At 41.6% G+C, this 115,343-nt stretch carries 94 protein-coding genes and 1 tRNA gene (2 of these 95 cut by a window edge); 86 read left to right on the top strand and 9 right to left on the bottom strand.

What is annotated here, in order from left to right:
* From lgt to DWW43_RS03655, 5 genes are all read left to right on the top strand, one after another.
* Positions 1-945, top strand: partial view of a prolipoprotein diacylglyceryl transferase gene (gene lgt / locus DWW43_RS03675; RefSeq protein ID WP_117807323.1) — the 3' portion only. 36 nt of this gene lie to the left of the window's left edge; 945 of the gene's 981 nt are visible here — the last part of the coding sequence; the start codon falls outside the window, past its left edge; it ends in the stop codon at positions 943-945.
* Positions 946-1,072: 127 nt separating this feature from the next.
* Positions 1,073-1,144: transfer RNA gene (locus DWW43_RS03670), tRNA-Gly, on the top strand.
* A gap of 455 nt (positions 1,145-1,599) precedes the next feature.
* The gene (locus tag DWW43_RS03665; protein WP_119962750.1) at positions 1,600-3,645 is read left to right on the top strand and encodes an LTA synthase family protein; all 2,046 of its coding nucleotides are present in this window, start codon (positions 1,600-1,602) and stop codon (positions 3,643-3,645) included.
* 172 nt (positions 3,646-3,817) lie between these two features.
* Positions 3,818-5,269 (top strand): IMP dehydrogenase, encoded by a 1,452-nt coding sequence (guaB, locus tag DWW43_RS03660; protein WP_008401827.1) that lies wholly within the window; start codon positions 3,818-3,820, stop codon positions 5,267-5,269.
* A gap of 182 nt (positions 5,270-5,451) precedes the next feature.
* Positions 5,452-6,393, top strand: coding sequence for a tRNA-dihydrouridine synthase family protein (locus DWW43_RS03655; RefSeq protein ID WP_243100180.1), 942 nt, complete (start codon positions 5,452-5,454; stop codon positions 6,391-6,393).
* 179 nt (positions 6,394-6,572) lie between these two features.
* Here the strand turns inward: DWW43_RS03655 and DWW43_RS03650 are convergent, their stop codons facing one another.
* A complete protein-coding gene (locus DWW43_RS03650) occupies positions 6,573-7,961 on the bottom strand; it encodes a TrpB-like pyridoxal phosphate-dependent enzyme (protein WP_119962749.1) in 1,389 nt (462 codons plus the stop codon).
* Positions 7,962-8,923: 962 nt separating this feature from the next.
* Between DWW43_RS03650 and aspS the strand changes: the two genes are divergently transcribed.
* From aspS to DWW43_RS03635, 3 genes are all read left to right on the top strand, one after another.
* Entirely contained in the window at positions 8,924-10,675 is a 1,752-nt protein-coding gene (aspS, locus tag DWW43_RS03645) for an aspartate--tRNA ligase (RefSeq protein WP_021943673.1), read from the top strand.
* 91 nt (positions 10,676-10,766) lie between these two features.
* Positions 10,767-11,609, top strand: coding sequence for a pyridoxamine kinase (locus DWW43_RS03640; protein ID WP_119962748.1), 843 nt, complete (start codon positions 10,767-10,769; stop codon positions 11,607-11,609).
* Positions 11,610-11,624: 15 nt separating this feature from the next.
* A complete protein-coding gene (locus DWW43_RS03635; RefSeq protein ID WP_117785488.1) occupies positions 11,625-12,227 on the top strand; it encodes a TIGR04100 family radical SAM protein in 603 nt (200 codons plus the stop codon).
* Positions 12,228-12,357: 130 nt separating this feature from the next.
* Here the strand turns inward: DWW43_RS03635 and typA are convergent, their stop codons facing one another.
* Positions 12,358-14,196 (bottom strand): translational GTPase TypA, encoded by a 1,839-nt coding sequence (gene typA, locus DWW43_RS03630; RefSeq protein ID WP_008401819.1) that lies wholly within the window; start codon positions 14,194-14,196, stop codon positions 12,358-12,360.
* Positions 14,197-14,411: 215 nt separating this feature from the next.
* On the opposite strand from typA, the gene DWW43_RS03625 reads away from it, so the two are divergent.
* The 3 genes from DWW43_RS03625 to DWW43_RS03615 all read left to right on the top strand — a co-directional run bounded on the left by DWW43_RS03625 (position 14,412) and on the right by DWW43_RS03615 (position 16,297).
* Entirely contained in the window at positions 14,412-15,719 is a 1,308-nt protein-coding gene (locus DWW43_RS03625; RefSeq protein ID WP_119962747.1) for a Na+/H+ antiporter NhaC family protein, read from the top strand.
* 103 nt (positions 15,720-15,822) lie between these two features.
* Positions 15,823-16,062 (top strand): hypothetical protein, encoded by a 240-nt coding sequence (locus DWW43_RS03620; RefSeq protein WP_119962746.1) that lies wholly within the window; start codon positions 15,823-15,825, stop codon positions 16,060-16,062.
* A 4-nt stretch (positions 16,063-16,066) separates the two neighbouring features.
* Positions 16,067-16,297 carry a hypothetical protein gene (locus DWW43_RS03615; RefSeq protein WP_119962745.1) on the top strand — a complete coding sequence of 77 codons (231 nt, stop codon included), beginning with the start codon at positions 16,067-16,069 and terminating at the stop codon, positions 16,295-16,297.
* A 292-nt stretch (positions 16,298-16,589) separates the two neighbouring features.
* Here the strand turns inward: DWW43_RS03615 and hslO are convergent, their stop codons facing one another.
* Together hslO and DWW43_RS03605 are read right to left on the bottom strand one after the other, a co-directional pair.
* On the bottom strand, positions 16,590-17,465 hold the full coding sequence (hslO, locus tag DWW43_RS03610; protein ID WP_008401816.1) for an Hsp33 family molecular chaperone HslO: 876 nt from the start codon (positions 17,463-17,465) through the stop codon (positions 16,590-16,592).
* Positions 17,466-17,637: 172 nt separating this feature from the next.
* Positions 17,638-18,411 (bottom strand): class I SAM-dependent methyltransferase, encoded by a 774-nt coding sequence (locus DWW43_RS03605; RefSeq protein ID WP_119962744.1) that lies wholly within the window; start codon positions 18,409-18,411, stop codon positions 17,638-17,640.
* Between the two features lie 200 nt (positions 18,412-18,611).
* On the opposite strand from DWW43_RS03605, the gene DWW43_RS03600 reads away from it, so the two are divergent.
* The 3 genes from DWW43_RS03600 to DWW43_RS03590 all read left to right on the top strand — a co-directional run bounded on the left by DWW43_RS03600 (position 18,612) and on the right by DWW43_RS03590 (position 24,380).
* On the top strand, positions 18,612-19,559 hold the full coding sequence (locus DWW43_RS03600) for a magnesium transporter CorA family protein (RefSeq protein WP_008401814.1): 948 nt from the start codon (positions 18,612-18,614) through the stop codon (positions 19,557-19,559).
* A gap of 631 nt (positions 19,560-20,190) precedes the next feature.
* Positions 20,191-21,369 (top strand): exonuclease SbcCD subunit D, encoded by a 1,179-nt coding sequence (locus DWW43_RS03595; protein ID WP_119962743.1) that lies wholly within the window; start codon positions 20,191-20,193, stop codon positions 21,367-21,369.
* Positions 21,370-21,371: 2 nt separating this feature from the next.
* Entirely contained in the window at positions 21,372-24,380 is a 3,009-nt protein-coding gene (locus DWW43_RS03590; RefSeq protein ID WP_119962742.1) for an SMC family ATPase, read from the top strand.
* Between the two features lie 68 nt (positions 24,381-24,448).
* Here DWW43_RS03590 and DWW43_RS03585 read toward each other — a convergent pair whose 3' ends face one another.
* On the bottom strand, positions 24,449-25,633 hold the full coding sequence (locus tag DWW43_RS03585; protein ID WP_117807334.1) for a DUF4317 domain-containing protein: 1,185 nt from the start codon (positions 25,631-25,633) through the stop codon (positions 24,449-24,451).
* A gap of 672 nt (positions 25,634-26,305) precedes the next feature.
* Here DWW43_RS03585 and DWW43_RS03580 point away from each other — a divergent pair.
* The 32 genes from DWW43_RS03580 (at position 26,306) to DWW43_RS03430 (ending at position 61,242) form a co-directional block, all read left to right on the top strand.
* The gene (locus DWW43_RS03580) at positions 26,306-26,995 is read left to right on the top strand and encodes a response regulator transcription factor (RefSeq protein ID WP_117785483.1); all 690 of its coding nucleotides are present in this window, start codon (positions 26,306-26,308) and stop codon (positions 26,993-26,995) included.
* A 38-nt stretch (positions 26,996-27,033) separates the two neighbouring features.
* Positions 27,034-29,745 carry a HAMP domain-containing sensor histidine kinase gene (locus tag DWW43_RS03575; RefSeq protein ID WP_119962741.1) on the top strand — a complete coding sequence of 904 codons (2,712 nt, stop codon included), beginning with the start codon at positions 27,034-27,036 and terminating at the stop codon, positions 29,743-29,745.
* Positions 29,746-29,882: 137 nt separating this feature from the next.
* Positions 29,883-30,185, top strand: a complete 303-nt coding sequence (locus DWW43_RS03570; RefSeq protein ID WP_008402965.1) for a transcriptional repressor — start codon at positions 29,883-29,885, stop codon at positions 30,183-30,185.
* Between the two features lie 475 nt (positions 30,186-30,660).
* On the top strand, positions 30,661-31,107 hold the full coding sequence (gene mraZ, locus DWW43_RS03565) for a division/cell wall cluster transcriptional repressor MraZ (protein ID WP_021944496.1): 447 nt from the start codon (positions 30,661-30,663) through the stop codon (positions 31,105-31,107).
* 17 nt (positions 31,108-31,124) lie between these two features.
* Positions 31,125-32,069, top strand: a complete 945-nt coding sequence (gene rsmH, locus DWW43_RS03560) for a 16S rRNA (cytosine(1402)-N(4))-methyltransferase RsmH (protein ID WP_008402967.1) — start codon at positions 31,125-31,127, stop codon at positions 32,067-32,069.
* 15 nt (positions 32,070-32,084) lie between these two features.
* Positions 32,085-32,651: a hypothetical protein gene (locus tag DWW43_RS03555; protein ID WP_008402968.1), complete on the top strand. Its 567-nt coding sequence runs from the start codon at positions 32,085-32,087 to the stop codon at positions 32,649-32,651.
* Positions 32,652-32,727: 76 nt separating this feature from the next.
* Positions 32,728-34,860 (top strand): penicillin-binding protein 2, encoded by a 2,133-nt coding sequence (locus DWW43_RS03550; RefSeq protein ID WP_119962740.1) that lies wholly within the window; start codon positions 32,728-32,730, stop codon positions 34,858-34,860.
* Positions 34,861-34,949: 89 nt separating this feature from the next.
* Positions 34,950-36,680 (top strand): penicillin-binding transpeptidase domain-containing protein, encoded by a 1,731-nt coding sequence (locus DWW43_RS03545; protein ID WP_119962739.1) that lies wholly within the window; start codon positions 34,950-34,952, stop codon positions 36,678-36,680.
* Positions 36,681-36,750: 70 nt separating this feature from the next.
* A complete protein-coding gene (gene mraY, locus DWW43_RS03540; RefSeq protein WP_192919799.1) occupies positions 36,751-37,710 on the top strand; it encodes a phospho-N-acetylmuramoyl-pentapeptide-transferase in 960 nt (319 codons plus the stop codon).
* Positions 37,711-37,727: 17 nt separating this feature from the next.
* Positions 37,728-39,083: a UDP-N-acetylmuramoyl-L-alanine--D-glutamate ligase gene (murD, locus tag DWW43_RS03535; protein WP_008402973.1), complete on the top strand. Its 1,356-nt coding sequence runs from the start codon at positions 37,728-37,730 to the stop codon at positions 39,081-39,083.
* On the top strand, positions 39,080-40,234 hold the full coding sequence (gene ftsW / locus DWW43_RS03530) for a putative lipid II flippase FtsW (protein ID WP_207665990.1): 1,155 nt from the start codon (positions 39,080-39,082) through the stop codon (positions 40,232-40,234). Before murD ends, ftsW begins: the two co-directional genes overlap by 4 nt.
* Before the next feature lie 27 nt (positions 40,235-40,261).
* Entirely contained in the window at positions 40,262-41,026 is a 765-nt protein-coding gene (locus tag DWW43_RS03525) for a cell division protein FtsQ/DivIB (RefSeq protein ID WP_165853010.1), read from the top strand.
* Positions 41,027-41,229: 203 nt separating this feature from the next.
* Positions 41,230-42,501, top strand: coding sequence for a cell division protein FtsZ (gene ftsZ, locus DWW43_RS03520; RefSeq protein WP_008402976.1), 1,272 nt, complete (start codon positions 41,230-41,232; stop codon positions 42,499-42,501).
* Between the two features lie 88 nt (positions 42,502-42,589).
* On the top strand, positions 42,590-44,140 hold the full coding sequence (locus DWW43_RS03515) for an NAD(P)H-hydrate dehydratase (protein WP_119962737.1): 1,551 nt from the start codon (positions 42,590-42,592) through the stop codon (positions 44,138-44,140).
* A gap of 26 nt (positions 44,141-44,166) precedes the next feature.
* Positions 44,167-45,333, top strand: coding sequence for an alanine racemase (gene alr / locus DWW43_RS03510; protein WP_119962736.1), 1,167 nt, complete (start codon positions 44,167-44,169; stop codon positions 45,331-45,333).
* A 70-nt stretch (positions 45,334-45,403) separates the two neighbouring features.
* Positions 45,404-45,748 carry a type II toxin-antitoxin system PemK/MazF family toxin gene (locus DWW43_RS03505; protein WP_008402980.1) on the top strand — a complete coding sequence of 115 codons (345 nt, stop codon included), beginning with the start codon at positions 45,404-45,406 and terminating at the stop codon, positions 45,746-45,748.
* Positions 45,749-45,961: 213 nt separating this feature from the next.
* Positions 45,962-46,768, top strand: coding sequence for a hemolysin family protein (locus DWW43_RS03500; protein WP_119962735.1), 807 nt, complete (start codon positions 45,962-45,964; stop codon positions 46,766-46,768).
* A 170-nt stretch (positions 46,769-46,938) separates the two neighbouring features.
* A complete protein-coding gene (locus DWW43_RS03495) occupies positions 46,939-47,679 on the top strand; it encodes a YebC/PmpR family DNA-binding transcriptional regulator (RefSeq protein ID WP_008402983.1) in 741 nt (246 codons plus the stop codon).
* Positions 47,680-47,889: 210 nt separating this feature from the next.
* Positions 47,890-49,671 (top strand): ABC transporter ATP-binding protein, encoded by a 1,782-nt coding sequence (locus DWW43_RS03490; protein WP_119962734.1) that lies wholly within the window; start codon positions 47,890-47,892, stop codon positions 49,669-49,671.
* Positions 49,672-49,687: 16 nt separating this feature from the next.
* Positions 49,688-51,448, top strand: coding sequence for an ABC transporter ATP-binding protein (locus DWW43_RS03485; protein WP_119962733.1), 1,761 nt, complete (start codon positions 49,688-49,690; stop codon positions 51,446-51,448).
* 41 nt (positions 51,449-51,489) lie between these two features.
* Positions 51,490-52,716 (top strand): acetylornithine/succinylornithine family transaminase, encoded by a 1,227-nt coding sequence (locus DWW43_RS03480; RefSeq protein WP_008402988.1) that lies wholly within the window; start codon positions 51,490-51,492, stop codon positions 52,714-52,716.
* Between the two features lie 14 nt (positions 52,717-52,730).
* Positions 52,731-53,225 carry a preQ(1) synthase gene (gene queF, locus DWW43_RS03475; RefSeq protein ID WP_008402990.1) on the top strand — a complete coding sequence of 165 codons (495 nt, stop codon included), beginning with the start codon at positions 52,731-52,733 and terminating at the stop codon, positions 53,223-53,225.
* A 12-nt stretch (positions 53,226-53,237) separates the two neighbouring features.
* A complete protein-coding gene (locus DWW43_RS03470; RefSeq protein ID WP_119962732.1) occupies positions 53,238-54,587 on the top strand; it encodes a folylpolyglutamate synthase/dihydrofolate synthase family protein in 1,350 nt (449 codons plus the stop codon).
* Entirely contained in the window at positions 54,574-54,720 is a 147-nt protein-coding gene (locus tag DWW43_RS12070) for a hypothetical protein (protein ID WP_008402992.1), read from the top strand. Before DWW43_RS03470 ends, DWW43_RS12070 begins: the two co-directional genes overlap by 14 nt.
* 1 nt (position 54,721) lies before the next feature.
* Complete coding sequence (locus DWW43_RS03465; protein ID WP_119962731.1) at positions 54,722-56,131, top strand: tetratricopeptide repeat protein; 1,410 nt, start codon at positions 54,722-54,724, stop codon at positions 56,129-56,131.
* Positions 56,132-56,276: 145 nt separating this feature from the next.
* Positions 56,277-56,618 carry an STAS domain-containing protein gene (locus tag DWW43_RS03460; protein ID WP_008402996.1) on the top strand — a complete coding sequence of 114 codons (342 nt, stop codon included), beginning with the start codon at positions 56,277-56,279 and terminating at the stop codon, positions 56,616-56,618.
* 20 nt (positions 56,619-56,638) lie between these two features.
* A complete protein-coding gene (spoIIAB, locus tag DWW43_RS03455) occupies positions 56,639-57,070 on the top strand; it encodes an anti-sigma F factor (RefSeq protein WP_008402997.1) in 432 nt (143 codons plus the stop codon).
* Positions 57,071-57,748, top strand: coding sequence for a sigma-70 family RNA polymerase sigma factor (locus DWW43_RS03450; RefSeq protein ID WP_008402998.1), 678 nt, complete (start codon positions 57,071-57,073; stop codon positions 57,746-57,748).
* Positions 57,749-57,810: 62 nt separating this feature from the next.
* Complete coding sequence (locus tag DWW43_RS03445) at positions 57,811-58,440, top strand: stage V sporulation protein AA (RefSeq protein ID WP_008402999.1); 630 nt, start codon at positions 57,811-57,813, stop codon at positions 58,438-58,440.
* A complete protein-coding gene (locus tag DWW43_RS03440) occupies positions 58,430-58,852 on the top strand; it encodes a stage V sporulation protein AB (protein WP_008403000.1) in 423 nt (140 codons plus the stop codon). The genes DWW43_RS03445 and DWW43_RS03440 overlap by 11 nt, the downstream gene beginning before the upstream one ends.
* A 51-nt stretch (positions 58,853-58,903) precedes the next feature.
* Positions 58,904-59,362 carry a SpoVA/SpoVAEb family sporulation membrane protein gene (locus DWW43_RS03435; protein ID WP_049941114.1) on the top strand — a complete coding sequence of 153 codons (459 nt, stop codon included), beginning with the start codon at positions 58,904-58,906 and terminating at the stop codon, positions 59,360-59,362.
* 209 nt (positions 59,363-59,571) lie between these two features.
* A complete protein-coding gene (locus tag DWW43_RS03430) occupies positions 59,572-61,242 on the top strand; it encodes a VanW family protein (protein ID WP_165853009.1) in 1,671 nt (556 codons plus the stop codon).
* A 146-nt stretch (positions 61,243-61,388) separates the two neighbouring features.
* On the opposite strand, the gene DWW43_RS03425 is transcribed toward DWW43_RS03430, so the two are convergent.
* Entirely contained in the window at positions 61,389-62,690 is a 1,302-nt protein-coding gene (locus DWW43_RS03425) for a chloride channel protein (RefSeq protein WP_119962729.1), read from the bottom strand.
* A 197-nt stretch (positions 62,691-62,887) separates the two neighbouring features.
* Between DWW43_RS03425 and spoVAD the strand changes: the two genes are divergently transcribed.
* Together spoVAD and spoVAE are read left to right on the top strand one after the other, a co-directional pair.
* Positions 62,888-63,913, top strand: coding sequence for a stage V sporulation protein AD (spoVAD, locus tag DWW43_RS03420; RefSeq protein WP_119962772.1), 1,026 nt, complete (start codon positions 62,888-62,890; stop codon positions 63,911-63,913).
* Positions 63,914-63,922: 9 nt separating this feature from the next.
* On the top strand, positions 63,923-64,279 hold the full coding sequence (gene spoVAE / locus DWW43_RS03415) for a stage V sporulation protein AE (protein WP_008403006.1): 357 nt from the start codon (positions 63,923-63,925) through the stop codon (positions 64,277-64,279).
* Positions 64,280-64,469: 190 nt separating this feature from the next.
* Here spoVAE and DWW43_RS03410 read toward each other — a convergent pair whose 3' ends face one another.
* Positions 64,470-67,394 (bottom strand): PBP1A family penicillin-binding protein, encoded by a 2,925-nt coding sequence (locus tag DWW43_RS03410; protein WP_119962728.1) that lies wholly within the window; start codon positions 67,392-67,394, stop codon positions 64,470-64,472.
* Positions 67,395-67,594: 200 nt separating this feature from the next.
* On the opposite strand from DWW43_RS03410, the gene DWW43_RS03405 reads away from it, so the two are divergent.
* From DWW43_RS03405 to thiI, 15 genes are all read left to right on the top strand, one after another.
* Positions 67,595-67,906: a hypothetical protein gene (locus DWW43_RS03405; protein ID WP_044946236.1), complete on the top strand. Its 312-nt coding sequence runs from the start codon at positions 67,595-67,597 to the stop codon at positions 67,904-67,906.
* Between the two features lie 128 nt (positions 67,907-68,034).
* The gene (gene gpr, locus DWW43_RS03400) at positions 68,035-68,973 is read left to right on the top strand and encodes a GPR endopeptidase (RefSeq protein WP_008403012.1); all 939 of its coding nucleotides are present in this window, start codon (positions 68,035-68,037) and stop codon (positions 68,971-68,973) included.
* Between the two features lie 24 nt (positions 68,974-68,997).
* A complete protein-coding gene (gene spoIIP / locus DWW43_RS03395) occupies positions 68,998-70,143 on the top strand; it encodes a stage II sporulation protein P (RefSeq protein WP_165853008.1) in 1,146 nt (381 codons plus the stop codon).
* A gap of 97 nt (positions 70,144-70,240) precedes the next feature.
* On the top strand, positions 70,241-72,055 hold the full coding sequence (gene lepA / locus DWW43_RS03390) for a translation elongation factor 4 (RefSeq protein ID WP_008403015.1): 1,815 nt from the start codon (positions 70,241-70,243) through the stop codon (positions 72,053-72,055).
* 112 nt (positions 72,056-72,167) lie between these two features.
* Positions 72,168-73,382 carry a radical SAM family heme chaperone HemW gene (gene hemW, locus DWW43_RS03385; RefSeq protein WP_119962726.1) on the top strand — a complete coding sequence of 405 codons (1,215 nt, stop codon included), beginning with the start codon at positions 72,168-72,170 and terminating at the stop codon, positions 73,380-73,382.
* A gap of 26 nt (positions 73,383-73,408) precedes the next feature.
* Positions 73,409-74,047, top strand: coding sequence for an ABC transporter ATP-binding protein (locus DWW43_RS03380; RefSeq protein ID WP_008403017.1), 639 nt, complete (start codon positions 73,409-73,411; stop codon positions 74,045-74,047).
* An 81-nt stretch (positions 74,048-74,128) separates the two neighbouring features.
* Positions 74,129-74,935 carry a hypothetical protein gene (locus DWW43_RS03375; protein WP_119962725.1) on the top strand — a complete coding sequence of 269 codons (807 nt, stop codon included), beginning with the start codon at positions 74,129-74,131 and terminating at the stop codon, positions 74,933-74,935.
* Positions 74,936-75,051: 116 nt separating this feature from the next.
* Positions 75,052-76,083, top strand: coding sequence for a heat-inducible transcriptional repressor HrcA (hrcA, locus tag DWW43_RS03370; RefSeq protein WP_119962724.1), 1,032 nt, complete (start codon positions 75,052-75,054; stop codon positions 76,081-76,083).
* A gap of 11 nt (positions 76,084-76,094) precedes the next feature.
* Entirely contained in the window at positions 76,095-76,760 is a 666-nt protein-coding gene (gene grpE / locus DWW43_RS03365; protein WP_008403020.1) for a nucleotide exchange factor GrpE, read from the top strand.
* A gap of 72 nt (positions 76,761-76,832) precedes the next feature.
* A complete protein-coding gene (gene dnaK, locus DWW43_RS03360) occupies positions 76,833-78,680 on the top strand; it encodes a molecular chaperone DnaK (protein ID WP_008403021.1) in 1,848 nt (615 codons plus the stop codon).
* Between the two features lie 115 nt (positions 78,681-78,795).
* Positions 78,796-79,962, top strand: coding sequence for a molecular chaperone DnaJ (gene dnaJ / locus DWW43_RS03355; RefSeq protein WP_044946265.1), 1,167 nt, complete (start codon positions 78,796-78,798; stop codon positions 79,960-79,962).
* Between the two features lie 11 nt (positions 79,963-79,973).
* Entirely contained in the window at positions 79,974-80,936 is a 963-nt protein-coding gene (prmA, locus tag DWW43_RS03350; RefSeq protein WP_119962723.1) for a 50S ribosomal protein L11 methyltransferase, read from the top strand.
* 24 nt (positions 80,937-80,960) lie between these two features.
* Positions 80,961-81,707 (top strand): 16S rRNA (uracil(1498)-N(3))-methyltransferase, encoded by a 747-nt coding sequence (locus DWW43_RS03345; protein WP_119962722.1) that lies wholly within the window; start codon positions 80,961-80,963, stop codon positions 81,705-81,707.
* Positions 81,708-81,709: 2 nt separating this feature from the next.
* Positions 81,710-82,855: a cysteine desulfurase family protein gene (locus DWW43_RS03340; RefSeq protein WP_119962721.1), complete on the top strand. Its 1,146-nt coding sequence runs from the start codon at positions 81,710-81,712 to the stop codon at positions 82,853-82,855.
* A gap of 89 nt (positions 82,856-82,944) precedes the next feature.
* Positions 82,945-84,132 (top strand): tRNA uracil 4-sulfurtransferase ThiI, encoded by a 1,188-nt coding sequence (gene thiI / locus DWW43_RS03335; protein ID WP_119962720.1) that lies wholly within the window; start codon positions 82,945-82,947, stop codon positions 84,130-84,132.
* A 197-nt stretch (positions 84,133-84,329) separates the two neighbouring features.
* Here thiI and DWW43_RS03330 read toward each other — a convergent pair whose 3' ends face one another.
* Entirely contained in the window at positions 84,330-84,566 is a 237-nt protein-coding gene (locus DWW43_RS03330; protein WP_044946242.1) for an HPr family phosphocarrier protein, read from the bottom strand.
* Between the two features lie 113 nt (positions 84,567-84,679).
* Between DWW43_RS03330 and mtaB the strand changes: the two genes are divergently transcribed.
* The 9 genes from mtaB (at position 84,680) to DWW43_RS03285 (ending at position 91,814) form a co-directional block, all read left to right on the top strand.
* Positions 84,680-85,999: a tRNA (N(6)-L-threonylcarbamoyladenosine(37)-C(2))-methylthiotransferase MtaB gene (gene mtaB, locus DWW43_RS03325; RefSeq protein ID WP_008403028.1), complete on the top strand. Its 1,320-nt coding sequence runs from the start codon at positions 84,680-84,682 to the stop codon at positions 85,997-85,999.
* Between the two features lie 153 nt (positions 86,000-86,152).
* Positions 86,153-86,416, top strand: a complete 264-nt coding sequence (locus tag DWW43_RS03320; RefSeq protein WP_008403029.1) for an IreB family regulatory phosphoprotein — start codon at positions 86,153-86,155, stop codon at positions 86,414-86,416.
* Between the two features lie 91 nt (positions 86,417-86,507).
* Entirely contained in the window at positions 86,508-86,945 is a 438-nt protein-coding gene (gene ruvX / locus DWW43_RS03315; RefSeq protein WP_021943459.1) for a Holliday junction resolvase RuvX, read from the top strand.
* Between the two features lie 20 nt (positions 86,946-86,965).
* On the top strand, positions 86,966-87,238 hold the full coding sequence (locus DWW43_RS03310) for a DUF1292 domain-containing protein (protein ID WP_008403031.1): 273 nt from the start codon (positions 86,966-86,968) through the stop codon (positions 87,236-87,238).
* Positions 87,239-87,242: 4 nt separating this feature from the next.
* Positions 87,243-88,907, top strand: coding sequence for a ribonuclease J (locus DWW43_RS03305; protein WP_008403032.1), 1,665 nt, complete (start codon positions 87,243-87,245; stop codon positions 88,905-88,907).
* Positions 88,908-88,966: 59 nt separating this feature from the next.
* The gene (locus tag DWW43_RS03300) at positions 88,967-89,302 is read left to right on the top strand and encodes a YlbF family regulator (protein ID WP_008403034.1); all 336 of its coding nucleotides are present in this window, start codon (positions 88,967-88,969) and stop codon (positions 89,300-89,302) included.
* A 58-nt stretch (positions 89,303-89,360) separates the two neighbouring features.
* Positions 89,361-89,849, top strand: coding sequence for an endolytic transglycosylase MltG (locus DWW43_RS03295; RefSeq protein ID WP_008403035.1), 489 nt, complete (start codon positions 89,361-89,363; stop codon positions 89,847-89,849).
* Positions 89,846-90,502: an O-methyltransferase gene (locus DWW43_RS03290; RefSeq protein WP_008403037.1), complete on the top strand. Its 657-nt coding sequence runs from the start codon at positions 89,846-89,848 to the stop codon at positions 90,500-90,502. The genes DWW43_RS03295 and DWW43_RS03290 overlap by 4 nt, the downstream gene beginning before the upstream one ends.
* A gap of 82 nt (positions 90,503-90,584) precedes the next feature.
* Entirely contained in the window at positions 90,585-91,814 is a 1,230-nt protein-coding gene (locus DWW43_RS03285) for a U32 family peptidase (protein ID WP_008403038.1), read from the top strand.
* A gap of 5 nt (positions 91,815-91,819) precedes the next feature.
* Here the strand turns inward: DWW43_RS03285 and sigK are convergent, their stop codons facing one another.
* On the bottom strand, positions 91,820-92,500 hold the full coding sequence (gene sigK, locus DWW43_RS03280; RefSeq protein ID WP_008403039.1) for an RNA polymerase sporulation sigma factor SigK: 681 nt from the start codon (positions 92,498-92,500) through the stop codon (positions 91,820-91,822).
* A 147-nt stretch (positions 92,501-92,647) separates the two neighbouring features.
* Between sigK and DWW43_RS03275 the strand changes: the two genes are divergently transcribed.
* The 14 genes from DWW43_RS03275 to leuS all read left to right on the top strand — a co-directional run.
* A complete protein-coding gene (locus tag DWW43_RS03275; protein WP_119962719.1) occupies positions 92,648-94,366 on the top strand; it encodes an ATPase, T2SS/T4P/T4SS family in 1,719 nt (572 codons plus the stop codon).
* 186 nt (positions 94,367-94,552) lie between these two features.
* On the top strand, positions 94,553-95,614 hold the full coding sequence (locus DWW43_RS03270; RefSeq protein WP_084770790.1) for a type IV pilus twitching motility protein PilT: 1,062 nt from the start codon (positions 94,553-94,555) through the stop codon (positions 95,612-95,614).
* 183 nt (positions 95,615-95,797) lie between these two features.
* Complete coding sequence (locus tag DWW43_RS03265) at positions 95,798-97,006, top strand: type II secretion system F family protein (RefSeq protein ID WP_119962718.1); 1,209 nt, start codon at positions 95,798-95,800, stop codon at positions 97,004-97,006.
* 141 nt (positions 97,007-97,147) lie between these two features.
* Complete coding sequence (locus DWW43_RS03260) at positions 97,148-97,558, top strand: prepilin-type N-terminal cleavage/methylation domain-containing protein (RefSeq protein ID WP_008403045.1); 411 nt, start codon at positions 97,148-97,150, stop codon at positions 97,556-97,558.
* Between the two features lie 448 nt (positions 97,559-98,006).
* Positions 98,007-99,626, top strand: a complete 1,620-nt coding sequence (gene pilM, locus DWW43_RS03255; protein ID WP_119962717.1) for a type IV pilus assembly protein PilM — start codon at positions 98,007-98,009, stop codon at positions 99,624-99,626.
* A gap of 13 nt (positions 99,627-99,639) precedes the next feature.
* The gene (locus DWW43_RS03250) at positions 99,640-100,410 is read left to right on the top strand and encodes a hypothetical protein (RefSeq protein WP_119962716.1); all 771 of its coding nucleotides are present in this window, start codon (positions 99,640-99,642) and stop codon (positions 100,408-100,410) included.
* A 55-nt stretch (positions 100,411-100,465) separates the two neighbouring features.
* Positions 100,466-101,881, top strand: a complete 1,416-nt coding sequence (locus DWW43_RS03245) for a prepilin-type N-terminal cleavage/methylation domain-containing protein (RefSeq protein WP_119962715.1) — start codon at positions 100,466-100,468, stop codon at positions 101,879-101,881.
* 3 nt (positions 101,882-101,884) lie between these two features.
* Entirely contained in the window at positions 101,885-104,941 is a 3,057-nt protein-coding gene (locus DWW43_RS03240) for a hypothetical protein (RefSeq protein ID WP_119962714.1), read from the top strand.
* An 11-nt stretch (positions 104,942-104,952) separates the two neighbouring features.
* The gene (locus DWW43_RS03235; protein ID WP_008403050.1) at positions 104,953-105,522 is read left to right on the top strand and encodes a type II secretion system protein; all 570 of its coding nucleotides are present in this window, start codon (positions 104,953-104,955) and stop codon (positions 105,520-105,522) included.
* A 13-nt stretch (positions 105,523-105,535) separates the two neighbouring features.
* Positions 105,536-106,339 carry a prepilin-type N-terminal cleavage/methylation domain-containing protein gene (locus DWW43_RS03230; protein ID WP_008403052.1) on the top strand — a complete coding sequence of 268 codons (804 nt, stop codon included), beginning with the start codon at positions 105,536-105,538 and terminating at the stop codon, positions 106,337-106,339.
* Positions 106,340-106,354: 15 nt separating this feature from the next.
* Entirely contained in the window at positions 106,355-112,717 is a 6,363-nt protein-coding gene (locus DWW43_RS12065) for a DUF5057 domain-containing protein (RefSeq protein WP_165853007.1), read from the top strand.
* Between the two features lie 189 nt (positions 112,718-112,906).
* Positions 112,907-114,268, top strand: coding sequence for a shikimate dehydrogenase (aroE, locus tag DWW43_RS03220; protein ID WP_008403054.1), 1,362 nt, complete (start codon positions 112,907-112,909; stop codon positions 114,266-114,268).
* Between the two features lie 406 nt (positions 114,269-114,674).
* On the top strand, positions 114,675-115,232 hold the full coding sequence (gene efp / locus DWW43_RS03215) for an elongation factor P (RefSeq protein WP_044946272.1): 558 nt from the start codon (positions 114,675-114,677) through the stop codon (positions 115,230-115,232).
* A 91-nt stretch (positions 115,233-115,323) separates the two neighbouring features.
* A protein-coding gene (gene leuS, locus DWW43_RS03210; protein WP_008403056.1) for a leucine--tRNA ligase crosses the window boundary here: on the top strand, positions 115,324-115,343 show its start. Its footprint extends 2,398 nt past the window's final position; the window shows 20 of its 2,418 coding nt (coding positions 1-20); the start codon lies at positions 115,324-115,326; the stop codon falls past the right edge of the window.

Below are 115,343 nucleotides of genomic sequence, written 5' to 3'. Positions count from 1 at the left end.
TTTCCGCATTTGGGAATCTTCCTGAAGCATGTAGGTGATCATATATCCATTGGCAGCTTTGAGATCCGGTTTTATGGTATCATCATTATGTGTGGATTTATCCTTGCCTACTTCCTTGTGACAAATGAAGCGAAACGAACAGGACAGGATCCGGAAATGTATCTGGACTTTATCCTGATCCTGATCATTCCGGTAATCTTAGGCGCAAGAATTTATTATATATTGTTCCGACTGGATCAGTATATAGTGGCGGGAAATGTAAAAGAAACCATCCTTGGTATGTTAAATATCAGAGGTGGCGGACTTGCAATCTATGGTGGTGTAATTGCTGGTATTATTACCGGATGCATCTTTGCGAAGAAGCGGAAGGTAAATGTGCTTCGGCTTGCCGACACAGCAACGTTTGGTCTGCTGATCGGACAGATCCTTGGACGCTGGGGCAATTTCTTCAACAGGGAGGCGTTTGGTGCGTATACAGATTCTGTATTTGCGATGGGAATCCCTCTTGATTATTACAGACATGAAGGAACACTAAACAGTCTGATCAACAGTGGAGTGATCTCAGATACTATGCTTGCAAATACACAGACACTTCATGGTATGGAATGTATAACAGTACATCCTACGTTCCTGTATGAGTCACTCTGGAATCTGATGTTGCTGATCTTTCTTCTTATATATAGAAAGCATCAGAAGTTTACAGGTGAATTCGCATTTATCTATGTAGCAGGCTATGGCCTTGGAAGATGTATCATTGAAGGACTTCGTACAGATTCCTTAATGATTGGCAATTCCGGTATCCGTGTATCACAGCTTCTTGGATTTGCATGCTTTTTAGTTGGTGCAGTTGTGCTCATCGTTGGCTATGTTCGCAGAGCAAAAGGGCAGTTGCAGACCATTGAAAATGAGTCTGTTCAAGCACCTTCAGAGGATGAAAACAACTAGGCTCAATGCGGTAATTCATTGCGTGAAAAAAATATTTAAAAAAGTTGAAAAAAGTTGTTGACAGAAACAACGTCTTATGATAACATATCCATTGTTGTGAGGCAAATAAATCACAACAATGGAAAATGCGCGAGTGGCTCAGCGGTGGAGCACCTCCTTGCCAAGGAGGGGGTCGCGGGTTCGATCCCCGTCTCGCGCTCTTATTATTTTATAGGAAGTCTTATTTAAGACTTCCTATTTTTATGTAGCAAAGGTTTTGAAACCAACCATATGAGCCACTGCCATTTATCAGAAAAACAGTAGCATAGACGACTGACTTTCGATGACCCGATGCTGGAACGCCGGGCTTCTTCTTAATAATCCTAAAGAAGATTTAATAATTGTTTTATTGTAGTTTCCTTCGAAATATGATATTTTCCCATCATATAAAGCATTCCCAAAGATATAGATAGAAGAAAAGTAAGTAAAAATTACGCAAAAAATGAAAAAATGAGGTAATTATTTGTAAAATTTGCGGATTGAATAAAAAGAAAGGAATGCTATAATGAAACCGATTTAATCTTATTCTGAAATTACCGGTTTATGAATAAGATAACAGGATTGCATTAAGTATTTGGTTAGTGGTTGCCGAATCACGGCAGAATGGAGTTTTAGATGAAAGACAAATTGAAGAAATTGTGTAGTACAGCTATATTCCAGTGTGTTGCGATTGCAATTGTGCTGGATATTATTTTGGAGATATTGGGAAGACACTCATTTATCAATACGATGAAATATATTGTGAATGAACCATTGGTGTTTCTGTATAACTGTTCCATTATCTTTTTTACTTTGACATTGGCACTGCTGATGCGTAAGAGAGTGTTTGGTTATGGTATTATTTCATTTGCATGGCTGCTTTGTGGTGTAACGAACTGTATTGTTTTAGGTTTTCGTATCACTCCGTTTTCAGCGATCGATATGCTGATGGCGAGAAATACGATCACTATCATTGATAAGTATTTCTCAGTATGGCAGATTGTATTCATCGGTGTAGCGTTATTTGTTGCACTGGCAGCGGTTATCATATTGTTCTTAAAGTCCCCGACAATCCAGGGAAATATTTACAGGATCCGTACAACGGTTCTGATCGTTGCATCTTTCTGTATGGTTATGCTGTTTACAAAGATTGCATTAAATGCACAGGCAATCTCGGATAACTTTGCAAATCTGGCAACAGCATACGATAAATATGGTTTTGTATATTGCTTTTCAAACAGTGTAGTGGATGTCGGAATCAGTGAGCCGTCAGATTACAGTGAAGAAAAGATGCTTGAGATCAAGGATGATCTGGATACGGTGAAAGCTTCGGGAGCAAAATTTGCAAAGAGAAAGCCAAACGTAATTGTAGTTCAGTTGGAATCCTTCATGGATCCATCATATGTAAAAGAATTATCTTTTAATATGAATCCGATTCCGAATTTCACAAAATTAAAAGAAGAATGTTCGTCAGGTTTCCTTACGATGCCTGCAATCGGAGCGGGAACGGCAAATTCGGAATTTGAGGTGCTTTCCGGATTTGATGTGGCATACTTCGGTGCCGGTGAATATCCATATAAGACGGTACTTGGAAGTACAACCTGTGAGACGATGGCGACACAGTTTAAAAAGCTTGGTTATTCTACTCATGCGATGCATAACCATGACGGTACATTCTATGACCGTTATGTCGTATACAAGAATCTTGGCTTTGATACATTTACCCCTATGGAATACATGTATGACGTAGAGCATACCCAGAAAAACTGGGAAAAGGATAATGTACTGACCGGAGAGATCATGAAGACCCTGAAATCTACAGAGGACAAGGATTTTATCTTCACGGTCAGCGTTCAGGGACATGGAAGATATCCGAGTGAATTAGATTATGAGAATTATTCCTATCCGGTAAAAGTAACAGGTACGGGAAGTGAAGAACTGGACAATGAATGGACATATTATTGCAATCAGCTTCATGAGATGGATGAATTTATCAAGGATTTAATTGAAGAACTGAAGAATTATGATGAAGATGTAGTACTGGTAATGTATGGTGATCATTTACCGGGATTTGAACTGACAAATGATGACGTAGAGAATGGAAATTTGTACCAGACGGAATATTTCATATGGAGCAATATGAAGCATTTCATTGATAAAGATGAAGACATTCCGGCTTATGATCTGAGTACGAAGCTGTTTGATGTGATCGGACTTGAAAAGAGTGCCATGCAGAAGGTGCATACACTTTACAGCGAAGATGATCCTGAATACAGCGATGTAATGTGGAATGTAGAATATGATATGTTATACGGTAAGCGATATATGTATCCGGATGGCTGGCCATATGAGCCTACCGATATGCAGTATGGTGTAGAACCAATCTATATTACGGATATAAAAGAAGGCGATTATCAGAAATTGTCCGATGACCCGGAGAAAGCGCCGGAGCAGCTCCATGGATATTATATCAAGGGTGAGAATTTCAATGAATGCAGTTTTGTTTGGATCAACAACGGATTCAAGAAGGAAACAATCTATATAGACCGGAATACTCTGTTTATTCCTGATATCACGTTTGACGATGGTGAGGAAGTCTATGTTGCTCAGGTTGGTGATGACAGCATTGATATCGGAAAGTCGGAAGCGTTTATTTATCAGGCTCCGGTAGCAGAAAATTAAAGATAACTGATAATTCCTCATAAAAAAGAAATTTTTTGGTAATAAATAATCTTGACATTAAATAGGTTATTTGATAGCATAGCATCATATATTTTGGATATAACAGGAGCGTTCGTTTGAATGCTCCTGTTATATCAACTTACAAATAAAAAAAAGAAAGTGAGAGAAAAAAATGGGTAAGATCATAGGCGAAGGAATTACATTTGATGACGTATTATTAGTACCTGCATATTCTGAGGTGCTTCCAAATGACGTGGATTTAACAACTAACTTAACAAAGAAAATACAGCTTCAGATTCCTCTTATGAGTGCCGGTATGGATACCGTAACAGAGCACAGAATGGCTATCGCTATGGCTCGTCAGGGTGGTATCGGTGTTATTCACAAAAATATGTCAATCGAGGAGCAGGCAGAGGAAGTAGATAAGGTTAAGCGTTCTGAGAATGGTGTAATTTCTGACCCATTTTATTTATCTCCTGAGCATACACTTGCCGATGCAAATGCACTTATGGCAAAGTTCAGAATTTCAGGTGTGCCTATCACAGAGGATGGCAAATTAGTCGGTATCATTACAAACCGTGACCTGATGTTTGAAGAAGATTATTCCAAGAAGATCAGCGAGTCAATGACTTCAGAAGGTCTGATCACAGCAAAGGAAGGCATTACATTACCGGAAGCAAAGAAGATTCTTGCAAAGGCTCGCAAAGAAAAGCTTCCGATCGTTGACGATGATTTCAGATTAAAAGGACTTATCACAATTAAGGATATTGAAAAGACGATCAAATATCCACATTCTGCTAAGGATCCACAGGGAAGACTTCTCTGTGCAGCAGCCGTTGGATGTACAGCAAATATTCTGGATCGTGTTGCTGAACTTGTATCAGCAAAGGTTGATGCGATCGTTATTGATACAGCACATGGACATTCAGCAAACGTACTTCGTACTTTCAAGATGGTAAAGGAGAAGTATCCGGATCTTCAGGTTATCGCCGGTAACGTAGCTACTAAGGCCGGTACACAGGCAATGATCGATATGGGCGTAGATGCAGTTAAGATCGGTATCGGACCTGGTTCTATCTGTACAACCCGTGTTGTTGCAGGTATCGGTGTACCACAGATCACAGCTATTATGGAAGCATATGATGCAGCTATGAATGCAGGTATTCCTGTTATCGCTGATGGTGGTATCAAGTACTCAGGAGATATCACAAAGGCAATTGCAGCAGGTGCAAATGTATGTATGATGGGTAGCTTATTTGCAGGTACAGATGAAGCTCCTGGTGACTTCGAATTATATCAGGGACGTAAGTACAAGGTATACAGAGGTATGGGTTCTATCGCAGCTATGGAGAATGGAAGCAAGGACAGATACTTCCAGGAGAATGCAAAGAAGCTTGTTCCGGAAGGTGTAGAAGGACGTGTTGCATACAAGGGTTCTGTTGAAGATACTGTATTCCAGTTGATCGGCGGACTTCGTTCCGGTATGGGATACTGTGGTGCTCATAATATTCCTGAATTACATGAGAAAGCAGAGTTTGTTAAGATCTCAGCAGCATCATTAAAAGAGAGTCATCCACATGATATTCATATCACAAAGGAAGCTCCAAACTACAGCGTAGAGTAATAAAAGTATTTAATAGAAATATAAGTTAGAATATAGCCGGTGAGAATATGCAGATAACATATATCACTGGCTATATTTGAGTACTGAGTTTGGCGACTGCTGTGATGACATAAAAGTATAAGAAGTCTGTGTCTGCGATTATCATGATGACATATGTTTTAATAATTGGAAGGAGAATTAAGATGCTCTATCTGGCACCTTTAGAGGGGATAACCGGATATATATACAGAAATGCATACCAGAAATATTTTGGAGGAATCGATCGGTATTTTACGCCTTTTATAGCTCCTGCAAAGGGGAAACCATTCAGACATCGTGAGCTGGCGGATGTTCGCCCTGAACATAATACGGGCATAATGGTGATCCCACAGATTCTGACGAATCATTCAGAAGGCTTTATAAAAGCGGCAAAAGCTTTAACTGATATGGGATATGATGAGATCAATATAAACATGGGTTGTCCTTCCGGTACGGTTGTTTCAAAAGGAAAAGGTTCAGGGATGTTGGCAGATCCCACAAAGCTGGACCATTTCCTTGAGGAGATATTTGCAGCCGATATCTGCAAAATATCGGTAAAGACCAGACTGGGAATGGAATTTGCAGATGAATTCCCGGATATACTGGATGTATTAATGAAATATCCATTTACCGAAGTGATCATTCATCCAAGAACCAGAGAAGATTATTATGGTGGCAGCGTAGATCTTGCTATGTTCGATCTGGCAGTAGAACGATACGGAGAGCAGACAGAAAGTGTCCTTTGCTATAATGGTGATATTACCGATGCAGCCGGCTATAAAAATATTCAGAAACGATATCCACAGGTTGATAAGATCATGATCGGACGTGGAATCATAGGAAATCCGTTTCTTCCACAGGAGATTGCAGAACAGAGGTGCTGCTATAACGCAGGAATCCTTCTGGCATTCCACGATGAACTGTTTGCCGGTTATATGGAAGCAGGGCTTGGGGCGAGAAATGTCATGTTTAAGATGAAAGAGTTGTGGTCGTTTATGGAATGTCTTTTTGAAGCTCCCGACCAGCAGAAGATATTAAAAAAGATCCGCAAAGCCAACGATCCGGATACCTACAACACCGAAGTCCGGAAGCTGTTGCAAACATAGCCTATAAGTTGAATACTAGAAAAAGGAAGCTGACAATACTATTATGGAGCAAGCCTTTTCGAATGTCGATACTTAGTGAGCCACGAAGTGGAGAACTTTAGTACCGCTACATGAGAAATAGAGCGAAAGCGTCTTGCGTAATAATATGTATTGCCAGCTTCCTTTTTTATAGGGGAAGTTTAGAATTCATTTCCAGGAAAATGAGGGATTCCGTCAAAACCTGCCTTCAGATCTTCGTCGGTAGGAATATAATCGCTCATCTCACCATCGTTATATTTGCCATAAGCCACCATATCAAAGTAGCCGGTTCCGGTCAGACCAAAGACGATCGTCTTTTCTTCGCCGGTTTCTTTACATTTCAGTGCCTCGTCGATAGCGACACGGATCGCGTGGCTGCTTTCAGGAGCAGGAAGAATACCTTCCACTCTTGCAAATTGGGTTGCTGCTTCAAATACTGCCGTCTGTTCAACGCTTCTGGCTTCGATGATGCCATCATGATAGAGTTGGGATACAACAGGGCTCATACCGTGATAACGAAGTCCGCCTGCATGGTTTGGTGAAGGAATGAATCCGCTTCCGAGGGTGTACATCTTTGCCAGTGGACATACCTTGCCGGTATCACAGAAATCATAGGCATAGACACCTCTTGTCAGACTTGGGCAGGATGCCGGTTCTACAGCAATGATCCGGTAGTTCTTTTCACCACGGAGAACCTCGCCTGCAAATGGGGAGATCAGACCACCGAGGTTTGAACCGCCACCGGCACATCCGATGATGATATCCGGTGTGATGTTATATTTGTCAAGTGCTGCTTTTGTTTCAAGACCGATAACAGTCTGGTGAAGTAATACCTGATTCAGTACACTTCCGAGTACATAACGATAGCCTTCCTGCTTGGACTCTGCTTCAACAGCTTCTGAGATGGCACAGCCAAGGCTTCCGGTTGTTCCAGGATGCTCAGCAAGGATCTTACGGCCAACCTCTGTTGTGGTACTAGGAGATGGAGTTACGGTTGCACCGTAGGTACGCATAACTTCACGACGGAATGGCTTCTGTTCATAGGAAACCTTAACCATATATACCTGACAGTCCAGACCAAAGTAGGAGCATGCCATAGAGAGGGCGGTTCCCCACTGACCGGCACCGGTCTCGGTTGTAACACCCTTTAAACCCTGCTGCTTAGCATAATAAGCCTGAGCGATAGCGGAGTTTAATTTGTGGCTGCCGCTTGTGTTGTTTCCTTCAAATTTGTAGTAGATCTTAGCTGGTGTCTGCAGTTTTTCTTCCAGACAGTATGCACGAACCAGTGGAGCAGGACGGTACATTTTATAGAAGTCCTGAATTTCCTGTGGAATCGGGATGTATGGAGTGGTGTCATCCAGCTCCTGCGCGATCAGTTCGTCACAGAATACAGGACGAAGATCATCGGCTGTCATTGGCTGAAGTGTTCCCGGATTTAACAGAGGTGCCGGCTTGTTCTTCATATCGGCACGTACGTTATACCACTCTTTTGGGATCTCGTTTTCACTTAAATAGATTTTGTAAGGAATGTTTGCATCTTTTTTCATAATCATAACCCTCCAATGCTTGATTCATTTGTATAAATAGTTTAAGTTATCCCGGTTATCTTTGATGGGATATATAAATATGTTCCGGGGAATTTTATAATGTCATGCATTTTGCAAAATCATCATCCTTGTGGGCAAAGAATTTTGCATGGATTTGTGATAGATATTAAGACATAAAAAAACTGCCCCAGTATAAAAATGCTGGGACAGGAGATTGTTCATTAGAAACTGTTTCCTGCGGTGCCACCCGGCTTGACGTATCAGATACGCCCGCTCATTGTCTGCAAATACATACATTACAGATATCTCGTTCTTAACGGAGTATCATCTCCGGCTTACATACAGAATGCATATACAGGGATCGTACCACATCGTTCAGCTTGCCCTCGGGAGTCCATTCCATCATGGAAAACATACTGCCTTCCACCGGCGGCAGCTCTCTGGGATGTTTGTCACATCATGTACTTACTCTCCTTCAACGGTTTAAAGCAATACTAGCATAATTGTTTTTATGTGGCAAGTATTTTTTTTTGAATGGGGTTGTATTTTTAAGAAAAGTCCGTTGACAAGCCATTTTCCCTGCTATATAATTGACACATTGAAAAGGCGAAGACGGAGAGAAGTAGCGCTTTTTATCGCTCCCAGAGAGCCGGCGGTGGTGAGAATCCGGCAGAATGAATAAGCGTGAATAACACTCTAACAGCTGCAAGCTGAACCCGTGAAGAAGACATTTGCAGAGATGACCGGAAAATGCGAGATGGTTGTTCTGCGAAATGGATCTCACAGTAGTAGGTGCGCCGCAATTGTGCGTGAAACAAGGAAAGGGACTGTCAGATAAGAGACAGTAAATCAGGTGGTACCGCGGATATGAATTATGTTCGTCCTGGATGCAGGGCAGGCATAGTTCTTTTTTTATGCAACCTGTGAAATATAAAAATCAGTCAAAGGAGATAATGCAGACAATGACCATTTCAAACATTTATCGTAACAGAACCTTAAATGAGATCAGCGAAGGCGACGTTGGCGCAGAGCTGAAGGTGGCAGGATGGATCGAGAACATCCGTGACCATGGTGGTGTATCCTTCATCGACCTGAGAGATATGTATGGTGTTCTTCAGGTAGTTATGAGAGACACTTCATTATTAGATGGACTTACAAAAGAGGATTGTGTATCCATCTCAGGTGTGATCGAGCACAGAGATGAGGAGACATACAATCCAAAGATCCCGACAGGAACGATCGAACTGGAGGCACATTCCGTAGAAGTGCTTGGAAGAGTATACAAGCAGGTTCCGTTTGAGATCATGACATCCAAGGAGACAAGAGAAGATGTCCGACTCAAATACAGATATCTGGATCTTAGAAATAAAAAAGTAAAGGATAATATGATCTTCCGTTCACAGGTGATCAGCTTCCTTCGTCAGAAGATGACAGAGATGGGATTCTTAGAGATCCAGACACCGATTCTGTGTGCTTCATCACCGGAAGGTGCAAGAGACTATATTGTTCCATCCAGAAAATTTAAAGGCAAGTTCTATGCTCTGCCACAGGCTCCACAGCAGTACAAGCAGCTTCTGATGGTTGCAGGATTTGACAAATATTTCCAGATCGCACCATGCTTCCGTGACGAGGATGCAAGAGCAGACCGTTCACCGGGTGAGTTCTATCAGCTCGATTTTGAGATGAGCTTTGCAACACAGGAAGATGTATTTAAAGTAGGAGAGGAAGTTCTCTCAGCAACATTTGAGAAATTCGCACCGGAAGGCTCTGTTGTAACACAGGCTCCTTATCCGATCATCAGCTATAAGCAGGCAATGTTAGAATTCGGTACGGATAAGCCGGATCTTCGTAATCCGCTTCGTATCATTGATCTGACAGATTTCTTCCAGAGATGTACATTTAAGCCATTCCATGGCAAGACTGTACGTGCGATCAATGTACCGAAGAAACTGTCAAAGGGACAGCATGAGAAGCTCTTAAAGTATGCTCAGTCTATCGGTATGGGAGGTCTTGGATATCTGGAAGTTCTGGACGATATGACATACAAGGGACCGATCGATAAGTTCATTCCGGATGATATGAAGAGTGAGATCGCAGAGCTTGCAAATCTGAAAGCAGGTGATACTATTTTCTTCATTGCCGATGTAGAAGAACTGGCAGCTTCCTTTGCAGGACAGCTTCGTAATGAGATCGGTGCAAGACTTGATATGATCGAGAAGAATGCATACAGATTCTGCTATATTAACGATTTCCCTATGTACGAGTACGATAAGGAAACAAAGAAGATCATCTTTACACATAATCCGTTCTCCATGCCACAGGGTGGTCTGGAAGCTTTAAATGAGAAGAATCCGTTAGATGTTCTGGCATACCAGTATGATATCGTATGTAATGGTATCGAGCTTTCATCCGGTGCTGTCAGAAATCACGACATGCAGATCATGGTAAAAGCATTTGAGATCGCAGGATACACAGAAGAAGATCTGAAGACAAAGTTTGGAGCACTTTACAATGCATTCCAGTTCGGTGCACCACCACATGCCGGTATGGCTCCCGGTGTTGATCGTATGATTATGCTCCTTCGTAATGAAGAAAATATTCGTGAGATCATTCCGTTCCCTATGAACGGAAATGCACAGGATCTGATGTGTGGCGCCCCTGGTGAGGTTACAGAACAGCAGCTCCGTGAGGTTCATATCAAGGTAAGACAGTAACAGAGAAAATCAGGTATTTATGTATAGATTACCGGATAGAAGATTATTTTGATATACACCCAAGATTTTATGTTAGAAAGGTGCATAAGATATGCAGGGCTCGCATAATAACCAGAAAAAGATAGCAGTTATAAATGATTACTCAGGATTTGGACGCTGCTCTATAGCAGTAGCAATGCCGATCATTTCTGTAATGAAGGTTCAGTGCTGTCCGGTTCCGACGTCGATTTTTTCCAATCATACGGGGTTTGACAGCTTCTATTATGAAGATTTTACAGATCATATGCAGAGGTATATCGATGAATGGAAGAAGCTGGATCTGCAGTTTTCCGGTGTCTGTACCGGATTCCTGGGTTCCAGTGAGCAGATCAGTATAGTGGAACGGTTTCTTACGGATTTTAAAAGACCGGAGACAAAGGTGATCGTGGATCCGGTAATGGGCGACTATGGCAAACCATATCCGACCTATACAGACGAACTGTGCCAGCAGATGAAAAAGCTGGTGCGGTTTGCTGATATCCTTACTCCAAATACCACAGAGGCATGTGTTCTGACGGATACACCATATAAGGATGACTGGCATATGGATGAATTGAAAGTTATGGCGGAGAAGCTGGCAGCACAGTCAGAGAGCAGACAGGCAAAAGTTGTGATAACAGGAATCAGGCGGGGAAGCTTCCTTGCTAACTTCTGCTATGAAAATGAAAAAGTAACCGTTGTGAAGACAAAGAAGATCGGAGAGTCGCGCTCCGGTACCGGAGATGTCTTTTCAGCGATTCTTGCGGCGGATGCCGTAAATAATGTAGATTTTACAGAATCAGTTAAGAAGGCAAGTGTATTTATTAAAGAATGTATCAAACGTTCCGTTGAGATGGAGCTTCCATTGACCGATGGAGTGTGTTTTGAGGAATGTCTGTACAAGCTTGCCAGATAACAGGAGGCGAATAGTATGGAGATATTATATAAAGTTCATAATAATCTGTATGTAAATCTGACAAATAAATGCCCATGTGCATGTACATTCTGTCTCAGACAGAACATGGATCATGTTGGTGAATCAAAGAGTCTGTGGTTAGAGCGGGAACCATCAGCAGAAGAAGTGATTGCTGAATTTGCAAAATTCGATATGAGCCGGTTTAATGAGGTTGTGTTCTGTGGATTTGGAGAACCGACGGAAGCCTTTGAGGTGTTGAAGAAGGTTGCGGCATTTGTAAAGGAGACTTATCATATGCCGATACGTTTGAATACGAATGGGCTGGGAAATCTTGTAAATGGCAGAGATATCACACCGGAGATGGAAGGCCTGATCGACACGGTATCGATCAGCTTGAATACGCCGAATGCAGATCGGTATCATGAACTGGTCAGAAGTAAGTTTGGAGATAAATCCTTTGATGCGATGCTTGACTTTGCAAGAAGTTCTACAAAGTATGTACCAAATGTAGTTATGACGACTGTAGATACCACGATTACAAAAGAGGAAGAGGAAGAATGCCGGAGAATCTGTGATTCGATCGGTGCAAAATACAGAATCCGCCCATGGGAGGATTAATAAATCTGATAAGAAAAGCTCTGTATGAAAATACAGGGCTTTTCCTTGTTATCCTACAAATAAAAGACCGCAGGTAGCGATCAGGCTGCCTGCGGTCTTACTGTAATATTTATTATTATAACATAAATGCTTATTTATTTCCGGCATCTCTCTTAGCACGGAAACGAAGTGTAGGATCAAGGATCTTCTTACGGATACGGAAGCTCTTAGGCGTGATCTCAAGAAGCTCATCTGTATCGATGAAGTCAAGTGCCTGCTCCAGACTGAGTACCTTAGGAGGTGTCAGCTTTAATGCATCATCAGCACCGGAAGAACGGGTGTTGGTCAACTGTTTCTTCTTGCAGACATTTACTTCGATATCATCGGTACGTCCATTTTCACCGATAACCATTCCGGCATATACAGGTTCACCTGGTCCGATGAATAGTGTACCTCTTTCCTGTGCATTGAACAGACCATAAGTGATAGAAGTACCGGTTTCGTATGCGATCAGAGAACCCTGTGAACGATAGTTCATATCACCCTTATATGGGAGATATTCATCAAAGATCGTATTGATAACACCATTTCCCTTTGTAGCGGTCATGAAGTCACCACGGAAACCGATCAGTCCACGGGAAGGTACAAGGAACTCCAGTCTGGTTGTACCGTTTCCGGTAGGAGCCATACCCTGAAGCTCACCCTTTCTGGAATTTAACATATTAATAACTGTTCCGGTAAATTCATCCGGAACATCGATATATGCAATCTCAAATGGTTCAAGCTTCTTACCGCGTTCGTCTGTCTTATAGATAACTTCGGCTTTGCTGACTGCAAATTCATATCCTTCACGTCTCATGTTCTCAATCAGGACGGATAAGTGAAGTTCGCCACGACCGGATACCTTGAAAGCTTCTGTTGTCTCTGTTTCTTCTACACGGAGACTGACATCTGTATTTAATTCACGGAACAATCTGTCACGTAAATGTCTGGAGGTTACAAACTTTCCTTCCTTACCGGCGAAAGGAGAATCATTTACCATGAATGTCATGGAAATAGTTGGCTCTGAAATTTTCTGGAATGGGATTGGGTCCGGATTTTCAGGAGAACAGATCGTATCACCGATATTAACATCTGCAATACCGGAGATGGCTACGATCGATCCGATGTCTGCTTCATTTACTTCTACTTTATTCAGACCCTCGTAAACATAGAGCTTACCGATCTTAACCTTTAACATTCTGTCAGGGTCATGTTCATTTACAATAACAACAGGCTCATTTACAACGACCTTACCATTGTCAACCTTGCCAACACCGATACGGCCTACATATTCATTGTAGTCGATCGTGCTGATCAGAACCTGTGTACCTGCATCCGGATCACCGGTAGGAGCAGGAATATAATCAACGATGGTATCAAACAGTGGCTTCATATCTGTACCCGGTTCATCTGGATCAAGAGAAGCAACACCTGTCTTTGCTGATGCAAATACAAATGGGCAGTCAAGCTGATCGTCATTTGCATCCAATTCGATCAGAAGCTCAAGAACTTCATCTACAACCTCTTTAGGACGAGCTTCAGGACGGTCACATTTGTTTACACATACAATAACACTGAGGTTCAGTTCCAATGCTTTCTTCAGAACGAATTTGGTCTGTGGCATGGCACCTTCGAAAGCATCAACAACAAGAATAACACCATTTACCATCTTCAGGACACGTTCTACTTCACCGCCGAAATCAGCATGTCCCGGAGTGTCGATAATGTTGATCTTTGTCTTACCATAACGGACGGCAGTGTTCTTGGAAAGAATCGTGATACCACGTTCACGTTCAATATCATTTGAGTCCATGACACGTTCGGTAACTTCCTGATTATCACGGAATACACCACTCTGTTTCAAAAGTTCATCCACTAATGTTGTTTTGCCATGGTCAACATGGGCAATAATCGCAACATTTCTGATATCATCTCTGGTAATCTTCATTTTTTTCACTCTTTCTTTATGATATTAAAATTACTTACAATACAACGTTTACCATTCTAGCATACGAAAAAAAGCATTTCAATGGAAATGATAGCCGAAAATTACACCAAAATATTCGGTAAAATGCGCCGAACTGTACAAAAATATGTTATTATTAGAAAGTATGACAGGCGGGAACGGTTCCTGCTAAATAAGTGATTTGCAGAGGTATTAAAATGAATGAGAAAAAGGGCAGAGCGATCGCACTGTTGCCGATCGGTGTATTTCTGGTATTGTATCTGGGACTTGGGATTATATTTGAATATGTGATGAAAATTCCGATGGGCTTTTATAATGTGCCTATCATCGTGGCATTTCTTGCAGCTATTCTGGTCGCATGTATCCAGAACCGGGAATTGGTATTTGATAAGAAGCTTGAGATTATGGCACAGGGAGTTGGGGATAAGAATATTATAACGATGCTGTTGATCTTCCTGGCAGCGGGTTCGTTTGTCGGGGTAGTCGGAAGAAGCAGCGCAGAGAGTGTAGCATATTTTATGCTGACACTGATTCCGGCAAGATTTTCAGTAGCGGTTTTGTTTGTTGTTGCCTGCTTTGTATCAGTTGCTATGGGAACTTCAGTTGGAACGATCACATTGTTAACACCGATTGCTGTAGCAGTGTCGAGAGCGTCTGGCTTTGATATGGCATTTTGTGTTGCATCGGTTATGGGTGGAGCAATGTTTGGGGATAATCTTTCTTTTATCTCCGATACGACGATTGCGGCATGTAATGGACAGGGATGTGAGATGAAAGACAAATTCCGGGAGAATTTCTGGATCGCGTTTCCGGCAGCGGTTATAACGCTGATATTAATTCTTGTACTTTCATTTCAGACCGACATACAGGGTCAGGTCAGCCAGTCTTATAATCTGGTGCAGATCATACCGTATGTTCTGGTGTTGATCGGTGGAATTATAGGGCTGAATGTATTTATCGTATTACTTACGGGAATTGTATCCGGAGCATTTATTATGCTGATATGGGGACATACTGCACCTGTTGATCTTCTGACAAATATGGGCTCCGGTGTTTCCGGAATGTTTGAAACCTGTATGGTAGCAATATTAGTAGCGGCGTTATGTGCACTGATCCGGGAATATGGCGGTTTCGATGCACTTCTCAGTTGGATACACAGGATCTTTCGCGGAAAGAAAGGCGGACAGCTCGGAATGGGGTTGTTAGTCGGAACAATGGATATTGCAACTGCAAACAATACGGTAGCGATTGTTATGGCAAATCCGATTGCTGGAGAAATGGCACAGGAATATGGAATCTCTCCGAAGAAGACTGCCTCTTTGCTTGATACCTTTTCCTGTATCTTTCAAGGAATAATCCCATATGGTGCACAGATGTTAGTTGCAATTGCCGCGGTAGGAGAACTGGGTGATTCCATTTCTGCTTTTCAGATCATGCCGAAGCTTTTTTATCCGATGTTCTTGCTGCTGACATCACTCGTTACCATAATAAGAAGTGATAAATAAAAAACACAGTTGAGATTTAAAAAAAAGAATTATAATAATGATATTATAAAGAAAAATCGGTGTATGTACGGATAATTTATGATATACTACTAGAAAGGAAATTATGAATTTTACAGAGTTAGATAAGCCATTTGAACTAAAGTCTTATGATTTAAGTTCAAATGAGAAAGCTAAAATTGAGCATGAAATTAATACGAATTATAGCAAATATAATGGTCAAGAATATTGTGTGCATTATTCATATGGATTAGATAATAGAGCATATAGATATTATTTTGAAAATCACGGATTCAATAATTACAATATCTATTCAAAAAAGAAAATAAAGTCAAGAAAGAGGTGATTCTATGGAAGAATTAATCGGTAGATTAAATGCAATTCCAGATGCATATTATGAGTTTGTCGATAGTGTTATTGATTACGCCGAGAAAAAAGAAACACATTTATTTATATTAAATGATTACTTACAAAACAATCCAACTGCAACGCCATCTGATATATTAAAGTTTATTACATTTCAGCCGGATTTTTTCGATGATGATGAGGTGCATGTGAAGAGTGAGTTGCTTGTAGGGTAGGAAAAAACGGAATTAAATTCCATTTTCAGCATCAGCCGTCATGACTGGTGCTGTTTTTTACAATTTTTTTGCCAAAATGGAAAAAATTGCCACTTTGTTATACTTGTGGTAAGATGAACGTTAGGTAAAAAGCATCCAATTTAACTTTTACGCGACCTTGAAACATATTGATAATGTAACAAACAATTTTAATAGAGTGCAAGCGTTTTGCGTAATAATAGGTGTGCATATTCACATTACCGATAAACTCTTTTTGTAATATTCACATAGGAACAGATCAGCGTTTCCTGTTTTATTTGCCAAGCAACATATTTTCCAGTTCCTCCGGTGAGAAGGTGTAAGACGAGTTGCAGAACTGGCAGTTTACCTCGATCGGCTTATTGTCTGCGAGCAGATTTGCGATCTCTTTTTTACCGAGACTGATAACAGCCTGTGAGAAACGCTCCTTGCTGCAGTTGCAGTGCCATTTCGTAGGAATGGTATCGGTAACTTCTACATTATAGCCTTCAAAGATCTGCTTCACGATGTCAAGCGGTTCCATACCCTGGTCGAGGAGAGCGGTAATGGATGTGAATTCACCCAGACGTTTTTCCAGATCAGAGATCAGTTCCTCGGATGCAAATGGCATAAGCTGAATGATAAAGCCCCCGGCTTGTTTTACTGTGTTGTTCTTCTCCATCAGAACACCTAAAGCTACAGAAGTTGGAATCTGTTCTGAGGTTGCAAAATAATACGTCAGGTCTTCTGCAATCTCACCTGAAACAAGCTGGGTCTGACCGATATAAGGCTCTTTTAAACCGATATCCTTGATCACGGAGAGCACGCCCATATCAAGAGCTTTAGCAACATCCAGTTTTCCCTTATCATTTGCATGCAGGATAACCTCCGGATTGTTGACATAGCCTTTGACATTGCAGTGCGCATCAGCAGTCACTGTCAGTCCGCCGATCGGACCGCTGCACTGGATCTGGAGCGTTAGCAGATCGGAGTCATTCTTACATGCAGCCCCCATCAATGCACCTGCGGTCAGCAGACGACCGAGGGCAGCAGTAGCAACCGGACTGGTATTGTGAATACTTCTTGCTGTTTCAACGATTTCCTTTGTGGTGCCGGCAAAGAAACGAACCTGTCCATCTGCCGCCATACCTCTGATAATATAATCACTCATATGTTATTCCTCGTTCTTTCTATATATAACGTAAAATATTGCACTTTTAAGGTGCCTTTTTAAAAATAATACCTGCATTTATAAAGTGCTGATTAATAACAAAATAATACTTGTACTTATAAAAGTGGTGCTTAATAAAAAATTGATGACTAAAATCACTACGGGCAGGAGATCAGATATATAATTTGCCTTCGTGATGTTTTTCTCTGGCTATCACATAGACACGTTCACTGTCATCGGTTGCAGGAGTATGCGTAAATGCATCATACATGGCAAGAAGCTCCATACCTGCCTGTTCTACACAACGAATCATGTCCTCACAAGTCAGTCCGATCTGGTAATGGAATTCCTGTGTTTTTCGGTACAGGTTGTCCTCCTCTTTCAGAAACAGGCTGAGTGCAAGCTCGTTGACATTCTGTTCCTCATCATAATAATTATCCCAAATGAAGCTGACATCATCCCGATCCTCAGCAATCACTGAATCTGCAACGACATCCCGGAAATAGTGTTTGGTCTTAAAATCACAGATAAAGATACCCCCTGCTTCCAGATAATTATTTGCAAGAGAAAAAACGGTAGTGATCTGATCTGTATTTGACAGATAGTTGATGCTGTCACAGACGCATACAATGGCATTTACTGTTCCATATAATTCAAAGGAACTCATATCCTGCTGGAGATACATAATGGATGAGAAACCATTCGCAATCTTTTTTTCATTTGCAATCTCTAACATATCAGGAGATACATCAATTCCGATCATATCATAGCCTGCGGCTGCAAGTCCTTCCGTGATCGTTCCCGTTCCGCAACCAAGCTCGGCAACCAGACCTTCGGTGATATTGTATTCATGGAGCAGGCTGGTGATATAAGATATCCATTCGTCATAAGGAATGTTATCCATCAGCTCATCGTATACCTGCGCGAAGCTTGTATAGGCATCCATAGAAAAACCTCATTTCATAAAATCTCAATGCCATCATTATAAACATCTCCGAAAGGAAAAACAACCGTTTCTTTTGAAGCAGCTTTCTATTTGTTGCAGCAGACAGAATATAAAAAATAAGGTTTGAGATTGAACATGGCGGCCTTTTGTGCTAATATAAATTCGGTTAGAAATCCTTATATGGAAGTGGGTAGTTTGGCATGATAAAGTTCTATAGAACAGATCATAAGGTTTTGTCAGAGATAACAGAATATGAAGACAATATGTGGGTTTGTATGACGAAGCCTACAGTAGATGAGACCAAACTGATTGCAGAAGATTTTGAGATTGATCTGGCAGATGTCAGAGCTGCATTGGATGATGAGGAGAGCTCCCGTGTGGAGGTCGAAGATGGTTATACACTGATCCTTGTCGATATTCCATCGATCGAGATGAGAAATGAACGCGAAGCATATACAACTATTCCTTTGGGTATTATCCTCGTAAAGGACATTCTGATCACGGTATGCGCGGAGGATACGCCTGTTCTGGATGCATTTATTGAGTCAAAGGTAAAGGAATTCAGTACAAAGAAACGGATGCGCTTCATGTACCAGATTTTATATAGAAACTGCATGACCTATCAGTATTATCTGCGAGTTATGGATCGCAGAAGAAATCTGATCGAGCAACGGATCCAGGATGAGACAGAGGATGCGGATCTGATTGATCTTCACGAACTGGAATCTAACCTTGTATACTTTGCAACATCACTTCGTGCAAACGGAGTTGTATTAGATAAGCTAGCAAGATACAGCAGTATCAAGCAGTACCCGGAGGATCAGGAGCTTCTGGATGATGTTATGGTCGAGAACAAACAGGCTATCGAGATGACCGGAATCTATCGAGATATCATAAGCGGTACAAGAGAACTGATGACGACGATTATCAATAACCGCCTGAACAATATCATGAAGTTTTTAGCGGCTATCACCATCGTAATGGCGATCCCGACGATCATATCCGGTATCTATGGAATGAACGTATCAGGTAAGTGGATGCCTCTCGCAGAAACCCCATACGGCTTCTACATTGTATGTGGCATTATCGTTCTGATCTGTATTATCATAGCCCTAATCCTCAAGAAAAAGAAAATGTTCAAGATGTAAAAATAAATCCGTCAAGCAAATAAGCAGCGTGTCTGTGTACAGACAACGCTGTTTATTTATTTGACGGATAAACACACATAAGCATGAAGGACGATAGTCCGGAATGCGCATGTGTGAAGCGATTTCGAAAGTTCGAAGAATGGAGAAATCGTATTATTTTTACAGGTAGAGGGAGGGTGACACATAAGCATGAAGGACGATAGTCCGGAATGCGCATGTGTGAAGCGATTTCGAAAGTTCGAAGAATGGAGAAATCGTATTATTTTTACAGGTAGAGGGAGGGTGACACATAAGCATGAAGGACGATAGTCCGGAATGCGCATGTGTGAAGCGATTTCGAAAGTTCGAAGAATGGAGAAATCGTATTATTTTTACAGGTAGAGGGAGGGTGACACATAAGCATGAAGGACGATAGTCCGGAATGCGCATGTGTGAAGCGATTTCGAAAGTTCGAAGAATGTTGACCCTCTTGCCTCATAATGCTAAACTTAACTTATTTAAAAAACAACATTCATTTCAAAGACAGAAAGTTTCTATCCTTAGAACCGCTGCATGAAAACAGAGCGAGAGCGATTTGTGTAATAAGTTATTAAGGATAGAAACTTTCGTTCGGGGAACATGGAAAACATGTATGGGAAAGGAGACAACAACGATGAAGCTGTTTCATTTGTCGGATCTGCATATTGGCAAGATTGTAAATGGATATGAGATGTGGGAAGATCAGCGTTATGTGTTTGACCAGATTCTTGCATATGTAAGAGAAGAACAGCCGGATGCTGTGATGATTGCAGGAGATATCTATGACAAAGCAGTTCCATCCGCAAAAGCAGTAACAGAATTTGATGAATTTCTGACTGCGCTTGCAGACAGCGGAACGACCATCCTCATTATCAGTGGCAATCATGATTCGGCAGAACGTCTGGATTATGCCAGCAGTATCATGAAAAAGCAGAATATATATATGAAAGGAACCTATGGTGGAGAAGCCCTGAAGGTGACGATGCAGGATAAATGGGGAGATGTGAATTTTTATCTGATGCCGTTTGTAAAGCCGGCAAACGTAAAAAATACATTATCGGATTTACCAGAAGAACCGGAGAAAGAGTCAGCAGCTTTAACATATACAGAAGCCATGCAGCAGGCAGTTGCAGCCATGCAAGTTGATCCGGGGAAAAGGAATGTACTGATCGCCCATCAGAATGTGACAAACAGTGGAGTGAACCGGCGGTCGGATTCGGAGACAATATCGATCGGTGGACTGGATAATATCGACCGTACGGTATTTGATATATTTGACTATGTGGCACTTGGACATCTTCATTCTCCACAGCAGATCGGAAAGCCGGAGATTCGGTACTGTGGCACACCGGTTATCTATTCTATGTCGGAAGCCGACGATCAGAAATCTGTCACAGTGGTAGAGCTTGGAGAAAAAGGAAAGCTTTCGATCCGTGAATTGCCCCTGCATCAACTTCATGCGTGGTACAATTTTACGGGTACACTTGATGAAGCCATGAGCCGGGAAGCAAATGAAGATTATGCGAGAATTGTGCTAACGGATAAGGAAACGATCATTGATGTTCAGGCGAGACTTCGGACCGTGTATAAGAACCTGATGTCAGTAGAATTCCAGATGGCAGATGGCAGCAGACCGGAACAGGAACGGACACTTGAGGATGTGAAGAATCTTGCACCTGATGAGGCATTTGCGGATTTCTATAACAGAAAGATGAAACGGGAGCTGTCCGATGAAAATGCGGTTTATATCAGACAGTTGATCCGGGATTATTATGAACAGAGACAGGGGTGAAGATGATGCGGCCACTGGTACTTACAATGGAAGCGTTTGGAACGTATATAGAAAAAACGGAGATTGACTTTCGAAAATTTGGGAAACAGGGACTTTTTCTGATCTCGGGAGATACCGGATCGGGAAAGACAACGATATTTGACGGAATCATGTATGCCCTTTACGGAGAGACCAGCGCAGGAAGCGGGAAGAATAACACCGGACGAAACGGTGAAATGCTCCGAAGTGATTTTGCAGATCCAAAGCAGCTTACTTATGTAGAGCTGTTATTTGAAAGCGGCGGTCATGAATATAAGGTCTGGCGAAGTCCGGCGTATGAGAGACCGGGATACAAATCCATGAAGCAGGCAGAAGTGCGCTGGATGGAGGATGGACAGGAGACAGAGCTGAAAGCGGCAGATATTGATGGTAAGCGGACAGCAGGGGTGATCGGCAGGGTAAGAGAGGTGTTGGGACTTACGGCCGATCAGTTCCGACAGGTTGCGATGATCGCACAGGGAGATTTTAAGAAGCTGTTAGTTGCGGATACGAAGACCCGAAGCGATATCTTTAAGACGATATTTGATACGAAGATTTATGAATATATCCAGAACAGGATCGCACAGGACTGTAAAGAGGCAGAGGGGGTCTATACAGAGCTTGTTGCAAAGGTAGATCGTACGATAGAGGGAGTAGAGCTGCCGGATGAAACGGAGCTTTATAAAACAGGGCTTCAGGATCTGCCGGAGCATCTGGAAAATCGTCATCTGGCATTTGATGATATTCTGGAAGAGCTGCACAGCCTGAATCAGATCGAAGAAAAGCAGGCGAAAGATCTGCATCATCAGATTGAGAGTTATACACAGACCAATAACCAATATGACAACTGGTATACAGCAATCGAGAAAAATAAGAGAATCATTGGTCAGACCTATGATGGCTATGTGGCACATCTCGATGCATACAGACAGGTGAAGCAGGAATTTGTCAGTGCAGAAGCACAGAATCATAGTATGGAAGCACAGTCTACAGAACCGCTTATGCTGAGACAGGCGGAGCTTCAGAAACAGGCAGATTCTTTTGTGCGGTTAAATGAGATGGAGAAAGAACTGTTGCTTGTGGAGCAGGTATGCCATCAGGCAGGAAAGAAAAGACAGGATATTCTTGCAACAAAGAAGAAACTTCAGAAGCAGACCGAGGAGCTGGAACAGATCGTGAATCCGGGTGACACTTCACAGGTGAAGCTTGAGAAGGTTCAGACAGAAAAGAAGCAGATTGCAGAACGTATGCAGCGGTTACAGGAGCTTGAAAAAGAATGTCTGGAGATTGATCATCTGGAAATTAAGAAACAGCAGATGGTGGTTGATAATCGGAGTGCATTTGAGAAGCGGAATCAGGCAAATGCGAATTACGAGGAAGCTATCAGAAATCGGAATGATCAGATCTGTGGAGAACTGGCAGCGAACCTACAGGAGGGAACACCGTGTCCGGTCTGTGGAAGTAAGACACATCCGGAAAAAGCACATTGTGACGGAGCTGTTGTAACAGAAGAAATGGTAAAGAAACTCCGGGCTGCATTTGATCAGGCGGATGCTTCATTCAGACGAAAAGAAAATGAACTTGGAAGCCTGAATGGTCGTCTGGAAGAAAAACGGAATCAGACAACAGCAGCGGTTATGGAGATGGCAGCCTTTACCATACCGGATCAGACAGCACAGGCTGATGTTCTGATAGATGAGGTCAGAAAACTGCATGTAATCTGGGAGAAAAGGACAGAGGAAACAGAAGCCAGACTGCGGACACTTGAGAAAGAGCACAGAAGTTATCAGGAACATAAAAGGCAGCTTGGCGAGCTTCGTTTGCAGATAAAAGAACTGGAAGAAACGGAAGTGCGGGTAACAGAGGAATATCAGGAGGCAGACCGGAGTTACACGGCAAAGCAGGCAGCCGCGGCACAGATGCGACAGGAGATCCGGGGGGATGAGTCGGATATCCTGAAGCAACTGCAACAGGTGAGAAATGAGATTGCCGAGGTGAACCGGAAGAAGACAGAGGCAAGAGATACTTATAATAAACTTGCAAAGGAACTCTCTGCACTGGAAACAAATCTGAAACGTGATGCAGAAGATCAGAATATGCAATACAGACAGGAATGGCAGTTGGAGAAAGATGTTCTTTCTGCACTTGAAACGGACAGCGGGGAAATGAACACATCTGTAAATGACGAAAGTGTGATACAGAAGCTTCCTGACAGCAATCAAGAAAATGATTTTGCAGATGAACAGGAACTGGAAAAGCAGGCAGGTGGCTACGGAGAATGTTATACACATTTCTGTACGGCATCAACGGTTCTGCTTGAACAGATATCCGGGCAGATAGAACGCTCGATCCGGAAGAAAAACAGTGTTGCCATCAGGCATGATGCGATCGCGGAACGATTAGTTAAGAATAAGGCAGCATACAGCAAATTAAAGAAGGATTATGGAGCATATCTGAATATCTATAAGAGATACAGTAAGCTTCAGGATCTTTCACAGGCTGCACTTGGTAATTATAAGCTGGAAACCTATATACAGGAGGTCTATTTTGACCGCATTATAGACAGTGCGAATCACAGACTGCGCCAGATCGTATGCAACCAGTTTGAGCTGAAACGCGGACAGAAGACTGCAGGAAACAGAGGGCTTGATTTGTTCGTGCTGGATCATCGGACGGGAAAAGAAAGAGATGTCAAAACACTGTCCGGCGGGGAAGCATTTGTAGCATCTCTGTCTATGGCACTTGGACTTGCCGATATTGTATCTGCAAATGCGGCAGGTGTAAGAATTGATACATTATTTATCGATGAAGGCTTTGGCTCACTGGATTCTGATATTCTGGAGCAGGCATTAAATGTACTGGCTGAGTTGTCCGAGTCCGATCATCTGGTTGGTATCATATCTCATGTGGAAGAGCTGAAGCATCGTATCGACCGCCAGATCCTGGTTACTAAGGATCATCAGGGCGGCAGTCATGTGGAGATACAGGTGTAAAAAATATACCCCACTGATCATAGGAAGATATCTGCTTACAGGCATTTGTATGATCAGTGGGGCATTTTTTAATATTTTACAGGAATTCCGTTTACGGATACTTCATCTGTGATCTCGATTACGATACATTTCCGTCCATCGATCTCACGGGTCTCTACGAGATCGGCGCGGTCAGGATTGACCTTGATCACAACCTCCGGAGTCTTTACCTCAAATGATTTTGTACTGGCGATATTATTTGCATAGAGCTGTACTTTTCCCGGAGCCGGTGCAGGCAGCGTCTCTTCGGAACCTTCGGCAACCGGACGCTGGTTCACGGAAGCAGCAGCGGCGCGATCAAAGTTTGCATCAAAGGTCTGCAGTTTTTCTTCGGATACTCCCGAGGTTTCCAGAAGATTCTTTAATGAATTCCTGGATAAGGTCAGTGGTTCCGGACTATCCTTTTGTTCCTCGATCATTTCATTCAGATTCTCATGGATATTTCGTATCACTTCATAATCACAGTCCATTCCGAGTGTATCAGTGATGATCGTCTGGAACGCCTCTTTCTGATTACCGGCAGTTACAGGCATTCCCGTTCCGAGAATATAGCGGATAAATTCCTCATGGATTTCCTCCGGCTTCTTCGTATAGTAGAGGACATTATGGATATCGGCTGTCCGGTCGATAAATGCAGGGAACAGGAAACCGATATCGGGAACATCCACGATCCAGTCGCGGATACGGTTGTGGAAGGTGTTCTCCGAATCAAAATAACTAAGTCCTGCCTTTGACAGATTAACATGGCAGATACAGCACATGATGTATTCGTAGATCTCATCCGAGGCATCATCCATTGTCAGTCCGTCTGTGGTCTTTCCGGGTACGTCATATGTATCATGGATCAGCAGAATCAGATAGTTTCCGGTATAGTCATAATTCTCGATTACCTTATCATAGAACTGGTCGATCAGTTCATCATCCTCTAATTTGCTGTTGCGCAGCTTTAACAGAAATTCCTGCGTACCGCCGTCAAATTCCGAATCTGTGGGAAACGGCATCGTGATCAGATTCTTTCCGATCGAGCCGGACAAGTTCTTCTTAAAAATCTCAAAATATTTAAAAGCTTCCTCCTCCGGCAGAGAGAGAAACGCTTCCTTCATTGTCGCAATTTTACGTCTGTCACCATCCACATAGCAGCCACAGATCTTATCGATCGAACAGGTAGCCTGCGCAAACTGATGCCGGATTTCCAGAACCTCTTTCTTTGTCATATGTATCAAACTCCTTTATAAAAAACTTTAATAGTGCATTATGTGTTTTATGCATTCTATGCATTTGAAAAATCTTAAATAAGCCTAATAAGTGTATCACCTAAAAAAAACAAAGACAAGAATTGACATCTATAACTTTTAATATTTTACAAAGTTAGCAATTAAATTATGATTGGAAAAAGAAGAATATATTTAATAGACAGGAGACAGATAAAAAGCAGCAAATATATATTTTATGAAGAAAAATGTTTTAGAAATAGTATATTAAAAATGAAAGAGATATTACTATTATGTAGTAAGCCTTATCCGAGGCCGGTACTTAGACAGCGTATTTTGCTGTCTTATGTACCGCTGCATCGAGGATACGAGCGGAAGCGTCTTACGGAATAATATGTAATAATCTTTTTCATTTTAATTCAGGGACATATCAAACATTTTTCGCAATAGATATATAATAGATATATATTTGCTGCTTTCTATCGTCCTCACATCTTAATAAATCTTAAGGATATCCCAAATTGTATCTTAATGGTAGAAAGCCTTACAATGATACCGTCAAAGAAAGATATGGAAAATATCAGCGGTTTGCTGTATCCTAAAAAGGAATGCGTGGTGCGCACACGTACCGGAAAGATACAGACAACGATTATATTTTCAGACGAGGAGAGAAAAATGTATAATATATTAATTTGCGATGATGAGAAAGATATCGTATCAGCTTTAAAGATTTACCTGAAAACATCCGGCTACAATATTTATGAAGCTTACAACGGAAAAGAAGCGTTAGAGCAGATCAAAGAGCATGACATCCATTTGGTGTTAATGGATATCATGATGCCGGAGATGGATGGGATCACAGCGATGTTAAAGATCCGCGAGGAGACGAATCTGCCGGTTATCCTTCTGACCGCAAAGAGTGAAGATACAGATAAGATCCTTGGACTGGAAGTGGGTGCAGATGATTACATTACCAAGCCGTTTAATCCGGTAGAGGTGATCGCCAGAGTGAAATCGCAGCTTCGAAGATATATGCAGCTTGGAAGCGGACAGATCAAGAAAGATGCGATCGTGATCGGGGGAATTGAGCTGAATGATAATTCCAAGCAGGTTACGGTCGATGGCGAACTGGTCAGTCTGACACCGACAGAATATGATATTTTAAGACTTCTGATGGAACATCCGGGACAGGTATTTTCACCGAGAGATATTTACAAGGAAGTCTGGAAAGAAACACCGCTTGGAGCCGAAGGTTCGGTAGCTGTCCATATCCGTCATTTGCGTGAAAAGATAGAGATCAATCCCGGAGAACCAAGATATATCAAGGTGATCTGGGGCAGAGGTTATAAGATGGAATATCAGTAAACCTCTATACAGTCTGACAGGAATGGAGAATGTGAAACATGAATAAGTTAAAAAATAACAATCCCTTTAAATTACTGATTTATACGTTATTTTTTATCACCTGCAGCGTTGGATTTATATTGGGTTATGTACTGCTTGATATGTATGAAGCCGGAATATTTCAGGGCAGATCGGAATCGGAGCTGCGGGCAGAACTGGAAGCGGATTATCAGAGCGAGATGTTGACTACCTGTGTGAATCGTGGTGCCGAGTATATTAGAAATACTCTGGATATCAGTTACAGTGATGATGAATGGGGAGACTATGAATACGATCCCGATGCTTTGCAGAAAAAGGATATGAATCATGATAATGTTGTCGATGCAAGTGATTTTCTGATGCTGTTATCGGAAAAGAAAAATGCATTTGATAAATATGATCGTACCTATGAAGAGGATTTGGAGAAAACATATGGATATGCGAAAACAGATCTGTATGTGAGTGTTGGTGATGATTGGGATTCTTCAAAAACGGGTGAATCTAATTCCGTTATGCTGGCACAGACAGATAATTTGCCGGAAAAAGCATTAGTATATGGAGTTTTAGGAGAGGAAGCAGTTGTCAGTACAACGATTGGTATTCCTACCGGAAAGATCCTGAGCTATGATACCTATAAGGAAGCACAGAGTATCGGTGTGGAAAAAGAAGGAAACAATTATGATTATGTTAACATGCGTATGCCGGATGAAGCAGCTCTTTCCAGGTCAGAGGTGTCTGATGATTATGGAATTGATCTGAGTGATCTGGAGGAATATACCACAGATGCGGAAGCAGAGACGGAAGCCGAAACCAAGAATTCAGGAATATCGGAAGAGTCTGCAACATCAGAAGATTCTACAACAATGGAGGAGGAAATAGAGAGTTCCGGTTCATACAATACGCCGGAGGGAGTAACGATTTCTTATAATAGAAATCAGATAACGATCACAGCAAACGGAACGACAAAGCAGTACGAGTATTATGCGGAGGATGATATGTATTATCCGATCATAAAAGATGGATATACCGTAATCGTTGGCAATTATGCAGGAGACGATATTACGATATATGCTTCCGGTAATTTATATATCGACGGCACATCTGATGTTTCTTCCCGTATGAATAAGAGCCTGCAGGCAATCAGTAAAGCAGCCGGGGAAAAGAACAGACTTCTGATCTTCTTTGGATTTGATTTTGTCTTGTGTATCATATTCATGATCACAAGTATGGTATTATCAGGAAAAGATGGTGTTGTAAGAAAAGCAGAAAAGGTTCCGGTTGAAATTATATTGGCTGGAATAGTCGTTTTGGTAAGTCTGTTGATTGCTTTTGCACAGAATATATGTTATTCCTTATCATATGCTTATTATAGTTACAGCGATACAGACCGGCTTCATTATTTTATTGATAGCAGTATTACAGGACATGATATTGAGACTATTGTATGTCTGATCGGTTTGGGTTGTATCTGTACGGTCGGACTTTTACTGATCAACAATCTGATCGCAAGAGTCAAACAGTCGAATCTGCTTAATACATCATGGGTTGTCAGACTGGGTCGTAAGTTGTTTGGAAAATCGGGAAAGATAACCGCATTTTTTCGGTATGTATTCAGCAGGATTCCATTTATAATAAAAGCGATCCTTTTGTATATCGTAATTACGATCGTTGAAATTATAGTGGCATTGCTTGTTTTTAATGCTGTATATATAAATGAAGCTGGATTTATTGTATTAATGCTGTTGAAGATCATCTGTGCAATTGCCTATATGGGATTTGTCTGTATGATGCAGGAGCTTTTCATGGGTGGAGACCAGCTTGCAAAGGGCGAGTACGGTCACAAGGTAAATACAAGATTCATGTTTGGAAAGTTCAAAGAACATGGCGAGAATCTGAATCATATCAATGAAGGTGTCCAGCTTGCGGTAGATGACCGGATGAAAAGTGAACGGATGAAGACGGAGCTTATCACGAATGTATCGCATGATATCAAGACACCGCTTACTTCTATTATTAACTATGTCGATCTGCTTCAGAAGGAGGATATCGAAAAAGAACCTGGGGCTTCTTATATAGAAGTAATAGCAAGGCAGTCAGCAAGGTTAAAAAAACTGATCGTGGATCTTGTAGATGCTTCTAAGGCATCGACCGGAAATGTAAAGGTAGAGCTTGTAAACATGGATGCGAATATGATCGCAGAACAGGCATCCGGTGAATATATTGACAAATTGATGCAGAAGAATATCACGCTGGTAACGAATCTCGCAAAGAATCGTGCAGGGATCGAAGCAGATGGCAGACACCTCTGGAGAGTATTTGATAATCTGTTAAATAATGCATTCAAATATACAATGCCGGGGACTCGGTTATATGTAAATACTTATATAACCGATGAAGATGGATCGGTGATCCGTGATCTTAAAAAGAGTATCAAAGAGCCTGCAAAGGTATGCATAGAGTTCAAGAACATATCAGAAGCACCGCTGAATATTTCAAGTGATGAACTGATGGAACGCTTTGTAAGAGGTGACAGTTCCAGAAATACAGAGGGAAGCGGACTCGGTTTATCCATTACAAGAAGCCTGTGTCAGCTTCAACATGCGGATTTTAACATCGTGATCGATGGAGATCTGTTTAAGGCTGTGATTACATTTGCATACTGTAAAGAACCACAGGAAGATCAGGATGTGGATCAGACAGAAGCTGCAGAAGCCATGGATATTGAACAGTAGTCACCGGGATTTGAAAAAAACAGTTATTTGTTCACAAAATATATAAATAATTATTGACAACTAACGAATGTTAGAATATACTAACCAACATAAGAACGTAGTAGTTATATTTATTGATATAAAAATGGAGGAATAAAATGATTGTTCAGGAAATCCGTAATGACAATGTGTTTGGTTATGTAAGATATCAGGGAGAACCAAACCGGAAGGATGCAGTGATCGAGAAGCTTAGAAAACAGGGATTTCGCATTACAAAACAGAGATGCATTCTGTTAGATATTATTCTGGATGAAGATTGTTCTTCTTGTAAGGAAATATATTACAAGGCTGTCAAGAGAGATGACAGTATAGGAATCGCAACGGTATACAGGATGGTGAACACACTGGAAGACATCGGTGTGATCAGCAGAAAGAATATGTACAAAGTTGCGTGTTTCTAAAAATGGGATCATCCTCCACCGGAACGTACACTCAGGTGTAAAAACACATACAAACATACAAATGGGACATCCACAATGGCGTGGATGTCCTTTTTTGTGTATCGTAGTTCTGTAGTTGCCCCTGCAGCCTCCTGTATAATAAGCCTGACTTGCTAAGTTTCTATTCGACTCGCACGCCGATTTGTCAGCAGTCGCCCTAACTCACCCTTATGGGTTCAAACAAGGGCTTGGTGCTGACAGCTAGTGCAAGTCTCATAAACGAAACTACGCAAATGTCAATACTTATTATACAGGAGATTGCAGGGGCAACTACGAAACTACGATGCACAAAAAATTAAGGCAGCTACAAATGTGAAAATTTCATATTTGTGGTTGCTTTTTTTAGTTAAGTAGTATAGAATTACCCTATAAGTGGAGTGAAGTGGTGGATTAGTGCCATAAAGTGGAGGAAATGAGTCGAAAGAAGGTGGAATGAGTGTCCAAGTGTTTAACAGGTGAATATGAACACAGATTAGATACCAAAGGGCGACTTATCATGCCATCCAAGCTTAGAGAGGAACTCGGCTGCACCTTCATGATCACAAAAGGTCTGGACAATTGTCTGTACGTTTATCCGAATGATGAATGGCAGCAGTTTGCGGACAAGCTGAACCAGCTCCCGATGACGAATAAGAGTGCGAGACAGTTCAAGCGTTTCTTCAACTCAGGAGCGGTAAAGTGCGAAACGGATGCACAGGGTCGAGTGATCATTCCACAGACACTTCGTACATTTGCCAATATCGAAAAAGATGTTGTCATCATAGGTAACGGAGAAAAAGCAGAAATCTGGAATAAGGAAGCATGGGATGAGATCAATAATGAAGAATCCCTGAATATGGATGAGATTGCAGACAAGCTGGACGAACTGGATTTCAGAATATAAGGACAGAAGTGGTAGTTATGGAATTTAAACATACATCGGTTTTACTGGATGAAACCATTGAAAATTTGAATATCAAACCGAATGGTGTTTATATGGATGGAACCCTTGGGGGAGCCGGACATTCGAGAGAAATAGCGAAAAGACTTGGATCGGATGGACATCTGATCGGCATCGATCAGGATGGTGAGGCGATCGCGACAGCGAAAGAACGACTGGCAGAGTACGGTGATCGTATCACAGTCGTAAGAGATAACTATCAGAATTTTAAAAGCATACTAGACGAGCTAAATATAAGTCAGGTGGACGGGATACTGCTGGATCTCGGCGTATCTTCATATCAACTCGATAATGCGGATAGAGGATTCACATATCGGGTTGATGCTCCCCTTGATATGCGTATGGATGATCGCCAGACAAAGACTGCGAAGGATATCGTAAATGGATATACCGAGCAGGAGCTCTTTCATATACTTAAGGAATATGGCGAAGAACGATTTGCAAAAAGCATTGCATATCATATTGTGAAATATCGTGAGAATAAAGAGATAGAAACGACAGAAGAATTAAACGATATCATCCGTGGATCGATTCCCGCAAAAGTAAGAAATGCTCAGGGACATCCTTCAAAGCAGACATTTCAGGCGATTCGCATCGAATTGAATCATGAGCTTGAAGTACTGACGAATTCCATTGATGGAATGATCGACTGTTTAAAACCGGGCGGAAGATTATGTATCATCACATTCCATTCGTTAGAAGACAGGATTGTGAAAAATGCATTTCGTAAAAATGAAAACCCGTGCATTTGTCCACCGAATTTTCCGGTGTGCACATGCGGAAGAAAATCAAAAGGAAAAGTGATAACAAGAAAACCGATTCTTCCAACAGAAGAAGAAATGGAAATAAATTCAAGATCCAAAAGTGCAAAACTCAGGGTGTTTGAAAAAGGTATGAATATATAAAAGGGGTGTTTTAAAATGTCAGAAAGACGGAATCACTACTACATAGACGGAAGTACGGTTCGAAAGCTGGATTATTCAGCAGAACCGGTCAGAAGAGAATATGAACCTGTAAGGAAAACTGAGATGCCGGAACGTCATCCTGCCGGAAGAAGACCGGAGAGACAGACAGCAGCACCTGCAAGAAAGCAGATGCCACAGAGAAAGAAACAGGTAAGAACAAAACAGGCACCGGCTGTCAGACAGAGAGACAGAAGATGGGTAGATGAATTAAGGCATGGACTGTTCTTGACATTTGCGGTAATATGTGCAGTAGGATTATGTTTTATTGTACTGAAATTATCTGCAGATGTAAAAGAAAGCAAGAAAGAGGTTACAAGCCTTCAGAGCCAGCTGAATGAACAGCTGAATGCAAATGCAGAATACAGCTCAGGTCTGGACAGCATGACAGATCTGGATGAAATATATAAGATCGCTACAACAGAACTTGGTATGACATATTCAAAGCCGGGACAAACTGTTTATTATTCACAAAACAGCGATGATTATGTTGTACAGTACAAGAACATTCCTGAGACTAAATAAGCCTCAGGAAATTTTGCGTTATGCAGGAGCAGGAAGAACAGCATAACAGAAAAATATTTTATAAAGGTGGAACTATATGTCAATAAAAGGAAAACAGTTCTTAAAAAGAATGAAGACAAGACTGCTTATCATTTTTTTCGCGGCAGTAATATTCTTTGCGGTATTAGTTGCAAGAGTTATTTATATCAGTGTTGCAAAAGGTCAGGAGTATCAGGAGGAAGTGCTGGATCAGAAATCTTATGATAGTCTTGATATACCATTTGAACGGGGAGATATCGTAGACCGAAACGGAAATGTTCTTGCAACAAGCGAGAAGGTATATAATCTTATACTTGAGCCAAAAAATATTCTGCGGACAGAAGCAGGCAAGAAAGCAACAAAGGCTGCGCTGATAAAATATTTCAACATGGAAGAATCGAAGTTCGATGAGTGTATGCAGAATACGGATTCCTTTTACAGTGTCGCCATGAAGGGACTTGCTTATACAGATGTGAAAGCCTTTCAGGAATTTTGCAGTACAAAAGACGGCGCAGATGTGATCGGTGTGCGCTTTGAAGAGGAATATAAAAGAAAATATCCAAATGGCAGTCTTGCCTGCCATTTGCTTGGTTATACAGTAAGCGGAAATGTCGGACAGGGTGGAATCGAAGGCTACTATAACAGCTATCTGAATGGCGTAAACGGTAAGACCTACGGATATCTGACAAATGATAATACCGTAGAATCGGTTACGGTGCCCGCGCAGAATGGATATACGGTAGTATCGACTATCGATCTGAATATTCAGAAGATCATTGAAGATAATATAGAAGAATACATGAAAACGACCGGCGCAAAGAAGATCGGTGTTATTGCGATGGATCCGGATACAGCAGAGGTTCTCGGTATGAGTACATCTTACAGCTATGATCCGAATGAGCCGATGGATACAGATGCGCTTCGTAATATGAAAGTTACTGTTACAGAGAGTACAGAGGCTGCGACGGAAGACAGCAGTGAAGAAGGATCTTCTGAGGACACTACAGATGCAACAACGGAAGAACCGAAAGATCCGGAAAAGATCACATATGATTTTTCATCCATGACAGATGATGAATTTAAGAAGACGATCGATGATCTGACAAGTGATCAGACATATGAAGCATTAGATGCTGTCTGGAGAAATTACTGTATCAGTGATATCTTAGAGCCGGGTTCTACATTTAAACCGTTTACGATTGCAGGAGCGATTGAAGATGGTGTGGTCAAAGACGGAGATACATTTTATTGTAAGGGTTACGAGATCGTAGCGGATGGTACAGATCCGATCTATTGTCATAACCGAACCGGTGACGGTACACTTACATTAAAGCAGGCATTAGAACAGTCCTGTAACGTGGCATTAATGCAGATTGCAAAGTCAGAAGGAAAAGAAACCTTTTCCAAGTATCAGGATATATTTAATTTTGGAAGCCAGACAGGTATCGATCTTTCCGGTGAGGGAAGCGGACTTGTATATTCGGAAGAAAATCTGAATCCGGTTGAGCTTGCTACTTCATCCTTTGGACAGGGTATCAATGTAACAATGATCCAGATGGCAGCGGCCTTTTGTTCATTGATCAACGGTGGTAATTATTATACACCTCATACGGTCAGACAGATTGTAGATGAGGATGGAAGCATCATAGAGAACAATGAACCGGAACTTGTTCGTAAGACAATATCAAAGAGCACATCGAATCTGATGAAGCAGTATATGGCTGGCGTAGTTACTGAGGGTACCGGTTCCAGAGCAGCGGTTGAAGGCTATACGATCGGCGGTAAGACAGGTACAGCAGAAAAGATCCCGAGAAATAAGGGAAATTATGTATTATCATTTATAGGATTTTCACCTGTAGAGAATCCACAGATCATGCTCTATGTAGCAGTAGATGAGCCGGATGTAGAGAGCCAGTCTACATCAGGTGCCGGAGCACTTTTATTTCATGCAATCATGGAAGATCTGCTTCCATACATGAATGTATATCAGAGCAGTGATGAAGATGTAACCTATAATGGTAAAGATGAACCGATCAGTTCTCCATTTGAAGGTGATGTAGAAGATTCGACAGGAGAAGCTTCTTCTACAGAAGAAAGTACAGCAGAAGACGATACCACAGAGGGTGATACAACAGCATCATCCGAGGACACAACAGAGGGTACGACAGAAGCCAAGGTTACAGATGAATAAAAATGGAAATATCCGGGACATTATCGCCGGTGGCATATTTGTCCGGGAAAAGTAATAAGATATAAGGATAAACAAACGCGGCGGTCAGCATGAAGCTATATAGTTTTAACCGACGTAAGATATATTTTATGTGTATCGCACTGGTAATGGCAGCGGTATTGCTGATGGGAAGACTCGCATATCTGATGGTTGCAAAAGCAGACTATTATGACAGCGCAGCGACACAACTTCACGAAAGAGAGCGAAGCATCAAGGCGCCGAGAGGAAAGATATATGACAGAAATGGCAACATTCTGGCTGATAACAAGGCAGTCTGTTCTGTATCTGTTATCCACAGCCAGATTGAAGATGAGGAAGAAGTTATCCGTGTCTTAAATGAACATCTGGATAAGGCTGAAGCGGATATCCGCAAAAAGGTGAAAAAGGTTTCATCGAGAGAATTGATAGCAGCCAATATAGATAAAACAACCGGAGATGCCATAAGAGAACTGAATGTTGCCGGAATTAAGGTTGACGAGGACTATAAAAGGTATTATCCTTATGGAAGTCTTGCTTCCAAGGTCCTTGGATTCACAGGATCTGACAATCAGGGTATTGTCGGTCTTGAGGTATGGTATAATGCGATATTGGCAGGAGAAGATGGCAGCATCCGTACAGTAACGGATGCAAAAGGAATCGAATTACCAAATGTAAAGGAAACGAGAGTAAGTCCTGTACCGGGAGATAATCTGGTACTTTCAATGGACTTGACAATACAAAAATATGCAACACAGGCAGCGCTTGCTGTTATGGAAGAAAAGCAGGCAAAACGTGTGGCGATGATTATCATGAATCCGAAAAATGGCGAGATATATGCCATGGTTGATGTTCCGGAGTATGATCTGAACCATCCGTTTCAGTTAAATACAGGGATTGACGGTTATGAGAGTATGACGGAAGCGCAGAAGATGGATGCGCTGAATAATATGTGGCGTAATTTTACAGTCAGTGATACTTATGAACCGGGATCGACATTTAAGATTGTAACAGCGACGGCGGCATTGGAGGCAGGAACAGTGTCCTTATCCGATACCTTTTACTGTCCGGGATATAAGATCGTAGAGGATCGACGGATTCGATGTCATAAGACGACGGGGCATGGTTCGGAAGACTTCCGGCATGCACTGATGAATTCCTGTAATCCGGCATTTATGACGATCGGGGAACGAACAGGAGCCACGAATCTGTATCAGACCTATCAGAAGCTTGGCTTGTTTCAGAAAACCGGGATTGATCTTCCGGGTGAGGCAAATTCCATTATGCATAAGCTTTCCGATATCGGGCCGGTGGAACTGGCAACAATGTCATTCGGACAATCGATTCAGATATCACCGATCCAGTTTGTGACAGCAGCAGCTACTGTTATAAATGGTGGAAATAAGATTACACCGCATATCGGTATGAAGGTGACGGATGCAGATAATCAGGTGACAACAAATCTGGAATATCCGGTCACAGAACAGGCAGTCAGCAGTGAAACATCAGCATTGATGCGGGATCTGTTGGAATCGGTAGTAGCGGAAGGCGGTGGAAGTAAAGCCCAGGTTGAAGGCTACAGGATCGGTGGCAAGACAGCAACCAGTGAGAAATATCCCAGAGGAACGGGAAAATACATATCATCGTTCATAGGTTTTGCACCGGCGTATGATCCGCAGATAATGGCATTTGTTATGATCGATGAACCGATGGGCATATATTATGGCGGTACTATTGCAGCTCCGGTTGTACAGGAAGTTTTTTCCAATATTCTGCCATACTTGGGAATACAGAAGGAAGAATAAGAAAGTTACCTCATACATGAGGAAAAAATATAGCCGTTTCATAAAAAATGGCAGGTAAGGAGTACAAAAAATGAACTTGGATTTTTCAATTATTTTACCGATACTTATAGCATTTGGAATCAGTGTGGTGTTAAGCCCGATCGTAATTCCGTTTTTAAAGAAACTGAAATTTGGACAGTTTGTACGAGATGATGGCCCGGAAACGCATTTGAAGAAGTCAGGAACCCCGACGATGGGTGGTTTGATCATTCTGCTCAGTTTGGTGATCACCTCGTTATTTTATATGAAAGATTATCCGGATATTCTGCCGGTGTTATTTGTAACACTTGGTTTTGGATTGATTGGATTTCTCGATGACTACATTAAGGTAGTGATGAAACGTTCCATGGGGCTTCGTGCTTGGCAGAAGATGTTGGGACAGTTCGTTGTAACTGCCATATTTGCATATTATATTGAGAAATATACCGAGATCAACAATGAGATCATTATTCCGTTTATCGGGAAGACAGTTGTTCTTAATAAGTGGTTTTACATCGTATTACTGTTCTTTGTAGTACTTGGAACTGTAAACGGAGCAAATTTTACAGACGGATTAGATGGTCTTGCATCATCTGTAACAGCGCTGATCGCTACATTCTTTACAGTTGTTGCAATCGGAACCGGTTCAGGACTTGCGCCGATCTCCTGTGCAGCTACGGGAAGTTTATTAGGATTCCTTGTTTATAACGTATACCCGGCAAGAGTGTTCATGGGTGATACCGGCTCACTTGCGCTTGGAGGATTTGTAGCATCGATCGCATATATGCTTAAGATGCCGTTATTTATTCTGATCGTGGCATTCATTTATTTTATAGAAGTATTATCGGTTATCATTCAGGTAGTTTCATTCAAGCTGACCGGAAAACGAGTGTTCAAAATGGCACCGATTCATCATCATTTTGAGCTTTCCGGATGGCCTGAGACAAAGGTTGTATCAATATTTGCGATAGTAACAGCTGTGCTTTGTGTTGTAGGTTTACTGGCTGTTTAATACGGAGGATATGAAAAATGAATTTTAAAAATGCTTTAGTGGCAGGTACAGGTAAGAGCGGAATCAGTGCGGCAAAGCTTCTGATCGCGCACGGCGTAAAGGTTACGTTGTTTGATGAAAATGAAAAAAGAGATAAGAATGATCTGATGGAGAAGCTTTCCCGGTCGGAGCTTGTTACGATCCTTCTTGGGAAATTAACAGATGAAGTATTGAAGCAGACAGATATTATGGTTATAAGCCCCGGTATTCCGGTTGATTCTGCTTTTGTAGAAGAAGTAAAAAAAGCAGGTATTCCGGTATGGAGTGAGATTGAACTTGCATATTATTTCGGTAAAGGTAAGATCGCTGCAATCACAGGAACCAATGGCAAGACAACCACAACTGCACTTGTCGGAGAGATCGTCAAAGCATGGAATCCAAAGACTATCGTAGTCGGAAATATCGGTATCCCATATACAGAGCTTTGCGATACAACAGATGACGACAGTGCGACAGTAGCGGAGATCAGCAGCTTTCAGTTAGAAACGATCGTGGATTTTCATCCAAATGTCAGTGCTGTCTTAAATCTTACACCGGATCACCTGAATCGTCATTATACATTTGAGAATTACGGAAATGTCAAGAAATCGATTACAAAAAATCAGACAGAAGAAGATGTGGTTGTATTAAACTATGATGATGAACATACAAGAGCAATGGCAGAGGGGATTCGTCCGAGAGTTGTATATTTCAGCAGACTGGAGAAGCCTGCCGGAGGTGTATATGTAGAGGATGGTCATATCAAGATTGAAGCAAACGGAGAAAAGATTGATGTTCTTGCGTTAAAGGATCTGATCCTGCTTGGGGCACATAATGTTGAAAATGTACTTGCAGCTGTCGGTATCTCATATTATATGGGAGTGCCGGTTAATATTATTCGTGATGTTGCAGTAAGCTTTAAGGCTGTAGAGCATAGAATAGAGTATGTAAAGACTGTAGCTGGCGTGGATTATTATAATGATTCCAAGGGAACGAACCCGGATGCAGCCATCAAGGGAATTCAGGCAATGGTAAAACCAACCTATCTGATCGGTGGAGGTTATGATAAAGGCTCTACTTATGATGAGTGGATTGATGCATTTGACGGAAAAGTCAGATGCCTTGTTCTGATCGGTCAGACAGCGAAGAAGATTGCAGAGACTGCCAAAAAACACGGATTCCATAATATTGTATTTGAAGACGATCTGTTAGAAGCAGTAAAATATTGTCATGAAAATGCAAAAGATGGGGAAGCAGTTCTCCTTTCTCCGGCATGTGCAAGCTGGGGAATGTTCGATAATTATGAACAGCGAGGAAGAATGTTCAAAGAATATGTCCGCGATTTTAAGGAGTGAAATATTTGAATGACAGAAACAGGAAAACAGATACAAATGAGATAGATAGCAGAAAACAGCCGTTATGGTACAGCGGACGCTACTTCGACTATCCGCTGTTTGGAATTGTATTGGGACTTGTCCTGTTCGGGCTGGTTATGGTATACAGTACCAGCTCATACCGGGCGGATGAATTGTATGGCGACAGTACATATTTTGCAAAACGACAGCTTGTTTTTGAACTTGTTGCACTGGTTGGAATGTTTCTGGTATCCAAGATTGATTATCGCAGATATGCGAGATACTCCAAATATTTTCTGTATGTGGCAATAGCACTTCTGGTGCTGGTGTACATTATAGGAAGTGCGAGCCATGGTTCGACCAGATGGATATATATCGGAGCATTTGGCTTTCAGCCATCCGAATTTGCAAAGCTGGCACTGATCGTCTATACAGCAGATATTTGTACCAGAAAACCCCGAAGCCTGAATACGATCAAGGGACTTGCAAAGATGCTCCTGCTTCCGCTCATAACGATCGTGTTGATCGCAATCGAGAACTTGAGTACGGCGATCATCTGTTTTGGGATCGTGATGATCATTGTATTTGTAGCGAGCCCGAAGAACTGGCATTTTATATTGATGGGCGTTCTGGGAATCCTGATGTGTGTGGTATTTATCGCTACAGCAGGATACCGTGCAGATCGTATCCGTATCTGGCTTGCTCCGGAGAAATACGATGATGGATACCAGACCATGCAGTCGCTATACGCGATCGGTTCCGGTGGATTCTTTGGCAGAGGGCTTGGAAACAGTATTCAGAAGATGGGATTTATTCCGGAATCACATAATGATATGATATTTTCTGTTATATGTGAGGAACTGGGCTTATTTGGAGCTGTGCTTACGATCATAATGTTTATTTTACTGATCTACAGATGTACAGTGCTTGCTATCAATTCAGGTGATCGGTTTGGAGGATTGATAGCGGTTGGGGTCATGGCACATATTGCAGTACAGATATTGATCAATATCAGTGTTGTTACAAATACGATACCTCCGACAGGTGTGCCGCTTCCGTTTATCAGTTACGGTGGCAGTTCGATTTTCTTCCTGTTACTTGAAATGGGACTGATGTTTGCAGTTGCAAGGCAGATAAAACCGGGAAGATAGAAGATGTAGTATAGGATGAATGTAGATATGCAGAAAGAACAGAATGTGCAAAAATCTGAACAGAAGAAAAAGAGGAAAGCCGGAAAGATATTTTTGATCATTTTGGCTGCATTATTGTTGCTGTGCATGGGTGCATACATTTATGTTATAAAGTCCTATAGCCTGACGAAGATACAGGTGTCCGGAAATGTCCATTACACAAAGGATGAAGTGATCGACATTGTTACAAAAGGAAAGAAAGCAGACAATACATTTTTTTTCTATATTGAAAACAAACTTCATCCGGTAGAGGATGTAACGTTTGTTGATAAGTTTCAGATAGAGGTGATCGGTAAGCATACAGTGACTATCACAGTATATGAGAAATCCATGGCAGGCTGTGTGATTTATATGGATCAGTATATTTATTTTGATAATGACGGCCGTGTGCTTGAGACTTCGGCGGAGAAGCTTCCTGATGTGCCATGTATACAGGGACTCAAATTTGATCGTATAGTTGTAGGAGAGAAGCTCCCGGTAACCAATGATGCGATGTTTCAGGAGATTCTTACCATGACACAGTTGATTGATAAGAACGAGCTCCTGATCGATGAGATCCGGTTCAACAGTGATAACGAGATTGTCTTGTATAAGGATAAGATAAAGATTGAACTTGGAAGCGGGACCGGTCTTGAGGACAAGCTGATGAATCTGGAAAGTATTCTTGCAAAACTTGAAGGAAAAAGCGGAACATTGGACCTGACAGACTATACGGCAGGCACAGGAAATGCAATATTTAAGGAAAATAAGTAAAATTTACGATAAAAAGTTGTTGCGTTATTTATAAAAAAATCGTATTATTAAGATATTAATGCGATTATATAGATGTACACTCCTCATACTTTTGCCACGCGGATAATATTTTCGCGGAGAAGTATTTTATGACAGAATAGAAAACTGGGGGTAGGAGCGTACGTACAAGAAATAAAAGAAATATATAGAAGGAGGAAATAACCTTGCTCGAAATAAAGTCTAACGATGAGAGAACACCAGCTAGAATACTGGTAATTGGAGTGGGTGGCGCAGGTAACAATGCGGTAAACAGAATGATTGATGAAAATGTAGAGGGTGTTGAGCTGATAGCGATCAATACCGATAAGCAGGCACTTTCATTAAGCAGAGCCACAACTAAGATTCAGATTGGTGAGAAGCTGACAAAGGGACTTGGCGCAGGTGCAAAGCCTGAGATCGGTGCCAGTGCAGTTGAGGAGAATAGAGAAGAAATTGTTGATATTATAAAGGATGCCAACATGGTATTTGTAACCTGTGGTATGGGTGGCGGAACCGGAACAGGTGCTGCACCGGTTGTAGCCGAGATGGCAAGAAATCTTGGTATACTGACCGTTGGTGTAGTAACAAAGCCTTTTGGTTTTGAAGGAAAGCCACGTATGAAGAATGCGATGGATGGTATTGCAAGATTAAAAGAGAATGTGGATACCCTGATTGTTATTCCAAATGATAAGTTACTGCAGATCTGTGATAAGAGAACAAGTATTCCTGATGCGTTAAAGAAAGCAGATCAGGTTCTTCAGCAGGGTGTTCAGGGTGTAACAGATCTGATTAATAAACCGGGTCTTATCAACCTTGACTTTGCTGATATCCAGACAGTTATGAGAGATAAGGGTATTGCACATATCGGTATCGGTTCAGCAAGCGGTGAGAATAAAGCAGTTGATGCGATCAAAGAGGCTATGGATTCACCATTACTGGAGACAACCGTATCAGGTGCAACCGATATTATTGTAAACTTCTCAGGAAATATTGGCATCGTAGAAGCGTACGATGCAGTTACTTATCTTACCGAACAGGCTGGCGATGGTGTAAACATCATCTTTGGTACGGTTGATAATGATAATATGGGTGAGGAGATCAGTATCACGATTATCGCAACAGGACTTGAGAAAGCTGAGACAGCTGCGCCTGTAAGCAGATTTGCGGGAACCGCTGCTCCAAAGCTTGACAGTGTGAATACAACAGCTTCATTTAGTGAGACAAGAAAGACAACGACACCTACTTATGGTGGACAGGCACTTAGCAGTTCATCGATCAGACCTACATTCCTGTCAGAGGCTTCTTCCGCACAGACAGTAAAGCCGGTAGTTCCGAACACAACAAGAACAACGACACCGGTTGAACCACATGTCAGTGCACCGACACCAAAGCCGGCAAGACCTGCAGCACAGGCAAATGACAGTATCAGAATACCTGAGTTTTTAAAGAAAAGATAAATAGCAGAAATGCAATCAGATATGTACGAATGCCATGGCGTAATAGCCATGGCATTTGTATATACCAACGGAAGGAGGTAGCAGTTTTATGAAATTTCTTGCAACAGGGAATGAGATGCAGGAGATTGATCGTAACTCGATCGATCAGATCGGAATCCCGGGAATCGTATTAATGGAGCGAGCGGCTATGGCTGTAGCAGGAGAAATTGAAAATAGATTTCCGATTGATCAGAGAAGCGGACAATGTGTAGAAACCATGGCAGATATTAAGGTTCTGATTATTGTTGAAAAGGGAAATAATGGCGGCGATGGATTGGCAGTAGCGCGGATCTTGTCAGAAAAGGGTTATCAGACGGATGTATATTGCATAGGGCAGATCCGGAAAGCAACGGAGAGCTTTGCTGTTCAGCAGAATATTTTAGAGCAGCTCGGTATAAAGCTTCTTGATGAATATCCTGATCAGAAGTATGATATTATCGTTGATGCGATATTTGGTGTAGGATTAAAACGGGATATCAGGGGTATTCATCAAAAAATTATTGAGAAGATCAATGATACTCCGGCATATGTTGTATCGATAGATATTCCATCCGGGGTGTCGGCAACTACCGGGCAGGTGATGAATGTTGCAGTAAAGGCGGATCTTACAGTAACAATGGGTTTAATGAAGGTCGGAATGGTACTTTATCCGGGATGTGCTTGTTGCGGAGAAATCCTTGTAAAAGATATAGGATTTCCGGGAAAAGCAGTCGATATAGTAATGCCGGAAATATATACATACGAAGAAAAAGACTTGATGCGTCTTCCAAAAAGAGCAGAAGACGGAAATAAAGGTACATTTGGGAAAGTAGCAGTCATAGCCGGTAGTCAGGAGATATCGGGAGCAGCCTGTCTTGCGGCATCGGCAGCCTACCGGGTTGGAAGTGGTATGGTAAAGGTATATACTCATAAGGATAACAGAGTGATCGTAGGCGGATATCTACCGGAAGCATTGATGAAGACATATCAGGATGAGAAAACGGCTGTCCTCTGTGCAGAGGATGCATGTGCATGGGCAGATGTTATACTGATCGGACCGGGTATCGGAACCGGAAAAGAAGCGGAATGTATGCTTAAGACAGTGTTGGAGGATTTCAAAGGAACGATCGTTGTTGATGCCGATGGCCTTAATCTTTTATCAGCTCATAAAGATTTGCTTACGGCAGGAGAGATAAGCAGACAGACGGGAAATATATCACTTGTTATTACACCACATATAAAGGAAATGTCCAGACTGACAGGAAAGACAGTGGCTGAATTAAAAGAAGCACCGGTTCGTGAGTGTAGGACATTTGCGGAAGCAGAAACACTTGTGTGTGTATTAAAAGATGCAAGAACCTGTGTCAGTGCAGGAGGTGTGCATACTTACATGAACACTTCGGGTAATGATGGCATGGCAACAGCAGGATCAGGTGATGTCCTTGCAGGAATGATCGCAGGGCTATCCGCCGGTGGAATATCTCCGGCAGAGGCAGCAAGACTTGGGGTGTATATACACGGACTGGCAGGGGATCGTGCAAAGAAACGGTATGGAAAGGCGGCTATGACCGCCGGCAGTCTGATCGATGAGATCGGTCCGGTCATGAGTTCTTATGTATAAAATATAATAGGCAGAGGCGCAGACAAATGAATAAATATAGAAGAATAGAAGCAGATATCAATCTGGATAATATCAGAGAAAATATAAAAATGATGAAGGCATGTGTGCCGGAGAGTATGAAGATGCTTGCCGTGATCAAAGCAGATGCCTATGGCCACGGAGCAGTAGAGGTTTCAAGAGCCCTTTCTGATCTGGCAGACTTTTATGCCATTGCCTGTATTGATGAGGCGGTAGAGCTTCGTCATGCAGGATGTGAGAAGCCATTGTTGATACTTGGATATACAGACCCATCAGAGTATGATGAACTGATCACATACGATGTAAAACCTGCTATGTATGATAAAGCTGAATGTGCCATTCTCTCAGATGATGCGGTAAAGAAAGGAACAAAAGCAAAGATCCATATCAAGATGGATACCGGTATGAGCCGGATCGGCTTTCAGTGTGATGATGCAGGTATCAATGATATCGTGCAGATCGCGCATATGCCGGGAATTGAGATCGAGGGAATATTTACACATTATTCAAAGGCGGACGAATACGATAAAACAGCTGCAAATGGACAGCTTGCGTTATTCCGGTCTGTGATCGGCAGATTAGAAGAACGGGGTATATCGATTCCTGTAAAGCATATATCAAACAGCGCAGGAATCATGGAGATGGATAATGAAGGCTTTGATATGGTAAGATCCGGTATCGTAACATACGGACTATATCCATCGGATGAAGTCGATCATTCAATCGTGGCACTTAAGCCGGCAATGGAACTACTTGCCAAGGTAGTTCATGTGAAGGATGTGAAAGCAGGAACAGGTATCGGCTATGGATGGACATTTGTCGCACCGCATGATATGAGAATAGCAACCGTGTCTGCCGGTTATGCTGACGGATATCCAAGAGCACAGTCCAATATCGGACGTGTGATCATTCATGGTAAGTATGCACCAATCACCGGACGTGTCTGTATGGATCAGTTTATGATCGATGTAAGTGATATACCGGAGACGGCAGTCGGTGATACAGTTGTTCTGATCGGAAAATGCGGAGATAAAGAGATCACGGTGGAAGAAGTTGCGGAACCGGCAAACAGCTTCAACTATGAACTGATCTGTAATATCGGAAGACGTGTACCAAGAGTCTATATTAGGGATGGAAAAGAAGTCGGGGAAGTGAATTATCTACGCCGAAACTGAATATCATAGAATAGAATTGGAAATACTTTTCACAACAGAAGATATTAATAAATAAATGGAGTGAAAAGAATTGGTAATCAGAAGAGGCGATATATTTTATGCTGATTTACGACCTGTCGTTGGTTCGGAACAGGGAGGAGTCAGACCGGTACTTATCATACAGAATGAAGCGGGAAATAAACACAGTTCTACGGTGATCTGTGCAGCGATCACCAGCAAGATGAACAAGGCGAAGCTGCCTACACATGTTGAGATTGATTCCAGTCGGTATGATCTGGCAAAGGATTCGGTTGTGCTGTTGGAACAGGTGCGTACGATCGATAAACAGAGATTAAAAGAAAAAGTATGCCATATGGGAGATGACATTCTGAAAAAGGTAGATATTGCATTAAAGATCAGTCTGGATCTGTATTGATTTTTGTGGCATGGTAATTACAGACATTGTATAATCATACAGTTATACAGATTTCCATATGAATACGGATTATGCAGATTCTCATATGAAAAAATTGACGAATGTTGGAATTAATGATATATTTCCATTATATTTGCATTCGTATGGGATTAAGAATGAATGCAGAATGAAACGAACAGGAGAGGTGATTTGTAGACAGAGACTGTCTGGTATATGAAATTATTTAATAACAGAAAAGCTGATGAAGAAAAAGTTGAGGAAGAGATTATTTCCATGGTCAATGAGGGAAATGAACAGGGACTCATTCATGATGACGAAGTAGAGATGATCACAAATATTTTTGAATTCAGTGAGAAAGAAGTCCGGGATGTTATGACTCCGCGTTCCGATGTAGTTGGAATCGACAAACATACCACAATGGATGAAACGATCAAGATCATGCTGGAGAATAATTATTCCAGATATCCGGTGTTTGATGATGATCTGGACAATATAGTCGGAATCCTTTATTTTAAAGATTTCGTAAAAGCGTATCTGCAGGATAAGAACCAGACGATCGAACAGATCATGGTTGAGCCGACATTTGTGCATCCGACAAAGAATATATCGGAATTATTCAAACGGATGCAGAAAGAGAAAATCCATATGGTTATTGTGGTGGATGAGTATGGTCAGACAGAAGGCATCATAGCGATGGAAGATATTCTGGAAGAAATTGTCGGTAATATTTTTGATGAATACGACGATGATGACGATGATATTGCACTTGCGGGTCATGGATATATCGTGGGCGGCAGAGCAGAACTGGATGAATTGTCGGAACATCTGGGAATTGAGTTTCCGGATGAGGATTTTCAGACACTGAACGGGTTTATGCTGTATGAACTGGGAAGGCTCCCTTATGAGAACGAAAAAATAGATATTACATATAAGGGATATAATTTTGAGACCATTGGGATCAAGGATAAGATGATCGATAAGGTGCGGATAACCAAGGTTGAAAATGAAAATCAGGTATGATATTATGAACGCAAAATTATTTGCTTGCAAGGATGGTGATTTTGCGGAATGCATTGAGTGATGAAATCACGATATTATGAACCAGTTGGGCTTATAAAGCTTCAAAAAAGAAACCGATATCCGAAAATGGATATTCAAAAGATAGAATTACAGAGTTAAGGAGTAAAAAAATGTCAGGACATTCAAAATTTGCAAATATTAAACATAAGAAAGAAAAGAACGATGCTGCAAAGGGTAAGATCTTTACCATTATCGGTAAGGAAATTGCGATCGCTGTAAAAGAAGGTGGTGCAAACCCTGATAACAACAGTAAGCTTCGTGATGTAATCGCAAAGGCAAAGGCAAACAATATGCCAAACGATACGATCAAGCGTGGTATCGACAGAGCAGCAGGTGATGCAAACTCAGTAAATTATGTTGCTAATACATACGAAGGATATGGTCCGAACGGTACAGCGATCATCGTTGATACTCTTACAGATAATAAGAACAGAACGGCTGCAAATGTAAGAAACGCATTTACAAAGGGCGGCGGAAATGTAGGAACGACCGGTTGTGTATCTTATATGTTTGATAATAAAGGACAGATCATTATCGATAAAGAAGAATGTGATATGGATGCAGATGATCTTATGATGATGGCACTGGATGCCGGAGCTGAGGATTTCAGTGAAGAGGAAGACAGCTTTGAGATCATCACAACACCGGATGATTTCTCAGCAGTCAGAGAGGCTCTTGAAAAAGAGGGAATCAAGATGGCAGAAGCAGAGCTTACCATGATCCCACAGAACTATGTAGATCTGACAGATCCTGAGGTTGTAAAGAAGTTTACAAGAATTCTGGATCTCTTAGATGAAGATGATGATGTACAGGCCGTATATCACAATGCAAATCTTCCGGATGAGGAATAATTATATCGTTCATGCCATTTGTGCATGAAAGAATTTCCACAGAATCCACATGCAATTTTATGTAAGGGGGTGTGGAGATTCTACCATATATGTATGCCAGGCAGGCAGCAGGACGGCAGAAAGCCGTTTGGCAGCACGCCTGGCATATGGTATGTTAAAAACAAATGCAGAGAGCATATATACATTTTACAACAAGAGTAGGAGAGTAGAATGAAGGGAATATTAAGATATTTACGGGACTATAAAAAAGAATCGGTTCTGGCACCATTATTTAAAATGCTGGAAGCTTGTTTCGAACTGCTGATCCCGATCGTAATGGCACATATTATTGATACCGGTATTAAAAATCAGGACATGGGATATGTTCTTCGGATGTGTCTCGTTATGATCGCACTTGGTATCATCGGCCTGAGCTGTTCTCTGACAGCACAGTATTTTTCCGCAAAAGCAGCAACCGGATTCGGAACGGCACTTCGAAGTGATCTGTTCCGTCATATCACATGTCTTTCTTATAATGAGATCGATACGATCGGAACATCGACACTGCTTACTCGAATGACCAGTGATATCAACCAGATCCAGACAGGTGTCAATCTGGTGCTCCGTTTGTTCTTACGTTCTCCGTTTATCGTATTCGGTGCGATGATCATGTCATTTACGATCGATGTCAAATCAGCCATGACCTTTGTGGTTACAATACCGGCATTGTCGATCGTTGTATTCGGAATTATGCTTGTCAGCATTCCATTGTTTAAGAAGGTACAGGCAAGACTGGATAAGGTCATGCTTCTGACCCGAGAGAATCTGGAAGGTGCCCGTGTGATCCGGGCATTTAACAGGCAGCAAAAAGAGGTTGATGAATTCGATAAGTCAACCGATGATCTGATGGATATTCAGTTGTATGTCGGAAGAATCTCGGCATTCTTAAATCCTGTCACATATGTGATCATCAATCTTGCAACTGTTGCGATCATCTGGATCGCAGCCGGACAGACCGATATCGGTATCCTGTCACAAGGTAAGGTTGTTGCACTGATCAACTACATGTCACAGATCTTAGTTGAGCTTGTAAAGCTTGCCAATCTGATCATTAACATCACAAAGTCGATCGCATGTGCAAAGAGAATCAATGTTGTGTTTGATACGAAGCCATCGATCACAGAGGTTGAAGAAGGTTCTGCTTTATCAGAAGCACAGAAGGCAGCCGGACAGGATGTTCCTAAGGTGGTATTTGACAACGTAGCCTTAAGGTATGGTAAAGCATCGGAAGATTCGCTGACTGGTATATCATTTTCTGCAAAAGCGGGAGAAACGATCGGTATTATCGGTGGTACGGGTTCCGGTAAGAGTTCTCTGGTCAACCTGATCCCGAGATTCTATGATGCCACCGGTGGTGCGGTTAAGATCGATGGTGTGGATGTAAAGGACTATGATCTCCATTCCCTTCGAATGAAGGTAGGTGTGGTTCCACAGAAGGCAGTTCTGTTCCAGGGAACGATCGCCGAGAATATCCGCTGGGGTAAAAATGACGCAACGGAAGAAGAGATCAATGAGGCACTTACGATCGCACAGGCAAAAGAATTCGTTGATCAGAAAACAGATGGCATGAACTTTAAGATTACACAGGGTGGCAAGAACTTATCCGGTGGGCAGAAGCAGCGTCTTACGATCGCAAGAGCAGTTGTAAGAAAGCCTGAGATCCTGATCATGGATGACAGTGCATCGGCACTAGACTTTGCAACAGACGCAGCGCTTCGGCGTGCGATCAAAGAGCAGACAAAGGGTATGACCGTATTTATCGTTTCCCAACGAGCATCGACGATCATGGGAGCCGATCAGATCATTGTATTAGATGATGGACAGGTTGCAGGTATCGGAACCCACGAAGAATTGTTACAGTCCTGTGAGGTATATCAGGAGATATGTCAGTCACAGTTATCGGCAAATGAAGTATCCGGTAAAAAGACTTCTGCCGGAAATGCAATGGCATAGGAAGGAGGAAGCGACGATGAGTAAAAAAGAAAAAAGTACGTCTGTCAATAAGAAAACACTTGGCAGAATATTAAAGTATATCAAACGATACAGTTTCTTAGTTGTCCTTTCCCTGATCTGTGCAGCGATATCCGTTGTTCTGACCTTATATGCACCGATCATTACCGGACATATGGTAGATAAGATCGTCGGAAAAGGAGCCGTTGATTTCGGAGCATTAAAGACACTGGCAATCCGTTTTGTGATTGTAGTTGCGGTTACGGCAGTCTGCCAGTGGATCATGAATATATTGAATAATAAAGTTACCTATCATGTTGTAAATGATGTCCGTACATCTGCATATAAGAAGTTAGAACAGCTTCCGTTATCCTATGTGGATTCTCACACCCATGGTGATATCGTAAGCCGTGTGATTGCAGATGTAGACCAGTTTTCAGATGGTCTGCTGATGGGCTTTACACAGTTATTTACCGGTGTTATGACTATCGTTGGAACGCTTTGTTTCATGTTATCGATTAACGCTGTGATCACGGTTGCGGTTGTTGTGATCACTCCGGTTTCTCTGTTTGTTGCGGCATTTATCGCAAAGAAAACCTACCATATGTTCAGAAAGCAGGCAGAGATCAAGGGTGAGATGACATCACTTGTTAATGAGATGGTAGAAAACCAGAAGGTTGTAACAGCCTTTTCCATGGAAGAAAATGTAAATGGCAGCTTTAACGAAGTAAATAAGAGATTGAATAAGGCCGGACTGGATGCGACCTTCTTCTCATCTATTACCAATCCGTGTACCCGTTTTGTAAACAGCTTAGTATATACCGGCGTTGGCATCATCGGTGCGGTCATGGCGATCAAGGGAAGAATATCCGTTGGTCAGCTTACCAGCTTTTTAAGCTATGCAAACCAGTATACAAAGCCATTTAATGAGATCTCAGGAGTCGTAACGGAGCTTCAGAATGCACTTGCATCCGCAGCCAGAGTATTTGAGCTGATCGATGAAGAACCGGAGATCGCGGAGCCTGCGGATGCCTATGTGGTCGAGAAAGCAGATGGACAGGTGGATCTGTCTCATGTGGATTTCTCTTATAATAAAGATGTAGAACTGATCAAGAATCTGAATCTGAAGGTTGAACCGGGTAAGCGTGTAGCGATCGTCGGACCGACCGGATGTGGTAAGAGTACCGTTATCAATCTTTTAATGCGGTTCTATGATGTAGATGCCGGAGCCATTTCTGTAGATGGCCATGATATCCGTCAGGTAACGAGAGAGAGCCTTCGTGATAACTATGGTATGGTTCTTCAGGAGACCTGGTTAAAGACCGGAACGATCAAGGAGAATATCGCATACGGAAGACCGGATGCGACGGATGAGGAGATTATAGTAGCAGCAAAACAGTCCCACGCACACAGCTTTATCAAGCGTTTGCCGGAGGAGTATGATACCATGATATCAGAGGATGGCGGCGGACTGTCACAGGGACAGAAACAGCTCTTATGTATTACCAGAGTTATGCTTGATCTGCCACCGATGCTGATCCTTGATGAAGCAACATCATCGATCGATACAAGAACCGAGATCCGGATCCAGCGTGCATTTGCGAAGATGATGAAGGGAAGAACGAGCTTTGTCGTAGCGCATCGTTTGTCAACGATCAAAGAATCTGATATTATACTGGTTATGAAGGATGGACATATCATAGAGCAGGGTAATCATGAATCACTTTTAGCACAGAAAGGATTCTATTACACCCTTTACAATTCACAGTTTGCACATTAGTAGGAACTAAAAATTTGTATTTATATAAAGGAGACAGGAAGATGAAAGTTAGTGAAAGCGGATATACAAAAGACGAATTACTTGACATAGTAGACAAATACCTCGCCGAGCAGTCCAGAAGATGGAATTTTATTGAAGAAAAGGGAGACGGCATGTATGTGTACGATGAGGAAGGAAATGAATATCTTGACTTCTTCGGCGGCATCGCAGTAAACAGTACCGGTAACTGTAACAAGAAAGTTGCGGCAGCAATCGCAGACCAGTGCCAGAATGTGATCCATGCATCCAATTACGCATATACACTTCCTATGATTCTGCTTGCAAAGAAGATTTGTGAGACGATCGGTATGGAGAAGGTTCTGTTCCAGAATTCAGGAACAGAGACAAATGAAGCAATGATCAAGATGGCAAGAAAATACGGAACCGATCATTACGGACCGGAGCATTATCATATCGTTACAGCCATTAACAGCTTCCATGGCAGAACCTATGGAGCGTTATCAGCAACCGGACAGCCGGACAATGCATGTCAGATCGGTTTCAAGCCGATGCTTCCGGGCTTCACATATGCAGAGTTCAATAATCTTGAGGATTTCAAGAGCAAATGTACCAAAGACACAGTTGCAATCATGGTAGAGCCTGTTCAGGGCGAGGGTGGTGTATATCCGGCAACGGAGGAATTCTTAAAAGGACTTCGTGCTTACTGTGACGAGACCGGCATCCTGTTATTATTCGATGAGGTACAGACTGGATGGGGCAGATGCGGAGATACGATGGCATTTATGACCTATGGAGTGAAGCCTGATATGGTATCTATGGCAAAAGCGATCGGCGGCGGTATGCCGATCGGCGCACTTTGTACATCAGCAGAGCTTGCAAGTGCATTTACACCGGGGGCACACGGTTCTACTTATGCAGCCAATCCTGTATGCTGTGCAGCCGCACTTGCAGAGATCGATGAGATCTTAGACAATCATCTTGCAGAGAATGCAAAAGAGACAGGAGCTTATTTTGCAGAACAGCTTTATTCCCTTCCGTATGTGAAGGAAGTACGCGGACGCGGACTTCTGGTTGGCGTTGAATTCACCAAACCGATCGCAAACGAAGTAAAGCATCTGGCTGTTGAGAACAGACTGTTGATCACAGCGGTAAGACCAAATGTGATTCGTATGGCACCGCCACTGATCGTAACAAAGGAACAGTGCGATAAGGCTGTTCAGATCCTGATCAAATGTGTGTCAAAGGCAGCAGAAGAAGCAGATGCATAAGGAGGTAACAGAAGATGGGAAGAACCGCAGAAGAAATGGAAGATGTAACACTTCTCGGCAATAAGAATGTAAAATACAGCATGGACTATGCACCGGAGATGTTACAGACCTTTATCAATAAACATCAGGACAATGATTATTTTGTCAAGTTCAATTGTCCGGAATTTACCAGCTTATGTCCGATCACGGGACAGCCGGATTTTGCAACCGTATATATATCCTATGTTCCGGATGTGAAGATGGTAGAGAGCAAGTCTTTAAAATTATATCTGTTCAGTTTCAGAAATCACGGAGATTTCCATGAGGACTGCATGAACATTATCATGAAGGATCTGATCAAATTGATGGATCCGAAATATATTGAAGTCTGGGGCAAATTCACTCCGAGAGGCGGTATCTCGATCGATCCATATTGTAATTACGGAAGACCGGGAACAAAATGGGAAGAAGTTGCATGGAACAGAATGTCAAATCATGACCTGTATCCGGAAAAGATAGATAACAGATAGGCGGAATGTCAGATGAATTACAGGGAAACAGTTGAGTATATCCTAAGCATTCCATTGTTCGCACAGAAGATTGGCACAGAGAATCTTGCCAGTCTTCTTGAGCGTTTAGGGAATCCACAGGATAAGAACAGAGTGATCCATATAGCAGGAACAAACGGTAAGGGATCAACGGCAAAGGCGCTTGCTACGATACTGATGCATGCAGGCTTTCATGTAGGATTGTTTACATCACCGCATCTTGTCTCGATCAATGAGCGGATCCGATATGATGATGAAATGATATCGGATGAAGATTTTACATGGGCGTTTGAGCAGGTGCGGAAGAAGTTCATCGTTCATCCATCTTTCTTTGAAGTGATGTTTGCGATGGCGGCTGTTTATTATGAGAAGAAGCAGCCGGATTATGTGATTTATGAGACCGGAATGGGTGGCAGGCTGGATGCAACTAATGTCGTAAGACCGGAGCTTTGCATCATCACATCGGTAGGACTTGATCATATGGAATATCTTGGAGATACGATCGCTAAGATCGCAGGAGAGAAAGCAGGGATCATCAAACCGTCAGTTCCGGTCGTATATTTCAAGCGGGATGCGGTTTCGTCTGGAATCATAGAGACTCGTGCAAAAGAATTGGATTCTGCTGTAACAGCGGTCGAAAAATCAAACTATATAATAAATGAAATAGATGATAAAACCATTGATTTTTCATTTCATAATCGGTATTATAATTATGACCATTTGAGGATACCGAAAACGTCTCTTTATCAGGTCGAAAATACCTGCCTTGCAGTTGCATCCTTTGATATCCTGATGCAGATCAGGAATATGGAATACGAGAAAAATGCAGGTGCTGATGTCAGGATAGAGCAGGCAGTCAGAAGCGGATTGCTTGATTTTTCATGGGAAGGCAGGATGGAGGAGATCGCACCTGATCTGTTTGTAGATGGTGCGCATAATCCGGAAGCGGTCGAATGTTATTGCAGAACACTTCGGACGCTTTATACGAAGAAAAAGAAGATCCTGGTCTTTGCAGCAGTAAAGGACAAGGATTATGATACGATGATACGGGATCTGACAGAAGAACTTTCATTTGAGAAGATCATAGTTACGAGTGTGGATAATAAACGGAAAGCACCTGTTGCATTGATCGCTGACAGATTTCGAAAATACACAGGACATGCGGTGGAGGCATATGAGGATATTGCAGAAGCAATGAATGCCGCTATCCGTTATAAAGAACAGATTACAGATTCAGCAGTCTATTGTGTGGGTTCTCTTTATCTGGTTGGTGAAGTTAAACGATGGCTTTCAGGGATAAAAGAGCAATCTGCAAATATGGAGGAATATCATGATAAACTTTGATGAAGAAGTAAAAAAATTCAGACCGACTCTGGAAGTAGATCAGGCAGAAGATGCCATTTATAATAATGATCTGAAGGATATCTCGGATATTATGCAGGAGATGCTTCGTGTAGCAAAGGAAACGGAGAAATAAGATGGCAGATGTACTGAATTGTAAGCATTGTGGCGGTAAGATCCTTGTTACCGGATATTGCAGCCAGTGCGGATTAAAGAGTGAGTTTGTAAATAAAGCACTGAACACATCCAAATATTATTATAATATCGGTCTGGATAAAGCCAGAGTCCGTGATATGAGCGGTGCAGAGGAAGCATTAAAGATCTCTCTTAAATATGATAAAATGAACATTGATGCCAGAAATCTTCTGGGACTTGTATATTATGAAACCGGTGAAGTTGTTCTGGCATTAAGCCACTGGGTCATCAGTGTGAATTATTTCAGCGGACGTAATGTTGCAAAACGCTACATCAAAGAAGTAAAGGGAAATCCCCATAAGCTAGAGACGACGAATAATGCGGCGAGAAAATACAATCAGGCAGTAAACTATGCCAGACAGGGCAGTAAGGATCTTGCCTTTATCCAGCTTAGAAAAGTCTTGTCGGATAATCCGAAGTTTGTAAACGGATATTTGTTGATGGCACTTCTTCTGATCGATGATAACAAATATGATAAGGCAAGAAAAGCATTAAAACGTGTTATCAAGATCGACAGAACGAACCCGCTGGCTGTTCGTTATTTTAACGAGATGGGACATACGGATGAGGAGATCATGAGTTTTCGTGATTATCCGGATGATGATTATGACGCAGATCTTTTATTTGTGGAAGACCAGCCACGGGCATATGTAGATACTGACTCGGTTGATTATGAAGGAAAACCGGTTCCGGTTGGCAGATATAAGGATATCAATTTTTACAAATATTCACTTGCATATGTATTTGCGGGACTTCTGCTCGGACTGGCGGTTATGTGGTTCCTTGTAATGCCGCAACATAGCAAGAATGCGGATAACGAGAGTCGGGATGTGAAGATCGCTTACAGTGAAGATCTGGCAGATAAAAATACCAAGATTTCGTCATTGCAGGATCAGCTTGATACGCTTACGACAAAGAATGATACATTGGCAAAACAGGTGTCGGAGTATGAGAAGAAAAGTAAGGCAGAGTTAGCGGATGCAGATAAAGTATCTATGCAGCTGGCACTCAAATATTATAACGATACACAGTATGATAAAGCTATGACAGAGCTTGATAAAGTATTGGAGACCAGCCCGGATTATGATGTTGCGTTATATTACAAAGCACTTTGTTACCTTGGTACAGAGGATGAAGATAAAGCAAAGACGGCATTTGAAACCTTCCTTGATAAATGTCCGGATTCTATCTACTATACAGTTGCAGTTTCATTATCCGGCGTTAAGACAAGTGAAGATGCGGGAGACGGGGAAAGCACTGTTGATACTACTACCGAGGGAACCACTCAAGAGGAAGGAACAACGCAAGAGACGGGAACCACAGAGCCCGGACCGGATCCTTTGAATGAGTAATAGATGTGAAAAAAAATAATATTATAAAATACAAAAGACAAATAGGAGATAGACACGCCTGTTTGTCTTTTTTTGTGGAATTAATCATGCGATATCAGACAGTAATATATATACAAAAATACATGTATGAAAAAAGGAGGGAAATATGAATAATTATGAAAAGATTGGGGATACTATACTGATCGAACTTCCTGAGGAAGTAGACGATTATCGTGCAGCCGGATTGGTAGAAGAAACGGAAGATGCTTTTTCTGATTCCAGGGTTCGTTATGTGGTCTTTGACTTTAAGCACACAAATATGATGGACAGCTCCGGAATTGGATTTATAACCAGGCGGTTTCGTAATGTCTATGACCGAGGCGGACAGGCATTTGTCATAAACAGTAATGACAGAATGGAACGGCTGCTTACGATGTCCGGAATATTTAAGATCGTAACAAAAGCAGGAAATTTTGAGGAAGCGTATCGGACTGTACATACCTCATAGAAGAAAAGGAGAAGACGGAAATGGACAGAAATGAAATGAAAATAGAATTTGGAAGTGATCCAAGAAATGAGAGCTTTGCAAGAGTTGTTGTTGCATCATTTATGACAAGAACAAATCCGACATTAGAAGAAGTGGCAGATGTAAAAACAGCGGTATCAGAGGCTGTTACGAATTCGATCATCCATGGATATAAAGGAGAAGATGGTGTGATCGAAATTGTATCCCGTATTGCAAACAGAATCCTGTACATAGAGATCACAGATCATGGATGCGGAATCGAAGATGTTGATAAAGCTATGGAACCGATGTATACAACCGGAACAGATGGAAGATCAGGAATGGGATTTTCATTTATGGAAGCGTTTATGGATGAACTGACGGTGGAATCGGAGCCGGGAGTCGGAACAGTAGTAAAGATGACGAAAAAAATAGGGACAGGATGTGCGATGTAAATGGAAAATAATCTGGATCTTCTTTTACAGGCGAAAAATGGGGATGACCATGCAAAAGAGAAACTGATTGAACAGAATCTTGGGCTTGTATGGAGTGTAGCAAGAAGATTTACAGGACGAGGATATGACATCGAGGATTTGTTTCAGATTGGATGTATAGGACTGATCAAATGTATTGACAAGTTCAGCTTTGAGTATGATGTAAAATTTTCCACATATGCAGTACCGCTGATTCAGGGAGAGATCAGACGTTTTCTACGGGATTCCGGTGCGATCAAGGTGAGCAGAAGCCTGAAAGAAATGAATATGAAGGTAGAACAGTACAGACAGAAGATAAAGAAAGAAAAAGGTTATGAACCGGAGATTACGGAGATAGCTGCTGCGCTGTCCTTTGATGCCGGAGATATTGTAATGGCGATGGAAGCGTCGATGGAGATTGAATCTTTAGATACGCCCGGAGTTCTATCAAAGACTGAGGAATACAGTCAGGATATTGTGGATCATATTACGTTGTCACAGCTGTTGGATCGGCTTGATCCGGACGAACAGATGCTGATCAGACTTCGATATTTTGAAGACCGTACACAGACAGAGACAGGAAAGGCGCTTGGACTCAGTCAGGTTCAGGTAAGCAGGAAGGAGAAGAAAATTTTAGAGAAGCTCAAAGAATATGTATAAAATATAACAAATGCTGACATCCTATTTTCTATAGGAATATGGAATAAAGCGGGTGATGAAAAATGGCATATATGGTCTATCTGCAGCTGGCTGAAAATGTTCTTGCCGAACAGCGGAAGGTTCGGATAAAGGATGTATCAAAGGTTGTAGCGGATAATCCGGATCTGAAGAACAAAATCGAAAAGCTTGTGCTTATGAATTTTTCAACCGGTTCAAAAGGGCAGCAGGTCATATCGATTCTGGATATCATTGAGGAGATCAAGAAGAATTGCGACGAGGAAGTCAGCATTACAAATCTTGGCCAGCCAAATGTGGTTGTATATTACAAAGCATTTGATCCGTCAGACCGGATCAAGCAGACATTTAAGTTTATTCTGCTCTGTCTGATCGCATTCTTTGGGGCGGGATTTTCTATCATATCTTATAATTCCGATGTAAACCTGCTTGGACAGCTTGACCTGCTGCAAAATGTATTTACCGGGGGAAGTGAGTCCGGGGCTGCGATAGGAGCCGTCTCCTATTCAATCGGGTTATTTATCGGAATCATCATATTCTTTAATCACGGAACCAATAAGAAATTCACGGATGATCCGACACCGCTTCAGGTCCAGATGCGCCAATATGAACAAGAAGTGAACCAGACGATCATAACGGATGCTACAAGAAAGAAGGATGTCCGGGATGCTGATTAGACTTATCTGTTATGCGGCTGTTGCATTTATTGGCGGTGCAGCAATATCCAGTGGATATTTTGCATTTATTTCCCTGATCGGTGTATTTCCGAAGCTTGCGGAAAAGGTAAAAGGTGACAGGCACTATATGTTGATTGAATGTCTGCTTGCCTATGGTGCGGTTGTGGGTAATGTCATTTATCTGTTTAATATCAGAATTCCGCTTTTACTTCCCGGTCTGGCATTTGTCACTTTGTTCGGCGGTATATTTACCGGCTGTCTGGTTGGAGCTCTGGCAGAGGTGTTAAATGTGTTCCCGATTATTTCAAGGCGGTTTTCCGTCAGACGGTATATTCCCTATGTGATCTATGCGGTGGCTGCAGGTAAACTTGTAGGATCGATAATAGGACTGATCTCTACCGGACTGGTCTGACAGACAAAACAAAGAAAACTTATAATAATGAAAGAAACAGAGGTGTACGGTATGAAATATGAACCAAAAGAAAAGGAATATAATCAGTATGTAGAAACAGTAACTCCGACATCGAATTCATTCAGAAACTGTCTCTGGGCATTTCTGGTTGGAGGACTCATCTGTACGATCGGGCAGGGTTTGTTTAACCTGTTACAGTATTTTGGATGGAATAAGAACGACAGTTCTTCCTATGTGTCTGTTATTCTTGTTTTGATCAGCGTTATCCTTACAGGGTTTAATCTTTATAAGAAGATAGCCAAATACGGTGGGGCGGGAGCGCTTGTTCCGATTACCGGTTTTGCAAATGGCGTCTGTGCCCCGGTCATAGAATTTCAGACCGAAGGTGAGGTGTTTGGAAAAGGTGTGAAATGTTTCACGATCGCAGGACCTGTTATCATGTATGGAATTTTCGTGTCATGGGGACTTGGAGTTATTTATTGGATCTGTAAACTTGCCGGCTGGGTATAACCCTGCCGGTATGTGTTTGTTCCAAAATTGTTACATATTTTTTATGAAAGAATATAGCTTTTGTGAAATATTTCTTTCCTTTGGAATCCGTATTGACATATAAAAATTCCTATGATAACTTTAACAAATGGTTGAATATATTAATGTAGGGGATTTTAACCATCAGTTTGATGCGTATATCCTCAAATGTAGTAAAATGGAGATACATCATGAAAAAAGCAAAAAGAAGTATTACTACAACGATATGTGTTATTGTTGCATTAGGTGTGTTTTATCTGATCGCATGTGCATGTATCGGAAATAAAAAATTTTTCCCGAATACAAGCATTAACGGAATTGATGTCAGCAGTATGACAGTGGCACAGGCGGCAGAGGAAGTAAAAGAGCAGTTCCGGACGGAATATAGCAATGCATCCATTGACGTAACGGTTAAGGATAAGAAATACTGTATCGTGATTGAAGATGCACTTGATCTGGATGTTACGGATGCAGTAAAAAAGGCAAATGATGAGAAGCATTCCTTCCTTGCAAGAGGATGGAATTTTGTAGCTGCCCTGTTCGGAGATCAGGAGATTCAGGCAAAACCTTCATTGAAGGATAAGAAGCTGTTATATACGGCAGTTAAGCAGTCTGAGCTTAATAAGTTAGAAGGGCTTGAAGATAAGTATTATACGGTAGAAAAAGATAAGATTATCGTAACAAAGGGTAGAGGCGGTTATGTTGTAGATACCGATGCGTTGGTTGACCGGATGGCTGAGCTGATCACGGCCGGTAACTATGCAGAGTCGATCGAATGTCCGCTTACATATGGAGATGTAGATCTTGATCTGATCTATGATGAGGTCTATGTTGAACCCACAGATGCTACACTTGATCCTGAAAATGATTATAGTGTAACAGATTCTGTAACCGGTGTCAGCTTTGATAAAGATGCAGCTGCAAAGAAATTAGAGGCAGCCAAGGATGGTGAAGAGGTCAGTATAGATCTGGTATATACAGAACCTGAATTGTCAAAGGAGACTTTACAGTCCTATCTGTTCCGTGATACCTTAAGTTCGTTCAGCACGAATGTTGGAGGGACAGAAGCGAGAAAGTCTAATGTTGCAAAGGCCGCTGAGAATTGTAATGGAACGATTCTTATGCCGGGTGAGCAGTTCTCGTTTAACAATGTTGTAGGACAGAGAACGATTGAAAATGGTTTCAGTGCAGCGCCTTCTTATGTTAATGGTGAATCCGTGGATGAAGTTGGAGGAGGAATCTGTCAGGTATCGTCTACACTGTATGATGCATGTCTGTATGCGAATCTTCAGATCAACGAAAGACACTGTCATCCACATCCGTCTGCCTATGTAGATACAGGATTTGATGCAACAGTATCCTGGGGCGGTCCGGATTACAGATTTACAAATAACACCGATTATCCGATCAAGATCGTTTCATCTTATGGCGGTGGCGTTGTTACCTGTTCTATCTATGGAACAAAATTAAAAGGCTTTAAAGTGTCCTTATCCAGTGAAGTTGTAGCAACCTACGATTACGAGACAGAATACGAGGATGATGATACCTTAGAAGAAGGAGAAGAAAAAGTCTCTGTAACAGGTATCACCGGACTTAAGGTTCAGACCTATCGTACCGTATATGATGAAAATGGTGAGAAGATATCATCCGAACCGGAATCCGTCAGTGTCTATGACAAACGTAACAAAGTCATTCTTCGAGGAACAAAAGAGAAAGAGACAGAAGAAGAGACAACTGAGGAGAAGAAAGATTCCGAAAAGAAAGGCGATAAGAAATCGGATAAAAAGTCAGACAAAAAGTCGGATAAAAAAGATGATGCAAAAACAGACAAGTCCGACGATAAGAAGACAGAGGCAGAGTAAAACATACATATAAAAGAAATTGTAAATAAAATATATACCGCAAAAAGAAGACGTTTATCTTATGTAATGACCTTACGATCGAACAGAAACCGCAGTAAGACATTATATAAGATGGACGCCTTCTTTTTGCCATAAATATGATAGAGCTATTCATCATGCTCGATCGTCTTCACTTCCTGGTTTGTATAAAGGTTTACATAGTGAGGACGAAGCTTCGAATAGATGATCTTCTGTTCACTGTACAGGCTGTAGTAGCCGGATAACATATAGCTGACACTGGCTCCGATAGCAAAGAGCAGAATGCCGCTTGCACCGAATAATTCAATACTGAGGACTAAAGATGCCAGTGGACAGTTTACAACGCCACAGAACAGACATACAAGCCCCATAGCGGCTCCAAAGCCGGGATCAAGTCCGATCCAGCCACCTACGGTACAACCGACTGTAGCGCCGATAAAGAAAGAAGGAACGATCTCACCGCCACGGAAGCCACAGCCGATGGTAATACAGGTAAAGATCAGTTTGAGCAGGAAAGCTTCCGGTTTTGCTTCTCCATGAATTGCCTGCTCGATGATATTCATACCTGCTCCGTTGTAATCATTGGAACGAACTAATATAGTGAGCAGAACCACAAGGACACCACCAACGAAGATCCGTACATATTGATTTTTGAAAAATTTCTTAAAGGCTTTTCCTGTTGCCTGCATAGACAGGCAGAATAATATACTGACTATCGCAACGACAACTGCGAGGATAACAACACGAATACCGGTTGCCAGGGACATCTCAGGAACCTGATTTAGTATAAAGTAAGTTGGAGTTATATGAAATTTTTCAGTGATCGCATATGCAATGGTTGCTGACAGGATACAAGGCACCAGAGCACTGTAGTAGAGAATACCGATACTGATAACCTCAACGCTGAATAAGGCAGCTGTGACCGGTGTTCCGAATAAAGCAGCAAATACAGCACTCATGCCACACAGCGTCATAATGTGCTTATCGTTATCATTCATTTTTACCAGTTTTCCGATTGACGCGCCGATGCTTCCGCCAATCTGCAAAGCAGCTCCTTCACGACCGGCGGATCCGCCGAAAAGATGAGTGATAGCGGTTGAGATAAATATTAACGGAGCCATTCGAAATGGAACATTATACTCTGAATTTCGGATTGAACCGATGACCAGATTTGTACCTTTGTCGTGCTTAAGTCCGCAGCTTCTGTATAAGAAGATGATGACCAGACCGGCAAGAGGCAGAAGATATATGATCCATGAATGACTGTCCCGATATTTTGTAACATATTCAACGCTGTAGTGGAAGACTGTTCCGACAGCACCACAGGTTGTTCCGATTATAATAGAACATATTATCCATTTTATAAATGTTTTAATATATCGTTTTGTTCGATCAATACAGTTTAACCAATATTCTTTTGTAAAAAGCATAATTAACTCCATTTCAGATTTTCTTTTAAAATCTGCATACCGGATATCTGATCTTATATGCAGTCGATAATTTGCATCTGTTTAAGATTACTCCGAAATGAAGAATTTGTCCAGCGCATATTCTGCATGTATAAATTACCTGCAAATTACAAATGAATAAATATTATTACAATGTAAAAAGAAAGGATACACATAACATGAACAGGATGATAGGAAAACAGAGTGTTAGTTTTACGGATCCCCCATATATATTGGGAGAGGCATCTGTCTGCGGACCGAAAGAAGCAGACGGACCGCTTGCGGGATATTTTGATATCGTATCGGAAGATCCGACATTTGGAAAGGATTCATGGGAAGAAGGAGAGAGCGAGATGGTAAAGCAAGCAGTGGAGCTTGCGATCAAAAAGGCAGGTAAAGAGAAATCTGATATCCGTTATCTGTTTGCAGGAGATCTGCTGGGGCAGCTGATTGCGACAACCTTCGGTGTCAAGGATATGGATATACCGATCTTTGGCTTATATGGAGCCTGTTCGACCTGCGGTGAGGGTTTATCACTTGCGGCGATGACAGTTGCGGCAGGATATGCAGATTATGTTGTCTCGGCAACCTCCAGTCATTATGGAAGTGCGGAGAAACAGTTCCGGTTTCCACTGGAATACGGAAATCAGCGTCCGTTGTCCGCGACATGGACGGTAACCGGAAGCGGAGCATTTGTAATAGGAAGTAAAAAAGATGATGATGCACCTGTATCTGTCAGGATCAAAGGAGTTACGACAGGGAAGATCGTTGATTACGGTGTAAAAGATTCCTTTAATATGGGAGCATGTATGGCTCCTGCTGCGGCAGATTTGATCTATCAGAATCTACAGGATTTTGATGTGAAACCGACATATTATGATCGGATCATTACCGGCGATCTGGGAAAGATTGGTCGAAAAATTTTGATTGATCTGCTAAAAGATAATGGTGTAGATATCAGCAGACAGCATATGGATTGTGGAATTGAGATATTTGATAATGAAGAACAGGATACACATTCAGGCGGCTCGGGATGCGGCTGTTCGGCGATCACACTTGCAGGGTATATATTAAAACAGCTTCGTGAGGGTTCATGGAAAAGGGTACTTTTCGTGCCTACGGGAGCCCTTCTGTCTACGGTCAGTTACAACGAAGGTCAGAATATACCGGGTATTGCACATGGTGTAATAATAGAAAGGGAGTAGAGATAGTATATGGATTATATAAAAGCATTTATTATTGGTGGATTGATCTGTGTTCTGGTTCAGATCCTTATGGATAATACAAAGCTGTTGCCGGGACGCATAATGGTACTTCTTGTCTGTACGGGGGCGGTTCTCGGTGCGATAGGGGTGTATGAACCATTTTTAGAATTTGCAGGCTGTGGAGCATCCGTTCCCTTATCGGGATTTGGATATAACCTCTGGAAGGGAATCAAAGAAGCGGTAGATCAGGATGGATTCATAGGACTGTTCCGGGGAGGCTTTAAAATGGCGGCAGTGGGAACCTCCGCGGCATTGATCTTTTCTTATATAGCATCACTGATATTTAAACCAAAGATGACGAAATAGAATTAATCCACATAAAAGAAAGAACGCTGATGTTTATCCTATTATTACGCAAGACACTTTCGCTCTATCCGCGGTGTAACGGCACATAGGACAGCAAAATACGCTGTCGAAGTGCCGACACTCGGATAGGCTTGCTACATAATAGATAAACACCAGCGTTCTCTTTTATGTGTATTACTCTTATTCTCTATTACTCACCGCCCGAGCTTGTTTCAGGCTCTGTTGCAGGCTTTGTAGTAGGTTCTGTCGTAGGCTCCGGTGTCGGAGGTTCCGTAGTAGGTTCTGTCGTAGGCTCCGGTGTCGGAGGTTCTGTGGTAGGTTCCTCTGTCGTAGGCTTGTCTTTCTTCTTGAAGACAGCCTTGATCGTATGATTTCCCTTTACCTTCGAGAATTTGTAAGAGGTTACCGCACCAACGGAGCTTCCATCTACGATTACATCTGAAATGGTATAGCCCTTATCAGGTGTGATGTAGAAGGTTGTTGATTTGCCCTTCTTAACGGTTATTGTAGGTGAGATCGAACCGCCGCCTTCTGAAGATGAGGAGATCTTGTACTCTTTCTTATCTTCCTCTGTGGTATCCTCTGTTTCTTCTTCCTCAGGATGAAGTGGACATTTCTCTTTTAAGATATCCTGATCGTATTCGAAGTCGGCATCGATGATCTCGATCTTTCCATCGTCATCAACTGTATAATAATAAGTGGTTGTTTCCTTACATGTGTTTGTAGCAGGCTTATGAGATTCATTACAGATCACAATCTTTTTATTACCACCACATTTCTTTTTTGGAACAGTTCCTTTTGCAAAATAATCTGTAATCGTATCGCAGCCTTCTACCGGAAGAAGACCGGTATCCTTACAAACGGTTGCACGAACAATTCCATCCGGCATTTCGAATGTCTTTGAAGTATCTAAGCCTTTGACTTCTGTAATTTCATCCATGATCTTACGCCACATATTCTTGTGATAGTTTCCTGCGGCAAAGTTTGTATTCACATCAAATCCTATCCAGATAGATGCGGTATAGTATGGAGTGTATCCACAGAACCATGCATCGTAGTTGCTGGAGGTTGTACCTGTCTTACCTGCGGTATAAAGACCACATGAAAGATTTGCGGCAGTACCGGTACCGATCGTTACTACATCATGCATTGCACTTGTTAATAACCATGCATTCTGAGGTGAAATAACTGCGGATTCCTCCGGTTTCCGGTTATCGATCAGCAGGTTTCCGTCATGGTCATATACTTCTGTATAGAAGATAGGTTTGATATAATTGCCTTCATTTGCAATTGTTGCATATGCAGCTGTGATCTCAAGGTTTGTGATGCCATCGGTCAGACCGCCAAGGGCGAGGGACTGGTTGATGTCCGATTCAATTCCGCCGCTTGAATTCGTACGGCTCTTTACAAGAGTTGTAAATCCAAGCTTTAACAGGTATTCGTAAGCAAGTTCCGGAGTAACATCCGTGATCGTCTTAACAGCAAGAATATTCATGGAATTCTGAATAGCCTGTCGGATCGTGCTTGGACCACGGTAGCCACTGTACCAGTTTCTGACTTCGCCGCCGTTTGCATAGGTGTATGGTTCATCTTTGTATACGGTTGCAAGACTCATGCCGCAGCCGTCCAGTGCAGGAAGGAAAGATGCTACAACCTTAAAGGTTGATCCGGGCTGTCTGGTTGCTTCTGTAGCACGATTAAAGGAACGATCCTCTGTCTTTTCTCCACGTCCGCCGACGATTGCTTTTACCTGACCGGTCTCCTGATCCATCAGGGTGAAGGAGATCTGTGGTTCAACGCTTACCTTATAGCTTTCGAGCTGTTCTTTGTATCCGGTATCTGCAATCAGGTGAGCCTTATATTCATCGGCAGCGGCTCTTGCGTCATCCTCGCTGGAGAAGATCAGGTCGAAAGAAGACTGTCCTTTTTCTTCCTGAAACCATGTTACCATCATGTTCTGACTGTAGTTATACTGTTCACCATTGTCATCTACGAGAGTCAGTGCATAGGAGAGCTGGTAACTGTCAGTTGGATAGTTGTCCTCATCATTTAATACAGTATCACAGATATCCTGAATCTCTGTATCCTGACAGGTATGAACTTCCAGACCGCCGGAGTAGATCATACTGTCTGCCTCTGATTTGGAATATCCCATTGCCATGAAGTCATCTTCCAGCTGGTTAATTACTTCATCGATGTAATAGGAGTTTACCTTTGTCGGTGATGATTTCTTTATGGATGATACCTTTTTGATCTCAGCATATACATCATCGGCAATTGCTGTATCATAATCTGACTGGGAGATCATGTTCTGATCTAGCATATTTTTAAGAACCATCAGTCGTCTTTTGGCATTTTCTTCCGGGAAAACGACAGGGTCAAATTTACTTGGGTTCTGAGGGATTGCAGCGAGAACCGCACACTCGGAGATCGTCAGGTCTTTTAACTGTTTATTAAAATAATACTGGGATGCGGTTTCTACTCCGTATCGTCCCTGACCAAGGTAGATAGTATTCAGATAGTATTCAGCGATACTTTTCTTTGGCAGGACTTTTTCAATCTCAACAGCGAGATACTGTTCCTGAACCTTACGTTCGATCTTGTCAAACATGGTTTTCTCATCCAGACCGACATTGAAGATCTGGTTCTTGATCAACTGCTGGGTCAGTGTGCTGGCACCCTGATCAAAGTCACCGGACTGGAGACCGTGGGCGAAGGCACGCATGATACCCTGAACATCGATACCGTTATGCTCCCAGAAACGTTTATCTTCAATCGCGATAAAGGAATTTACAAGTGTTTCCGGGATATCATCGTAGTAAACATATTCGCGATTTGCATCGAAGCTTGCAAGAACTTTGAGTTCCTTGCCGTCCTGATCGTACAGGGTTGTCTGATATCCTTTCGGGATCAGATCCTTTGCATTTACCTCCGGTGTATCATCCAGAATACCCTTTAGTGCACCGAAGCCGGCTCCGATACCAAGAACAATGATCGCCAGAAATAAGACAAGCATTGACTTGAACAGAGAAACCGTCAGTTTCTTTTTATTTCGGGGTAGTTTAGAAACGAGAGCTTTCTGTTTCTTTTCCACTCCCTTTTTGCTAAAATCCATGGAAAATCCTCCTTAAATTAAGTTCGATCATAAATACAACTCATTATAGCAGAGATTTACATAATAATAAAGTATAAAATCATTTCTGAAATAAAATTAAGGCATTTTAAAAAACTGTGTGCTATACTTGTATTATATGTAAAAAATACGATCTGAATAAGCATAAAAGTCAGAATAAAAAAGAAAGGAATACAGACACTATGTTTGAATCGATTGAAGATGCAGTTGCTACATGGAAAGAAGAATACTCATTTATTGAAGATGCAGTTGTAACCGGTTATGAGGGCGGCTATCCGATTGTGGATTTCACGATCGGTAAAGCCGCATGGAGCCTTGTAAAAGACAAGAGCAAATTTAAACGGATCGTCCGTTCTTCCGAGATGGAGGGAGGAATAGAGGTTGGTGTATCTACCTGTTTTAAGGATACGGCATTTGTAAAATGGAACCCACCGGTTATGACGATCTGTGGATATCCTGAGGTAATAAACCGGATAATTAAAAAGATTATGTAAGATAATGTGGAACAGGCATTGCCCCGGTGAATAGAAATATTCATTCGGGGCATTTTATATACCAGAGCATACCGGCTGAAACTACGATTTTCTGCCGGAGAGAGAATAGACAGAAATGGGGAACGGCTATGGAACGAACGATTCGGACAGACCTTGCGATAGAATTACGAGAAGATATAAAAGATCGCGGAGAATTGGATGGAATACAGATTGCGACAAAGATCCACCGGCAGGGTATCAGGACAACGACGATCAATGTAACAAATGAGAAAGGGGCAGAGACACTTGGCAAGCCTCTTGGAACTTATATTACGATCGAATGTCCGGAGATCCGGGAATTTGATGAAACGATCCATGAGCCGTTGTGCCGTGAACTATCAAATAATCTTAAAAAATTACTGGGAGATGCAAGCTCCGTTCTGGTCGTAGGTCTCGGAAACCGTGAGGTGACACCGGATTCACTCGGTCCGCTGGTTGTTGATCATCTTTTTATAACCAGACATCTGGGAATCGAGAAGATCCCTGTATCGGGCAGACAGGAATATGATATATCGGCGATCTGTCCGGGCGTTATGGCACAGACAGGAATTGAAACGGTGGAGATCATAAAAGGAATCTGTGGGAATATCAAGGTAGATGCGGTTCTTGTAATTGATGCTCTTGCGGCCAGAAGCAGTAAGCGGTTGAACAAGACTGTGCAGCTTACGGATACCGGGATCAGTCCGGGCTCCGGCGTCGGAAATAACCGGATGGAGATCAACTCAGATAATATAAAAACAAAGGTCATCGCACTTGGAGTTCCGACAGTTATATCGGTTCCGTCTATCATTGATGATTCTCTTGATGAGATCGCCGATGCATTTGATCAGATACATGGGAAGAAGCTGGTGAAAGAATTGTCCGAGCAGCAGAGATATCAGATCGCATATCATCTGGTAGAACCGGAGCTTGCGGATATGTTTGTTACTCCAAAAAATATTGATGAACTGGTAAGACGAATCAGCTTCACAATATCCGAAGCAATAAATGGTATTATTTTCAGGAAGGACTCATATACTGATAAATAATAAAAAGTAATGAGTTTATCCAGAATGAGAAACTGTCAGACAAGATGCGAAAAAAGAAGAATGCGTTATTGTTTTTTTCTGGTCATAGCCTTTTTTGCAATATGGTTTGCAAAATGTGATAATGAGACAAAGACGGATATGCTGCGACAGCTTCTGACAGGAACGATATCGTCGGATCAGAAGCCGAATATACAGCAGGAGGGAAAGCAACATGAAGAAGCATCCTGTTTTTTAGAAGATTGTTTGCAGGAATATTGCCTTGCAGGTGCATTTGTGTCCTGTGCATCAGAACAGGAGACGGATATTGCAGAGACGGATATTCGGAAGGATCTATCGAAAAATGTCATGCGGGAGAACAGAGAAGCGACAGCATCGATAGCTGCGATGGCAGGATGTCGCAGTTATATGCAGGAAAAGCTTGCTGATTATGATTATATAAAAAATCACTTCTATGTGATCGACAGTACGACAAATGTATCCAGGGAAGAATTAAACGGGCAGGATCTTGCCTCTATGGATCTGACGATCGATACAGAGGATAAGAACTATAAGGTGCTGATCTATCATACACACGGAACGGAGAGCTTTAAAGATTCCGAGCCGGGCAAGGTTGAGGATACCGTGATCGGCGTTGGTGATTACCTGACGCAGCTTCTCGAAGAGAATTACGGGGTGGCAGTCTATCACGATACGACAGCCTACGATATGACCGGTGGGGAGCTGGATCGAAGCGCGGCATATGATTATGCAAGAGAGGGAGTTCAGAAGATTCTTACGGAATACCCGTCTATTGATGTCGTGATCGATATTCACAGAGATGGTGTAGCCGAGGATACATATCTGATCACGGAGATCGGGGGAAAAAAGGCTGCGCAGATTATGTTTTTAAACGGAGTGAGCCGATTAAATAAGAACGGAGACATATCATATCTGGCAAATCCATACAAAACAGAAAATCTTGCCTTCAGTCTGCAGATGTATCTGACGGCACAGGCAAATTATGAGTCCTTTGTAAGAAAGATATTTGTTAAGGGATATCGATATAATCTGGATCTGAAGCCCCGGTCGTTATTAGTAGAGGTCGGCAGCCAGACGAATACGGTAGAAGAGGCAAAAAATGCCATGGAACCGCTGTCTGCAATTCTTTACAAAGTATTGAGCGGAAAGTGAGATTGTGTTATGATAATGAACACGAAATTATTTGCCTGCAGAAATGCATGCTTAAAATAAAAAGAGAAAAGAAATTCAGATACCGGAGGAAAACAGGATGGCTCATATAGATCAGTCAAAGATACGAAACTTTTGCATTATAGCGCATATCGATCATGGGAAATCGACACTTGCGGACAGAATTATAGAAAAGACTGGCTTATTGACTGAACGTGAGATGCAGAATCAGGTGCTTGATAATATGGATCTGGAGCGGGAACGTGGAATCACGATCAAGGCACAGTGCGTTCGTACGATCTATAAAGCACAGGATGGAGAAGAATATATCTTCAATCTGATCGATACCCCGGGGCATGTTGATTTTAATTATGAAGTATCAAGAAGTCTGGCTGCCTGCGAGGGTGCAATCCTGGTTGTGGATGCAGCACAGGGAATCGAGGCACAGACACTTGCAAATGTATATCTTGCGATCGATCACGATCTGGATGTTATGCCGGTTATCAATAAGATCGATCTTCCTTCGGCCGAACCGGAGCGTGTGGTAAATGAGATTGAAGATGTGATCGGAATCGAAGCGCAGGATGCTCCGAGAATTTCGGCAAAGAATGGTATCAATATCGATCAGGTCTTAGAGCAGATCGTTACGAAGATCCCGGCACCAGCAGGAGATCCGGAAAAACCGCTTCAGGCACTTATATTTGACAGTATTTACGATTCATATAAAGGTGTTATCATATTCTGCCGCTTATTCGACGGTGTGGTAAAACGTGGGACGTCTATCCGTATGATGGCAACCGGAGCTGTTGCAGAGGTAGTAGAAGTAGGAATCTTCGGGGCTGGCAGATTCGTTCCATGTGATGAATTATCGGCAGGAATGGTAGGCTATATCACTGCCAGCTTAAAGAATGTCAGAGATACTACAGTCGGTGATACCGTTACAGATAACGACAATCCATGCGCAGAGGCGCTTCCGGGATATAAGAAGGCACAGCCTATGGTCTACTGCGGACTTTATCCGGCAGATGGAGCCAAATACCCGGATCTTCGCGATGCATTGGAGAAGCTTCAGTTAAATGATGCGTCCTTAAGCTTTGAGCCGGAGACATCGATCGCACTTGGTTTCGGTTTCCGTTGCGGTTTCCTTGGACTTCTGCATCTGGAGATCATACAGGAGCGGTTGGAGCGCGAGTTCAATCTGGATCTTGTTACGACTGCGCCGGGCGTTGTTTACCGTGTGCATACAACGGATGGCAAGATGATCGAACTGACGAATCCGTCCAATCTGCCGGATCCGTCGAATATCGAATATATGGAAGAGCCGTTTGTATCCGCGGAGATCATGGTCACTACAGAATATGTAGGTGCGATCATGCAGCTCTGTCAGGAACGCCGTGGCGTATATCAGGGAATGGAATATATGGAAGAAACCAGAGCGCTGCTTCGGTATGACCTTCCGTTAAATGAGATCATCTATGATTTCTTTGATGCATTAAAATCAAGATCCAGAGGTTATGCGTCCTTTGACTATGAGATGAAGGGCTATGTGCGGAGCGAGCTTGTAAAACTTGATATCCTGATCAATAAAGAAGAGGTCGATGCGTTGTCCTTCATTCTTCATCAGGATACTGCTTACGAACGCGGAAGAAAGATGTGCGAGAAGTTAAAGCAGGAGATCCCAAGACATTTATTTGAGATTCCGATTCAGGCAGCGATCGGCAACAAGGTCATTGCCAGAGAGACGGTAAGAGCAGTCAGAAAGGATGTCCTTGCAAAATGTTACGGTGGAGATATCTCCCGTAAGAAGAAGCTTCTGGAGAAACAGAAGGAAGGTAAGAAACGTATGCGTCAGATCGGAAATGTAGAGATTCCGCAGCAGGCGTTTATGAGCGTATTAAAACTTGATGAGGAATAAATATAAAAAAATTGCAGGTTGAATCAGGACATTTAGAATGAAATAAATCAAAAATGATCCTGATATAAGCAGAAAGCAGCTTACAGAAAAAACGAGAAGGCAGGAAAAACACATGAGAAAAAAACTGAGCATTTATATACATATTCCGTTTTGTGTTAAGAAGTGTGTATATTGTGATTTCCTGTCTTTTGGTGCGGATGACCCGCAGATCAACCGGAGCGGTGCGGTCAGAAAGGCATATGTCCAGAGCATTTGCAGAGAGTTATTAAGCTATAAAAGCATATCAAAGGACTATATTGTAAAAACGATATTTATAGGCGGAGGAACTCCGTCTATACTTTTACCGGGCGAGATCATGAATATATTGGCGACCCTTAGAAGCATTTTTAAAGTGGACGAAGAAGCCGAGATTACGATTGAGGTGAATCCGGGTACCCTGACTGCGATCAAAGCAGCGGAATATCTGGCGGCCGGGATCAATCGTATGAGTATCGGACTGCAGTCCGCACACAATGATGAGCTTGCCATGCTTGGCAGGATACATACATATGAACAGTTTCTGACATCCTATCAGACAGCACGTGACGCAGGCTTCAGAAATATCAATGTCGACCTGATCTCTGCGATTCCGGGGCAGACGCTTCATTCCTACCTGGATACACTAGAGCGTGTATTGAAGTGCAGACCGGAGCATATCTCTTCATATAGCCTGATCGTGGAAGATGGAACACCGCTTGCGGGGAATCAGAAACTCCTTTCAAAGCTTCCGGATGAGGAAACAGACCGTGAAATGTATGAAGCAACCGGAAAGGTACTCGAGATGTCAGGATATAAAAGGTATGAGATCTCAAATTATGCAAAGCCCGGATATGAATGCAGACATAATATCGTATACTGGACGATGGATGAATATATCGGGATCGGTATAGGTGCGGCTTCCTTTTTTAATGGAAGAAGATATTCGAATACGTCAGATATAAAACAGTATGTCGATACGATGGAGGAAGTATTTGAAAAACGCTCGATCGATGAAACGTACCGGATACCGGAGCTGCTTTCGATCAGACATATTGATGAAACTGTAGATGTTGATACATTGATGGAAGAATATGTGATCTTTGGGCTTAGAATGACCAGAGGGATCAGTGCGGCGGATTTCTATGAACGATTCGGCCATTCCTTATATGATGTTTATGGGGATATTATAAGAGGGTATGTGGCAAGCGGACATATGAAAGATGAAAAGGGGATGGTATGTTTTACCAGAAAGGGAATCGATGTAAGTAACAGGATTCTTGTAGATTTTTTACAGGATAAAGATAAATGAAATGATAGTCGGGGACAGGTTCGGATATGATAAAAGAGACGAATGAGCAGCAGACCGCTGTTATTATAGAAATAAATGAACTGAATTATACCTATCCTGGAACAGAACAGCCGTTGTGGGAGAAGAATCTGACATTTGTACTGCGTAAAGGCGAGATTGTCGGACTGGCGGGACAAAATGGAAGTGGAAAGAGCACGTTACTTCGTATGTTGGCGAGCTTTATTCCCCGGAAAAAGGGCAGTTGCTCAGGACAGATAAATGTAACAGATATATCCGGCAGAGATATGGCATGTGTGATCGACAGACCCTCTTTTTTTTCAGACCTTTCCGTGCGTGATAATATAAAAATGATGGAGCATATGAACGGAGATAAGCAGCTTACGGATGAAGCTTTGATCGATCTTTTGGGTATCCATGAATTTGACCGGATCAAAGCATCTAAGCTGTCACTTGGCAATAAACAGAAGCTTGCGCTTTGTCTTGCGATCCATAAAGAGACAAGGCTGGCATTGCTTGATGAACCGTTGAACGGGCTTGATCCGTTTACGAGAGCATCGTTTTTATCTTATCTGGAGAAACGAAGAAAACAAGGAATGGCGGTTATTCTTACCAGCCACATACCCGGAGATCTGGAACAGGTTTGTGACCGGATTATTTACCTGTAATATAAAAAACCACTCACGGGTATATTAAAAACAGGAAATAAATCCGGTTATTTCTTATTTAGAGGGAGCGTAGGCAACAGTATGAATGTTTACAGAGCAGAAGTATTTCGATATGGCAAAAGCTTTTATGGCAGAATGATCATGATTCTGGTGATTCCGTTTGCGATTCTTGTAGCAGCTTTTCTTCATTATGTAAGTGCAGGGGTAAGCAGCGACTTCCTGGCGGCAGCAGGCTTTTCAGAACAGACGATTACAGCGATCAAAGGTCAGATGGACGGAATCGCTTATATTGCATCGGCTTTTTCTGCTTCGGAGCTTCTGGTCCTTTTTATGATGTTTCCGGTTATCCTTCATATATCCGAAGACTACGAACAGAATACCATACGTTGCGAGCTGCAGAGAAGTAAAAGCAGAGCGGCCTGTTATATTGCCAGAGTGCTGGCGGCAGTTACTTATGTATGGGGGATCTTACTGGAATATATTCTGATTTCAGGGATTGCGGCTGCTTTGTTTTTTAGAAATGTCCCTGAAGCTTCAGAAGCTTCCCGGATTGGAAAAACAATGCTTGCGATAGTGCTGCAGTTTATAATGATCGGAGCCTGTGCAATGTTTGCATTTATGTTGGTTTCACTGATCAGACATTCGGTTTTGTCTATGACTGCCGCGGTTCTTTTGGTGCTGTTATTTACACCCGGAGTTCGTGTCCTTGTGGATCTGTTTAATCTGCCGGCGTGGTCGGATAACATCTGGATCGTGCAGCTTCTCGGTATGACAAGTGACCTTACATTTAACGGAACAGATGCGGTAGCTGCGATTATCATCAGTCTTTTATATGCCGTGATTTCTACAGGACTCGGCATTCATTTTTTCAAAGCTCAAAAATTATAAATTTTCTTGATTTTTTTCAAAATAAATGTTGACAAACAAGGTAGTGGGTGTTAGATTAATTTTAGTGGTTAGCACTCGGAGTATTTGAGTGCTAACAAAATGAAAGGGATGAGCAGATGGAACTTGACGAAAGAAAAGTCAAAATTCTGAAAGCTATCGTTTCCAATTATTTAGAGACCGGAGAACCTGTAGGATCGCGGACGATTTCAAAGTATACAGATTTGAACTTAAGTTCGGCGACGATCAGGAATGAGATGTCTGATCTGGAGGACATGGGTTATATATGTCAGCCGCATACATCTGCAGGAAGAATTCCAACGGACAAAGGATATCGGTTCTATGTTGACAGCCTTATGAATGAGAAGATAGAGGCTGAGACAGAGAAGGGAAATCTTCTTGAACGAGTTGATAAAATGGAGAAGATGCTGAAGCAGGTTGCCCGGGTATTAGCGGCAAATACGAATTATGCCACACTGGTTACCACACCTCAGTATAATAATACCGTGAAGTTTATACAGCTTTCCAAGGTTGCTGAGTCAAAGCTTCTTGCGGTGATCATGGTGGATGGAAATATCGTAAAGAATAAGCTGATCGATACCACGTACGATCTGAAGAATGACGAGATTTTAAAATTCAATATTTTATTAAACACGTTCCTTCAGGGAGCTGCATTAGAAGATATTAATCTGGAACTGATACAGACGATGAAGATGCAGGCAGGTGAATATGCGGATATCTTAGAAACCATCTTTCAGGGAATCATGGAAGCTATTCATGAAGCGGATGACCTGAAGGTTTATACAAGCGGAGCGACCAACATGTTAAAGTATCCTGAATTGATGGATTCGGCAACAGCAGAAAAACTGCTTGGAACTTTTGAAGATATAGAAGACAAAGAGGAATTTGTAAAATATGTAGAAGAAGTTATCAATAAAGATAACTCTGATATAGAGATCCGAATCGGCGATGAGAATTCCAGTGAGGATCTGAAAGATTGCTCCCTTGTAACGGCAACTTATAAGATGCCGGAAGGCGCAAAAGGAACTATAGGTATCATCGGTCCGAAACGTATGGACTATAAGAAAGTCGTTACGATGTTAAAAAATCTGACCGATGAATTGGATGATATATTTAATAATAACGAATAGGGGGTCCGATAATGGCAGACACCAAGAAAGATACTAAGAAAGTAAAGACAGATGAAAAGGCAGCAGAAACAATTGTAGATGAAGTTACAGCAGAGTCAACAGATACTGCAGAAACAACAACTACAGATGTGAATGTTACAGAAACCGTGGATGTCCCTGAAGAGCAGGCGGAAGCAGCAAAACCGAAGCCGGTTGCAAAAGAGAACAGACGCGGCAGTAAGGCTTTAAGAGAAGAAAATGATAAACTGAAAGAGCGCTGTCAGGATGCAGAAGACAAATATAAACGTCTTCTTGCAGAGTGCGAGAATATCCGTCAGAGAAATGAAAAGGAGTCATCCAAAATGTATGATTTCGGAGCGAAGGATGTTCTTGGAAAATTACTTCCGGTAGTTGACAACTTTGAAAGAGCGATTGCAGCAATTCCGGAAGAGGATAAAGACAGACCATTTGAAGCAGGAGTTGATAAAATCTACAAATCACTTATGACTTCACTGGAATCCATCGGCGTTACCCCGATGAACTGCGAGGGTGAACAGTTTGATCCGGCGTTCCACAATGCAGTAATGCATGTAGAGGATGAGAATTACGGAGAGAACGTGATCGTCGAAGAGATGCAGCGTGGTTACATGTATAAGGATCAGGTATTACGATTCAGCATGGTAAAGGTTGCAAACTAATAGTCAAATGACTATAGCATATAAATTTTATTAAATTAAGAAAACAGAATTTTATTTAGGAGGAATATAATCATGGGTAAGATAATTGGTATTGACTTAGGTACAACAAATTCATGTGTAGCAGTAATGGAAGGTGGTAAGCCTGTTGTTATTGCGAATACAGAAGGTATGAGAACTACACCATCTGTAGTAGGTTTCTTAAAGACAGGTGAGAGAGTAGTCGGTGAGCCTGCAAAACGTCAGGCAGTTACAAATGCAGATAAGACAATTTCATCCATCAAGCGTCATATGGGTACAGATTACAGAGTAGAGATCGATGGCAAGAAGTATTCACCGGAAGAGATTTCAGCTATGATTCTTCAGAAACTGAAATCCGATGCAGAAGGATATCTCGGTGAGAAGGTTACAGAGGCCGTTATCACAGTACCTGCTTATTTCTCAGATGCACAGAGACAGGCAACAAAGGATGCCGGTAAGATTGCAGGACTTGATGTAAAGCGTATCATCAACGAGCCTACAGCAGCAGCTCTTTCCTATGGTCTTGATAATGAACAGGAACAGAAGATCATGGTATACGATTTAGGTGGTGGTACATTCGATGTATCTATCATTGAGATCGGTGAAGGCGTTATTGAAGTATTGGCAACAGCCGGTGATAATAAGCTTGGTGGTGATGACTTTGATAATGCTGTTACACAGTATATGTTAGATGAATTCAAGAAGGCAGAGGGTATCGACCTTTCCGGCGATAAGATGGCTATGCAGAGATTGAAGGAAGCAGCAGAGAAGGCAAAGAAAGAGCTTTCATCTGCTATGACAACAAATATCAATCTTCCTTTCATCACAGCAAACCAGGATGGTCCAAAGCATTTTGATATGAACCTGACAAGAGCAAAATTTGATGAGTTAACAGCAGATCTGGTTGACAGAACAAAGGTACCTGTTCAGACAGCACTGGAAGATGCAGGACTTACTGCAGCAGATCTTGATAAGGTATTATTAGTCGGTGGTTCTACACGTATCATCGCTGTACAGGAAGAAGTTAAGAGATTAACAGGTAAAGAGCCGTTCAAGGGTATCAACCCTGATGAGTGTGTTGCAATCGGTGCATCTATCCAGGGCGGTAAGCTTGCAGGTGATGCCGGTGCCGGTGAGATCCTTCTTCTTGATGTTACACCACTTACACTTTCTATCGAAACCATGGGTGGTATCGCAACACATCTGATCGAGAGAAACACTACAATTCCTACAAAGAAGAGCCAGATTTTCTCAACAGCACAGGATAATCAGGATGCCGTTGATATCAACGTAGTACAGGGTGAAAGACAGTTTGCAAAAGATAATAAGAGTCTTGGACGTTTCAGACTGGATGGTATCGCTCCTGCAAGAAGAGGCGTTCCTCAGATCGAAGTATCATTCGATATCGATGCGAATGGTATCGTAAATGTATCTGCTAAGGATCTCGGAACAGGAAGAGAACAGCACATTACAATTACTTCCGGTACATCACTTTCAGATGATGATATCGAGAGAGCAGTAAAAGAAGCTGCAGAATACGAAGCACAGGATAAGAAACGTAAGGAAGGCATTGAAGCAAGAAATGAAGCAGATGCACTTGCATTCCAGACAGAAAAAGCACTGAATGAAGTCGGAGATAAGCTTTCAGATGCAGATAAGTCTGCCGTACAGGCTGACTTAGACTCATTAAAGTCAACAATTGAAAGCACGGATGCAGAGAATATGACAGATCTTGATGTGGATAAGATCAAGGCTGCTAAGGATAAGCTTATGGAAAGTGCTCAGAATCTGTTTGCTAAGCTTTATGAGCAGAATGGTCCTGGAGCAAATGCAGGAACAGGTACAGGTACACCGGACTTTTCAGAGGGTGATGTAGTAGATGGAGATTTCACAGAGGTTTAAGCCTTGAAATAATATGAAATGTAGTCTATAGTAAATATCTGGCAGTAAAACGGGAAAAAGGTTTCCTGTTTTACTGTGGATATGAATGTATATCGCAGATGAAAGGTTAAAAGTTATGGCAGAAACAAAAACTGATTACTATGAGGTCCTTGGTGTAACCAAGAATGCCTCAGAGGCAGAGATAAAAAAAGCATATCGTGTCGTAGCCAAGAAATATCATCCTGATATGAACCCGGGCGATGCGGAGGCTGAAAGAAAATTTAAAGAAGCAGCGGAAGCTTATGCAGTACTTAGTGACCCGGAGAAGCGAGCAAAATATGATCAGTATGGTCATGCGGCATTTGATCCAAATGCCGGCGGCAGTGGCTTTGGTGGCTTCGGCGGCTTTGATTTTGCTGATATGGGAGATATTTTCGGAGATATTTTCGGAGATATGTTCGGTGGTGGAAGCAGACAGAGAAATTCAAACGGACCTGTAAAGGGTGCTAACATCAAGACAACGATCAGAGTTGCTTTTGAGGAAGCAATATTTGGTACACAGAAAGAACTGGATCTTCCGTTAAAGGATGAATGTGAAGTATGTAAGGGAACCGGTTCACAGCCGGGACATCAGCCGGAGGTTTGTGGCAAATGCGGCGGAAAAGGTCAGATCGTTACAACACAGCAGTCCTTGTTTGGCGTAGTAAGAAATGTATCGACTTGTCCGGACTGTGGCGGATCCGGTAAGATCATTAGATATAAATGTAGCAACTGTGCGGGAACCGGTTATGTAAAGAGCAGAAAGAAGATTCAGATCGCTGTTCCGCCTGGAGTAGATAACGGAACCAATATCCGTATCAAAGGAAAAGGTGAACCTGGATTTAATGGTGGTGAAAGAGGAGATCTTCATGTTACGATCCTTGTTGATCGTCATCCGAAGTTCCAGAGACAGGAATACAATCTTTACTCCTCCGAACCGATCTCATTCACACAGGCAGCACTGGGTGGAAATATTAAGATCCATACGATCGAGGGAGAAATTGATTACACGATTCCACCAGGAACACAGACCGATACCAAGGTTAAGCTGAAGGGAAAAGGTGTGCCAAACCTGAAGAATCCTACTCAGCGTGGTGATCATTATGTAACACTGGTTGTACAGGTTCCTGAGAAGCTGACTGCAGAACAGAAGCGTATCTTGAATGAATACGAGCAGGCAACATTGGTTGAGACCAGACCTGCAACAGATTCGGTAGGAACATCATTTTCGTTTGGAGATCACAAAAAAAGAAAGAAGAAATAGGTAAATAGATTATGAAATGGACACAAATCACGATTGAAACAACGTGTGAGGCTGTCGATTTACTCAGCGCCTTCCTCGATGAGGAAGGCGTTTTGGGTATAGAAGTCGATGACAATGTGCCTCTGACAGATGAAGAAATGGCAGCTATGTTTGTAGATCTTCTGCCGGATGAGATGCCGACGGATGACGGAACAGCAAAGGTTTCCTGCTATCTGGATGATTCCTTTGACAAGGAAGAGATAAAGACCAAGATAAAAAATGAACTGGAACGGTTATCGGAATTTATTCCGGTTGGAGCCTGCAATATCATAGAATCCGAGACGGAAGATGTGGATTGGATGAACAACTGGAAGGCATATTTTAAGCCGTTTCGTCTGTATGACAATATCGTTATCAAACCGACATGGGAGGATGCACCTTCTGATGTGACAGATGATGATATTGTGATCGATATTGATCCGGGTGCGGCGTTCGGAACCGGCTCCCATGAGACGACCAGATTATGTATCGGACAGCTGAAGAAATATATGAAAGAAGGAGATCTGGTTCTTGACTGTGGAAGCGGAAGCGGGATCCTTTCCTTTGTATGTAGTAATCTTGGCGCAAAAGAGGTTCTCGGAATCGATATTGATGAGACTGCGGTTCATGTCAGCATCGAGAACAGGGATATCAATCATATTACAGAAGATCAGGTTCGGTTTCTCTGTGGTAATGTACTCGCGGATAAAGAGCTTGTTCAGTCGATCGAACCGAAGTATGATATCGTAGTTGCAAATATTCTGGCGGATGTAATCATCCCACTTTCCGGTGTTGTGCAGCAGTTTATGAAGGATGATGCGAAGTTTATCTGTTCCGGAATTATCAATACAAAAGAAGACGAGGTCAGACAGGCACTTCTTGACAATCACTTCAGAATAGTGGATACTGTCTCTATGAAAGACTGGATCAGTTTTGTAGCTGAGAAGGATGATTAGTCATAAAGAGACAGGATTGGGAAGATGAATCGTTTTTTTGTAGATTTTGATGGAAGGGTATTTGATAAGAGCATTGATATTACCGGTGAGGATGTCAATCATATTAAGAATGTTCTTCGTTTAAAAGTAAATGATGAGATCATAATAAGTGATGGCAGGGGTAGAGATTACCGCTGCCAGATTTCAGTTATGGATCATGAAAAAGTAGTTGCAGATATTCTGGATGTATGTGATAATTTTGCAGAACTTGAAACAGAGATTACGTTGTTTCAGGGATTTCCGAAAGCGGATAAGATGGAGTGGATCATCCAGAAAACGGTAGAGCTTGGCGTTACAAGGATCGTACCGGTCATGACGAAACGGACGGTTGTCAAGCTGGATGCAAAGAAAGCAGGAAAGAAGACGGAACGTTATCAGGCGATCGCACTTGCGGCGGCGAAGCAGTCGGGCAGAGGTGTGATCCCGGAGGTAACTGCTCCTGTAACATGGAAAGAGGCTCTTGCTATGGCAAAGGAGCTTGATATGAATATGATCCCGTATGAAGAAGCAGAAGGAGTTGCATATTCGAAAGAGGTCTTTGCATCGATCAAGGGAAAGAAAAGTCTTGGTATATTTATAGGTCCGGAAGGTGGATTTGCCGGAGAAGAAGTCGAGGCAGCGACAGACATGGGCGCGAAGATGGTTACGCTTGGACACAGGATTCTGCGTACCGAGACAGCGGGAATGGCGGTTATGTCGATCATAATGTTTGAACTGGAAGAGGATAGATAGAGATGGAAGCATATTTTGATAATGCAGCAACAACAAAGGTATTTCCGGAAGTAAAAGATCTGGTGGTAAAATTAATGGAAGAAGATTATGGTAATCCTTCCTCCCTGCATCAGAAAGGTTTGGATGCAGGACACTATATCAAGGAGACGAAAGAGATTCTTGCAAAAGAATGGAAGGTAGACAGCAAAGAGATCGTACTGACTTCCGGCGGAACGGAATCCAATAATCTTGCGTTGATCGGGACTGCGCTTGCAAATAAAAGAAGCGGAAACCGGATCATAACAACAAAGGTGGAACATGCATCGGTATCAAGTACGATGGCATTTTTGGAGAGCCTTGGATTTGAAATCATATATCTGAATGTAGATCACCACGGAATTGTGGATTTGGAACAGCTGGAACAGGAAGTGAATGAGGATACGATTCTTGTGTCTGTTATGTATGTAAATAACGAGATCGGGACAGTAGAACCGATTCAGGAGATTGCAGAGATTATCAAAGAGAAGAATCCAAAGACGCTCTTTCATGTGGATGCGATTCAGGCATTTGGCAAATATCACATTTACCCGAAACGGATGGGGATCGATTTGATGTCCGTAAGCGGGCATAAGATACATGGACCAAAGGGAACCGGAGCGTTGTTTATCAAGAACCGTACGAAGGTGAAGCCGATCATATACGGCGGCGGACAGCAGGGCGGAATGCGATCCGGCACAGAGAATGTTCCGGGATTTGCAGGATTGGGACTGGCAACAAAGATGGTTTATGAAGATCTGGAAGCCAGAACTGTTCGTATGAGGGCGGTGAAAGACCGTCTGACCGAACGGCTAAAGACACTTCCGGATGTATATATCAATGAAGGGGAAGCATCACATATCCTAAGTGTATCATTTGTTGGTGTTCGAAGCGAAGTGATGCTGCATGCATTAGAAGAACGGGAAATCTATGTTTCTTCCGGATCGGCATGTTCGTCGAATAAACCGGCAGTCAGCCATGTATTAGCTTCGATCGGGTTACCGAAGGATCGGTTGGAATCCACGATCCGTTTCAGTTTTTCGGCAGAGAACACAGTGGAACAGGCAGACTATGCGGCAGATGTGATAGAAGAGATCCTGCCGGTATATAGAAAATATGTCAGAAAAAAGTAGCGTCAAACGAATGGAAGGTTTGATTATAATAGTATAAAACAGGCGAAGAACAAATAAATAGAATGAAAATCGGAGGTTGAGAGAAGCATATGCAGTATAAGGCATTTATGATCAAATATGCCGAGATCGGTACAAAAGGTAAAAACCGGTATATATTTGAAGATATCCTTGTAAAAAACATTAATCGTAAGATTAAAAATTACGGTGATTTTTATATCCGTAAGGAACAGGGAAGAATCTTTATCGAAGCAAAATCAGACTATGATTATGAAGATGTAGTGGGTGCATTGACCAAGGTATTCGGTATCGTGGGAATCTGTCCGATCGTGGTAGAGGAAGATACATCATTTGAAGCCATCAAAGAAAAGGTGATCGAATATGTGGATAAGGCATATCGTAAGAAGAACTTTACCTTTAAAGTAAATACAAGAAGAAATGATAAGAGCTTTCCTATGACTTCGATGGAGGTCAATGCAGAGCTCGGACATTATCTGTTAGAGGCATTCCCGGATACTTCCGTTGATGTTCATGAACCGGATGAGATCATTAATGTAGAGATCCGGAAGACGGTATATATTTATTCGATCACGATTCCGGGTCCGGGAGGACTTCCTGTCGGCACAAACGGAAAGGGAATGGCATTATTATCCGGTGGAATTGACAGCCCGGTTGCAACCTATATGATCGCAAAACGCGGTGTCCAGATGGAGGCTGTATATTTCCATGCACCGCCATTTACCAGTGAGCGTGCCAAAGAAAAAGTAATTGATCTGGCATGTCTGGTTGCGGATTATGCAGGTGCGATCAAGTTGCATGTTGTAAATTTCGCGGATGTTCAGATGGCGATCTATGATAATTGCCCGCACGAGGAGCTTACGATCATTATGAAACGCTATATGATCAAGATTGCAGAAGAACTGGCAAAGAGAAATGACTGTCAGTGTACGGTGACAGGTGAGAGTATCGGGCAGGTATCCAGCCAGACGGTATTCAGTCTTGCTGTTATCAATGATGTCAGTACATTGCCGGTGTTCCGTCCGTGTATCGGACTGGACAAGCAGGAGATTGTTGATATATCGGAAAAAATCGGAACATATGAGACATCGATCCTTCCTTATGAGGACTGCTGTACAACATTTGTAGCAAAGCACCCGGTAACAAAACCGATATTATCTGCGATCGAGAAATCAGAAGCAAAGCTTGCCGGCATTATCGAGCCGTTATATGAAAAAGCGTTAGAGTCTGTTGAGACTGTAATGTGCAGAGCACAGAGATAAGGTGAAGCAGAGACATTATGCAACACATGCAAAATTATTTGCTCGCCAGGATGTTGATTTTGCGGAATGCAAGGAGTGAACTGTACTCATGACAGAATAACATGAAAAAAGCTTGCCACTATAAAGGCGGCAAGCTTTTTTATGCAGAATGACTGTCAAAACAGGCATTCTGTATGTATGCAAATAGTCGATTATGATTATTCAACAACGTAAGGCTTGATTGCTGCAAGAATATCAGCAAGATCCTTTTCATCAGCGTGAATGTTCAATTCAATTGGTTTTGAAATATCAAGACTGAATATACCCATAATTGATTTTGCATCAATAACATAACGTCCTGAGATGAGATCGAATTCTGCGTCAAATTTTGCAATTTCGTTACAGAATGCTTTTACCTTATCGATTGAATTTAAAGAAACCATTAATGCTTTCATGATTACCCTCCTAAAAGTTAGATTATCCGGAGCCATAACGACCGCGGATGTTTATATATTTATAATATCTTTTGGAGAGGGAAAAGTCAATAATAAGAAAGGAAAAATAAGGAATGCTGAAGGGAAAAACAGTAGCCCCTCTGACACTGGGCTGCAAGGTAAATCAATACGAGACAGATGGCATGATCGAACTCTTAAAAGAGGCCGGAATGACGGCTGTTTCCTTCGAAGAAAAAGCAGATGTATATCTGATAAATACATGCTCTGTTACAAATATGGCAGATAAAAAATCCAGACAGATGATACACAGAGCGAAGAAACTGAATCCGGATGCAGTCGTAATAGCGGCGGGCTGTTATGTTCAGGCTGCAAAGGATAAGCTGATGGAAGATGATCGTATATCTATTATTATAGGAAACAATAAAAAGAAAGATATTGTTCGGATTCTGGAGGATTATCTGCAGGCAGGCGTGACAGATGAAGGTATGCTCGATATATCAGCGGAAAAAGAATATGAGCCTTTGACCATTAACAGTACTTTAGAGCATACACGGGCATATGTGAAGATTCAGGACGGTTGTAACCAGTTCTGCTCTTATTGCATTATTCCTTACGTCAGAGGAAGGATTCGGAGCCGGGACATCGCATCCATTATAGAAGAAGTTGAACGACTGGCGTTGACCGGAGTAAAAGAAATTGTTCTGACAGGTATCCATATCTCCTCTTATGGTAAGGATAAGGAAAATGAGGTAGGACTCGCAGATGTAATTGATGCAATCTCAAAAATCGAATCAATTAAAAGAATCCGTCTTGGTTCGCTGGAACCTAGTATTATTACAGATGAATTTATAGACCGCATTGTGGATAATGAAAAGGTGTGTCCGCATTTCCATTTAAGTCTGCAAAGTGGCTGTAATACAGTATTAAAAAGGATGAACAGGAAGTATACCTGCGAAGAATACTTTGAAAAATGTGAGATGCTTCGTAAGGCATTTGACCGCCCGGCACTGACTACGGATGTAATCGTAGGATTCCCGGGGGAGACGGAAGAAGAGTTTCGGGAGACGGTGGATTATCTGACGAAGCTTAATTTGTACGAGATGCACATATTTAAGTTCTCGCCAAGACAGGGAACGGTTGCTGCCGGAATGAAGGATCAGGTTGCGCCTGAGATTAAAAATCAAAGAAGCGATGTTCTATTGGCTTTATCCGAAAGGAACAAACAGGCATATGAAGCGTCCTTCCGGGGAGAAAATCTCGATGTTCTTGTTGAAGAAAAAGTCCGGAGAGAGGGAAAAGACGGATATCGTGGACATACGGAACGATATATGGATATTTTTGTGGAGGAAGAATGCATGCACAGGATCTGTGACCGGCAGACAGATATCATTAATCATGTGGTGAAGATTCCATACGGTGTGGGCGTGGAATGAGCAGATTGCACAGCCGGATTATGCGCAAAATGCGTTACAACATATACAAATATGCGGCTTTAGGTTGAATTTTGCATGGGTTTATATTATTATAGGGTAAGGTTTTTATGCAAAGATGCTGATGGCACTTGATAAAAGTAAGGATGTGAGTATATGAATAACAAAGAGAATACACAACATATTGCACAGCTGAAGGATAACACGATAGATGTAACACAGATCATAGGACAGGTATATGAAGCACTGACAGAAAAAGGCTATAATCCGGTCAGTCAGCTTGTCGGTTATATTATGAGCGGTGATCCTACATATATCACCAGCTATAAGAATGCAAGAAGTCTGATCATGAAAGCAGAGCGGGATGAGATCATAGAAGTTCTGTTTGAAGATTACATTAAGAATAATCTGATCAAGTAGATCGGGATCGTGTCGAAAATGATGGGGTCGGATGAAAAAAATCCCATCGAAAAAAGCTCGGATTACATGGAGAGAAGAACAGGATAAGAATATGCGGATAATTGGATTGGACTACGGAACAAAGACAGTAGGAGTTGCGGTCAGTGATGCGCTGATGATCACGGCACAGCCACTTGAAACAATAGAAAGAAAATCAGCAAACAAACTTCGACAGACACTTGCGAGAATAGAGAGTATTATTGAGGAATATCAGGCAGAACGGATCGTTCTCGGATATCCGAAGAATATGAATAATACGATTGGAGAACGTGCAGAAGCGACCGAACAGTTTAAGGAAGATCTGGAACGTAGAACAGGCCTTGAGGTTATCCTGTGGGATGAAAGACTTTCTACGGTAGAAGCAGAACGGATTTTGATGGATACCGGAGTCAGAAGAGAAAATCGGAAACAGTATGTAGACAAGATGGCCGCTGCGGTTATTTTGCAGAATTATCTTGACAGTCAGGCTCATGAAGGGCAGACCGAATAGTCGAAAGGATTAGAACAGAAATGGAAAACGACAGCATAGTATTTACAGATGAAGATGGCAATGAAGTTGCTTTTTCTGTTATGGAGCAGACGACTCTTGGCGGAGTGAATTATCTGCTTGTTACGGAAGACGGAGACGATGAAGATGATGGTTCTTTCCTGATACTGAAGGAGAATGCTTCAGACAGTGAAGGTGAGATGGCAGCATTTGACATCGTTGAAGATGACAAAGAATTAGAAGCAGTTATGAAGATATTTGAAGAGCTGCTAGAGGACGTAGATTTGGAGGTATAGAACATTGAAAAAATTGAATAGCGATGCGGTAAAGATTATTCCATTGGGCGGATTGGAACAGATTGGAATGAACATTACCGCAATAGAGTATGAGGACTCTATTATAGTCATTGACTGCGGTCTGGCATTCCCTGAGGACGATATGTTAGGAATCGATCTTGTAATACCGGATGTCACTTACCTTAAGGAAAACGCGGACAAAGTCAAAGGGCTTGTGGTTACCCATGGTCATGAAGATCATATCGGAGCCATTCCTTACATTGAGAAAGAACTCAATATGCCGATTTATGCAACAAAGCTTACGATGGGACTGATCGAGAATAAACTGAAAGAACATAATCTGATGAACAACACCAGACGTAAGGTTGTAAAATATGGACAGAATATCATTCTTGGAAAATTTCGCATAGAATTTATTAAGACAAACCATTCGATTGCTGATTCCGCAGCACTGGCGATCTATACGCCGGCAGGACTGCTTGTCCACACCGGAGATTTCAAGATTGATTATACACCGGTATTTGGAGATATGATCGATCTTCAGCGGTTTGCAGAGCTTGGCAAAAAAGGTGTTCTGGCATTGATGGCAGATTCCACAAATGCAGAACGTGAGGGCTTCACAAAGTCAGAAAAGACAGTAGGAAGAACGTTTGATAATCTGTTCAATGATAATCAGAATCATCGAATCATCATAGCTACATTTGCATCGAATGTAGACCGTGTGCAGCAGATCATCAATTCAGCATATAAGTATGGAAGAAAAGTAATCATCGAAGGAAGAAGTATGGTGAATATCATCAGTACGGCTTCCGAGCTCGGTTATATCGATATACCGGATAACACATTGATAGATATCAGTCAGATCAAGAATTATCCGGATGAGAAGCTTGTTCTGATCACGACAGGAAGTCAGGGTGAGAACATGGCGGCTCTGTCAAGAATCGCAGCGTCAATCCATAACAAGATCTCGATCATGCCGGGAGATGTGGTCATATTCAGTTCACACCCGATCCCGGGTAATGAAAAAGCAGTATTCAAGGTGATCAATGAGCTGGAAATGAAGGGCGCCCATGTAATCTTTGAAGACACACATGTATCGGGACATGCCTGCAGAGAGGAATTGAAGCTGATCTATGCGCTCACAAAACCGAAATATGCGATACCGGTACATGGTGAGTACAGGCATCTGAAACGCCACGCAGAGCTGGCACAGGAGATGGGTATTCCGAAAGAGAATATCAAGATTCTGACAACAGGAGATGTTCTGGAAGTAAGCGAAGATAAGCTTGAGGTGACCGGAAAAGTTCCGGCACAGGGAGTCTTTGTCGACGGACTTGGAGTCGGAGATGTCGGTAACATTGTTTTAAGAGACAGACAGCTTCTGTCACAGAACGGTCTGCTGATCATTGTGGTGACACTTGATAAATACAGCAATAACCTGATAGCGGGTCCGGATATTGTTTCCAGAGGATTTGTATATGTAAGAGAATCGGAGACGTTGATGGAGGACTGTCGTGCAGTAGTGGAGGAAGCATTGGAGAAATGCTTGCGTAAGAATGTTACAGACTGGGGCAAGATCAAGACGACGATCAAGGATTCCTTGAGTGAATTCCTGTGGAAACGGACGAAGAGAAGCCCGATGATCCTTCCGATCATTACAGAAGTATAAGACGCTTTGATAATTACCTCATGCATGGGTATAGGCTAAGAAGAAAAGAGGAATGAACAATGAGCGATGTTGTTGAACTCAGTAAAAAACTGAATGAAACGATAAAGGAATCGGAATTCTACAGGCACTATCTGGTGTGCCGCGAAAGATTATACGAACATCCGGATCTGCTTCGGGGGCTGAATGAGTTCAAAAAGAAGAACTCGGATATTCAGAACAATGCTTCGAATGATAATCCTTATGATGAGGTAGTTGCATTATTCGAGGAATATGATCCGATCGTTCATGACACTATTGTAAATGATTTCCTTCGGGCAGAACGAAAGCTTTGCAGGATGCTGAAAACAATGTATGATGAGATAGCTGATGGGCTGGATGTTGACATAAAGCAGTAGGATATGTTACAACAGTTACGTAGTGTCTGAAGGCACGAATGGATAAGGAGATTAAGATATGGCTATAGATGGAGCACTGACAATGAAACGAGTACTGCGATTCTCGGTCGGTTTACTTGTGAATGTATTTATCCTGTTTATATTGGTTAAGGTGTTTGCGTTCGGATTCGGCTTTGCTTATGATGTGTTTGCAAGTAACAGTTGCAAAGATAAGGCGGATACAAAGGTAGTAGCAGTTACGATACTTCCGGATTCATCGATCAAAGATGTCTGTGAGACATTAGATGATGCCGGAGTTGTAAAGAATGCATATGCACTGATGATTCGTATCAGAATCGGTTCTTATGCAGCAAAGATCCAGCCGGGAACGTATGAGATTGCTCCGAACTATACAAATGACGAGATCATAACCGTGATAACGGGTGGCAAGCTGGACGAGAAGGAGAAAAAAGCCGAAAGCAAAAAGGAAGAAAAGGCAAAAGATAAGACGTCGGACAGCACGACTGATGCCAAGTCGGAAAATGATACAACGGAGAAAAGTGAATGATAACAGATGAAAGAATTGCGTCCTTCATTAATTCATTTAACAGTGATTATGACGATGTGATAACTGCTATCAGAAAAGAAGCAGAAGAGCAGGAGGTTCCTATCATCCGTAGAGAAGCAGGCGAGTTCATCAAGCTTCTGATGATGATAAAGAAACCGGTAAATATACTGGAGATAGGAACGGCGGTCGGCTTTTCTGCTATTTTTATGAGCAGGTTTTTGCGAGAAGAAGGACATATTACAACGATAGAGAACTATCGACCGAGAATAGAAAAGGCAAAGGCCAATATAAGACTTGCACAGGCTGAAGATCGGATTACCTTATTGGAGGGGGATGCAAACGAGATCCTTCCGACATTACAGGGATCATTTGATCTGGTGTTTATGGATGCGGCAAAAGGACAGTATGGAAGCTTTTTTCAAAAAACGATCCCATTACTTGCTCCGGAAGGAATCCTGCTGTGTGATAATGTATTACAGGATGGAGACGTGCTTGAATCCAGGTTCGCGGTAACGAGAAGAAATCGGACGATTCATGCAAGAATGCGAGAATATCTGTATGAATTAAAACATGATGAACGGCTTGAAACAGCTATTTTAAATATTGGGGACGGAATGAGCCTGTCTGTACGAAAAGACGAATGCTGTAAATAATCGACATATGAATATGCGCGGTTGGTGTATGATATTACAGAATGAAAGAAGATAAATAAGAATTGAAAAGAGGATTGGATAAATGACAGATCGTAAAGTGGAACTGCTTGTTCCGGCAGGCAGTCTTGAAGTTTTAAAGGTTGCGGTAGATTATGGTGCCGATGCGGTTTATATCGGCGGACAGGCATATGGGCTTCGTGCGAAAGCAGATAATTTCTCGATTGATGAGATGAAAGAAGCAGCAGCATATGCACATGCAAAAAACGCAAAAGTGTATGTGACAGCGAATATATTTGCACATAATTATGATATCGATGGAATGAAAACATATTTTGAACAGTTAAAGGATACCGGCGTGGATGCTGTTCTGGTGTCTGATCCCGGTATCTTTACACTCGCAAAGGAAACTATGCCGGATATGGAGCTTCATATCAGTACGCAGGCAAATAACACCAATTATCTGACATATAACTTCTGGTATAAGCTTGGGGCAAAACGCGTGGTTACAGCCAGAGAACTGTCGCTTGCTGAGATCAGACAGATCAGGGATCATATTCCGGATGATATGGAGATTGAATCGTTCATGCATGGAGCTATGTGCATTTCTTATTCGGGAAGATGCCTGCTCAGTAGTTACTTTACAGGCAGAGATGCGAATCGTGGTGCGTGCACACATCCTTGCAGATGGAAGTACCACATCGTAGAAGAGACAAGACCGGGTGAGTATATGCCGGTTAATGAGGATGACAGGGGAACCTACATCTTTAACTCAAAGGATCTCTGCATGGTAGAACACATTCCCGAGATGATCGATGCGGGTATCGATAGCTTTAAGATAGAGGGCAGAATGAAGACTGCGCTATATGTTGCAACGGTTGCCAGAACATATAGAAAGGCAATCGATGATTATATGGAGTCGCCGGAGCTTTACAGGTCGAATATGGAATATTATAAATCAGAGATAGCAAAATGCACATACAGACAGTTCACAACTGGATTTTATTTCGGAAAGACAGATAGTGACTCTCAGATCTATGATAACAATACTTATATCAAGAATTATACTTATATCGGAAATGTGCAGCTGGTGACAGAAGACGGACTTGCGGTATTTGAACAGAAGAATAAGTTTTCTGTTGGAGAGATGATAGAGGCAATGGACTTTGACGGCACAAATATCTCGTGCCGGGTAGAAGAAATCTACAATGACAAGATGGAGAAAATGGAGTCTGCACCGCATCCGAAGATGCAGCTCTATGTAAGACTTGACCGCCCGGTATCAGCGGGGATGATACTCAGACGGCAGGAATAGGGAGGTCAGGTTTCGAGAGCTTTGCGAAGCTTGAGCAATGCACGTTTCTCGATCCTGGAAACATATGATCTGGAAATGCCCATTGCGGAGGCAATTTCTTTTTGAGTACATGGTGCTTCACCGGACAGACCGTAACGTCTGGACAGGAGCACCATTTCCTGTTTTGTAAGGTGGTGCAGCATACAATCCGGAAGCTGTTTCAGATTATAATCATGTACCATGGAATCAAGAATGGATGGAGTATCGGGACTGATGATATCCATCAGACTGATCTCGTTTCCTTCCTTGTCTGTGCCGATGGGTTCAAACAAGGATACTTCACGGGCGTGCTTTCGGTTCTGACGGAGAAGCATCAGAAGTTCGTTTTCAATACATCGGGATGCATAGGTGACCAGTCGTTTTCCTTTTTTTGAGTCGTAGGTGTCGATGGCTTTGATCAGTCCGATCGTGCCTGCGGATATCAGATCATCATTTTCGTGGCTCCCATTGTATTTTTTTGCAATATGGGCAACCAGCCGCATATTATATTCAATCAGAGTTTTTCTGGCCCGGGGATCGCCTTCTTTGCATAATTTCAGAAAATATGCTTCCTCTTTTGGTGAGAGAGGCTTTTTAAATGTCTGCACATCAATTTCTGCTCCAGCGATTTGTATATATTTTATGATGAAACTGTAAAGAACGTGCATATCCCAAAAAGAAAACTTGTTAAAATGTGAAAAAAATCAAAAAAAATTGACCAAAATCTGTTCAAAATGTTTAATTTTTTACCAGGGTGTGCTATAATCTCTAAATGAGTGTTCGTATATTTAAAAAGTGTAGGAGGACAGACCAGTATGCGATTAGGAATGGGCCGAAAAAAGATTAGAATTGGAGATATCCTTGTAGCAGCAGGAGCAATTACAGAGGAGCAGTTACAGGAGGCTCTGGCATATCAGAAAGAGAACGGCGGGAAGCTCGGAAATGTTCTCGTAGATCTGGGAATGATCAGTAACGAGATCCTTATTACTCTTCTAACACAGCAGTTAGGTATTGATTACATAGAATTGAAAGGTGCCAAGATCGAAGATAAAGTTATTCATATGGTACCTGAGAATATGGTTACAAAATATAAGGTTATTCCTATCGAGATCGATCCGGAAAACCCGAATATATTAAAACTTGCTATGTCTGATCCGATGGATATCAATGCGATTGATGATATCGGACTTGTAACAAATATGCAGGTAGAGCCGATGCTCGCAACGGAGGAACAGATCAATGATGCGATCGGCAAGTATTATGGAAGCTCAAAAGCGATGGAAGCGGCTGAGATGTATCGTCAGGAACAGGCGGATGCACTTGGTGGCGGAGATGAAGAAGAAACAAACGAAGATATTGATAATTCACCTATCGTTCTTCTGGTTAAGCAGATCATTGAGGGCGGTGTAAGACAGAGAGCATCCGATATCCATATCGAAGCACTGGAGAACAGCGTTCGTGTCAGATACAGAATTGATGGTGCGTTGAAGCAGGTAATGTCATATGACCTCAGTATTCTGGCAGGTATTACAGCCCGTATCAAGATCATAGGCGGAATGGATATCGCAGAGAAGAGAAAACCACAGGATGGTCGTATTACCATTTTCGTAGACAGACGAGAGTTCGATGTCCGTGTATCTATCCTTCCGACAGTATACGGTGAGAAGACGGTTATGCGACTTACTTCTAAAGACGGACTGACCAAGCCGAAGAGCGGTCTTGGACTTGATGAGGATGAGATCAAAGTATTTGATGGAATCCTGAGTAACCCACACGGAATCATCCTTGTTACAGGGCCTACCGGTTCCGGTAAATCAACTACACTGTACACATCATTAAGTGAGTTGAACAAAGAAGATGTTAATATTATCACGGTAGAAGACCCTGTCGAGGCGAATATCAACGGTATCAACCAGGTACAGGTAAATAATAAAGCAGATATGACATTCGCGGCAGCGCTTAGATCTATTCTTCGTCAGGATCCGGATATCATAATGATCGGAGAAATTCGAGATGGTGAGACTGCCCAGATCGCGGTTCAGGCGGCTATCACCGGACATTTGGTTGTATCAACACTCCATACAAACTCGGCAGCATCTACGATCACTCGTCTGGAAGATATGGGTATCGAGCCTTACGTTGTAGGTGATGCGGTTGTAGGTGTTATCGCACAGCGACTGGTAAGACGTCTGTGCCCAACCTGTAAACAGCCACGACTTATAGAAGATGATGAGAGACAGGTACTTGGCGTACCGGCTGATGAAGAAGACGTAATCATCTATGAGCCTGCAGGATGCCCGCTTTGTAATGATACCGGCTATGCAGGACGAATCGGTGTATATGAGATGATGCCGGTTTCAAAGGCATTACAGGCAGTTATCTCGACCGGAGCGACGGCGGATAAGATTGAGGAGCAGGCATTATCAGAAGGAATGCTTACACTGAAGATGGGTGCAGCAAAGCATGTATTAAACGGTATCACATCACTTTCGGAGATGAAGAAGATCGTTTATACAACCGGTGACGAATATTAAATGATATAAAGACATTAAAACATGCAAAGGTATAAAAACATTCATATTAGAGTGTTCATTTGAAAATGGGATGTTTTTAACAAAGAAATAATCCAAACGGATTTTTAACAGAGAAGAACTTACATACATAACTCTGTAAAAATAAATTGAAATTATGAAATGCAACAAGGAAAGGAAGGAAACAATATGCTGGATATGAAGGAACTCCTGGCATTCTCGGTTGAGGCGAAGGCATCTGATGTACATATTGCAGTCGGAATACCACCAAAGCTCAGAATTAATGGACGATTGACAGAAGTTGAAGTTCCTCCGCTTACACCTGCTGATGCGGCAGAAGCGATCGGAGCAACCATGAAAGAAAGACATGTAGCAATCTTAAAGGACAGAGGGGAGGTCGATTTCTCGTTTGACTCACCGGAGACCGGACGTTTCCGTGTGAACGTATATATGGATCGCGGTAATATGGCGGCGGCTTACAGACGAGTTGAGACACAGATCCCAAGACCTGATCAGCTTGGTATTCCGAGAGAGGTTGTTGATCTCTATAAGAGAAAGAGAGGACTTGTACTTGTAACGGGACCTACCGGTTCGGGAAAATCAACAACACTTGCTTCTATTATAAATAAAGCAAATGAAAACCTGACAGATCATATCATCACACTGGAGGACCCTATCGAGTATATCCATCATCACAACAAGGCGATCGTAAATCAGCGAGAGGTTGGTATGGATACACTCAGCTATGCGAATGCACTTCGTGCAGCCCTTCGTGAAGATCCTGACATCATTCTGGTAGGAGAGATGCGAGATCTTGAGACCATTTCAACAGCGATCACTGCAGCCGAGACAGGACATTTGGTTTTCTCGACTCTGCATACGATCGGCGCGGCAAGTACGATCGACCGTATCATTGATATCTTCCCTACAAACCAGCAGCAGCAGGTACGTGTACAGCTTGCGATGGTTCTTGAAGGCGTTATATCACAGTCACTTCTGCCTACGGCAAATGGTCAGGGACGAGTAGCGGCCTTTGAAGTTATGCTTGCTTCTCCTGCTATACGGAGTCTGATCCGTGAAGCAAAGACGCATCAGATCCAGTCGACGATTCAGACAAGCAGACAGCTTGGAATGATTACGATGGATGATGCACTGTACGATCTGTTCTCTGCGGGAACTATAACCAGAGAGATGGCAATGACATATGCACAGGATCAGCAGTACCTCAGAAAGAAGATTAACGGACAGTAAAATGTATAACAGTTTTGTGCAAATCTCACAAAAAAACTGGCGGACATAAGAAAATATTGATTATGGTAGCAAATTATAGTATTATATAATCTATATGAATGAGATTTTATGCGCTTAAAGACGCATAAAGGGTGTGGTCAGATATGATCACGGAAGAAATATGACAGGGTCGGAGGAGAAACAATGGCAGTATTTAACTACAAGGTTGTTGACAAAGATGGTAAGAATAAAAAAGGTACCATCGAGGCCCCAAACAGAGATGGAGCGGAGAAAAAGCTGAAGTCGGATGGCTATTCGATCATGAGCCTGACAGAGCAGAACAATCCATTTTCAGGGGGTTTAATTAAGAAGAAAGTAAAATCACGAGACCTGGGTGTCTTTTGTAAACAGTTTTCAGCTGTTATAAAAGCCGGTGTTACGATCATTTCCGCATTGGAACTGATGGGCGACCAGATCGAGAATCCAACACTGAAGCGTGCGGTTATGGATGCGAAAACATATGTTGAAAAAGGTGGTACTCTTGCAGATGCCCTTCGAGTAAACTCGGATGTATTCCCTCCAATCATGATCAACATGGTAGCTGCCGGTGAGTTGTCCGGTAACTTAGAGGTGTGCCTGGATCGTCTGGTAGAACACTTTGAGAAGGATAATGCATTATCCAGTAAGATCAAGGGCGCGATGGTTTATCCTATCGTAGTATTTATCGTAATGATCATCGTGGTAATCGTAGTTATGATCGCGGTTATCCCGAACTTCACCAGTATGTTTGAAGACATGGGAACAAAGCTTCCTCTTGCAACAAGAATGATGGTTGCGGCAAGTAACTTCATTATTCATAAATGGTACATATTGATCATTGTTGTAGCAGCGATCGTGTTTGCCTGTAAGGCGTTCAAGAAGAGTTCGGTTGGTGAACAGTTCTTCTCGAATATCGCGATCAAGGCTCCGGTATTCGGAAACCTGACGATCAAATCAGCTTGCTCCAGATTCGCAAGAACCATGAGCACTTTGATGGCATCCGGTATCTCTATGATCGATGCTGTAGAACAGGTAGCGAAGATGATGGATAATAAGATCATACGTGATGGCCTGATGGATGCAAAGACACAGGTTGCAAAGGGTATCCCGCTCTCAAAACCATTAAAGGATATGGAGGTTCTTCCGCCGATGTTATCAGCGATGACAAAGATCGGTGAAGAGACCGGTGATATCGAGGAGATGCTCAGTAAGGTTGCCGACTACTACGACGAAGAGGTGGAAGCAGCTACTAATAAATTAACGGCAGCAATGGAACCGTTGATCATGGTTGTACTTGCCTGTATCGTAGGTATGATTGTAGCAGCTGTATATGGTCCTATCATGAGCATGTACGATGCGATGGATCAGTATTAATACAATACATAATACATAATTTACTTACACAGTTTTACATTGATTGATTCCGGTAGAACGAGGATGCCGGTATTGATATAGTGTCATATGACACATCAACAACATAAAATAATTTAAGAAAGAAAAAAGGAGAGAATAATTATGAAGAAGAACAACAAAGGTTTCTCATTAGTAGAATTAATTATCGTTATTGCTATCATGGCAATCCTTGCAGGCGCACTTGCACCAGCACTTATCAAGTACATTAACAAGTCAAGAGCATCAACAGATATTTCAAATGCTGACACTATTCGTTCTGCATGTCAGACCGCAATGTCAAATGAAGAGGCTATGGCTTCACTTGGAAGTACTGCAAAAACAGCTACTGTAACTTCATGGAAAGCATCAGGAAGTTTTGGACAGGAACTTAGCGAGATTCTTGGTAGCGCATCATTAAAGGGTAAATATTACGACAAGAATTCTGAATTCAAAGTTTTAATTGATGTAGCAAACAATAAAGTTGAAGTTTATTCAGGTGGAAATACAAATAAATTACTTTCCCCACAGAACTAGGCTTTAACTGAAAACAAATATTTTATTTTAATAGTATTGAAAGGCAACAAAATTAAGCTGTTTGAAATTCCTCGTATGACATATTATAGCTAGTTGTTGCCTTTCGATAACATGAGTAAGATGTTTGTGGATTTATAGACATCACTATATCATAATGCAATGCAGAAAAGATATATGATGTCTTGGAAGCAGTCAGTAGTTTAGTGAGTGATTAAACTAATGACGGCAACCGGCTTGCATATAAGCTGGAAAACAAGTGAATGGTCGCATATGGAGGGTCAAACATAGAGACCATTTTGAGGGTGACAGGTTGTTCACCTTATAGCCTGTAAGATACAGGCGTATTCTATTTTTATTTATATGGGGTGAACAGCATGTAAGCTGGTACTCAGGCAATTAAGGGAGAATTCCCGACAAAACTACTGATTAGCGAGGGAGGCTATTTAAAATGGCGAGTAATAAAAAAGTCTTAACAATCGACATTACAAATGAAAGTATTACTATCACAGAAGTAACCGCTTCTGAGAAGAAGACTTCAACCGTACATAATGCCATCATCTTTGAGACTCCGGAAGACTCATACGAAGATGGTTTTATCAGAGACAAAGAAAGAATTGCAGAAGCAATCAGATCACAGCTTGCTGCAAACGGAATCACTAACAAGGACGCGATTTTCGTCCTTACCTCTACAAAGATCGTTAACAGAGAGGTCCTTGTGCCTTTCGTTAAGGAGAACAAAATCAAAGGAATTATTAATGCGAACTCATCAGAGTATTTCCCTGTTAATATAGAGGATTACACCGTATCCCATTCTGTATTAGAGACAGTCACTGATGAAGAAAATAACAAACAGTTAAGAGTCCTTGCTGTAGCAGCACCGACCAGTATGGTTCGTTCCTACTATGAAGTGGCAGCACTTGCGGGACTGAAAGTAGTGGCGCTCGATTACATTGGAAATGCCATGTTACAGCTGATCAAGACACAGACCAGTGAGAACATGACAACGATGGTAATCCAGTTAGGTAGTGAATCTACCGTATTAAATATTGTAAAAGGAGATATCCTTTTACTCCAGAGAACTGTACCATATGGTACCAATGTTGTAGTAAATGAAGTAATGGATGCAAAGGGCGTAGATGCAACGACAGCTATGACCTTACTTCAGAATGAACGTCTGATCACAGTTGATTTCGATGATAATGCGATTACCGGTTCATTCCGTTACCTGATCAATAACATTGGACGTGTGATGGATTTCTTTGCATCAAAAAATCCGGATAAGCCGATTGATGATGTATTCCTGACAGGCGATGGAGCACTGATCAAAGGAATCGATGGTTTATTCAAGGTACAGCTTAATGTATCAACCAGAGTTATGGATAGTTTATTCAATATCAAGTTTGACCCGAAGATTGATTTGAAGATTTATAATCCTGTATACCTTATGGTTCCTATCGGTGCGGCTTTTGCACCTATGGGATTTGTAATATCAGAAGGGGCAGCAGCATCTAAGAAAGAAGGAGCTGTTGATTCTACGCCTTTTGTAGTTGCATTTCTGATTCTGGCAGTGCTCGTTGCCGGTGGTGTGACTGCGGCTTCATTTATCATGAAGAATAAGGCACAGAGTGAGCTGGATGATGTAAACCGAAAGATTGAATCAATTAAAGATATTGAAACCATTGTACAGGACTATGAGGATGCAGAGAGCATCTATGTGGATGCTATGAGCATGTACAGCTACACTAAGAATCTGAATGAGAATGTAGTAACCTTTATCAATGCTTTAGAAGAGAAGATGCCAAAGGGAACAGAAGTAACAGCGTTCAATTCAGATGCGAGCGGTGTATCCATATCCGGTACTGCAGAAAAGTATGACGATGTTGCGGGTCTTGCGATCAGCTTAAAAGAAATTGACTGTATCGATAATTCATTCATCGGAAGCATTACAGAGAATGTAGATGAGGAATCAGGCAAGACTACATATGATTTCACTGTAACCTGTATCTATGTGGATGCGAATGCATCAACAGAAGATACTACAGAGACAGATGCAACATTAGCTCAGTAAGGAGGGTACGAACATGGATGCAATGACAAAAGGACAAAGAAATTTATTATTATTTTTATTGGGTGTTGTAATATTATTCGTGCCGATTCGTTATGTGGCTATGAATAATTTTGAAGACCGGAAGAGTATCATATCCGAAAAGGACAAACAGCAGGTTTACTATAATGATCTGAAGTCAAAGGATGTAAATCGTGACCAGTATATTAAAGATACAGAGAACTATAAGAAAGAGTATCAGGCAATCCTTGATGAATTCCCATCAGAGCTCTATCAGGAGAATACAATTATGTATTTACAGGGTATCAAGGATGAATATAAGTTTGACTTCCCTTCTGTAACGATGGGAGAAGAACAGTTATTCTACACACTCGGAACCGGTGCGGTAGGTGATGCTACACTCGGAGATGGAGCAGCAGCAACCGATACGACTGCGGCTGACACAACCGTAGCTGATAGTGCTGCAGCTTCAGGAGATAATTATAACTGCTATTCAGCGAACTTCCCTGTTACCTATTCAGGTTCATACAAGGATCTTAAGGATGTCATTGATTATATTCAGAGTGGAGACTTCCGTATGACTGTTGATTCTATCAGTATCGCTTTTGATGAGGAGACAGGAAAATATATAGGTGATATGTCGTTCACATCATACGCAGTAAACGGTGGAGACAGAACCACAGATCAGGTAGATGTTAATGTTCAGAACGGAAAGGATAATATCTTCGGTAACCCGACAAAGAAGTCAACAGCTACAACAACTACATCAAGCGATAATGCTCAGTAGGTAGTTATAAACCTGAAACCCGTAAACAGTTTTTAAACGGAGTGAGAAGTAGAAAATGACAAAGAAAAACAATAAAGGCTTTAGTTTGATAGAAGTAATCATTGCTGTAGCCGTATTTGCCATATTGATCGTTCCTCTTACCTCCCAGTTGATTTCCGCTGTTAATATCAATAAGAAATCAACCAAGAAACAGTATGCCATTGATAAAGCAGAACAGATCATGGAAAGCTTTAAAACTGCAGATATGAGTAGTAGTGCCATCAGTATACCTGATGGCAATTCTACAGGTAGCTATAATTTCACCTGCACAACTACAACTCCGAAAACAACGGATAATAAGATTGCCGGAGTGAAGAAGGTGAATTATACGGAGAAGACATACACATGTAATGACATATCTATAGGAGGAAATTACGCGAAGTATGGCTGTACAGTCACGGTCAGTGATCTTGCACAGCAGGTTGCTGCGATGGGGTATATCTGGGATCCGGCAACAGAAAATGCAAAAGTTGATGAAAATGGTGATTATGTTAAGATCACATCTTCAGTAGGTACTGTTCGTACACTGGATAATAAACAGGCAGCGATCATTGCCGGGGCAACTTACACAGGTGATACCGGAACCGCAGATGGAAATAATCTGGATAATCAGGCAAGTGCATATTTTAAGGATCAGAAGACAGAACTGTTAAAGAGTCATACAGTGCAGTATAATCAGATGCTTTCCAGTGATGGTGATGAATTCTGGAAGAATGATGAGTTCTCAAAGACAACGACGATTAAAGTGTCAAAGACTGCAAATAACAAATATCGTGTGCAGTGTATCGTAAAGTATGTAGATAAGACAACAATCGGCGTTATTAAGTCTGAATATGAGAACAATACAAATAACGTATATAAACCAGCCAGTGCAAATGGAGAAGGTGTAGTATATCAGAATGATTATGATAAACTGCCACCAATCTATCTGTTATATGTTCCTGCAACCAGTAATGGTATCTATGTAAATCGTGATTATGTGAATATAGATACAAATGCATTAGATGCGGATGAAAAGGCAAAGATTTATATTTTCCAGACTGTAGCAGATATTGATGATAAGTATGCAGAAATTATCAATGAAGCTTTGCAGGGCGGTGATAGCAGCAAGACACTTGATGATCTGATTTATGTAAATAATCAGCATAAGGTATCTCCATCATCTGTAAAGGTGCGTGTGAATTTTGCAGATTCAACCGGAACACTTAAGAAACCGGCAGATGAAGCAAAGATTAATACATTAGCCGGAAAGACTAAAGTATATGCGAACTTTACAGTAGATAAACCAAATTCAACTGTAAGTGTTATGGGAACAAAGGATGATACGGCGGACGATGTCTATATGTACGATCTGACTGTTCTTATGGAAGAAAAAGACAGTAATGATAAGACGACTGACAAGACGACTATATCAGGAACAAGGGGGAATTAGAAGATGCTTAAAAAATTAAAGAGCAGACTGAAGCACATGAGTAATCGTGGTTCCAGTTTTGTCCTTGTAATTGTATCTGCAACGTTTTTGAGTATTCTGGTATCCGCCCTGTTAATGGGTATGTTATTAGCATACAAACTCAGATATTACAAGATTAATTCATTGAATAACTTCTACAGTGTAGAGAAGGCAATGGATGAGATTTATGCAGGAATTGGTGCAACGACAAATGAACACTTATATTCCGCATATACAACGACTGCAGAGTTAGTTGTATATTATAAAGATGGAAAGTATACGAATCTTTCTGAGACAGAGGCAAATAATCTGTTCAAAAAGTTTTTTATGCAGGGAATTATGGATGATGATAATCTGAATAAAATCCCTACATTAGTAGCTACATTGCAGGGTTATATTACAGATCCGAATGTTACACTTGATTGTGATAATCTTCGAATTGTATATACAGATAATGCGGGAAAACACAGTTATATCAAATATGTTAAGAATTCCCTGACGGGAGATATTTCCGGACAGACAAATACGGAACCGGGATTTAATTCAGGAACTGTAGAGACGATTGCATTTAAGAACGTAGGTGTTAAGAGAACAATTACATTGACTGCTGCAACAGATAGGGAGACGATGGCTCCAGGAACGTATGAGCAGTCAATTATGACGGACTTGGTACTTAAAAAACCAGAATATAATGTTTCGTTTGATATGACAGGTATAAACAGCAATAGTTTGTATAGTTATGCATTTCTGGCAGATATGGGACTGCAGGTATCCGGAACAACTACGAATTATAACGATGCAAGTGCAACAGTTGTAAATGTTAAAGGAAATGTATACACAGCATCTGATTATTATAATAAAGATTATAATGCTGTGACTGCAACAAAAGTTACAAACAAATATAATGATAGTGTTGTAAGAAACTGGGGCGCTACAGATGAAAGCACTAATTCTGGTATTTTTGTTGACAAAGCATCATTGACAATGAATTCAGATGTTATTGTAAATTCTGGTGCATTGACAGCATATAATGGTGCAGATATTACTCTTTCAGGTAGAAGTTCGAACCTTTCAGAGCTCTGGACCGATAATATTATCATTGATGGAGATAAAGGCGGTTCTATTACAGCGGCAGCAAACGCTTATGTATATGATGATACAGAGTTAAATGCAGAAGAATCTAATTTGACATTCTTTAAGGGTACATACTTTGGATATAGCTATTCTACAGATGATATTCGGAGCATTAAGCTTCTCGGGAATGCGGGCAAACTCCCTACAAATTACAGTTTAAAATCTCATTTTAGTGATAGTGCGATTATTGTAAATGGTAAGAAGTCCACATTGGATCTGAAGAGCTTACAATCTCTTTATATTGCGGGTAAATCATATATTGAGTTCTCAAAAGTGGCAGCTTCTTCTATCACAGATGCTAATGAGAGAAAAGAACTCGGTCTTGTTGATGCAGATGGAAATGAAAAGAATCTGGACTATGCATTTACAACATTGAAGGATTATTCAACTGGTCAGTCGCTTGATGTGAAATCCAATCAGTTGATTTTCCTGACACAGTGGGAGCCGGTTGCAGGCAGCGAGACAGTAGATTCAAATGGTTATACACATGTTAAGCTGAAGTTCCCAAATAGTTTTAACAATGATGTTAAATTAAAGGAATTATACAAAGAGTTTACTGAAAAACTGAGTAATAATGAATTGGTAGTTAATGCGATCAAACAGACGGTGTCTGGTCATGATTATTATTATCTTTATATTAAAGCGGGAGATAATAAGCAGAGTAATGTAGAAGAAGCAGAAGCTTTTGTAAAGAAGTATTATGATCTTCTGGCAGAGAATCTGGAAGAAACAAATAAGAAGATATATAACGTATCTAATTATGACAGCTTCGATGTGACATTGTTACTTCCTGTTGGTGCAGATGGCAAGGTAGATTCTTCTAAGGTTGGTTCAGGCGCGGCAGTAACGGCACAGAATAAGAATGACGGATCTTTATATATTCAGGCATCAACAAAGAGTACGATGAGTGTTGAAACGGCTTTAAAAGCAGCAGCTACATCTAAGACATTCACCATGTTGCTTGGAAATGGAGACACGACAGCAAATAATCTTGCTTATGAAAACCTTAAAACAAGTGCAGGACAGTTAACTGGATCAGATTCTGAAACAGAGGCACATAAGGTGAGTAATTTCCTTAATTACATGTATATCAACATGAAAGATCATCTGTCTGTATTAAACAATAAGGTGTTGGATGCTGAAGGTAAGGAGACCGATGAAGAGCAATCTGCATGGGCATTAGTAAAATATACAGATTATACAGAGACCAGTAATGGAAAGCAGTCTCAGAAGTACAGATACGAGCATGCACAATTCAAAAATGTAGGTGCTAATAAAGGTGATTATACAAGAACTCAGTTAGCATCAGGCGAGTATCAGTACACATATGTTGGCAAGGATGCAGATGGAAAGTATAAGGGAGATTATGTAAGAAGTGATTCGTACTCTTATAATTACAGTCTGACACCATTAAATAACTATGTTGACTTTACAAAGATTTTTGGAACGCATACACTGCCTGACGGCACTAACCATACAGCGCATAAGAATATCAGTAAAACGATTTCGTCTGATGATGGATCAGCAGATTCGATTCTTGTTATCAATGATGGAGATGTAACGCTTGATACAGCTACTGGTAATTCTTTACAGGGAGTTGTTATCTGTGGCGGTGATGTGAAGTTCAGCAATAAAGTAAAATCTTTCCGTGGATTGATCATTGCAGGCGGTAAGGTGATCTGTAACAGCAGTATCAGCCTTTCAGCAGATGTATCATATACGGCGAGTGTACTGAAGAAGTGCGCAGACAGCACAGATACAGATGTAAGCGTAGTTACAAGAGAAATCTTAAAGAACTATGTAAAAGAAGAAAAAGACAGTAGTGCAGAGGTGAAGAGTTCTACTTTATCTGACATCTCTTATAGTGATATTCTTGAATTCCAGAACTGGAAGAAGAATGTAGATTAGGAGGGGTGAAGATGAAGAAAAGAAACAATGCTGGATATTCTCTGGTAGAACTGATTATTGTTCTTGGAATAATAGCGGTGTTATCCGGACTGGCAGCTGTTACGATATCAGCGATATCAACTGCCCGGGCTACCTCGGCTAAAGAGTCATTCAATGAGGAATTGTCTACATTAGTAAAATTGACAAAATCTCAAAATAAAAAAGCTGCTATGTTGATTGAAAAGGTTGACGATAAATATCAGATTACATACGGAACCTTTACGGGTGATGTTACGCGTAAAGCGAATGGAGACCCTTCAGATGATTTTAAAGACAGAGCTAACTTTACTGCAGACACATCAATAGATACTATAACGCTGGATCGCGTAAAGATTATGTACGCGGCAAAATCTTCAGATACCGCAAAAGAGGTTACTGAAGTAAATGGCACAGCGGGTTTTATGATCGTTATGTTTAATAAAGCAGATGGTTCGGTTTGGTCGGGAGATGGTATTTATACTTTCAATAAGGAGCGGTCGAATGCATCAGTAGGTAAAGTAACATTAAACAAAACGACTGGTAGTCATTATACAGGATCATAAGGAGGGATGAATAGTGAAAAAAACAGAGAATAAGGGTTTCACTTTCATTGAACTGGTACTTTACATAGGTATCTTAAGTGTATTTATGGTAGCAGTTACAACCCTGATTGGATCAGTGGTTGCTTCCAATCGGAAGATGACATCCAGAAAGAAGATACAGACACAGGCTGAAGAAGCCTATGATACTATGTCTGATATGCTGATGGCAGCAACAGATGTTAAGATTTATGCAAAAGCAAAGCGAGTAGGTGAAACATCATCGAAAGAAGGCGTATATCTGGTTCCTGATGCGTCGGATTTAAGACAGGATGATGGTTCTTATAAAGAAGGAGGCGGAAACAAAACAGTGCAGGTAGCCCCTTCTTCAAATCCTGCAAGCGGATCGAATAAAAGACCTTGCTACAACATCGGTGAGTTGGATAAAGATGTAGCACTCAGTACGGTATCGACAACGGTAGGTTCAAAGACGGCGGATAAGCTTTATATTAAGCTTAATTATGCATCCGGTCTGGATTCAACAACAGGTGATAGCGAGATAACAAGTTGTACTCTATTATATGATAAGACAAACAAGAAGTTATATGCTTACAGAATGAAGGCGTCTAATTCCGGAGGCGGATCATTTATTGATTCAAGTAATGATGAGGCCTGTCTGCTTGCAAAGAATGTTGAGCAGTTTGATGTGAAGGTGAATCCGGATGAGGATAGTTTTGCAATCACCATGAAACTTCAGGATGCACAGACAGCAGCATCTTATACAGTGGATGGAGTTGTCAGCCTTAGAAATTCAAATGTGTTAAAAGCGCATTCAAACTAAAAGGAGGAAAGAATAGTGTTTAAGAATAAAAAAGTTGTTTTATCTTCCGTAGCAATCATCTTTACACTGATTGTTAGTGCGGTATTCGTCAATTTCACATTAGCTAATTCTGGAACTCCTGTAAATGAAAATAACGCAGAACTGAGTGCTGCAACAGGACTTGTAGGCTATTCGAATATTGACCTTGCGGTTATCAATTCGAACAGCGCCAGTTTAAAGGCAACAGGTGATGACAAATATCGTATTGTTCAGATCCTTCCAAAGTCTAAATCAAATGACGATATTGCGAAAGCAGATACAGATATGACTGCTAAAGTTACTGCATCAAACTATAAAGGTAATATCAAAAATGAGTCTGATTATACAAATACAACACCATTATGGAAGTATGTGTATGATGGTGAGTATTTCAGATATGCGGTATTTGATGGTTATAAGACGATTGCATCCCAGAAGATGGCAGCCGGAGCAGTGACATTAACAACGGTTACTGTTGACAATCTGAACAGTATGGATACAAATGCAAAAGCAATTTTATCTGCAGCGGATTTCATATATATCGTTGCACCGGATGAGAATGCATATGCATCAAAAGACAAAGATATAAGCGAAGCATTATATAATTGGCTTGTAAGCTATACAATGGATGACCGCCATCCGATCGTTCTTGATAAATATACACTTTGTGTAAAAGATGCAAGTTCGATAAAGGGAAATAATGATACATATCGTATGGGAACATTAGCATTCAAGTTGATTACAAAGAATCTGACAGCCCGTATAGATAATGTATTAGCAGTAGAGCCGGGATATTTCAATGTGCTTTATAAAGAAGCAAGTGATAATGATGTACCGGATCCAACCCAAAAGACAACAAAGACAATTTCAGATTTCATCCTTACAGCGGAACGTTCTGCGACAGAGGGTGGAAATGACTATATCAACAAAAACAGATATTATAAATGGTATGAAGATAATTCATTGACAGACTTCCTGAATTTCCAGACGAATCACAGTGATTCTGCATATATTAAGGTATCAAGTTCTATTGGTGGTATTACAGCTTCCAGAACAAAATGGGATTTTGATAATGCAGAAGTACTTGTTATTTCAAATGGTGAGTCATCGAGGATGTTTGATGAATTAGCAGCAAACAATGATTCCACACATATGGATGCAAGTGCCTATACTTTCAATAAGAAGACTAATACCTGGGAAGCAGAAGAAACAGCAGAGAACAGTGTATTCACAGGAGCCGCTTATGCAAGCCGTGGATACAGATATGTGCCAAGTGGTGCGAATATCTATGTTCTTCAGAGCCGTGATATCAAGAATGCTTTGACCTCAGGTGAAGGTGCTGTCTATTCAACGACCGATCTTTCAAATACCGGTTTTCAGGATGTTGCAACTAAGGAATTATCCGGAGAGGTTCGTTCATCTGTAGATCTTACCGGATCAAATGTATATCTTACTGTTACAATAGACGGAAAGACTTATCTGGTTGGTAAGAATGAGACAGAGAAGTATTCAGTTATGCTTTCATCTTTAGAAGGTGGAAACGGTTCTTTTGACAGTGCGACAAATACTTATGTGTACAATTATAATTTCTCATATCTGAATGCCGGTTCTGAATTCCAGTATGGAGTGATCATTGAGCCTGCCGGAACAGCAATTGATGAGCTTGTTGCAGCTGCAGGAAGTGGAACCGGAACAGGAACCGGAACTGGAACCGGAACTGGAACAGATGATACTATAGTGACGGGTGCTTATGAAGTTGGCAGCAATGGATGTAATTTCATTGTTACAAAGAATGGTGAGCAGAAATCAGCAGATTATGATTATACAAACGTTGCAGATACATATGCAGAGTTTACAAAGAAGACAACAGAATCAGATCCTGCTTATGATGCAAATTATTCATCAAACTTATCTTATGAATATACTGTTTTGGATTATTCAGAAGATTCTACAGAAGGTAGAGATAAGGCATTTAATTATGTCAATAAGTTATATCTAGATCACAAAGCGGAAGCACTTACCAAGAATTCTACAAAACAGGTGATTGACTTTACACAGTTTGATTTTATCTTTATCGAGTCGGGTGCTTATAAAGATGAGATTGGAAAAGATGCATATAAATCATTATGCGACGCTGTTGAAGGTGGTGTATATGTAATTGCCAGTGATAAAGCCGGAGATGGTGTTGGCTCTGGAGATGGTGATGATGACAATAATGGCGGAAATAAGACCATTATCAGTCCGTCAGCAAAAGCAATTGCAGATATCATTAATGCAGGTCAGTATCGTGATGGCTCTGATAATAAGTTCAAGGTTCTTGAAATTCAACCGGATTATCCGATTGATCGCGAGTTAGCAGAAACCAAGAATAAAAATTCTTCCTATTCAAAACATATGGATGGTTCAGAGATAAAGGGTGATTATTATACTGTTCCGTCAGATGTGATTGAGGGTAAGGCCAAAGAAGAACTTCAGAAGAATGTTGAGTATTATGACTTTGATCTGACAAAGGCCAAACTTGCATATGCAATAGATGGATTAAACTATGGTGATATCGAACTTACTCAGGTTTCTACGGAAGCATTGATCGGTATGAAAGATGATATCGCAACAAGTTATGATCTGGTTTATATCGGTGGTGATTATACAGCACTTGATAGAAGCGTTGAGGAAGTTTATTCTGCACATAGTGGTAATCTGAATGGTGATGCGATCAAAGCATTAGGTTATGGTTTACCGACATTCATTATGTACACACATACAGGTATGTTAGAGTATATTACAGATAATTATATGCCGGCAGATCTGGTAGGTAAGGCAGTATACATGCCTGAAAACGGTAATGATCTTACAAAGACAAAGTATGATGAACTTGTAGAATATATAGATGCCGGAAAACCGGTTATCTTCGGTGATGAACTGACATCTGTATATGAGAAGATGCAGGGTTACAATGTTAAGAACGGCGTGAATGCATTGACTCAGGTTCAGCTTCTTTCAGGTTACTGGTTTAAAGATGATGGAACGATCGAAAAGGGAAATTATTACCTGGATCCATCTTCCAGAGTGTATAAGCTTGTGAAGTATGCATATGATAAAAAAGCAGCTTCTACAAGTGTGAAAAATGTATTATGGGGATATGATCATGATGATACGCAGATGATAGATAATCAGAATGGAACGTATGGTCAGACCTTATATACGGCGAAAGAGATCGGTACAGGCGGATCTTACAAGATTCATCTGACTACGGATGTAGAGAATGAGAGCTGGTTCCAGAATGACGATCCTTCAGTGATTAAGTCTTATGCAGTCGTACCATCTGATACGATGAAGACCTCACTGAACAGTCTGATCAAGAGTTCAGCAAGCAGAGTGAGAGTAGTATTTACAAATAAACCTGCTACCTATAAGGAAGGAATTACGAGTTCTTATCTGAGAACGACCAGTCTTCCATTTGAGTTCGAGGTCAGAAGCAGTAAGTCGGATGCCACATATACATATAAGTTATATTGTGATAAAGATCGTAACATGACATTTGATTCAAGTGATTATCATACAGAGGGAACTCTTACAAAAGGAGCTGCTTCTGCAGGAATGACATCATATACTGCATCAACCACATTGGAATTGGATGAAGACTTTTTCGGATCAGCCAGCTGGTATCTGGAGATCTATGAGGGAACTGAGCTTATAGCAACCAGTTCAGGGCTTAGTAAGGTTGTGAATGAGACAGCTGATAAGAACAATATCAATGTCCTTCAGATCCAGACAATGTATGATGGCCAGACAACAGACTTCCATAATTTTAAGGATACTTTATACTTTGATATTCAGTCTCAGTGGGCACATAAGATCATGTATTACAATGGCCTTACATCAGAACCGAAACTGGGATCAGAAGTAGCATTATCACAGTACAAATCACTTGGACGTCATGAGAACCGTTTTGGAATTGTACAGTATGACCTGAGTGCCGGAGATGATAACTGGTATTCAAACCTTGCAGATACGATTACGGATGATTATAATATCAATCTTGATATGGCGGTTATCAATAAGAATAAAGCAAGTTTTACAACAGCAGATAATGCAAGCGGAACTTATAACTGCCTGGAGCAGTGGGTTGCAGATGCAGAGACACTGTCCAAAGCAGGCGGTAAAGTTGATGGAATGACTCGGCAGGATTATGCAGATGGCTTGCAGGAGAAATGGACTGCATATCAGAATGCAAAGGCTGCTGTTGAAACTCCAAAGGAAAATATTGATAAGTATCTGGAGGGTGCAATCGACCAGTTTGGAAATGATGCAACTAAGATAGATACAGCAAAGTATGGTAAATACAGACAGGGTTCACAGTCTCTGCTTGGTGCATTGAACAGATGGGTACCGGAAAGTGAGATTGTGCAGCTGTTTAACTACTGTATAAAGACCGGAGATTATTCTATGATCTTCATGAAATATTATGGAGACAAGGGAACTAATTTCAATGAGTTTGGAACATATGGAACATTATTTACGGCATATCGTGATGCAAAGGATGCAGAGCTGAATGCAAAGGATGAGTATTATAAATACTTAAGAAGATCTTATGGTAAGGACTTCCTTAAGAAGATGTATTCTATCCTGGTACTTGGTCCTTCTGCAGCATTCTCACCATATGGAGACAGCACAAGTGCTTATGTTGATATGAATGCAACGACATGTCAGTACATTAAGGATTATGTAAAAGCCGGAGGAGATTTGTTCTTCTTCCATGATACAATGTCACCATATTCAAAGAAGGCGGGTGGTGCTTATACACTTACTACAAACTTGCTTGATATGGTTGGACTGAACCGATTCCATGTGGATCTTACAAACCAGAAGAGTTCATATGCTCAGACAAATGATGGCTATGAGTATAAGTCATATAAGGATAAGTCAGATACATATTATCTGACACCATACGGATTCAATACAACAGCCGGAATATCAGGAAAGCTGAATCAGACATCGGGAATCTATGACAGCACGATTAAGACATTAAAGAATTATAATTCAAATTATAATGTAACACAGATTCCGAGTGATAAGTCTAGCTGGAATATAAGTGCATTATCAATGTCATATCTGTATTTTGCAGTGAATAAGAGTATACATGCAGAGAATAATACACCATATATTTATTCAAAGATGGATGTAAACGGTGCACTTCGTACCACAACCAATGATGGTAACAGAGATGAGTCTGCATTTGCGCAGACAGCAAAGGCTTCCAGATTAAATGAAGGTCTGGTTACCCTGTATCCGTTTGCGATAGGTTCATCCCTGAATATATCGGGTACACATCAGCAGGCATATTCACTGGATCTTGAGGCTACGAAGACAACAGTCTGGTATACACTTGCAGGATGTAATAACAATGGTAATGCAAAGACAATGTCATCTTATTATGCTGCATCACCTTATGATGGAATGGAGAGTTACTTCATTTATACAACAGCGTATGGTAACGGAGCTATCACATATTGTGGAGCCGGTCATACATCTGTAACAGGTAATGGAACAAAGAATAATGATGAGAGAAAATTGTTCATCAATGTTATTATTAACAGTGCTTTAGCATCAGTGCCTAAGCCGGATGTAACATTGTTCCAGCCGGATACAAACTTTGTGAATGAGCTTGGTAAGGATGAGTCAGCAGGCAATAATATTTATCTGATTGAAATAGCAGATAAGACAACATCGCCAAACTTTGATGCAAAAATTGATATTCCGGACGGTATCACCGTAGATCGGATCAATGTGTATTATGATCTGGATCTGAATGATCAGGATCCTAAGAAGTTAAGTCCGGTATATTCTGCTACAAAGGATAAACTGGTTTGGAGCTGGAAACGTTCGGATATCGAAAAACAGTTTGTAAAGTTTACAGATGCAGAGTTGAAAGACAGAACGGATGAAAAAATCTGGAAGTGGAAAGCGTATGATGCTATTAAATCTCATCTGACAGAAGCAGAGAAAAACGAGTTATCACAGCATGGTTACATTGCATTGACAGAAGAAGAGAAGCAGGCAAAGATGACTTGGTTAGCTACTTTTGATGGATTTGTACAGTTTGATGATGCGACAGAAAAGATTAAGGTTAGAGATCAGTATTCAAATAATAAGCTGAAACCTTCAGAAGAGTGTTTTGCACCGTATGGTGGTAATTATACTTATATTGTTGTTGAAGTTTATTATGGCGGTGAAGCTACACCAGTACAGAAGATCATCAAGATTAAAGCTGCTGATCCACTCTTCAACCTGACACAGAACAATACAAACAGTATTGTAACTGTAGATGGTATTGAAGCAGAAAAATATACATTAGCTTAATATGAGCTATTAAAAACACATATTATAATTCCAGAGGCGGGCAGCAATGCCCGCCTTTTTGCTTGTAAGACCTGAAAGAAAATGCTACTATAACAACTAGATGATTACGAAATGCTGCCATATGAAAAAACCTATGGGAATTTTACGATCATTATATGAAATTAACAGAACAGCAGGAGAAGAGACAATATGATGATAGATGGAAAAACAAGAACGCTGGGACTTCTGGGAGATCCGGTGGAGCATACAATGTCACCGCTTATACATAATACATTAAGCGAGAAGCTCGGATTAAATAATGTATATGTTCCGTTTCATACAAAAGCAGAAAATCTAGAAGCTGCAGTAAAAGGTGCGTATGCGTTAAACATTCTGGGGTTAAATGTGACAGTTCCGCATAAGAATGAGGTTATGCAATATCTGTCAGAGTTAGATGAAGGCGGACAGGCGATCGGTGCTGTTAATACACTGGTACGGACAGAAAATGGATATAAAGGTTATAATACGGATATGATGGGACTTCTTCGTGAGGTGAGATCTTATGGAGTAGAGCTTGACGGACAGGACGTTATTATATTAGGAGCAGGCGGAGCGGCGAAAGCCGTAGCTTATATGTGTGTGTCAAACGGAGCAGGACATGTATATATCTTAAATCGTACTGTAGCCAAAGCACAGGCGATCGCGGATCATATGAATGATTTCTTTGGGAATCAGAGTATGACGGCTATGAGCATTCAGGACTATCACAAGCTTCCGGAGAAAAAATATATTGTATTTCAATCGACTTCAAAAGGCTTGTATCCGCATAGTGATGAAGTAGTGATTGAAGATCCGGCATTTTATAAGCTTGTATCAGTCGGAATCGATCTGATCTATAAACCATTCTCTACCGGATTCATGTCTCTGTGCAGATACGCGGGAGCAAAGAGCTATAATGGGCTGAAGATGCTTCTGTACCAAGGCATAATTGCATATGAATTGTGGAATGATATAACGATAGATGAAGAAACAGCAGATGAGATTTATCGGAAGTTGCTTAAAAAGACACGGGATAATATCATCCTGACAGGTTTTATGGGATCCGGAAAGACAACAGTCGGAAAGCTGTTATCTGAAAGATACGGATATACCTTCATAGATACAGATCAGTATATAGAAGAAAAATGTGGTTGTACGATCGCTGAATTATTCAGTAAAAAGGGCGAAGCATATTTCAGACAGTTAGAGACAGATATACTAAAAGAACTGAACGCATCGTTAACGCATGCGGTACTTTCGACCGGCGGTGGCCTTCCGCTCCGGGAGGAGAATGCAGCAGAGCTTGCAACCCTCGGAACAGTTATTTATTTACAGATTACCCCGGAAGAGGTCATATCTCGATTATCGGGGGACAATACCCGACCTCTCTTATCAGGCGACGATCCGGAACAGAAGGTACGCGATCTCTTAACCTACCGCACCCCGTTATATGAACGCGTGGCAGATTTGACAATTCCTGCCACCGGACAATCCCCTGAGTATATTGCAGAAGAAATAATTAGCAGAATGTAAGATAAACTATGTGTTTAATTAAAAACAAAAACTATAATGTATTTCAGAAACTGTTAGGATTATACGCAATAGTTGTATGAAACAATTAAAAAATTTTGAATCAAGAATGATAGAGGGTGTAGAACTTTTATATCCCCATTCCCAGATTGGGGGTTGTGATATGTCTCTGTAATAAGCCTTTTTCAACGTCGGCCCTTAGTGAGCCGGATTTTTCGGCGAGCTTAGTGCCGTTACGTTGAAATAGAGCGCAAGAGCCTTATGAAAGAGACATATCAAGCCGCTAATCGTCCGGGAGGTCAGGAAACGCCTAAGGAATTGGTAAAAAGTAGTTGAAATATTCTGTAGAATATTATAAAATGTCACAAGAAGTTCATATCTTAAGGAGGAAAAGAAAATTATGGCAGAGATGATCTCAGCAGGTGATTTCAGAAATGGTGTTACGATTGAATTTGAAGGAAATATTTATCAGATTATAGAGTTCCAGCATGTAAAGCCTGGTAAAGGTGCTGCATTTGTAAGAACAAAGCTTAAGAATATCAAGAGTGGTGGTGTGGTAGAAAAGACATTCCGTCCAACAGAGAAGTGCGAGAAGGCTCATATCGAGAGAAAAGATATGCAGTATCTGTACAATGACGGTGATCTTTACTACTTCATGGATCCGGAGACATACGATCAGATTCCATTGAATAAAGCAGCGATCGGAGATGCATTAAAGTTCGTTAAGGAGAACGAGATCTGTAAGCTTGTTTCTCACAATGGTTCTGTATTTGGTGTAGAGCCACCTTTATTTGTAGAATTACTGATCACAGAGTGCGAGCCTGGTGTAAAGGGTGATACAGCTACAGGTGCTACAAAGCCTTGTGTAGTTGAGACAGGAGCAACACTCTATGTTCCTTTATTTGTAAATGAAGGAGATACGATCAAGATCGATACACGTACAGGCGAGTATCTTTCAAGAGTTTAATCCGATCAGAATATAAGAGAGATAGTAGGAGCTGGTCATATATGATTAGGCTCCTATTACACTTTACAAACATTTTTCAGGAGGAAATGACATGGCAACAGCATATAATCA

This window comes from Clostridium sp. AF15-41 (assembly GCF_003604095.1).
Taxonomy (GTDB): Bacteria; Bacillota; Clostridia; order Lachnospirales; family Lachnospiraceae; genus Coprococcus.
The sequence above is the reverse complement of the archived record's forward strand: the minus strand, read 5'-3'. Positions and strand labels throughout refer to the sequence as shown.

Bases quoted from the DNA above. Each gene is read 5' to 3' on its own strand.
- DWW43_RS03665 (WP_119962750.1), top strand. From the start codon at position 1,600: ATGAAAGACAAATTGAAGAAATTGTGTAGTACAGCTATATTCCAGTGT.
- guaB (WP_008401827.1), top strand. From the start codon at position 3,818: ATGGGTAAGATCATAGGCGAAGGAATTACATTTGATGACGTATTATTA.
- DWW43_RS03655 (WP_243100180.1), top strand. From the start codon at position 5,452: ATGCTCTATCTGGCACCTTTAGAGGGGATAACCGGATATATATACAGA.
- DWW43_RS03650 (WP_119962749.1), bottom strand. From the start codon at position 7,961: ATGAAAAAAGATGCAAACATTCCTTACAAAATCTATTTAAGTGAAAAC.
- aspS (WP_021943673.1), top strand. From the start codon at position 8,924: ATGACCATTTCAAACATTTATCGTAACAGAACCTTAAATGAGATCAGC.
- DWW43_RS03640 (WP_119962748.1), top strand. From the start codon at position 10,767: ATGCAGGGCTCGCATAATAACCAGAAAAAGATAGCAGTTATAAATGAT.
- DWW43_RS03635 (WP_117785488.1), top strand. From the start codon at position 11,625: ATGGAGATATTATATAAAGTTCATAATAATCTGTATGTAAATCTGACA.
- typA (WP_008401819.1), bottom strand. From the start codon at position 14,196: ATGAAGATTACCAGAGATGATATCAGAAATGTTGCGATTATTGCCCAT.
- DWW43_RS03625 (WP_119962747.1), top strand. From the start codon at position 14,412: ATGAATGAGAAAAAGGGCAGAGCGATCGCACTGTTGCCGATCGGTGTA.
- DWW43_RS03620 (WP_119962746.1), top strand. From the start codon at position 15,823: ATGAATTTTACAGAGTTAGATAAGCCATTTGAACTAAAGTCTTATGAT.
- DWW43_RS03615 (WP_119962745.1), top strand. From the start codon at position 16,067: ATGGAAGAATTAATCGGTAGATTAAATGCAATTCCAGATGCATATTAT.
- hslO (WP_008401816.1), bottom strand. From the start codon at position 17,465: ATGAGTGATTATATTATCAGAGGTATGGCGGCAGATGGACAGGTTCGT.
- DWW43_RS03605 (WP_119962744.1), bottom strand. From the start codon at position 18,411: ATGGATGCCTATACAAGCTTCGCGCAGGTATACGATGAGCTGATGGAT.
- DWW43_RS03600 (WP_008401814.1), top strand. From the start codon at position 18,612: ATGATAAAGTTCTATAGAACAGATCATAAGGTTTTGTCAGAGATAACA.
- DWW43_RS03595 (WP_119962743.1), top strand. From the start codon at position 20,191: ATGGGAAAGGAGACAACAACGATGAAGCTGTTTCATTTGTCGGATCTG.
- DWW43_RS03590 (WP_119962742.1), top strand. From the start codon at position 21,372: ATGATGCGGCCACTGGTACTTACAATGGAAGCGTTTGGAACGTATATA.
- DWW43_RS03585 (WP_117807334.1), bottom strand. From the start codon at position 25,633: ATGACAAAGAAAGAGGTTCTGGAAATCCGGCATCAGTTTGCGCAGGCT.
- DWW43_RS03580 (WP_117785483.1), top strand. From the start codon at position 26,306: ATGTATAATATATTAATTTGCGATGATGAGAAAGATATCGTATCAGCT.
- DWW43_RS03575 (WP_119962741.1), top strand. From the start codon at position 27,034: ATGAATAAGTTAAAAAATAACAATCCCTTTAAATTACTGATTTATACG.
- DWW43_RS03570 (WP_008402965.1), top strand. From the start codon at position 29,883: ATGATTGTTCAGGAAATCCGTAATGACAATGTGTTTGGTTATGTAAGA.
- rsmH (WP_008402967.1), top strand. From the start codon at position 31,125: ATGGAATTTAAACATACATCGGTTTTACTGGATGAAACCATTGAAAAT.
- DWW43_RS03555 (WP_008402968.1), top strand. From the start codon at position 32,085: ATGTCAGAAAGACGGAATCACTACTACATAGACGGAAGTACGGTTCGA.
- DWW43_RS03550 (WP_119962740.1), top strand. From the start codon at position 32,728: ATGTCAATAAAAGGAAAACAGTTCTTAAAAAGAATGAAGACAAGACTG.
- DWW43_RS03545 (WP_119962739.1), top strand. From the start codon at position 34,950: ATGAAGCTATATAGTTTTAACCGACGTAAGATATATTTTATGTGTATC.
- mraY (WP_192919799.1), top strand. From the start codon at position 36,751: ATGAACTTGGATTTTTCAATTATTTTACCGATACTTATAGCATTTGGA.
- murD (WP_008402973.1), top strand. From the start codon at position 37,728: ATGAATTTTAAAAATGCTTTAGTGGCAGGTACAGGTAAGAGCGGAATC.
- DWW43_RS03525 (WP_165853010.1), top strand. From the start codon at position 40,262: ATGCAGAAAGAACAGAATGTGCAAAAATCTGAACAGAAGAAAAAGAGG.
- DWW43_RS03515 (WP_119962737.1), top strand. From the start codon at position 42,590: ATGAAATTTCTTGCAACAGGGAATGAGATGCAGGAGATTGATCGTAAC.
- alr (WP_119962736.1), top strand. From the start codon at position 44,167: ATGAATAAATATAGAAGAATAGAAGCAGATATCAATCTGGATAATATC.
- DWW43_RS03500 (WP_119962735.1), top strand. From the start codon at position 45,962: ATGAAATTATTTAATAACAGAAAAGCTGATGAAGAAAAAGTTGAGGAA.
- DWW43_RS03495 (WP_008402983.1), top strand. From the start codon at position 46,939: ATGTCAGGACATTCAAAATTTGCAAATATTAAACATAAGAAAGAAAAG.
- DWW43_RS03490 (WP_119962734.1), top strand. From the start codon at position 47,890: ATGAAGGGAATATTAAGATATTTACGGGACTATAAAAAAGAATCGGTT.
- DWW43_RS03485 (WP_119962733.1), top strand. From the start codon at position 49,688: ATGAGTAAAAAAGAAAAAAGTACGTCTGTCAATAAGAAAACACTTGGC.
- DWW43_RS03480 (WP_008402988.1), top strand. From the start codon at position 51,490: ATGAAAGTTAGTGAAAGCGGATATACAAAAGACGAATTACTTGACATA.
- queF (WP_008402990.1), top strand. From the start codon at position 52,731: ATGGGAAGAACCGCAGAAGAAATGGAAGATGTAACACTTCTCGGCAAT.
- DWW43_RS03470 (WP_119962732.1), top strand. From the start codon at position 53,238: ATGAATTACAGGGAAACAGTTGAGTATATCCTAAGCATTCCATTGTTC.
- DWW43_RS12070 (WP_008402992.1), top strand. From the start codon at position 54,574: ATGATAAACTTTGATGAAGAAGTAAAAAAATTCAGACCGACTCTGGAA.
- DWW43_RS03465 (WP_119962731.1), top strand. From the start codon at position 54,722: ATGGCAGATGTACTGAATTGTAAGCATTGTGGCGGTAAGATCCTTGTT.
- DWW43_RS03460 (WP_008402996.1), top strand. From the start codon at position 56,277: ATGAATAATTATGAAAAGATTGGGGATACTATACTGATCGAACTTCCT.
- spoIIAB (WP_008402997.1), top strand. From the start codon at position 56,639: ATGGACAGAAATGAAATGAAAATAGAATTTGGAAGTGATCCAAGAAAT.
- DWW43_RS03450 (WP_008402998.1), top strand. From the start codon at position 57,071: ATGGAAAATAATCTGGATCTTCTTTTACAGGCGAAAAATGGGGATGAC.
- DWW43_RS03445 (WP_008402999.1), top strand. From the start codon at position 57,811: ATGGCATATATGGTCTATCTGCAGCTGGCTGAAAATGTTCTTGCCGAA.
- DWW43_RS03440 (WP_008403000.1), top strand. From the start codon at position 58,430: ATGCTGATTAGACTTATCTGTTATGCGGCTGTTGCATTTATTGGCGGT.
- DWW43_RS03435 (WP_049941114.1), top strand. From the start codon at position 58,904: ATGAAATATGAACCAAAAGAAAAGGAATATAATCAGTATGTAGAAACA.
- DWW43_RS03430 (WP_165853009.1), top strand. From the start codon at position 59,572: ATGAAAAAAGCAAAAAGAAGTATTACTACAACGATATGTGTTATTGTT.
- DWW43_RS03425 (WP_119962729.1), bottom strand. From the start codon at position 62,690: ATGCTTTTTACAAAAGAATATTGGTTAAACTGTATTGATCGAACAAAA.
- spoVAD (WP_119962772.1), top strand. From the start codon at position 62,888: ATGAACAGGATGATAGGAAAACAGAGTGTTAGTTTTACGGATCCCCCA.
- spoVAE (WP_008403006.1), top strand. From the start codon at position 63,923: ATGGATTATATAAAAGCATTTATTATTGGTGGATTGATCTGTGTTCTG.
- DWW43_RS03410 (WP_119962728.1), bottom strand. From the start codon at position 67,394: ATGGATTTTAGCAAAAAGGGAGTGGAAAAGAAACAGAAAGCTCTCGTT.
- DWW43_RS03405 (WP_044946236.1), top strand. From the start codon at position 67,595: ATGTTTGAATCGATTGAAGATGCAGTTGCTACATGGAAAGAAGAATAC.
- gpr (WP_008403012.1), top strand. From the start codon at position 68,035: ATGGAACGAACGATTCGGACAGACCTTGCGATAGAATTACGAGAAGAT.
- spoIIP (WP_165853008.1), top strand. From the start codon at position 68,998: ATGAGAAACTGTCAGACAAGATGCGAAAAAAGAAGAATGCGTTATTGT.
- lepA (WP_008403015.1), top strand. From the start codon at position 70,241: ATGGCTCATATAGATCAGTCAAAGATACGAAACTTTTGCATTATAGCG.
- hemW (WP_119962726.1), top strand. From the start codon at position 72,168: ATGAGAAAAAAACTGAGCATTTATATACATATTCCGTTTTGTGTTAAG.
- DWW43_RS03380 (WP_008403017.1), top strand. From the start codon at position 73,409: ATGATAAAAGAGACGAATGAGCAGCAGACCGCTGTTATTATAGAAATA.
- DWW43_RS03375 (WP_119962725.1), top strand. From the start codon at position 74,129: ATGAATGTTTACAGAGCAGAAGTATTTCGATATGGCAAAAGCTTTTAT.
- hrcA (WP_119962724.1), top strand. From the start codon at position 75,052: ATGGAACTTGACGAAAGAAAAGTCAAAATTCTGAAAGCTATCGTTTCC.
- grpE (WP_008403020.1), top strand. From the start codon at position 76,095: ATGGCAGACACCAAGAAAGATACTAAGAAAGTAAAGACAGATGAAAAG.
- dnaK (WP_008403021.1), top strand. From the start codon at position 76,833: ATGGGTAAGATAATTGGTATTGACTTAGGTACAACAAATTCATGTGTA.
- dnaJ (WP_044946265.1), top strand. From the start codon at position 78,796: ATGGCAGAAACAAAAACTGATTACTATGAGGTCCTTGGTGTAACCAAG.
- prmA (WP_119962723.1), top strand. From the start codon at position 79,974: ATGAAATGGACACAAATCACGATTGAAACAACGTGTGAGGCTGTCGAT.
- DWW43_RS03345 (WP_119962722.1), top strand. From the start codon at position 80,961: ATGAATCGTTTTTTTGTAGATTTTGATGGAAGGGTATTTGATAAGAGC.
- DWW43_RS03340 (WP_119962721.1), top strand. From the start codon at position 81,710: ATGGAAGCATATTTTGATAATGCAGCAACAACAAAGGTATTTCCGGAA.
- thiI (WP_119962720.1), top strand. From the start codon at position 82,945: ATGCAGTATAAGGCATTTATGATCAAATATGCCGAGATCGGTACAAAA.
- DWW43_RS03330 (WP_044946242.1), bottom strand. From the start codon at position 84,566: ATGAAAGCATTAATGGTTTCTTTAAATTCAATCGATAAGGTAAAAGCA.
- mtaB (WP_008403028.1), top strand. From the start codon at position 84,680: ATGCTGAAGGGAAAAACAGTAGCCCCTCTGACACTGGGCTGCAAGGTA.
- DWW43_RS03320 (WP_008403029.1), top strand. From the start codon at position 86,153: ATGAATAACAAAGAGAATACACAACATATTGCACAGCTGAAGGATAAC.
- ruvX (WP_021943459.1), top strand. From the start codon at position 86,508: ATGCGGATAATTGGATTGGACTACGGAACAAAGACAGTAGGAGTTGCG.
- DWW43_RS03310 (WP_008403031.1), top strand. From the start codon at position 86,966: ATGGAAAACGACAGCATAGTATTTACAGATGAAGATGGCAATGAAGTT.
- DWW43_RS03300 (WP_008403034.1), top strand. From the start codon at position 88,967: ATGAGCGATGTTGTTGAACTCAGTAAAAAACTGAATGAAACGATAAAG.
- DWW43_RS03295 (WP_008403035.1), top strand. From the start codon at position 89,361: ATGGCTATAGATGGAGCACTGACAATGAAACGAGTACTGCGATTCTCG.
- DWW43_RS03290 (WP_008403037.1), top strand. From the start codon at position 89,846: ATGATAACAGATGAAAGAATTGCGTCCTTCATTAATTCATTTAACAGT.
- DWW43_RS03285 (WP_008403038.1), top strand. From the start codon at position 90,585: ATGACAGATCGTAAAGTGGAACTGCTTGTTCCGGCAGGCAGTCTTGAA.
- sigK (WP_008403039.1), bottom strand. From the start codon at position 92,500: ATGCACGTTCTTTACAGTTTCATCATAAAATATATACAAATCGCTGGA.
- DWW43_RS03275 (WP_119962719.1), top strand. From the start codon at position 92,648: ATGCGATTAGGAATGGGCCGAAAAAAGATTAGAATTGGAGATATCCTT.
- DWW43_RS03270 (WP_084770790.1), top strand. From the start codon at position 94,553: ATGCTGGATATGAAGGAACTCCTGGCATTCTCGGTTGAGGCGAAGGCA.
- DWW43_RS03265 (WP_119962718.1), top strand. From the start codon at position 95,798: ATGGCAGTATTTAACTACAAGGTTGTTGACAAAGATGGTAAGAATAAA.
- DWW43_RS03260 (WP_008403045.1), top strand. From the start codon at position 97,148: ATGAAGAAGAACAACAAAGGTTTCTCATTAGTAGAATTAATTATCGTT.
- pilM (WP_119962717.1), top strand. From the start codon at position 98,007: ATGGCGAGTAATAAAAAAGTCTTAACAATCGACATTACAAATGAAAGT.
- DWW43_RS03250 (WP_119962716.1), top strand. From the start codon at position 99,640: ATGGATGCAATGACAAAAGGACAAAGAAATTTATTATTATTTTTATTG.
- DWW43_RS03245 (WP_119962715.1), top strand. From the start codon at position 100,466: ATGACAAAGAAAAACAATAAAGGCTTTAGTTTGATAGAAGTAATCATT.
- DWW43_RS03240 (WP_119962714.1), top strand. From the start codon at position 101,885: ATGCTTAAAAAATTAAAGAGCAGACTGAAGCACATGAGTAATCGTGGT.
- DWW43_RS03235 (WP_008403050.1), top strand. From the start codon at position 104,953: ATGAAGAAAAGAAACAATGCTGGATATTCTCTGGTAGAACTGATTATT.
- aroE (WP_008403054.1), top strand. From the start codon at position 112,907: ATGATGATAGATGGAAAAACAAGAACGCTGGGACTTCTGGGAGATCCG.
- efp (WP_044946272.1), top strand. From the start codon at position 114,675: ATGATCTCAGCAGGTGATTTCAGAAATGGTGTTACGATTGAATTTGAA.